We start from the raw sequence: 114895 nt of genomic DNA on the forward strand, positions 1-114895 counted from the left end.
GTTCGGCGGCATGGTCTCCTTCCAGGTCGAGGGCGGCGAGGAGGCGGCCGTCGAGGTCTGCAACCGCGCCAAGGTGTTCACGCTCGGCGAGTCCCTGGGCGGCGTCGAGTCGCTGATCGAGCACCCCGGCCGGATGACGCACGCCTCCGCGGCAGGCTCGGCCCTGGAGGTCCCCGCCGACCTGGTACGCCTCTCCGTGGGCATCGAGAACGTCGAAGACCTCCTGGAAGACCTCCAGCAGGCCCTGGACTGAGCGCCGGATCCGGCAAAGGACGCCGCGGTCCGGCAGCGCCCCCGGAAGGGGCGCGGGGGCTGTATCGATGTGCGGCTCCGCCGCGGGCGCGACCGGCCACGATGTCGCCGCAGACAACCGACGGCACAGCGCGGCACATTCCGCGGAGCGCTTAGCGTGTCGTACGGGCGGGTCCGGTGAAGGACGCTGCGGTCCGGCAGCGCCCCCGGAAGGGGCGCGGGGAACTGCGCGACCGGCCACGACGGTGCCGCAGACGACTGACGACACAACGCGGCACATCCGGCGGAGCGCTTAGCAGTGCCCCGAAAGGGGCGCGGGGGCTGTATCGATGTGCGGCTCCGCCGCGGGCGCGACCAGCCACGACGGTGCCGCAGACAACCGACGGCACAGCGCGGCCCATCCAGCGGAGCGCTCACGCGCTCACGGACTCACCAGCCCGTGAGCGGTGGAGTCGTCTGGGACGGCGGCTCCACCCAGGGGCGCGCCGTCGCCGCCCAGACCGTGAAGGCGACGGCCGCCGCCAGCAGGACCAGCCACAGCAGGCGCCGGGCGGCGGTCCTGCGCCGCAGCATGCGGCTGCCGCGCCGTACGACCTCCGTGTGCAGGTCAGCCGGCACCGTGGGCGGCGGCATCCGCTCCATGATCCGCCGTGCGGCGGCCTCCCGCTCGGGCCGGTTCACCCGCGCCCCCGCATGCTCGCCCGCCTCATGACGCCGCCACCTTCGCGACGGCCGCCGCCGCGCCCTCATGCGGCGGGTGCAGCAGCGTGGTCATCGCCCGTTCGCAGATCGCGCGGACCCGCTCCACCGACAGGCCGAGCAGGGCCGCCGCCTGTTCCTCGGCGACGCCCTCGTACAACCTCAGGACGAGGATCAGCCGCTCCCGCGGGCCGAGCACCGCCACCGGGCTCGCGGGATGCGGGCGGGCCCGCCCGAAGCCGCCGTACCGGTGCCAGGCCGAACGCGCGAAACGGATGGCGAGCTGCTGGCGGGCACGGTCGTAGGGATCGTCGCCGCGCAGCCGGTCCCAGCACGCGTACGTGTGCGCGAGCGCCAGGGTCAGCAGGCGCCGCGCGCGCGGATTGTCGTCGGGCGCCTCGGCGGTGAGCAGCGTCGCGGCATGCAGCAACCGCCCTGCCGCGCCCGCGACGAACGCCTCGAACTCCCGGGCCCGGCGGGCGCCCTGGGACGCCTGCCGATCTCGCACCGCGCCTCCCCCTTGGCGGGGTCCCGTCCGGCACGCCGGGATGCGGCACCCGGTCGACCGCGGGACCCCGGTCTCATATGAGGACAGCGACGGCCCAAGGTCAAGACTCCGGCGTCAGGACGTCTGCGAAGTCTCCGCAGCCGGCACCCCGGACGTCGTCATCCGGGCGGACAGCGCACCGTTGAAGCGCGTCAGGAGCGCGCAGAACGTCTCGCGCTCCTCCGGAGCCCAGTCGTGTGTCAGCTCGGCCATCAGCTGACGCCTGGACGAGCGCACCTCCTCCAGCCGGGACGCCCCGCGCGGCGACAGCTGGAGCACCACCGCCCGTCCGTCCTCGGGATGCGAGGTCCGCTTGACGAGCCCGGTGTCGACCAGCGGAGCCACCTGCCGGGTCACCGTGGACGAGTCGATCCCCATGCTCGCGGCAAGCGCCTTGACGCCCATCGGGCCTTCCTGGTCGAGGCGGTTGAGCAGCAGATACGCGGCGCGGTCCATGGAGTTGCGCACCTGTCCGACGCCACCGAGACGGGTCTGCTCCGCACGGCGGGCGAACACCGCCACCTGGTGCTGGAGCGTGTCGAGAAGACCGGTGTCACCGACGGTCGTCATGTCCATCGACATTTCAGGTGTTGTGGGCATGGCCGGGGGCTCACTTCATGAGGGCTGCTGGGATGGGGGACAGGGTACGCGGCCCGGGGGTGGACCGTACCGGCGCTGCACGAACCGGTCTCGGAGCTTGGTCACACCGGCTGTGCGCGGCGGTGAACTGCGAGACTTGGGCCATGAACCACAGCACGGCCCACTCCCCGCGTCCCGTCACCCTCGACGACGTCCGCGGTGCCCAGAAGATGCTCTCGGGTGTGGCGCGGGTGACCGCGATGGAGGGGAGCAGGCACCTGTCCCGGCTGGTGGGGGCGCCGGTACTGCTCAAGTGCGAGAACCTTCAGCGGACGGGATCGTTCAAGCTGCGCGGCGCGTACGTGCGGATCGCCGGGCTGCTGCCGGAGGAGCGCGCCGCCGGTGTGGTGGCGGCGAGCGCCGGCAACCACGCCCAGGGCGTCGCGCTGGCCTCGTCGCTGCTCGGCGTGCACGCCACCGTCTTCATGCCGAAAGGGGCACCGCTGCCGAAGATCAGCGCCACCCGGGAGTACGGGGCGGAGGTGCGGCTGCACGGCCAGGTGGTCGACGAGACGCTGGCCGCGGCGCAGGAGTACGCGGAGCGGACCGGCGCCGTGCTCATCCACCCCTTCGACCACCCCGACGTCATCGCGGGCCAGGGCACGGTCGGTCTTGAGATCCTGGAGCAGTGCCCCGAGGTGGGCACGATCGTCGTCGGCATGGGCGGCGGCGGGCTCGCGGCCGGCATCGCGGTCGCGGTGAAGGCGCTGCGGCCGCAGGTGCGGATCGTCGGGGTGCAGGCGGAGGGCTCGGCGGCGTATCCGCCCTCGCTCGCGGCCGGGCGGCCGGTGGCGATCCAGCACCCGGTGACGATGGCGGACGGCATCAAGGTGGGGCGGCCCGGAGACGTGCCGTTCCGGATCGTCGCCGAGTCGGTGGACGAGGTCCGCACGGTCACCGAGGGCCAGCTGTCGGCGGCGCTGCTGCTGTGCCTGGAGCGGGCCAAGCTGGTCGTCGAGCCGGCCGGAGCGAGCCCGGTCGCCGCGCTGCTGGGCGAGCCCCACGCCTTCGCCGGGCCCGTCGTCGCCGTGCTGTCCGGGGGCAACGTCGACCCGGTGCTGCTCCAGCGGGTGCTGCGGCACGGCATGGCCGCGCAGGGCCGCTACCTGGCCGTACGGCTGCGGCTGACGGACCGGCCGGGCGCCCTCGCGACGCTGTTGGGGGTGTTGTCAGTGGTGGACGCTAACGTGCTCGACGTGAGTCATGTACGGACCGATCCGCGGCTCGGGCTCACGGAGGCGGAGGTGGAACTGCACCTGGAGACGATGGGGCCGGCGCACTGCGCCGAGGTCGGGCAGGCCCTGCGCGAGTCGGGTTACACCGTCATCGAGTGAGGCGGCACCGACCGCGCGCCCGGACCTGACACCAAGGTCAGGGAGGTCCGTGTCACTCGTTCGGCGAAATTCCATTGAGAGACGCGATACATCGCGTTATGTTGGTCCCACCCCTCAGCAACGCGCTCGCTCACTCATCCTCCAGAACCCAGCAAGCAACTCCTCCAACTCCTACGACGACGTGGAGACACACATGCCAGGCGCCATCTATGCCGAAGGTCTGGTCAAGACCTTCGGTGACGTACGGGCACTGGACGGCGTCGACCTCGATGTCCCCGAGGGCACGGTCCTCGGCCTGCTCGGGCCGAACGGCGCGGGCAAGACGACGAGCGTCCGCTGTCTGACGACCCTGCTGCGCCCCGACAGCGGCAAGGCCGTCGTCGCGGGCGTGGACGTCCTCAAGCACCCCGACACCGTGCGCCGCTCCATCGGCCTGTCCGGCCAGTTCGCGGCCGTCGACGAATACCTCACCGGCCGCGAGAACCTGCAGATGGTCGGTCAGCTCTACCAGATGAGGGCGAAGGCCGCCAAGGCCCGCGCCGCCGAACTGCTGGAGCAGTTCCACCTCACGGAGGCCGCCGACCGGCCCACGAAGACCTACTCCGGAGGCATGCGCCGCCGGCTCGACCTCGCGGCGGCCCTCGTGGTCTCGCCGCCCGTGATGTTCATGGACGAGCCGACGACCGGCCTCGACCCGCGCAACCGCCAGCAGCTGTGGGAGGTCATCAAGCAACTGGTCTTGGGCGGTACGACGCTGCTGCTCACCACCCAGTACCTCGAAGAGGCCGACCACCTGGCCCACGAGATCGCGGTCGTCGACCACGGCCGGGTCATCGCCAAGGGCACCTCCGACCAGCTCAAGGCACGCACCGGTGGCGAGCGCGTCGAGGTCGTGGTGCACGAGCGGGAGCACATCACGACCGCCGCGGAGGTGCTGACCGGCTTCGGCAAGGGCGACACCACCATCGAGGAGCACACCCGCAAGCTCACCGTGCCCGTCACCGGCGGCGCCAAGCTGCTCGCCGAGGTGATCCGCGAACTGGACACCCGCGGCATCGAGATAGACGACATCGGGCTGCGCCGCCCCACCCTCGACGACGTCTTCCTGTCCCTGACGGGACACCTGGCCGAGACCACGGACGAGGCGAACGAGACGGACGGGGCGGACCCCACGGACGGCGTCCGGACAAGCCGCAAGGACACCCGCAAGGAGACCACGAAGTGAGCGCCGCCACCGACACCCCGCCGACCACAGCGCCGGGCAACCCCTTCGGGCAGTCCGTCCGCGACTCGCTGATCGTCGCCAAGCGCAACCTGATCCGCATGACCAGGATTCCCGAGATGATTCTCTTCGGGCTGATCCAGCCGGTGATGTTCGTGGTCCTCTTCACCTACGTCTTCGGCGGCTCGATGAAGATCGGCGACAGCACCGACCCGGACGTCTACAAGAACTTCCTGATGGCGGGCATCTTCGCCCAGACCGTCACGTTCGCCACCGCGGGCGCGGGTGCCGGCATCGCCGACGACATGCACAAGGGGCTCATCGACCGGTTCCGCTCGTTGCCGATGGCGCGCGGTGCGGTGCTGACCGGGCGTACCGTCGCGGATCTCGTGCAGACCGCCCTGACGTTGGCCGTGCTGGCGATAGTGGCGCTGCTCGTGGGCTGGCGCCCCGGCTTCGCCGAATCGACCAACGTCGCCAAGGTGCTCGCCGGCTTCGGCCTGCTGCTTCTCCTGGGATACGCCTTCACCTGGATCGGCGCGCTCATCGGGCTGTCCGTGCGCACCCCGGAGGCGGCGACCTCGGGCGGTCTGATCTGGCTGTTCCCGGTGACGTTCATCTCGAACGCGTTCGTGGACTCCAGTCAGATGACCCCGTGGCTGCGGCACATCGCCGAGTGGAACCCGTTCAGCGCGATCGTCCAGGCATGCCGTCAGCTCTTCGGCGACCCCGGCGTGTCCGCGTCGGGCGCCTGGCCCATGCAGCACCCGGTGTGGGCGTCGCTGATCTACTCGATACTGATCATCGTCGTCTTCCGCACCCTCGCGGTCCGCAAGTACCGCTCGGCGACCGCCTGACGGGTGGCGGCCGCACGGGGGTCGGCCACCGCCCGGCAGGGCGCGGCCCCCGGCGTCGAGGGACGCCGGGGGCCGGGGACGGGCGGGATCAGCCCTGGTAGGGCTCGGCCTTGAGGATCTTCACCGAGGCCCTCTTGCCGTTCGGCAGCTCGTACTCCGCGTCCTCGCCCACCTTGTGGCCGATCACGCCGGAACCCAGCGGGGACTGCGGGGAGTACGTCTCGATGTCGGTGCTCGCGTATTCACGGGAGGCGAGCAGGAACGTCAGCGTGTCGTCCTCGTCGCCGTCGAAGGCGATCGTCACCACCATGCCGGGGGCGACCGCACCGTCCGCCGATACGGGAGCCTCGCCGACCTTGGCGTTCTCCAGGAGCTGGGTCAGCTGGCGCACACGGAGCTCCTGCTTGCCCTGCTCCTCCTTGGCCGCGTGATACCCGCCGTTCTCCCGCAGGTCGCCCTCCTCGCGCGCGGCCGCGATCTTGGCGGCGATCTCCGTGCGCGCAGGACCAGACAGGTACTCCAGCTCGGCCCTGAGCTGGTTGTACGCCTCCTGGGTCAGCCAGGTGACGTTCTCGCTGGTCTGGGTCACAGGTGCTCCTCGTCGGTACTGGGAATACAAAGCATCGCCCTACCCAGAAGAATGTTCCTTCACGGATGGGCGAAACCACGAGCCTAACAATTCAACGGCGGAAGGGGGAGGACATAAGCCATCAGAATCGTGTCAGTGCAGGTCAGGGCCTATGCGACACGGATGACCTCACTCGGCGTGGCAGCCCAGCAGCTCGGCCGTGCTGCCCCGAGAGGTCGTACGCAGCGTGACGACCTTGTCGATGCGGGTGGCCGAGCCGGTGAATCGGAAGTCCGCCCGGCCCACCTCGGCGCCGTCGGCGGCCTGCGAGCGCACCGTGCAGTAGCCGTCGGTCCCGGCGTCCTTGTGCACCTCCAGATGCACCTCGACCGCGTCGTCCGCGGCCTTGAAGGTGATCACCTGGGCGCTGATCTCGCTCTGCGCGACGTAGTGGTAGGCGAAGTAGCCGACCAGCGCGAGCAGGGCCGCGCCGAGCACCGCACCGACGATCTTGAGCTTGTGGTCGGCGCGCTCGTCCGACGAACGCCCGTACCGGCCCTCGGGCAGTCGCGTGCTCGCCGTGCTCATGATCGTCCTCTCGGCAGGAACGGGACGGGAGTCCCGACAGGGGCCCCGAACCGGACCGTGGAATTATTCGCCCCCCGATTCGGTCACTATAGAAGCCGCCCGCGTGCCACCAGACCGCAACCCCTCTGAGACGTTCCCGCGGCACGGCACTATTGGATTGCACCCGAAGACCCGGGCGCCGACCTACCGAGGATTGAGTCTTGACTGACCAGCTGCGACTGATGGCCGTTCACGCGCACCCCGACGACGAGTCGAGCAAGGGCGCGGCCACCATGGCGAAGTACGTGTCGGAGGGGGTGGACGTGCTGGTCGTGACCTGCACGGGCGGGGAGCGCGGCTCCATCCTCAATCCGAAGCTGCAGGGTGACACCTACATCGAGGAGCACATCCACGAGGTACGCAAGAAGGAGATGGACGAGGCCCGCGAGATCCTCGGCGTCAAGCAGGAATGGCTCGGCTTCGTCGACTCCGGGCTGCCCGAGGGCGATCCGCTGCCGCCGCTGCCCGAGGGCTGCTTCGCCCTGGAGGACGTCGACAAGGCGGCCGGCGAGCTGGTGAAGCAGATCCGCTCCTTCCGTCCCCAGGTGATCACCACCTACGACGAGAACGGCGGCTACCCGCACCCCGACCACATCATGACCCACAAGATCACGATGGTGGCCTTCGAGGGCGCAGCGGACGCCGAGAAGTACCCGGAGGCCGAGTTCGGGCCGGTCTTCCAGCCGGTCAAGCTCTACTACAACCAGGGCTTCAACCGCCCGCGCACCGAGGCGCTGCACCAGGCGATGCTGGACCGCGGCCTGGAGTCGCCGTACGGGGACTGGCTCAAGCGCTGGTCGGAGATCGAGCGCGTGGAGCGCACGCTCACCACGCACATCCCGTGCGCCGACTTCTTCGAGATCCGCGACAAGGCGCTGATCGCGCACGCCACGCAGATCGACCCGGACGGCGGCTGGTTCCGGGTGCCGATGGAGCTGCAGAAGGAGGTCTGGCCGACGGAGGAGTACGAGCTGGCGAAGTCCCTCGTCGACACCTCCCTCCCCGAGGACGACCTCTTTGCGGGCATCCGCGACAATGCCTGACATGAGCTTGAGCCTGGCACTGACGCAGTTCGTCCCTCTCGCCAAGGAGGTCGACGAGAACAAGGTCACCCCCGGCGTCCTCGGCTTCATCGTCTTCGCGGCGATGGCCCTGGCGGTCTGGGGTCTGATGAAGTCGATGAACAAGCGCATGCAGAAGGTCGACTTCGAGGAGGCCCCGGACCCCAAGGCCCAGTCCGGAACCCCACCGACCACCCCGAACCCCCGCCACAACTAGCGCTTGCCGCGCGGGGGCGGGTTCCGCCTGGGTGGGTGCTCCCGGCCTGGCTGGTGCCGGCCGGGCCGTGGTCCGCTGCGCACCGCGGGGCCGTTCGTGCGGTCGGTGCCGGTGGGGTCGGTGGCACCGTGCGGTTGGTGCCGGCAGCCCCGACGCTCACCGCTGGGCGGGTTCTGGCCGGGCGGGCGCTCGCGGCGCGGTCGTGACGGCGGGCCCTGCGGTCACCGCAGGGCCTGGCTCCGCCCGGTCGGCGCCGTCGCGCGGTCGGTACCGCGGACTCGGCACGGGTAGCCGGGCGCTCGCCACGTGGTCGCCGGCGGCGGGCTCGGGCTCACCACACGGTCGCCGGCGGCAGGCCCGGGCTCACCGCGGGGCTGGTTCCGTCCGGCGGTCGGTGTCATCGTGTGGTCGCCGGCGGCAGGCTTGCGATCACCGGGCCGGGATTACCGGGGGGCCGGAGTGGGGACGCCCATGATCTCGCGGGCGTGGCGGTTGGGGACCATGCCGAGGCGCCATGCCTGCCAGCCCGCCTCCAGTTGCACGCCGCGCTCCAGCAGCAGCCCGTACGCCGCCAGATAGCCGGCCAGCTTGCCGTCCCGGGTGGCGTGCGGCGCACGGCTCAGCTGGGCCAGTTCCTCCTGGGCCACCGCCGTGCCGACCTCCACCCCACCGGGGGCCGCATAGGGCAGCAGGGTGCAGCGCAGGAAGCGGGCCCAGTCCTCGCCGCGCCGGTCGCCGTACGAGGTGAACAGGCCGATCGCCTCGTCGCACAGGGCCAGCGCCTGCTGGGTGCGGGCGTTGCCCGCGTCCACGACGGCCAGTTCCAGGCAGGTCCACGCCTCGCCATGGGTGACGCCGATGCGCTGGAAGTCGGCGCGGGCGTCCACCAGGAGCTGGCGGGCGAACCCGGAGTTGCGCAGCGAGCCGGTCCGGGCGGCGCGCTGGTCCCGGGTGACGCGGGCCGAGTGGTGGCGGGCGCAGGCCAGGCCGTAGACGTCCCGCATCCGGGAGAACATCGTGCGTGACCGCTCCAGCTCGCGTACGGCCCGGTCCAGGTCGCCCGTCTCCTCCAGGGCCTGCCCGAGGTAGTAGACCGTCCATGCCTCGCCGCGCGCGTCCTCGTTGTCCCGGTGCCGGACGGCGGCCTGCCGCAGCGCGTCGGCCGCCTGGGCCGCGTCGCCGTCGACCAGCCGGGCCCGGGCCAGCTGGGTGAGGGCCCACGCCTCGCCGCGGGCGTCCCGGGTGCGGCCGTAACGGTCGAGGGCGGCCTGCAACTCCCGCTCCGCACGCGGTACGTCGCCCATCCGCAGCGCCAGCTGGCCGAGCTGGAAGTGCGCCCATGCCTCGCCGTGCACCGAGCCGCCATCCCGGTGCAGGACCAGGGACCGCTCCAGCAGGTCCAGGGCCTCCGGCAGCCGGGCCCGGTCGCGCTGGACCGCGGCCAGGGCGTGCATCGTCCAGGCCCGGTCGGTGGCCAGTTCGGGCGCGGCCTGGAGGTCCAGCGCCTCCTGGAGCTTGGCGGCGGCCTCCGTGAGGCTGCCCTGATGGTGCAGCGTGATGCCGAGAGAGCACAGGGCGCGGGCCGCGCCCGCGTCGTGATGAGCCTCCAGATACAGATCGACGACCGAGCTGAGCGTCGTACGGGCCTTGTCCAGCTCGCCCAGCTGGCGGGCGGCGATGCCGGTGCGCCACTGCACCGAACGGATCAGCAGACCCTGGTCGACGGCCTGGGCCAACTCGCTGATCTCGCCGAGCCGGTACAGGTCGCCGCGCAGCAGGCAGTAGTCGCACAGCGCGCCGAGCAGGTTCAGCACGGCCGCCTGGTTCACGCCCTCCGCGTGGCGCAGCGCCGCCGTGATGAAGCTGGACTCGTCGTCCAGCCAGCGCAGGGCCTCCTCCAGGGAGGTGAAGCCGTGCGGCCCGAAGCGGTCCGAGCGGGTCGACATGTTCCCGTCGACCAGGCGGAGCACGGAGTCGGCCAGCTCGCCGTAGTTCTCGATCAGCCGCTCCTGCGCCGCCGTGCGCTGCGCCGGGTCCTCCTCGTCCAGGAGCCGGGCGTGGGCGAACGCGCGGACCAGGTCGTGCAGCCGGTACCGGCGGCCCCGCACATGGTCGATCAGGCCCGCCCGGGCGAGCGCGGCCAGCCGGCGGGAAGCCTCCGCCTCGTCCGTGCCGAGCAGCGCGGCGGCCGCCGCCGCGCCGAGGGAGGCGCGGCCGGCCAGAGCGAGCCGGCGCAGCAGCCGGCGGTCCGTCTCCGACTGGTCGGTGTAGCGAAGCCACAGGACGCGTTCGACCGGATCCACCGGGCCGTACGCATCGAGGTCCGTGGCCAGCCGGCGCGGTGAGCGCGGGCCGAGCGACGAGCCGGCGATGTGCAGGGCCAGCGGCAGCCCGCCGCACAACTCCCGGACACGGTCCGCGGATTCGGCGTCGTAGGGAGCCGAAGCGTCCTGTGCGGCGGCGCCCAGCAGCTCCTCCGCGCCCGCCGCGTCCAGCGGTTCGACCGGCAGGTGGTGCACCCAGGCCGGGAGGTCCGCGGGCAGCCGGAGCGGTTCCTCCGCGGTGATCAGGACCAGGCTGTCGGAGCGCTCGGGGACGAGGGTGCGGATCTGCTCGGGGTCCGAGGCGTCGTCGAGGACGATGGTCACCGGCAGGCCGGTCAGATGCTGGTGGTACAGCTCGCTGAGCCGCTTCAGCTGCTGGTCGGGGGAGGAACGCTCACGGAACAGCAGTTGTTCGCGGGGTGCCCCGAGCCGGTTGAGCAGATGCAGCAGGGCGTCGCGGGTCGGCAGCGGCGGCTCCTCCCGGCTGCCGCCGCGCAGATCGACCACGACCGCGCCGCGGAAGTGGTCCCGCAGGTCGTGCGTGGCACGGACCGCGAGCGTGGTGCGGCCCGAGCCCGGCCTGCCGTGCAGTACGACCACCGTCGGCCGGGTCTCCGTGCTCGCCCGGGCCGCCTGCACCCACTGCCTGAGCCGCGCCATCTCCGGTCGGCGCCCGGCGAACGGGCCCTCGGGTTCGGGGAGTTGTCCGAAGGACTCCTTGAGTACGGTGCGCCTGCGGGCCGCCGCGCTCTTGTCCGAGCCGCGCAGTTGCGGGCCCGTCTTCTTCGGGCCCGTGGAGGCGCTGAGCACCCGCTGCTGGTCGAGGAAGGGCCGGATGCCGCGTACCTCCAGTGCCGTCAGCCACTGCAGCCGCAGCTGTTCGGGCCCGCCCGGCTGGCCGGCGGCGCCCGCGCGGTGGTGGGCGGCCGGCAGATGGGAGCCGGCCACCTTGACCACGGTGGCGGCGGCGCCCACGACACCCACGGCCACGCCCGCGCCGAGCGCCGTGCCCGCCCCGGTGCCCAGCGACAGGTCGGTCACGGCCGCGGCCACCGCGGCAACGCCCGCCACCAGCAGGGGAGTTCCGGCGCCCTCCTGCGCATACCGCTGTCCGAAGGTCAGCCGGCCGGCCTCCGTCTCGTCGAGCGCGTGCGTGTACGCGGCGTACTCCTCGGCGGCGGTCTGCGTCATGGCGTCCAGCGAGCCGCGCGCCCGTGACAGCAGCACCTGCCCGTCGATGCGCCCGCCCGAGCGCCGTACCTCCTCCTCGACGGCCCGCACCACCAGCCGCTCGGCCTCGGCCCGATGGCTGTCCCGCATGTCCCGTCCCCCTTAGGCGGCAACTCCGTTGCCTACGAGTGTCCTTCGCCGAAGGCGCGAGCGCGAGGGGGCGGCGATCACAGAGGACCGCAAACGCACGGAAGTGGTCGAGCGGGACCGCCGCGACGCACGCCCTACGGCCCGGATGTCGGCGACATCCCGGCAGCGGGACCGGCGAACCGGGCCATGGCCAAGCTCGGTGCGTGGGACCGCGCCCAGCCGGTGGTCATCGCCGGGGTCCGCCGGACTCGGCAGCGGGACGGGCGGGGGTCGCCATCCCTGTGCGGACACTCCCGTGCGGATCAACGAGACCCGCGGGGCGTCCGTGTCGCGGGCCGCCCCACGGCGCACCGCCGCCCGTATCCCGTGCCGCTCCCCGGGTGGCCGGTGCCGCAGGGCAGGCGCAGGGGGCCTGGGTGGCGCGGGAGCCCAGGGCCCTGGGCAGGAACCAGGGCCGAGGCAGGAGCCCAGTGCCGGGGCGGAAGCCGGGGGCCTGGGCAGGAGCCCAGGGGCCGGGGTGGAAGCCCAGTGCCGGGGCAGGAGCGGAGGGCCGGGCAGGACCCCAGGGCCGGGGCGGAAGCCAAAGGCCGGGGCCGAGTCAGGCCCAACACGCACCGGCGGGGCTCGTGGCCGACGGGGTGCCGGAGCGGTTCCCGGGTGCGCACGGTGGGGCCTTGCGCCGACCGAGGCGGCGCGGCGCGGGGCCCCGGCCGAGGGCCGGGCGTCGGGGCGATCGACGGGGGACCGTGCGGCAGTATGGGGGTATGCCGAACCGACTGGCTCACGAAACCTCTCCCTACCTCCTCCAGCACGCCGGCAATCCGGTCGACTGGTGGCCCTGGTCGGACGGGGCGTTCGAGGAGGCACGGCGGCGGGGGCTGCCGGTGCTGCTCAGCGTCGGCTATTCCAGCTGCCACTGGTGTCACGTCATGGCGCACGAGAGCTTCGAGGACGAGGCGACGGCGGCCTTCATGAACGAGCACTTCGTCAGCGTCAAGGTGGACCGCGAGGAGCGGCCGGACGTGGACGCCGTCTACATGGAGGCCGTGCAGGCGGCCACCGGGCAGGGCGGGTGGCCGATGACGGTGTTCCTCACGCCGGACGCCGAGCCCTTCTACTTCGGCACCTATTTCCCGCCGGTGCCCCGGCACGGGACGCCCTCCTTCCGGCAGGTGCTCGAAGGGGTCAGGCAGGCATGGGCGGAGCGGCAGGACGAGGTGACCGAGGTCGCCGGGAAGATCGTGCGCGACCTCGCCGGGCGAGAGATCGACTACGGGGGCGCGCGACCGCCCGGCGACCAGGAGCAGGCGCAGGCCCTGCTGGGGCTCACCCGCGAGTACGACCCGCAGCGCGGCGGATTCGGCGGCGCGCCGAAGTTCCCGCCGTCCATGGTCATCGAGTTCCTGCTCCGGCACCACGCCCGCACCGGTTCCGAGGGCGCCCTGCAGATGGCCCAGGACACCTGCGAGCGGATGGCGCGGGGCGGGATCTACGACCAGCTCGGCGGCGGGTTCGCCCGGTACTCCGTCGACCGGGACTGGACCGTGCCGCACTTCGAGAAGATGCTCTACGACAACGCCCTGCTGTGCCGTGTCTATGCGCATCTGTGGCGTGCCACCGGTTCCGGGCAGGCCCGCCGGGTCGCTCTGGAGACCGCCGACTTCATGGTCCGTGAACTGCGCACCGCCGAGGGCGCCTTCGCCTCCGCGCTCGACGCCGACAGCGACGACGGCAGCGGGCGGCACGTCGAGGGCGCGTACTACGTGTGGACTCCCGAGCAACTGCGTGACGTGCTCGGGGACGACGCCCCGCTCGCCGCCCAGCACTTCGGGGTGACCGAGGAGGGCACCTTTGAACACGGCCGTTCCGTGCTGCGGCTCCCGCAGGGCGAGGGCGTGGCGGACGCGGAGCGGATCGCCTCGGTGCGGGAGCGGCTGCTGCGGGCGCGGCAGGACCGCCCGGCACCGGGCCGCGACGACAAGGTCGTCGCCGCCTGGAACGGTCTCGCGGTCGCCGCGCTGGCCGAGACCGGCGCCTACTTCGACCGGCCCGACCTGGTCGAGGCCGCGGTCGCCGCGGCCGACCTGCTGGTCCGGGTGCACCTGGACGAGAGCGGCCGGCTGGTCCGCACCAGCCGGGGTGGCCGGGCCGGCGGCAACGCGGGCGTACTGGAGGACTACGCCGATGCCGCCGAGGGCTTCCTGGCGCTCGCCTCCGTCACCGGCGAGGGGGTCTGGCTCGACTTCGCCGGACTGCTTCTCGACCAGGTGCTCGCCCGCTTCACCGACCCGGACGGCGGCGCGCTCTACGACACCGCGGCCGACGCCGAACGGCTCATCCGCCGCCCGCAGGACCCCACCGACAACGCCACCCCGGCCGGCTGGACCGCCGCCGCCGGCGCCCTGCTGAGCTATGCCGCCCACACCGGTTCCGAGCCCCATCGCGCCGCCGCGGAGCGGGCGTTGGGGGTGGTGACCGCTCTCGGGCCGCGGGTGCCGCGCTTCATCGGCTGGGGGCTCGCCGTCGCGGAGGCCCTGCTCGACGGCCCGCGGGAGGTCGCGGTCGTCGGCCCTGACCTGTCCGACGAGGCGACAGAAACCCTGCACCGTACGGCACTTCTGGGTGCCGCCCCCGGCGCCGTCGTGGCCGTCGGCGTCCCGGACGGCGACGAGTTCCCGCTGCTCGCCGACCGGCCCCTGGTGGGCGGCGCGCCCGCCGCCTACGTCTGCCGGAACTTCACCTGTGACGCCCCGACGACCGACCCGGAACGGTTGCGCACCGCGCTGAGCACCTGAAACGACCGTCCCCAGCTGCCGGTACGCGAGAGGCGGGCGAATCGCCGAGGGCAACGGCGGGGGCGACCCGTTGTGGCCGGACCGCGATCGCGGCGGCAGCGGCTGCGGCGAGGAGCAGGTGACGGGACGTCAGACGGCTCGGCCTGGGCCGGTGAACTCGTCGAGGGCGCGTTCCACGATGGCTTCCAGCTGTTCGTGGTGCGCGCCCTTCCAGTAGGCGCGCCCGCACTCCCGGCACTGCGCGAAGACGTCGTACGAGCGGTGCGTGCCCCCTTTGAGCTGGTCGGCCACCTCGTCCTTGGTGGCCGCCCGCAGCAGGCCGTTGCAGGCGGTGCAGCGCGTCCAGGGCCGCAGCTCGGGTGCGAACCGGTCCAGGACGTCGCGGAGTTGGTCGTCGGGCCGGGTGCTGTAGACGAAGGCGCCCGCCCACAGTTCGCGGCGGCGCAGCAGACCGCGGTCGCGGCTGAGCATGACCCGTTTCTCGGCCGCGGAGCGTGCGGCCAGCGCCGGGTCGCCGATGTCCGTCGACTCGTAGGCCGTGTCCACGCCGAGCAGTCGCAGCCGCCGGGCGAGGGTGCCCAGGTGCACGTCGAGCAGGAAACGCAGCGGGGCGCCCGGGATCCGCTGGGGCCGCTCCACCGCCCGCACGAGTACCGTCTCGCCCGCCGCCGGGACGTGGGACACGGGCACCGGCCGGCCGTCCACGACCAGGGCGCCGACCTCGGTGAGCGGGACGCCCAGGGACTCGACGACATGGCCGAGGGTGGAGACGCCGTCGGTGGCGAGCGCGCGGGCGCCGCCGCGCCGGGCGTGCGGGACGAACAGCCTCAGCGCGGGAGCGACTTCCACCTGGATCTCGGGACCGTTCACCCGGCCAGGATGCCATGGGCCGGGCCGCGGGCCTCAGGGCTTTTCGACGGGCAGGCCGTGCTCCAGGACGTCGAGGGCGCGGTCGATGAGGTCGACGAGGTTGTCCCGGTGGTCGTTCTCGGCCCAGTACAGGGAGACCTCCATCAGGCCGCCGACCAGGGACATCGCCCAGACCCGCACCTCCAGGGAGTCGGGGTCGCGGCCGGTGCGCTCGCCGATGGCCCGGCACAGCAGTCGGCCGGTGACCGACATGGTCTCCATCGTCCGCGAGCGCACCGCGGGCACCTCGACCATCAGCTTCGTACGCAGCCGGGTCACCTCGGGGCTGTCCCTGAGGCCCAGGCTCACGGCCCGGTGCATGACGTACCGCAGGGACTGCGGCCACGGCTCGTCGGCGGGCCGGGCGCGCAGTTCCTCCAGGATGACCGGGTCCCACTCGTCGGTGAGGACGATGTCCTCCTTCGTGGGGAAGTAGCGGAAGACCGTGGACGGCGACACCTCGGCGCGCTCCGCGATCTGCTCGACCGTGGTGGCGTCGTACCCCTGTTCCGAGACCAGCCGGTAGGTCGCGGCGCGGATCGCCTCCCGCGTCTTGATCTTCTTCCGTTCCCGCAGGCCGAGCTGGGGACGGTCGGCGGGGGCGCAGGTGGCACCGTCCCGTTCGGGCGGCGGGGAGAGCTTGGGGGAGCGTGCGGCCGTCATGGAGGTCATTGTCGGACATCCGCCGGGGGTGTGACCACGGCCGGGGCCTCGTCGGCCGCCGCCCCCCGGGCTGCCGCGGCGCCCGGCAGGAACGCGGCGGCCAGCAGGGCGGCGGCCAGGGACGCGACGCCGCACACCACCAGGACCAGGCCCATGGCGTGCACGAACGCGCTGTTCGCGGAGGCCGCCAGCTGGGTCGCGCCCGACCGCTCGGCGATCAGGTGGGCGGCGACCACGGACTCCCGGGCGGTGTGGGCCGCGGGACCGGGCAGCCCGGTGACGTCGAGCCGGTCGCGGAAGGCGCCCGCGAGCAGGCTGCCGAGCAGGGCGATGCCGATCGCCGCGCCGACCTGGCGCAGCGTCATCAGCAGTCCGGAACCGCTGCCGGCGCGTTCGGCGGGCAGTGCGCCGAGGGCGCCGTCCATCGCCGGGACCATCGCGAAGCCGAAGCCGAGCCCGGCGACCGACAGCCACAGCGCGGTGAACCCGTAGCCGGAGTCGACGGTGGTGCGGCTGCCGAGGAACGCCGCGAAGGCGAGGACGACGAGCCCGGCGCTGACCACGGCCCGCGCGCCGAACCGGGCGACGACCGGCTGGGCGCCCCGTGCGGCGATCAGCAGGCCGCCCATCATCGGCAGCAGCCGCACCCCGGTGCCGAGGGCGTCGTTGCCGAGGACGGCGTGGAGGTAGGGGGGCAGCACGAACAGCAGACCGGACAGGACGAACGTCACGAGGGTCGCGGCGACCGAGTTGACCAGGAAGCCGCGGTGGCCGAGCAGGGACATGTCGAGCATGGGACGGGCCGCCCGGCGCTCGCGCACCACCAGGGCGGCGAGCAGGACGACGGCGGCGGCGATGAGGCCGAGCACCAGCGCGTCGCCCCAGCCGCGGTCCGGGGCCTCGATGATCGCGTAGATGAGGGCGCCGAGGCCGGTGGCGGTGAGCGCCGTGGAGACGGCGTCGACCTTGGGGGAGGCGGGGTCCCTGGTCTCGGGCAGCAGGAAGAGGCAGGCGGCGATGCCGATGGCGACCATGGGGACGTTGATCAGGAAGACCGAGCCCCACCAGAAGTGGTTGAGCAGCCAGCCGCCGAGGATCGGGCCGAGCGGCATGCCGAGCGCCGAGGCGGCCGAGATGACGCCGACGGCCTTGGCGCGCTCCCCGGGTCCGAACAGCGAGGGCAGCACGGACAGGGCGAGCGGCATGACGAGGGCGCCGCCGACGCCCATCACGGCGCGGGCCGCGATCACCGCGTTCACATCGCCGGCCAGGCTGCCGACGACCGTGCCCGCGAGGAACACGGCGAGCCCGGCGATCAGCATCAGCCGTCGGCCGAACCGGTCGCCGAGCAGTCCGGCCGGGAGCATCAGCGCGGCGAAGACGACGACGTAGGCGTCCGCCATCCACTGCTGCTCTCCGGTGGTGGCGCCAAGCTGTTCGGCCATGGTGGGCAGCGCCACGTTGAGGATCGTCATGTCGAAGCCGAGCACCAGCATGCTCGCGACCAGGGCGCCGAGGGCCCACCAGCGGCGCGGGTCAGGGGTCGGGGTGACGCTTTGAGTGACAGTAGCCATGAAATGAGAGTAGCTGTCAAAAGATGGGTGATGTCAATAGAGGGTGGCTTCCCGCGCGCAGGGAATTTCGGCGCACACGAAAAGGGCCACGGCTCGCAAGCCGTGGCCCTGTCTGCGAGGGTGCGGGTCTACGCGTGCTGGTAGGCCACCAGGGAGATGCCGACGTAGTGCACGACGAAGGCGGCGAGGGTGAACGAGTGGAACACCTCGTGGAAGCCGAACCAGCGCGGTGACGGGTTCGGCCGCTTGATGCCGTAGATCACGCCGCCCGCGCTGTACAGGATCCCGCCCGCGATCACCAGGACCAGGACCGCGATGCCGCCGGTGCGCAGGAAGTCCGGCAGGAAGAAGACGGCCGCCCAGCCCATGGCGATGTAGCAGGGCGTGTAGAGCCAGCGCGGTGCGCCCACCCAGAAGACGCGGAAGACGATGCCCGCCGCGGCGGCGGCCCAGATCCCCCACAGCAGCCACTGCCCCTTGGCGCCCGGCAGGAGCAGCAGGGTCAGCGGTGTGTAGGTGCCCGCGATGATCAGGAAGATGTTCGCGTGGTCGAGACGGCGCAGGATGCCGTCCATGCGCGGGCTCCAGTTGCCCCGGTGATACAGCGCGCTCACGCCGAACAGCAGGCAGGCGGTCAGTACGTAGATGCCGCAGGCGACCCGGCCCCGGCTGGAGTCGGCGAGCGCGGTGAGGATCAGGCCCGCGACGAGGACGGCCGGGAACATACCGAGATGCAGCCAGCCGCGCAGCTTGGGCTTGATCGGGTGCGGCAGTGAAAGCGCGGTGGGACCACGGCCGGCGGCCGGCGGGTCCAGGGGCGCGTCGGGGGCGGGCGCAGTCATGCCCGGCATCGTACCTACGGAACCGTAAGTTGCGTATCAGCGGAGGCTGATGAGCACTTGATAGTGGTCATCCTCTCATGGACGCGCACGGCGCCGGACGTAAAGGGACCGCCAGGCGAACGCTACGTGCACGTAAAGAAACGGGCCGGAACCCGCTGATCGTGGCGTTCCTCACGCCGCTCACCTGTGCGGCCCTCTGGACAGATGCGCAGTCGCGTCGGATGATCAAATGAGTGCAGCCGGCACCGGATGAGCGGCTACGAAGCATCCGGGCCGCAGCCCCCATGGGGCCGAAAGAAAAAAATCCCTCATTTAGGAGCAATCGTGGCGCGCGACATCGCGGCTCCCACCGTCATCCCCACCAACCATCAGGAACTGATCTCGTGGGTGAACGAGATCGCCGAACTGACCCAGCCGGACAACGTGGTCTGGTGTGACGGATCCGAGGCCGAGTACGAGCGACTGTGCGGGGAGCTCGTCAGCAGGGGCACCTTCAAAAAACTCGACCCGGTCAAGCGCCCCCACTCCTACTACGCGGCCTCCGACCCGACCGACGTCGCCCGGGTCGAGGACCGGACGTTCATCTGCTCCGCGAAGGAGGAGGACGCCGGTCCGACCAACCACTGGATGGCCCCCGAGCGGATGCGGGACGTCTTCACCGGCGAGAAGGGCCTGTTCCGCGGGGCGATGCGGGGCCGCACCATGTACGTGGTGCCCTTCTGCATGGGCCCGCTGGGATCCAAGCTCTCCGCGCTCGGCGTGGAGATCACCGACTCCGCGTACGTCGCCGTCTCGATGCGCACCATGACGCGCATGGGCCGGACCGTCCTCGACGAACTCGGCTCCGACGGCTTCTTCGTGAAGGCCGTGCACTCCGTGGGCGCACCGCTCGGCGAAGGCCAGCAGGACGTCCCCTGGCCGTGCAACCAGACCAAGTACATCTCGCACTTCCCCGAGGACCGCGAGATCTGGTCCTACGGCTCCGGGTACGGCGGCAACGCGCTGCTCGGCAAGAAGTGCTACGCGCTGCGCATCGCCTCCGTCATGGCCCGCGACGAGGGCTGGCTGGCCGAGCACATGCTGATCCTCAAGCTCACCCCGCCGACCGGTGAGGCCAAGTACGTCGCCGCGGCCTTCCCGAGCGCCTGCGGCAAGACGAACCTCGCCATGCTGGAGCCCACGGTCTCCGGCTGGACCGTGGAGACCATCGGCGACGACATCGCATGGATGCGGTTCGGCGAGGACGGCCGACTGTACGCGATCAACCCCGAGGCCGGCTTCTTCGGCGTGGCGCCGGGCACCGGCGAGCACACCAACGCCAACGCGATGAAGACGCTGTGGGGCAACGCGGTCTTCACCAACGTCGCGCTCACCGACGACGGCGACGTCTGGTGGGAGGGCATGACGGAGCAGGCCCCGGCCCATCTGACCGACTGGAAGGGCAACGACTGGACGCCCGAGTCGCAGACTCCGGCGGCCCATCCCAACGCCCGCTTCACCGTCCCCGCCGCGCAGTGCCCGATCATCGCGCCGGAGTGGGAGGACCCGAAGGGCGTGCCGATCTCCGCGATCCTGTTCGGCGGGCGCCGGGCCACCGCGGTGCCGCTGGTGACCGAGTCCTTCGACTGGAACCACGGCGTCTTCCTCGGCGCGAACGTGGCCTCCGAGAAGACGGCCGCCGCCGAGGGCAAGGTCGGTGAGCTGCGCCGCGACCCGTTCGCCATGCTGCCGTTCTGCGGCTACAACATGGGCGACTACATGGCCCACTGGATCGACGTGGCCAAGGACAAGGACCAGTCGAAGCTGCCGAAGATCTACTACGTCAACTGGTTCCGCAAGGACGGCGACGGGCGTTTCGTGTGGCCGGGCTTCGGCGAGAACAGCCGCGTCCTGAAGTGGATCGTGGAACGGCTGGACGGGAAGGCGGAGGGCGTCGAGACGCCCATCGGCATCCTGCCGTCGAAGGCGGCGCTGGACACCGCGGGCCTCGAACTGACCGACGACCAGCTGGACTTCCTGCTCACCGTCGACCCGGAGGTGTGGCGCGAGGAGGCCGCGCTGGTGCCCGAGCACCTCAACACCTTCGGCGACCACACCCCGCAGGAACTCTGGGACGAGTACCGGGCCCTGGTACGGCGCCTGGGCTGACCCCGAGGAGACAAGACCCCGCGGCCGGTCCGGGAGAGTGCCCTGACCAGCGATCGTCACGGCCGGCCGCGGCACCCGGACCGGCGAGGCCCCGTACAACGGCGTACGGGGCCCACGGCCTGCCGGCCCCTCCCGTCCGCCCCGACGGAACCACCCCGGCAGGCCTTCGCCCCGTCCGCCCGCCTCCCCCGGAACGGACTTCCGACCAGCGGTACCCGGTCCCACCGACGGACGATGCCGCCAGTCCCTTACCCCTGGCCGCCCCACTCGCCTGAAGGGAACCTTCCGGCGGCCGGGGGCCGGCAGTGCGCGGTCGGTCCAGTCGGAGCGGCTTCCGACCAACCCCACGCAGGTCCGCACAGCCAGAGGCGCCGCGTCGGGCTGCGCCCTTGGCCGCGGCGTTCAGTCGGAGGGGCCCGGTGGCGGGTGTGCGCGGTCCGGCTCGGTGGGGGAGGCGGCGGATCCTCGCGTGGTTGAGCCGGAGTGGTCTTCCCGGTAGGGGTGTGCGCGGTCCGTGCCCGGCGGGATGCGGCGGCGGGCCTTCGTTTCGGTCCGCCCGGTTCAGCCGCCGGACTCCCGACCAGCCCCGCGCGGGCCCGCGCGGCCGGAGGGGTACGCGGCTATGCCTCGGTCGCCCCGTCCACCTGGAGGGTCTTTCCGGTGGCCGGGGGTGGCGGGCTGTTTGGTCGGGGCGGTCTTCCAGGCAGCGCTGTGCGGGCGCGCCCCGCCGGAGGGGCCGCGCCGGGTTGCGTCCTTGGCCGTGGTGTTCAGTCGGAGGGGGCCTCACGGTGGCCTCAGGTGGGTCGTTCAGTTGGAGCGGTCTTCCAAGTAGCGGGTGTGGGATTCCTGGCGGCGGGATTCTGTTTCGCGGAGTGTGGAGGCCAGGCGTTCGGCCTCGTCGTGGAGCAGGGTCAGCTGGCGCTCCAGGTGGCGCTCCGGCGGCTCGGTGCCCGGCGTCAGCCGCGTCCACCACCGGGTCCGCACAAACGTGTCGACCGCCTCGGGGATGTCCTGCCGCACGGCCCGCGACAGCGTGTGCATGCCCTCCGGGTCCTGCGCCAGCACCTCGGTGACCCACCCCGGATCCAGCAGGGCGGTCAGCAGCTCGATGAGTTCGGTCAGCCGCCCGGCCGCCGCGGGCGGCAGGTCGACGTCCGCGAGATAGCCGCGCAGGGTCTCGAAGTCACTGCGCAGCTCGTCGAGTTGGGCGGTCGGATCCGGGAAGTCCGGCAGCGCGGGCCGCTCCGGCGGGGCGATCAGCGCGCCCGCCCCGTACAGCCCGGCCACCACGACGGGCCAGTACGGTCCCGCCACCCCGGTGAAGGTCAGCGCGAGCCCCACGATGCCGCCCACACCGCCCGCGATGTTCTTGCGGGACTCCAGATAGCCGAGGAACCTACTGGTAGCCACGGATCTCCTCGAAGGCTCCGTCGAGCGAGCCCTTGCGGGCGTCGAACAGACGGCCGCCGGTCAGGTCGGCGATGTGCTGCAACTCCGCCCGGTCGGAGTCGCCGAAGAGGATGGGGAAGACCGGGGTCTCGCGTTCGGCCTGGGTCAGACCGCGGTAGAACGCGTCGAACTCCGCCGCCTTGGCGCCGGTGGTGTTCTCGCCGTCCGTCATCAGCACGATCGAGGTGAAGGTCTCACCGACGCCGCCCAGGTGCTCGTACGCCTTCTCCAGCGAGGTGTACACGGCGGTGTCGCCCTGCGCGGACAGCGCGTCGGTGTCCTTGCGGATGGCGTCCAGACCGCTCTTCGGGTCGGACGGGCTGACGACATGGGTGCGCACGCTCTTCACATCCGAACCGAACGGCATCAGCGTGACCTCCTCGCGCTGGCGGAAGTCCCCGGTGAGACTGGTGAGGGCCTTCTTCAGCCGGTCCAGCCGGTCACCCCGCATCGAGCCCGAGGTGTCGAGCACATACACCGTGCGCGAGGGGCGGCGCAGCTCGTTCTCGTACGAGTCGAGCAGCCCGTCGGCGACCGACCGGCTGCCGGGGAACGGCAGTTCGCGCCGTCTGCTGGTGTCGAGGCCCGCGGCCGGCTTGACCGACGGGACGACCGGACGGCGGTGGGTGCGCTCGGTGATCAGCCGCTGCGCCGCGTCGCCGCGCAGCGCTTCGGCGAGCCGGCGCACGTCCTGGCGGGCGGCGGAGCCGGCGGAGGCGAGCGAGGAGAGCGGGTAGTCGGCGGTGAGCACGCCGTCGGTGGGCCGGATCACGGTGAGGCCCGGGATGCCCTTGAGTACGGACTCGTAGTTGAGCAGCGCGTCGACGTTGCCGCGCCGCGCGTACGCCGACGCCAGCCAGCCCGAGGACCCCGAGGTCAGCTTCTGGCCCTTGAAGAACTCCTTGAGCCTCGGCGTCGCCTTCGCCACGTCCGCGTCGGTCAGCGCGGACTGGGCGCCGGACAGCGCGGAGGCGACCGAGACGAGCGCGGAGAAACCGGAGTTCGAGCGGGCCGGGTCGGTCATGCCGTAGGTCAACCTGCCGTCCTGCACGGCCTGTTCGATCCGCCCCCAGGTGACCTGCGCCGGCTTCCAGTGCAGCCGGTTCAGCGCCTCCTGCCGGACGCCGATCGCGACCGGACTCGACATGATCGGCGTCTCGGAGACGACCTTCTTCGCGGCGTCCGGGCGCAGCCGCAGATAGTCGTTGGACGACAGCCACAGCGCGTCGTACGCCCCGTCGGCCCTGCCCTTCGCCACCAGGTCGATCGCGTCGAGGGTGCCCAGATAGGTGGGGCGGACGGTGATGCCGGTGTCCTCGCGTATCCGCTCCAGCACCGGCGCCATGTCCGTGAGTTCGCTGGAGGCGAGGACGCGCAGGGTGCCGGGCCGCGGCGCGGTGCCGTCGTCGGAGGGGTCCTTGTGCTCCTGGGAGGTGCAGGCGGTCAGGAGCGCGGCGGCGGCCGCGAGGACGGCGAGTCGTCGTCTCACGCGAGCCCTCCGTCCAGGGCGCCCTGCCTGCGGCTGCGCTCCAAGTAGGTGCTGGCCTGCTGGAGTTCGGCGGTGAGGCTTTCGACGGTCGTCGCCATCGCCTCGGTGGCCTGCACCTTGTAGGTGTCGATCGCGTCCAGGGTGCGGTAGATCTGCTGGAAGGCGGAGCGCAGGGTCTCGGCGCCGACGGCCGGGTCGGCGGCGATGCGCTGGATCTCCCCGCTCTGCGTGCTCAGCATCTCGGCGTTGCCGCGGATCAGGTCCTCGGTCGTCCCGCGCAGGGCGTTGACCTGCTCGATGACCTTCTTCTGGTTGTCCAGGGCGGAGGCCAGCATCACGGAGATGCGCAGCGCCGATACGGTCGTGGTGGCCGCCCGTTCCACGCCCTTGATCAGCTCGTCGTTGTTGCGGCGTACGACGTCCATGGCGAGGTAGCCCTGCGCGCACACCGCGAGTTGGGTGAGCAGGTCCTGGTGCTTTTGCCGGACCGGGAAGAGCACGTCGGCGCGCAGGCCGTCGGCCCGCTCCGGGTCGCTCGCCGCCACCCCGTCGATGTGCCCCTCGACGGCGCCGTCCAGGGCCTCGGTGAGCACGACGTACTCCTGGAGCTTGCCCATGGTCTCCCACAGCCGCACCCGCTCGGTCTGCAACGCGGCGTTGTCGCGGCGCAGTTCGTCCTGGCCGCCGCGCAGCGAGCCGACGATCTTGTTCAGGGTGCCCTGTGCGGAGGCGTACTTGGCGACGTGGTCGCGCAGCTTGTTGCCGCCGGGCAGCCGGGACAGGAACTTGCGGCCCTTGCTCGCGGGCAGATCGCGCGGGTCGAGGTCGTCGACGACCCGGCGGAGTTCCACGAGCGACCCGGCCACCAGGGACTGGGCGTCGCCGCCCTTGCCGGGCAGGCTGCGGACCGCGCGTTCCAGCATGCGGTTGGACTGGGCGGCGGCGCTGCGCATCTCACCGGCGCCCAGGGCCGTGATCTCGCCCACCTTGCCCGCGAACTCGGGCGAGCGGGTGTCGAGAGCGGCCAGCCCCTCGACGTACGCGGCGGCCTTGCGGGACATGTCCTCCCGGACGCTCGCCTCGACGGGCACCAGTCCGCCGGCCTTCTCCCGGGGCACGGGCGCCACGGCCTCGGGCGGGGTCAGCGTGAGGACGTCGTCGCCGCTGAGCGTCGGCTCATGGCCGCTCGCGCTGATGTGGTTGAAGCTGCTCATAGGTATCCCCCCGGATCAGCCGCGTGCCCGGCGGGCCATCTCGTGCAGCACCTCGGAGGTGGGCACGGGCGCCTGCCGGACACCGGTCAGCTTCTGGTTGAGGTAGGCGGCACGGTCGGCCGTGGCCTTGATGAACTCGGCGGTGTCGCCCTGCGGGCGGAAACCGTGCCTGACGGCGAGCTTGCGCAGTGTCGGGTCGGTGCTGAGCAGGTCGCCGAGCGCGCGGCCCTCTTCGGTGAGCGGCACGACGGTGTGGTCGCTGTTGACGGTGGTGTCGGGGTAGAGGACGACGAGGTCGTCGACCGACTTCTGTTCGCCGAGGAGCGTGGCGACCTGTGACTCGTACACCAGCACCAGCGGATTGCCGGCCCCGCTGATGAAGTCCCGGAACGGGCCGTCCGAGCTGGACTGCTGGGCGCCCTGGACGGAGACCAGCTTGCGCAGCAGGGGTGCGGTGCGGTCGACGTCGGCCGTGCTCGCGGCGACCTTGCCGCCGCCCGCGACGTAGGAGGCCGCGGCCAGGTAGAGGGCGCCGGAGTTGGAGGACTCCGGGTCGGTGCTGGCGATGTAGAGGGTGCCGGTCAGTTCCCCGTGCCGGTCGGCGCCCTTGAGCTGCTGCCAGGTCCGGTCGTGGCGGGCGGCGTCGAGGTAGGCGGCCATCTTCAGGGTGCCGCGGCTCTTGCCGTCGAGCGTGGCCAGCCCGTTCGCGGCGAGCACGTCGGCCGCGCTGCGGTGCGCCACCACGACGAGCGGCGAGTAGAAGGGGCGCGGCAGCGGCTCACGCACCCCGTACTTCTTGGCCAGTTGGTCGGCCGGGGCCTGGCTGGACGGGAAGGCGAAGTCGTACCCCTTGAGGTCGAGTCCTTCCATCGCCCAGGACCCCGATGACTCGGTCTTCACGGTGAAGCCCTTGTCGGCGAGGGCCTTCACCACGTCGGGATCGGCGAAGAACTCGGCCTTCTCCGATCCGATCACTCCCTGCACGGTCTTCGTTGCCGTGCCCTTGTCCTCGCCCTGTCGGCCTGCGACGACGGCGGTCACCACACCGCCGATCAGCAGCACCGCGAGGACTATTCCCGCGATACGTCTCACACGAGGGAGACTGCTCCCGGAATTCAACGTTCCGTGGGGAGCGTGGTGAACGGAGGGTGTCGGGCCGATCCCGTTATGCAACAGGAACAAGCCATTCCGCTCGGCGGGGTGGAATCGGGCGAAGCGAGCTGGGGCGCCCGGTCCACGCGTCGCTGCGGGTACGCGCGGACCGGGGCCGTCCGGGACCCGGGCCGGGGGTCAGTGGGTCGCGCTGAGTTCCGGCAGATCGTTCAGCGCGGCGGCGTGGGCGTCCATGCGCTCGGCGGACAGGATGGCCGCCGTGGTGTCGGCGCGGGACGCCGCGACGACCAGGGCGCGACCGGCCAGCGCGTGCGCCCGGTGGTGCAGCGCGGCCGGGCGCGAGCCGGTCGCGGTGCCGGACGCGCGGGCCGGCGCGTGCCCGCCCCGCAGCCGGGTCACCTGATCGGCGAGCTGTGCGGACGCCGTGTCCAGCTCGGCGCAGGGCGCGAGGGCGCGCAGTTCGTCCGTGACGGCGAGCAGCGCCGCGAGGTGTCCGGCGAGCTGGATGTCCAGCTCCTCCTCGCGCGACCGGTGGGGGAAGTCGGAGGGGGTGCCGGCCATCGGGTTGCCGTGCGGGGACCGGGGGGACGGTCCGGTGCGGATCGGTTCGTACATGGGAGATGGCCTCCTGTGCTCTGACAGGAAGCCATCCTAGCTTAGAACTCGTCTAAAGTTGACCCTGATCGCGCAGGCGGGTCGAGTGGCTACCGGGCGTGAGGCGCGGCGGTCCGGCTACGGCTGGGCGTAGCCGTCCAGGAACGAGCCGATCCGGGTCACCGCGTCCCTCAGGTCACCCGCCGACGGCAGTGTCACCACGCGGAAGTGGTCCGGTTCCGGCCAGTTGAAGCCGGTGCCCTGGACGACCATGATCTTCTCGCGGCGCAGCAGGTCGAGGACCATCTGCCGGTCGTCCTTGATCTTGAAGACGTTCGGGTCCAGGCGCGGGAAGAGATAGAGCGCGCCCTTGGGGCGCACACAGGTGACCCCCGGGATCTGGGTCAGCAGATCGTAGGCGACGTCCAGCTGCTCCTTCAGCCGCCCGCCCGGCAGCACCAGTTCGTTGATCGTCTGGCGCCCGCTCAGCGCGGCCACGACGCCGTGCTGGCCCGGCATGTTCGCGCACAGCCGCATGTTCGCCAGGATCGTCAGGCCCTCGATGTAGGAGTCGGCGTGCGCCCGCGGCCCGGAGATCGACATCCAGCCCACCCGGTAGCCCGCCACCCGGTACGCCTTGGACATGCCGTTGAACGTCAGCGTCAGCAGGTCCGGGGCGACCGCGGCCGTCGGGGTGTGCGTGGCGCCGTCGTAGAGGATCTTGTCGTAGATCTCGTCCGAGCAGACCAGCAGGTTGTGCCGGCGGGCGATGTCCGTCAGGCCCTTCAGCATCGCCTCGTCGTACACCGCGCCCGTCGGGTTGTTCGGGTTGATGATGACGATCGCCTTGGTGCGGTCGGTGACCTTGCGCTCCACGTCGGCGAGGTCGGGCATCCAGTCGGACTGCTCGTCGCAGCGGTAGTGGACGGCGGTGCCGCCCGAGAGCGAGACGGCGGCGGTCCACAGCGGGTAGTCGGGGGCCGGTACCAGGACCTCGTCCCCGTCGTCGAGGAGCCCCTGCATCGCCATCACGATCAGCTCGGAGACGCCGTTGCCGATGTAGACGTGCTCGACGTCGGTCTCGATGCCGATGGTCTGGTTGTGCATCACGACCGCGCGGCGCGCCGCGAGCAGGCCCTTGGCGTCGCCGTAGCCGTGCGCCGACGACACGTTGCGGAGGATGTCCTCCAGGATCTCGGGCGGGCACTCGAAGCCGAACGCCGCCGGGTTGCCGGTGTTCAGCTTGAGGATCCGGTGTCCGGCCGCCTCCAGCCGCATCGCCTCCTCAAGCACCGGGCCGCGGATCTCGTAACAGACGTTGGCGAGCTTGGTCGACTGGATCACCTGCATGTCCGCGAGCTTACGACCCGGTAACGGCCCGTGGATGGTGTTATCCGCCACGTGAGACACCCGACCGCCGACCGACACGCCCACGGCACCCGCGAAACCCCGCCCACCCCGTCACCTGTCCGGCCGACCCCCACATCCACCAGGACGAGTGACACCATGCGCCACCGCCCGGGCGACGGGCGCCCCGCTGCGGATGCCCCGTGCGCCTCGCCTACGGCTCCGGGGCGAGGGCCGGCCGGTCCGTCGTGGCGGGGGTCACTGGAAGGACGGCGGGTGTCGCCCCGATAGGGGCGCGGGGAACGGCGCGCCAAGCCACAACGCACCCGCACCCGAAGAACGGCGGCTGAGCCCCGTCAGGGTGTTCGTGGGGGAGGGCGGGGGGTGGGTCGGCGGCTGGGCGGATGCCCGGTGCGGGGTCGTGCCTGTGCCGCCGGCGGCGGCCGTGCGTGGCCTCCGGCAGGCGCGCGCAGTGAAGAGGGCTCGCCGCGGGTGCCGGGGTGAGCGGCCCGTGTGCCTCGTCGGCCAGGGATGGGCGGCAGCCCGGGCGCGGGTCAACTGGGGGTGGTTTCGGGGGAGTCGGGGGTCTGGTGCGGCGGGTGAGGGTGCGTACGGGTTCTTGCTGTTGACCTTTGTGCGGCTTCAGAATGTGCATGACAAGACTGCGGGCGGCCGGAAGATCTCCGGTCGCTTACGTCTGCAGAGGGGACCCCCACATGAAGAAGCCTCTCCTTGCCGCGCTCGCGACCCTGGTGATCACCGGGGCGGGCACGGCGCCGGTGGCCGCGGCGACGGACACCACCGGCACGGCGGCGAAGCCGGCGACCACCCGGGCCGTGGCCGCCGACACCACCGCGAAGGCCGCCGCGCCCGCGATCCAGGCCGTCGACTTCGCCGGCACCGTCGCGCTCAGCAACTGCTCCGGCTCCGTCATCCGCTTCCCGAACTCCGCCGACACCGACCCGGCCCTCGTGCTCACCAACGGCCACTGCCTGGAGACCGGCTTCCCGGCCGCCGGCCAGGTCATCGTCGACCAGGCGTCCAGCCGCACCTTCGGCCTGCTCAACGCCTCCGCGACCCAGGTCGGCACGCTGCGCGCCAGCAAGGTCGCGTACGCGACGATGACCGACACGGACGTCACGATCTACCAGCTGACCACCACGTACGCGCAGATCAAGAGCACGTACGGGATCAATGCCCTGACCGTGCAGAACACGCACCCGACCGCCGGCACCGCCATCACGGTCGTCTCCGGCTACTGGAAGCGGACCTACGCCTGCAGCATCGACGGCTTCGTCTACCGCCTGAAGGAGGGCAGCTGGACCTGGAAGGACTCCGTCCGCTACACCTCGGCCTGCAACACCATCGGCGGCACCTCCGGCTCCCCGGTGATCGACAACGCCACCGGCAAGGTCGTCGCCGTCAACAACACCGGCAACGAGGACGGGGCCCGTTGCACCGTGAACAACCCCTGTGAGGTCGACGAGGCCGGCACCGTCACCGTCCGCCAGGGCATCAACTACGCCCAGGAGATTTACCAGATCCCGGCCTGTTTCACGACCGGCAACAAGCTGAACCTGAGCGCGAGTGGCTGCGCCTTGCCCAAGCCGTAGCGCTCCGCTTGGGGCCGGTGATGGTTCGTTGCCGGCTGCGGACGCGTCGTGGTTGATCGCGCCCGCGCGGCGGAGCCGCATGTTGACACAGCCCCGCGCCCCTTCGGGGGCGCGTCAGGCTGGGGTTCTGCGGATCGATCGGCCGGGTAGGGCGTCCGTGCGGTGGCCGGTCTGAATCACGAAGCGGCCGTCGACCAGGACGTACGGAATGCCCGTGGGGAGGGCGCGGGGCTGTTCGAAGGTGGAGCCCGCCGCGACCGTCTCGGGGTCGAAGAGCACCAGGTCGGCGCGGTACCCCTCGCGGATCAGCCCGCGGTCCGGCAGACGCAGCCGGGCCGCGGGGCGCGAGGTGAGGTGGGCGACGCACTCCTCCAGCGACAGCACCCCCAACTCCCGTACGTAGTGGCCCAGATAGTGCGGGAAGGTGCCGTACGCCCGCGGATGCGGCTTGGCGCCTTGCAGGATGCCGTCCGAACCGCCGGTGTGCGCCCCGTGCCGCATGATCGCGCGGACGTTCTCCTCGTGGCCCACGTGCTGGAGGATCGTCGGCCCCAGCCGGTCCTCGACCAGCAGCCTGCGGGCCGTCGTCCAGGGCGTCTCGCCGCGCCGCCGCGCCGACTCCAGGACCGTGCGGCCGACGTGGTCGGCGAGGGCCGGGTCGGTCACCCCGGAGATCTCGATCGTGTCCCAGTCGACGGGCACACCGTGGCAGCCGTCGGAGCCGACGACCTCCAGGTGGTGCCGGATCCGTTCGGCGGTCGCCTCGTCGGAAAGCCGCCCCAGGATCTCCTCCGGGCCGCCCTCGCTCGCCCAGCCGGGCAGCAGCGCCGCGAGCGTCGTACAGCCCGGGGTGTAGGGGTAGGTGTCGAGGCTGATGTCGGCGCCGCCGGCGATCGCGTCGTCCAGGAGGGCCAGCAGTTCGGGCGCGCGGCCCTCGTTCACGCCGAAGTTCATGGTGGCGTGCGCGAGGTGCAGGGCGCAGCCCGCCGCACGGGTCAGCTCCACCATCTCCGCGTACGCCGCGAGCGCGCCCGCGCCGTAGGAGCGGTGGTGCGGGCAGTAGTAGCCGCCGTACCGGGCCACCACCCGGCACAGTTCGGTGAGTTCCGCGTCCTCGGCGTACATGCCGGGCGTGTAGGTGAGCCCCGACGACATGCCGACCGCGCCCTGCTCCATGCCCTCGGCGACCAGCCGGCGCATCCGGTCCAGCTCGGCGGGCGTGGCCGGCCGGTCCTCCCAGCCGACGGCGAGCGCGCGCACCGTGCCCTGCGGGATCAGATAGGCGGCGTTGACGGCGATGCCCCGGTCCAGCCGGTCCAGATACTCGCCGACGGACCGCCAGTCGAAGTCGATGTCGTCGCCGTACCCGTTCCAGCCGGTGATCGCCCGGCGCACCGCGTCGAGCGTGCGGTCGTCGACCGGCGCGTACGACAGCCCGTCCTGCCCGATGACCTCCAGAGTCACGCCCTGCGCGGCCTTCGCGCTGTGGTCGGGGTCGCGCAGCAGGGCGAGGTCGCTGTGGGCGTGCATGTCGATGAAGCCGGGGGCGAGCACCAGCCCCTCGGCGTCCAACTCCTGGCGGGCCTTGGGGCGTTGGCAGCCCGCCTGGGCCGCCTCCTGGACGATGGAGACGATCCGGCCGCCGTCCACCACCACATCGGCGCGGTACGACGGCGCCCCGCTGCCGTCCACGACGTCCGCGTCCCTGATGACCAGCTCTTCCACCGGCTGCCTCCTAGAAGAACGTGCGGATGTAGTCGACGACCGTGCCGTCCGCCTCGGCCAGCGGGATCAGCTGCCACTTGTCGAACGACGTGCACGGGTGGGACAGGCCGAGCCCGATCCAGTCGCCGACCTCCAGGTCCGCCTCCGGTTCGGTACGCAGCCAGGCGTGCTGGTCGGACAGGCCGGTCACCGCGATGCCGCTCGCCGGCTGTTCCCTGCCGTTCCTGCGTACCACCTGGGCGAAGGGCAGATCGAGGTCGTGGGCCGCGTCCCGCTTGCCCGCGTTGGCGAAGGCCTGCCCGGCGCTGGGACGGGAGACGATCTGCGCCCACAGCCGGAAGGCGGGCTCCAGGGCACCCTCCTCGGGGACCCGGTTGAACGGGGTCACCTCGCGGTAGTGACCGTCGTCGTGCGAGACGTAGGCGCCGGAGCGGAGCAGCTTCAGGACGGGCCGGGACAGCGCGGGGACGCCGGCGAACACATCGGCCACCGCGTCGAACCAGGCGCTGCCGCCCGCGCTGACGACGATCTCCCCGGCGTCCGCGAACCGGCCCGCCGCATCGAAGTCCACGGCGAGCGCGACCAGCCGGCCAAGCCATGCGTGCACCCGCTCCGGATCGGCCCGCGGCACCTCGCCCTCGTACCCGGCGACACCGACCAGCCGCAGCGTCTCCGCGGCGGCCACCGCGTCCGCGACCGCCGCGCACTCCGCCTCGGTCCGCACGCCGGTGCGGGCGTCCTCGCCGGCGGCCAGCTCGACCACGACGTCCACCGGGCGGGCGGACCCGCGCAGCGCCGCGTCCATCAGCTCCACGCCGCGCACCGAGTCGACGTAGCAGACGAAGCGGAAGGACGGGTCAGCGGCGAGTTCCGCGGCGATCCAGCGCAGCGCAGCCGCGTCCACCAGCTCGTTGGCGAGGAAGACCCGCTCGACGCCGAACGCCCGCGCCACCCGCACCTGGTGCGGCACCGCCAGGGTGATGCCCCAGGCGCCGTGCGCGAGCTGGCGGTGGAAGAGCTGCGGGGCCATGGAGGTCTTGCCGTGCGGGGCGAAGGCCAGGCCGTGCCGGGCCGCGTACGTCTCCATGAGCCTCAGGTTGTGCTCCAGGCGCTCGGCGGACAGCGTGAGCACGGGGGTGGCGAAGCCGTCGGTGAACAGATTGCGGCGCTGGGCGGCCAGCTCGCCGACGGTCAGCCCCGCGGCGTCCGGCGGGAGGCCCTTGAAGCGGTGGTCGACGCGTTCCTCGGCCAGGCGTGCCAGCGCCTCCGTGCTCATGGAACCTCCCTGATCAGGTCTGTTGCTTATGTTGCAACGATCATTGCGTATATCGCTCACTGCTGTCTAACATCTCGGCCAACGCGGGGTCAACGGAGCCGCCATGACCCGCGTACGCACCGAGGAGCCGCGACGATCGTGACCGACACCGGACCTGGCACGGACCCCGACGTCGTGGACGTCGTCGCGCTCGGCGAGTCCATGGTCACGTTCCTGCCCACCCGCACCGGCCGCCTCGCCGACGTGCCCTCCTTCGACCGTGCCATCGGCGGCGCCGAGTCCAACGTGGCCTGCGTCCTCGCCGCCGCCGGGCACTCCACGCGCTGGGTCAGCCGGGTCGGCGCCGACGGCTTCGGCGACCATCTCGTCCGGGCGATCGGGGAATACGGCGTCGACGTCGCCTCGGTGCGGCGGGACCCGGCGCGGCCCACCGGGATCTACTTCCGCACCGCCGGCGACCGGGCCGGCGACGACCACGAAGTCGCCTACTACCGGACCGGTTCGGCGGCCTCCGCGATGTCCGTCGACACCGTGGACCTGGCGGCGCTGCGAGCCGCGCGCATCCTGCATCTGTCCGGGATCACGGCCGCGCTCTCGGCCGGCTGCCTCGAACTGCTGCGCGCACTGACCGCGCCCCGGCCCGGCCGCCGGCCCCTCGTCTCCTTCGACGTGAACTTCCGCCCGGGCCTGTGGCGCGACGCCACCGCGCCCCGCGTGCTGCTGGACCTCGCCCGCCGCTGCGACCTGGTCTTCGTGGGCACGGACGAGGCGGAGGCGGCCTGGGGCGTCACACCGGACCCCGACGCGATCCGCGCCCTCCTCCCGGAACCCCGGACCCTGGTGGTGAAGGAGGGCGCACGCGGGGCGACGGTCTTCGAACGGGCGGACGCGGCCGGCGGCGTTCGTACGGGCGCGGTGGACGCGGAGGGTGCGGGCGGCGGCGTTCGTACGGGCGCGGTCGGCGCGGAGGGTGCGGGCGGCGGCGTTCGTACGGGCGCGGTCGACGCGGGGGGTGCGGGCGGCGGCGTTCGTACGGGCGCGGTCGACGCGGTTCGGGCGGGCGGTGCACGCGGTGCCGGGGGTGCCCACGGTGCCGGCCCCGTGGGCGATCCGGGCCGCTCGCGCGACGTGGGCGGTGCTGGGCACACCCGGTCGGAGCGGACCGGCTCCGAGCCCGGTCGCACCGCGTCCGCGTCGGGCCGGGCAACACGGCCCACGACGGCCGCGGACACGCGCCCCTCCGTCCCGGTTGCGGACGCGGGCCCTTCCGTCGTGGCCGGGGAGGGCACTTCCGTCGCGGTCGGGGACGCGCGCTCCTCCGTTGCGGTCGGGGAGACGGGCATTTCCGTCGCGGTCGGGGAGACGGGCGCTTCCGGCCCGGTCTCGGACTTGCGCGCATCGGTCCCCGTCCCGAGCGCCGGTACCTCGGTCCTTGACGGAGACACGGGCACCCCCGTCGCCGCCTCGGACACCCGTACCTTCGTGCCCGCTCTGCACGTCGATGTCGTGGCGCCCGTCGGGGCCGGGGACGCCTTCGCCGCCGGGTTTCTCTCGGCGACGCTGCGCGGGCTGTCCGTGCGGGAGCGGATCAGGTCCGGGCATCTCCTGGCCGCCGCCGTACTCACCGTCCCCGGCGACCTCGCCGTGCCCCCCTCCAGGGAGCACGCCGACCGGCTGATCGCCCTGGACGACGCGGCCTGGGGGAGACTTCGACTCGGCCCCGGCTGGACCCACGCCACGGGCCGGGCCGATGAGGAGGTACCCACGCCATGAGCCAGACCGTCGACCGCGCGCTGAGCATCCTGCCGCTGCTCGCCGAGGGCCCCGCCGACCTCGGCCAGGTCGCCGACCGGCTCGGCGTGCACAAGTCCACCGCGCTGCGCCTGCTGCGCACCCTGCACGAACACGGCCTCGTCTACCGCCAGGCCGACCAGCGCTACCGGCTCGGCGCCCGTCTCTTCGCCCTCGCCCAGGAGGCGATGGAGAACCTGGACGTCCGCGAGATCGCCCACCCCCACCTGGTCCGCCTCAACGAGGCCTGCGGACACACCGTCCACCTCGCCGTGTACGAGGAGCACGAGGTGCTGTACATCGACAAGGTGGAGAGCCGCTACCCGGTGCGCATGTACTCGCGGATCGGCAAGCCCGTCGCCATCACCGTCGCCGCCGTCGCCAAACTGCTCCTCGCCGATCTGCCCGACGCCGAGCGCCGCGCCCTCGCGGAACAGCTCGACTATCCCATGTACACGGCCCGCTCCACCCCCAACGCCCCCGCCTTCCTGAGGGAGTTGGACAAGGTCAGAGAACAGGGCTGGGCCACCGACCTCGGCGGCCACGAGGAGTCCATCAACTGCGTCGCCGCCCCCATCCGCGGCGCCGACGGCCGGGTGGTCGCCGCGATGTCCGTCTCCGCGCCGAACGTCGTCGTCACCGCCGACGAACTCCTCACCCTGCTCCCGCAGGTGCGCCGCACCGCCGACGCCATCAGCGGCGAGTACTCCGGCAGAACTCCAGTGAAGGAAACCCCCGCATGACCGAGAAGACCGCGCTCACCCCCGCGACCCACACCACCCCGCCCGCGACGTTCTCGCACGGGGTCAAGAAGGGCAACATCCTCCAGGTCGCCGGTCAGGTCGGATTCCTCCCCGCCGAGCCGGGCAAGCCGCCCACGCCGGCCGGCCCCACCCTGCGCGAGCAGACCCTCCAGACCCTCGCCAACGTCAAGGCGATCCTGGAGGAGGGCGGCGCCAGTTGGGACGACGTGATGATGATCCGCGTCTACCTCACCGACGTCGACCACTTCGCCGAGATGAACGACCTCTACAACACCTACTTCGAGGAGCAGGGCCTCACCCAGCCGCCCGCCGCGCGCACCACCGTCTACGTCGGCCTGCCCGCGGGCCTCCTCATCGAGATCGACGCGCTCGCCGTCCTCGGCTGACCGCCCCCGCACCCCGCATCCGCACGCCCGCCGCACGGCGCTCCCCACCCCGGGGCGCCGCGCCGCGATCCCCCCTGCCCGAAAGCACCGTGTACGCCCCCAGAGGACCCCCACATGCCCCCCATATCCCTGCCGCTCGCCGCCGCCGCGCCCGCCGCGCCACCCCACACCGGAGGGCTGCTCCTCCTGGTCGACGGCACCACGGGACTGCTCGTCGTCGCCGCCATCGGCATCGCCCTGCTGCTCTTCCTGATCATCAAGGCGCGGCTGCAGCCCATCGTCGCCCTCCTCGCCGTCTCCATCGCCGTCGGCCTGCTCGCGGGACTGTCGGTCACCGAACTCTTCGGCACCGTGCAGCGTTCCGACGCCGTCTCCACCATCGAATCCGGCATGGGCGGCATCCTCGGCCATGTCGCGATCATCATCGGCCTCGGTACGATGCTCGGCGCGATCCTCGAAGTCAGCGGCGGGGCCGAGGTGTTGGCGTCCCGGCTGCTCGGCCTGTTCGGCGAGCGGCGGGCACCCCTCGCGATGGGTCTGACCGGCCTGATCTTCGGCATCCCCGTCTTCTTCGACGTCGGCATCTTCGTGCTCGCGCCGATCGTGTACGCCGCCGCCAAACGGTCCGGCAAGTCCATCCTGCTGTACTGCCTGCCGCTGCTCGCCGGCCTGTCCATGACGCACGCGTTCCTGCCGCCGCACCCCGGCCCGGTGGCCGCCGCCGGGCTGCTGCACGTCCAGCTCGGCTGGATCATCCTCATGGGCGTCGTCTGCGGCATCCCCGCCGTGCTCGCCGCCTGGGCCTTCTCCGCCTGGATCGGCCGGCGGATCTTCGTGGCCGTACCGCAGGACATGGTCGAGGCCGCCGAGGAGGCGCGGCGGGCGGTGGTCGAGGAACAGCGGGCGGCCGGTACGCGGGCGCAGGAGAAGCCGGTCCCGCTGGGCACGGTCCTCGCCATCATCGGCACCCCGCTGGTGCTGATCCTCGCCGCCACCTTCTCCTCGATCGCCCTCGATCCCTCCACCACCCGTTCGGTGATCGAGTTCTTCGGCAACCCGTTCGTGGCGCTGACCATCGCGCTGCTGCTCGCGTACTACCTGCTGGGTCTGCGCCGTGGCTGGTCCCGCAAGTCCCTGGAGACCGTGTCGACGTCCTCGCTGAAGCCGGTCGGCAACATCCTGCTGGTGGTCGGCGCGGGCGGTGTCTTCGGTGCCGTGCTCAAGGCGAGCGGCGTCGCGCAGGCCCTGTCGGACACCTTCCACGACGTCGGCCTGCCGGTGATCGTGCTCGCCTACCTCATCTCGGTCGTGCTGCGGGTGGCCCAGGGTTCGGCGACCGTCGCGATCGTCACCACGGCCGGCATCGTCGCCCCCCTCCTCGCCGAGGGCGACCACTCGCAGGCGTTCGTCGCGCTCGTCATCATGGCGATCTCGGCCGGCTCCATCTTCGCCTCGCACGTCAACGACGGCGGCTTCTGGATGGTCGCCAAGTACTTCGGCATCAGCGAACGCGACACACTGAAGACGTGGACCGTTCTGGAGTCGGTCCTCTCGCTCGCGGGCTTCGCGGTCGCCGCCGTACTGAGCCTGTTCGTCAGCTGAGTTGAGCGGACCCGAGCGGGGCCCGGTGACCGGGGTGAACCGGGGTGAAGGGTGGGCTGACTGGTTCCGGCACAGGAACGTCGTCCATACTGCCCGCGTGGAGCAGCGCATAGGATCGAGCAGCCAGCCCCTTGAGGGCGCCGGATTCGACCCGGCCTTCATTCCCGGGATCACCGCACCCGTGGCGGCGGACCGGCAGGACACCGAGGCGGAGGACGCCGTCGAGACCGAGGAGACGGCCTCGGCACGCGACACGCAAGCGTCCACCGCCAAGGCCGAGGACGGCGCCGAGGCCGCGCAGGACAAGGCGGAGGCTCTGGCCGAGGACGCCGAGGCCGACGACGCGGGGGCCAAGGCCGAGGCCGAGGGCGAGCAGGACGACGCGGAGCCGGACGGCCCGGTCTTCGAGGCCGCCGACCGCCGTGCCCGGATAGTCGCCGACCGCAAGGGCGTCCGGCTCCGCCTCGACGAGGAGTCCTGCGAGTTCCGCTGGGACGAGATCGGCGCGGTCGAGACGGAGACGCCCCGCTTCGGGAAGCGTTTCACCGTCACGGTGCACACCCCTGACCGCCGCTGGTACCCGATCGAGATCGAGGCGACGGCCAGGACACGCTTCAAGGAGTGGGAGGAGCAACTGGACGCGGTGCTCGACGCCTACTTCGAGGACTAGCGGCCCCCCGCGGGGGGCCGCCCGGCCGCGGTACAAGTGCCGTGCGATGAGGTGCGGGCCGGGCCGTCAGGGGACCGCCGTCATTTCCGCGACCCGGGCGAACTCCTCTTCCAGGCGGTCGTGGCCGAGGGCCGCGAACTCGCGGTCGAGGTCCGCCGGTGTCACGTCGCGCAGCTCCACCATCGTGCGGGCGGCCCGGACCCACGGTGCCCACTCCGACCCGTACTTCACCTGTTCCATGTGGCATCCCGGGATGGGTTGGAGCGTCACGGGGTGGTGGAGGGGACCGACGACCCCCCACGCGGGTACGTGTCTCGCCCATGCCGCCACGAACCGCCCACCCCGCAGGGCACGGCAGAGCTGGATGGAGATCCCGGCGCACGGCACACACACCGGCGGGCTCGTCGTCCGCTCGCCTTCCCGGATCGGGCCGACGCTGTCCCGCAGGAGGAACAGATGCGGGCCGTGCGGGTCCGGCGGCATACGGGAGCACACTTGGCACATCATGTTCAGCATCGCGCGGCGCTGCCGGTAGGGGTGGACGTTCCGGAGCTGCGGGCTGCCCCGGCGGCGCTTGGGCCGGAGGGCGTAGCGGGCCCAGAGCACGCCGAAGCTGTCGCGGTCGTACGGGGTTTCATCCACGTAGGCGATCCCCGGGGCCACGCGGCGGCGGGTGATCGGGCACTTCAGGAGTCTTTCCTCACTCCATCCGGCGATGTAGGGGACGATGCCTGGCGGTGCCGGGGGCAACACGATCGAGGACCTTCCTTTGTCGAGACGTGGGTGGCGGGCCCGCCGGCCCCGCGGGGGAGAGTCGGGTGCGGGAGGCCGGCGGGCGCCTGGGGGCTCCGGTCACTCCCTGGGGCGCGAGCGACCGGAGCCGGTCATGGGGTCAGCGGTCGATACCGGCTACGAGGGCGGCCGGGGCATCGGCACCAGGGGCACGGGGCGTACCTGTCCGCGGTCACCGGGGCTTTCCCTGTCCGTCTTGGTGGCCGGGCACTGGTACGGCGGGTGCCTGCCCGTGGCCGGTGTCAGCCGCTGGGTGGGCGGGACGATGACCCGTCCGCTGTCACGGGCGACCGTCCCGTAGCGGTCCACCTGGTAGACCCGCACGGTCGTCTGGCTGAGCGGCGGGTTCGGCTGCGGGGACCGCGCCCCTGCGGTCGTCTGCGGGCGGGTCACCGGCGGTTGTCCCTGACGAGCCGGTACAAGCCATCAGCCTTCTGCTCGCCAAGGTTGACGGCCGTCTCGATCGTCAGAGGCCGGCCGCACCAGATGCACACGCGGCCGGCGGTCCGGTCCTCGTCCAGGCTGTCCAGGTCGGGCAACGCCAAGACGGCCAACACCTCTGGCGGGATCCCCTGGACGGCACTGCTCATCGGCTCGCCCCCTGGGACGGCCGGACGGTACCGTGCGTCACGTCGACTCCTTCGCCAGTCGGCCACACCCCCGGGACCGTTCGCGCGGTCGCCGGGGTCTCACTTGCTGACTCAGAGTGCCGACAGAAAAGCGGTGTGGCGTTGACAAAGGTGTCAACGCCACGAGGCTTGACCGGAGTTCACCTATGCGCTACACGCCGCACCACAGCGCGTAATCTCGAAGGTCATCACTGAGGCGTGGCCGTGCCCGCAGCAGAGTCGCCACCGTCTCGTGCACCGAATGGTGATAGCGGGTGAGCTGCGGCGACGCCGACCGAGCAGCCAGCAGCGACTTCAGCGCCTCATCCTGCTGCGCTGTCCAGGTTTCGGCGTTGGCCTTGTCGATCCAGAAGTGCGCCGCGCGGGTGGGCGGGTAGTCGTCAGGAAGCCGCACCCCCGAGGCGACAGTCAGAGCCTGGTCATAGTTGTTCTGATCGCCCGCGGCGGAGATCTCGTGCAGACGGACGTTCAAGGGCCCGAACGCGAGGGCGTAGTCACGCGTCTCGCCGGTCCGCTCGGCGAGTTCGGCCGCCTCTCCGATCCAGTCGGCTGCACTGCTTTCGTCGCCGCCACGAGCCGACAGGGTCGCGGCCCGCAGTTGGAGCGTGCCTCGGACCGCACGCGTCTGCCGCGTCCCATCGTCATCCAGCTCTCGCAACGCGTGCCGCATCAGGGACACCCCGCGGTCAAGTCGGGAGCTGTCGGCGGCCATCTGGGCACGCTCGTACCGCTCGATGGCTACCTGCCGTGGATCGCCCGACTGCGGTGCGGCCACGCCCATGCGGGACAGGGCCAGCCTGGCGAGGTCCATGTACCCGATCCGGTAAGCCACGATGGCCGCCGTGCGGCAGATCTCAGCCTGTGCGGCATACGCGCGCTCGCGGTCTCGCCCCGCGCTGGCGTGGAGCTGCGTGGCCAAGGCCAGTTCAGAGATGAGCCCGGGCAGGTCCGCGGCGATCTCGGTGAACCGGGCCTTCACCCGTAGGCCGTAGAGGCGTCCTACGTCGCCCTCGATGGCGTCGAGCGGGCGGGGCGGTGGAGCGTCGTCCGGCGGCAGGTCCCAGTCGTCGAACGCGGTGCTGATCGGTGTGAGGATCGCGTCCAACTGCTCCTTCTGGAGCGTCTGAATGTAGGGCTGTCCCCGCAGGACGGAAACCTTCACGGCAAGGGCACGGGCCACGGAGGCGAGAACAGCCTCGGTTGCGGCACGCCGGCCGGTCTCGATGCGGGAGAGCAGGCTCGGCGAGACGTGCGCCCGCCGGCCGAGTTCAAACAGGGAGTAGCCGCGGATGGCTCGGACATCTCGGATGCGTGCCCCGATGCGCTCTGGGGCAGCGGAGGCGGTGTCGGGCATACTGGACCCCTTCGAGTCTCGACACCCCGAAGGTACTCCTGGCAGCGCCGGGGAAACGGTACACGGCCCCCATCTACCTCGTCGGGGGCTATCGCGCTGTACGGCCGTCTTCGGCCCTGAACGCACGAACGCGGCCCTTGCCGCCCGAAGGCGGCACGGAACGCCGCCGGTTACCCGTCCCAGCAGGACTCGCCGACGCCCTCGGTGTAGGAGTCCGGCAGGTACGACGGTGGGAGTCCGCCACCCCGCCGTGGCCGCAGCCAGAGGTGGCACAGACCCTCATAATGGAGAGAGGAACGCTGGTGCCGGAGCTGGTTCTGTGGGACATCGACCACACGCTGATGGCGACGCGGGGCCTCGGACATGAGCTGTGGGCCGAGGCGTTTCACCAGGTGACCGGCGTGCGGATGCGTCAGCAGGCGGACGTCACCGGGTCCACGGAACGCGTGATCCTACGCGAGACGGCGCGGCTGCACGATGTGCCCTACACCGACGACCTGTTCACGGCGTTCGCCGAAGCACTGGGGGCCGTGCACGTTCGTCGTGCCGCCGAGCTGCGCGAGCGCGGTCACGCTCTCCCCGGGGCCGCCGCCGTCCTTTCGGCCGTCGCGGACCAGGGCGTGCGCCAGTCCGTGGTGACAGGCAATGTGCGCGGGGCCGCAGAGGTGAAGCTGGCGGTGTTCGGTCTCGACAGCTACCTGAGCCTGGACGATGGCGCGTACGGCGAGGACGGTGAAGGACGGCCCGAGCTACTGCGTGCAGCGCTGAAGCGCGCGGCCGTCCCTCCGGGAGCCGCCGTGTTCCTGGGAGACACGCGCGCCGACGTGGCGGCCGGGCGCGAGGCCGGGGTGCGCGTGGTGGCGGTTGCGACCGGCCGCGCCTCGGCGAGCGACCTGCGCAACGCGGGTGCTGATGCCGTGCTGGGTGACCTGTCGGATGCGCCCCGGGCCGTTGCCGCCATCGGGGCATGACGAAACGACCCCTGCCGCCGGCACCGCGATACAGATGCTCGACACCGTGGAGGGGATGGAGTCGCACCGGCTCTACGACCGGCTCGTCGGCGTACGCCGCAACCTCGCCACCACCCGCAGCGGGTCCACGCGCGAGGTCGTCGACCGGATCGACGAGACCCTTCGCATCCCGCTGTAGCCGACTGTGGTCGGATAAAGCGCGTCCCCGGAGGAGAGGCAGCAACATGTCAGTGTGGCGGAACCTCGGCGAGCGCACCGTGTACGAGAACCGGTGGGTAGAGGTGAATATGGCCGACGTGGAACTGCCGGACGGCCGACACCTCGACCACACCGTGATCCGGCTGCGGCCCGTGGCGGTGGCCGCGGTCGTGAACGAGGCGGACGAGGTGCTGCTGCTGTGGCGGCACCGGTTCATCACCGGCGCGTGGGGCTGGGAGTTGCCGTCGGGCGGGACCGGTGAGGGCGAGGACCCCGCGGTCGCGGCTGCGCGGGAGTTCGAGGAGGAGACCGGGTGGCGGCCCGGCCCGATGCGGCTGCTCCTGGCGGTCGACCCAATGCCGGGGATCTCGACGTCGCATCATCGGGTGTACTGGTCGGATCGCGCCGAGAAGGTTCGCACCGCGCCGGAGGATGCGCACGAGTCCGCGCGGCGGGAGTGGGTGCCGCTCGCGAAGGTGCCCGAGTTGATCGCCCGTGGTGAGGTGCGGTCGGCCAACGCGGTGGCGGCGCTGCTGATGCTGCACCATCTGCGCCTCGGGTGATCGAGGGCATGACGAAATGACCCCCACGGCCGAAGCAGCAGGGGCCAGACGCTTTGCTCGGCGGTATCAGGCACGCGCCTGAATCGGCGTCGTCCCGGGCGCCCGCCCACGGCCGTCCGGGCGCCCGGAGGGGCGACGCGGAAGGGGGCGGTGGCCGAAGCCGCCGAAGCGACCTGCGCAACGCTGGTGCTGATGTCGTGCTGGGTGACCTGTCGGATGTGCCCCGGGCCGTTGCCGCCATCGAGGCATGGCGGAACGACCCCTGCCGTCGGCACCGCGATACAGATGCTCGACACCGTGGTCTCCAGGCAGATGCCGTTCTGCGCGGTGGCGTGCCGGGGAAGGTTTCGCAGGCCGGTCGAACGCGCGGTTCGGATGCGATCCTCCGCGTGGGCCCGCAGCCGGTGGCGGAGCTTGAGCTCAGCGATCGGCCGGTCGGGGGTTTGTGGCTAAGCAGGTGATCCGCATGCCGTCGGCGTCCGTGTATCTCAACTGGGCACGGGAGTGAGGCCGTTCCCTGCGGACGATCAGCCGCATGCCCTTGGACCGGCCGTCCAGGACGTCGTTGGCGAGTTCGGCGACCCAGGCGCCGTCGCGGGCCTCGCCGTCCGTCTCGGCGGTCGGGGTCCAGGCGGATCGAATCCAGAGGGGACGAGGCTCCGCGCGACGCCGGGTGGGTCACGCGGAGCCTCGCACGAGGAGGCGCGGGTTCAGGCCGTTGCGGCGGCGACAGGCACCGGGCGACCCGGTGTGTCCAGCCAGATGCGCTGTCCCTCGGCGGTCACGGTGACCCCGAAGCGTTCGCGGCCGGGGCGGTCGTGTCCGACGTAGAACTCGTGCGCGGCCTCCACCGCATCCCACAGCAGCCGCGGCCCGGCCTGCCGCGCCGTGCCGTCCTCCGCGCGTGCCCAGGCACCGTCAGCGCCCCACAGCTCCACGGCCGTCACGCCGCCGTCCTCGGCGCGCTCGAAGGCGAACGCGGTCTCGGGAGCGACGAGAGACAGGACGAAGCGAAACGCCTCGTCCTCGGCGACCGCGGTCAGGTCCAGGCCGGTGAGTCGGCCGCTCGTCGCCCCCGGCCTGCCAAGGTGGGCCGGGGTACCGGTGGTGCCGGCGTCGCGCACGGTCATGAAGTAGGAGGGGGCGGGAAGGAACCGGCCCTCGGCGCGGCCGTCGTCGGCCACCACCAGGCGCACCGTGCCCCAGCCGAGCGGACACACGATCAGGCCGGCGGGCCGCACCTGCTCCCGCCACGCGGCCGGGATGGTGCTGAAGCCACAGGTGGCGATGAGCCGGTCGTACGGGGCCCGGCCCGGGTATCCCTCGCGGCCGTCCCCGGCATGGACGAGCGGGGTGTAGCCGCTGCGCCGGAGCCGAGAATTCGCCAGCCGCGCCAGCACCGGGTCAACCTCGACGGTGACGACCTGGTGACTGCCCAGCCGCTCCGACAGCAGCGCCGCGTTGTAGCCGGTGCCGGTCGCGATCTCCAGCACCCGGTGACCGTCGGCGACGTCGAGGGCTTGGAGCATGACGAACATCAGGCCCGGGGCTGTCGAGGACGAGGTGGCCACGCCGTCCGTGAGCTGCGTCGCCAGCGCATCATCCGTGTACACCAGGTCGAGCCAGTCCGGATCGGCGGACGTCACCCGTCGCGGTCCCTCGCCCGCCAGGGTCCAGAACTCCGGCACGAACGGGTGGCGCGGAACGGTCTCGAACACCTTGCGCCATGTCGGGTCGGTGAGTTGGCCGCTGGTCTCCAGGTTCTCGGCGAGCGCCGCGCGCAGCTGCTCGGCGCGCTCCTCGGTGTGCATGGTCATGGTCGTCCCTTGGCGAGTAGGTCGGCGATGTGCGCGGCGATGGGCAGGCCCGTGCGGTTCTGGATCCAGGACCACTCTCCGGACGGGTTGCACTCGAACATCACCCAGTCGCCGGCCGGGGTGACGGCGAAGTCGAACGCGCCGAAGCCGAGCCGGAAGTGCTCCAGCCAGCCCAGCACGCCCGCCCGTACGTCGTCCGGCACTTTGCCCACGTCGTAGGTGAGTGCGTCGTAGTCGCTGCGCCAGTCCACACGGGCCGCGTCGCTGCCCGTGTGGATCTCGGCGGCGAACATCTCCGTCCCCACGACGGTCAGCCGCACCTCGTGGCTCTTGGTGATCCATTCCTGGAACAGGTGCGCCGTCAGGGACACGGAGTCGTCGATGGTGTCGGGGTCCACCAGGTGAGTTGGGACCCCGCTGCGGCGGCCGTCCGGGTATTCCAGCGGGCCGCCCATGAGCGGCTTGCAGATCACCCGGCCGTCCACCTGGTGGCAGAACTTCCGGGCCGCCTCCGGCTCCGTGGTGATCAGCGAGCGCGGTGTGCGTAGCCCGTGCGCCGCCGCCACCGGAAGCTGCCCCGGCTTGTGGGAGGCCATGCCGTCCACGTCGGGCCGGTTGACCCACATCACCGGCAGCGCGTACAGCGTGCCGAGCAGGCCGGCCAGGGCCTGTTCGTTGGCCCACGTGCGGTGGGGCTCCTCCAGTTGCTCGGAGACGGCGGGAAGGCGGGGCCGCCTGTAGTAGACGGCCCTCACCTCCTCCAGCCGCACGGAGCGGTACTCGTCAGCCAGGCTCCCCGCCCAGGGTGCTGCAGTGTGCTCAGCGGACAGGGAGATGGTCTGCGGGAAGTCGCCCATGTCGAGCCTCATGACCGGCACGTGCCGGGTCGTCAGCTCGTCGACCACCAAGTCCGCCGCGGGGTCCAGTTCCTTGGTGACGACCAGCACCGGGCCGCCGGACAGGTGCTGTGTCACCGCATCAGGTACGGGTCGGCCGTGTCGTCGTTCTTGCTGTCCCAGTTCGTGTTCGTGCAGCTCCCGGCCAGGGAGGTGGACCGGCTCCACAGGTCGCCGGAGCCGTCGGTCAGGATGTTGACCTGCCGGGCCGGGTCGTACGTGAACGAGCCCGCCTCCAGGGTCACGGTGTATGGGGTGCGCTCGACGCGGGCACCGAACGGGACGAGCGCTGCTGCTGTGGGCATGCTTGCCTCCTGTCGTTGATGCTGCTCGGACTGTTCTCCGCCCCGCCTACGTCCGAGGACGGTGACGAGGGTCTTGCAGGGCCCGCTCCGCCCCGGTGGGGAGCCTGCTGTGTGGGGGCGGAGCGGGGGTCGTACGCCGCCCGGCGCCGGGCGCTCGGTCTCCCGCACCAGGCGGCGGGCCAAGGGCCACCGCCAGCGACAGGCGGGGGCGCGGACTCGCGGACCCACAGCGGGAACAACCGGCCGCAGTGACGCGCCACGCCCCACACAAGGCCGGCCATCCCCCACCGGCGGGCGCAGTGCGCGCAGTCGATGGCCATCTGCTGGCGCGGGCTGAGCTGGTCGACGCGCGGCGGCTCGTCCACGGATGACGCGCTCACTGCTCGCCGTACGCGCGCGGCTCGGCCCACCCGCGTATCCCTCCGTGCACCAGCTCACTGCCCCAGTCGTGGGCGAGGCCGCCGACGAGGAGGAGCCCGCGGCCGTGCTCGGTATCCGGGGACGGCGTGCCCGGGACAGGTCTGGTGCGCGAGGTGTCCGTCACGACGGTCCGCGCGGACAGGGGCCCGTGCGCGTGATCGAAGCGCCGACCGTCGCCGCGTCCGTGTGCTCCACCGCGTTGGCCATCAGCTCCGTGACGACCTGCTCGGCGACGTCGAGCAGCTGAGGCAGGCCCCAGGTCTCCAGGGCCAGCGCTCTGTCCCGTTGCGCCTGCCGGGCAGCCTCCAGCTTCGCCGGACAGCGCTCCTGACAGCGCTGTGGCCCTCCGTGTGCAGCGGTCATGGTCATCGTCGCGTCCTTCGGTGGTGCTCGCGTTCGATGGGCGGGCTGGGCTGTCAACGCCGCCCGCATGGAGGGAGGGCAGCCGGTGACCAGACAACTCCCCTTCGCGCCGAGCTGGTGAGTCGTCTCGTCACCGTCCACGCAAGCAGCGTCGTGGGGGCGGCTGCGACGCCGGAGCGATGTAAGAGCGATGAAAGAACGGGACGTTGGTGGCATGATCCCTGCCGACGCCGGGGCACGAACAAGGCGGGAGCGGTACGGTCCCCCATACCCGTCCCGTCACATCGGATGCTGCTCGGAGCCGGTATGGCTGACCGCCGCACGATCCCCAACACCGTGTTACGCGCGGTGCGCGAGAACGAGTTCCAGATGTCCCGCCAGGAGTTCGCGAAGCTCATCGTGACGACCGGTGACGAGATGGGCGAGACAGTCGCTTGCACGCCGCGCCTGGTGGCGGCATGGGAGGACGGGGACGTTCACCTTCCGCGCGCTGTGTACCGGCGTGTCCTCACTCGGCTGACAGGGCGCACCATGGGTGAGTTGGGGTTCCGCCTCAGCAGCCCGGCGCGGCCGGTCGCGTCGGCATCCGTGGCGGACGTGCCGGAACAGGAGGGAGGCGTGGACCGCCGTGCCTTCGTGGTGGACGGTGCGGGCGCTGCCCTGTCGCTCATCCCGTTCGGGGCCGCCAGGGAGAACCCGCCAGGCCGGATCGGGGTCGGCGATGTGCGGGCCGTCGACCGAGCCGTCAGCCAGATCTACGCACACGACCACGACCACGGCTCCGCCGCTCTGCGCCGCGATGCCTCCGAGGCGCTGCACACCGCCTACCAGTGGCTCCAAGAGGGGACGTACACCGAGCGGACCGGCAGGCGGCTGCGGTCGGCGACCGGTCATCTGTCGATCGCGGCCGGGTGGTTGTCGTACGACTCCGGCCGCCCCGCCGACGCCCGCAGCCTCTACAACGAGGCGCTGGCCGCCGCCCGGATCGCCGACGACTCGGCCCTGGAAGGGCACGCCTTCGGCTGCCTCTCTCTGCTGGCCAAGGCATCGGGCCGTCCCCGCGAGGCGATCTCCGCAGCTCAGGGCGCGCAGACGGTGGTGAAGTCGTACGGCTCGGCGCGGATGCTCTCCCTCATGGCGATGCGGGAGGCCGGCGGCTGGGCCCTGCTCGGCGATGCCAGCGGCACGGATCAGGCGATCGTGCGCGCCCACCGCCTCTACTCCAAGGGGCCGAGCGACGCTGACCCCGCTTGGCTGGAGTTCTACACGCCCGCCGAACTGGCCGGACTTGAAGCTCTCGCGCGGGCCGATCTCGACCAGCACGAACGGGCCGCAGCCGGAGCCGAGCAGGCCGTGTTGCTTCACGGCGACGCCTTCGCCCGCAACCGCGCCCTGTACACCGCGGACATCGCGATTCAGCATGCGGTGAGGGAACGGCCCGAGCCGGAAGCCGCGGCAGAGGCCGCCGGGCGCGTCCTGGCCTACCTTCCCGAGGTGCGTTCGGACCGGCTGGTGAAGCAACTGCACAACGTCGAGAGCGCGCTTCAGCGGCACGCCGCCGTCCCGGCGGTTGCTGACTGCCTGGAGGAGTACCGCACCTTGACCGGTGTCAGCTGAGGAGGAGACGGTGACCACCCCGAGCACGCGTACCAACGTGGTGATCCGCACCTACGGGCCCGGCAAGGTGCCGCCGATGCTCGACGTGCTCGCCGACATCTGGGCCGACGCCCATCCCGAACTCGTCGACAACCCGAGCGCGGAGGCACTCGGCCTGTCCGCGCCCGCCTTGCGCCGCCAGGTCGAAGGCCACCTGAAGCACTCCGGCTTCAGCCTTGTCGTCGCCTACGCGGGTGGCACTCCCGTGGGCTTCGGCTACGCCTTCCCTTGCTCTGCCGACTACTGGTTCGGCCCCGGCCTGGTCGACCAGGTACCCGAGGGCGCCCGCACGGAGCGCCTGATGGGGCTGTGCGAACTGGCCGTGCGCCCGCCGTGGCAGTCCCAGGGCATCGGCACACGGCTGCACACCGCGCTGCTCCAGGCCATCGATCCGAAGTGGTCCTCACTGCTCGCACTGCCGTCCAACCAGCGCGGTCAGGACCTCTACGCGCGGCTCGGCTACGGGTGTGCGGGCGAGTACAGGAACACACCCGACGGTCCGGCCTTCGATCTGCTGCTTCTCCGTGTCGAGGACGTGGACTGACGAAGGGGCATAGGCCGGGGCAGCCCAGAGCGGCCGTGGTCAGCGACGGCACGGGGCGAACGGCCGGGCCGCGCACAACGTGACGTAGCCGAGCGGGCCGACGAGGACGGCGGCCGTAGCGGTCAGCCCGGGATCTCATCTCCTCGTCCCGGGCGGTTTCCCGCCTCTGGGGCGGGGCCCTGCTAGACGCTGGATGCCTGGTCAGGGCCCTCGTGGCAGTTGTCGACGCACGATCGGCACCACGGCGTGATGCCGTACTGCGCCGCCCCGTCGAACCGGGTGCTCCCGGTGTGCGACGCGGCGGCGTCCGCGGTCATCCGGCCCACGACCGTCCGGGCGCTCGGAGGGGCGACGTGGAAGGGGGCGGTGGCCGAAGCCGCCGCCCCCCGGGGGTTCGCGGTGTTACGGCAGTGCGTGTACGTGGGGCCCCACCGTGTTCGACCAGGCGTTGCCCGAGGTCGCGTCCCAGTTGGTCGACCAGGTCATCGCGCCCCGCAGGTCGGGGTAGGTCTTCGACGGCTTGAACGAGCCGCAGCCCGTGCCCTTCGTCAGGCAGTCCAGGGCGTTGTTGACCACCGTCGGGGAGACATAGCCGCCGCCCGCCGCGCGGGTCGACGCCGGCAGGCCCAGGCCGACCTGCGACGGAGCGAGACCGCCTTCGAGCTGGATGCAGGCCAGCGCGGTGAGGAAGTCCACCGAGCCCTGGCTGTACACCTTGCCGTCACAGCCGAGCATCGAACCGCTGTTGTAGTACTGCATGTTGACGACCGTGAGGATGTCCTTCACGTTCAGCGCCGTCTGGAAGTATCCGTTCGACGTGGACTGCATGTCGATGGTCTGCGGGGCCATCGTCAGCACCAGCGAGGAGCCCGCCTTCGCCGACAGCGAGCGCAGCGCCTGCGTCATATAGGTCGCGTTCAGCCCGTTCTCCAGGTCGATGTCGACGCCGTCGAATCCGTACGTCCGCATCAGCGAGTACACGGAGTCGGCGAAGTTCGCCGCGGACGCCGAGTCGCTCACCGACACGGTGCCCCGCTCGCCGCCGACCGAGACGATGACCTTCTTCCCGGCGGCCTGCTTCGCCTTGATGTCCGCCTTGAACTGGTCGACGGTGTAGCCGCCGAGACCGGCCGAGTCCAGGTTGAAGGTGACCGCGCCCGGCGTCGACGTCGCGTCCGCGAAGGCCACCGCGATGATGTCGTACGCCGACGGCACGTCGGAGACCTTCTGGACCGTCGCCCCGTTGTTGAAGTTCTGCCAGTAGCCGGTCACCGCGTGCCGGGGCACCGTGCCGCCGCCTCCGCCGTTGCTCGTGGCGGTGGTGGCCGTGACCGCGGCCGACTTCGGTGACTCGCCCGCCGAGTTCGTCGCCGTCACCTGGAAGGAGTACGAGGTGGCGGCGGCGAGGCCGGTCACCGTCGCCGACGTACCGGTCACCGCCGTGACCTTCGTGCCGTTGCGGTAGACGGAGTAGCCCGTCGCGCCGGACACCGCGCCCCAGGACAGGGAGACGGAGGAGGACGTCGTCCCGGAGACGGTGAGGCCGCTCGGGGCGCCCGGCACGGTCGGGGCCGGGTCGCCGCCGCCCCCGCCGTCCGGTCCGTAGACGGACACGTCGTCCGCGACGTACGCGGCCTGGCCGTACCAGCCGTGCGTGTAGACCGCGACGGACGTGGTGCTGGAACCCGTCGTGAACGTCGTCGTCAGCTGCTTCCAGGAGGCCGAGTCGGGCGTCCAGGTGGACACGTCGGTGGTGCCGGTGCCCGTCACACCCAGGTAGGTGTAGCCGCCCTGCACCCACGCGCTCAGCGTGTACGTCGAGTTGGGCCGTACCGCCACGGTCTGGGTGCAGCGGGCGTTGTCCTGCCCGGCCGGCGTCGCCTTCAGCGCGGCGGTGCCCGAGTGCACCGGCGAGGAGACGGTCGTACCGCTGCCCGCGGAGCAGGTCCAGTTGCTCAGGCCGGACTCGAAACCGGCGTTCTTGACGTTGTTGACGTCCGCCGCGGCTGCGGGTGCGGCGGCGAGTCCCGCCGCGGACAGGGCGAGCGCGGCGGTCACGGACCAGGTCCGTATCCGTCGTCTGGTGCGTCCGGGCATGCCTGGTGCGCGGTCCACTGGGGCCTCCGGGTGGGGGAGTGGGCGGGGAGGGGGAGAGGACGGTGGCCACCGCCAGCCTCCAAGTTGGTCCAGACCAATCCCGGTGTCAAGAGGTCCAGACCAAAATCCCGTGTGCGCGGGAAGTTCAACCTGTCCCGGTTTGAAGCGAGTTGTGTGAAGACAGATCCCGTCCGGCCGCACAAACGGTGTTCTCCGGTCACAGAGCCGTGGATACAGTGCTCACGTAGTCACGCAGTGAAGTCGTCCCGGCGCACCGGAGTCACCCCGGTGGGCCACCGGATGTGAAGAGCGGGGAGCTGCGCGTGCCCACTGCCATCGCCGTGACCAGCGCCGACATGGCGCTGTCCGCGCAGGACGAACGGACCATGCCCGCCGTCGTGCTGCACGACCTCGACAAGCGGCCGCTCGACCACGCCCTCGCCGAGCTGAACGGGCTCGTCGAGCAGCACGGGCATCTCATCGTCGTCGGCTCGCAGGCCGCCCCCGCGGCGGTGACCCAGCGGCTGCACACCCTCCGCTCGCTCCTGGAGAGCGACCGGATCGCCCTGTTCCGGCCGGCTCTGCCGCCCCTCGGAATCGCCGTCCTGGCCCGCCAGTTGCGCCAGCTCGCCTCCTGCGACCTCAGCCCCGGCGTGCTCGCTTCCGCGGGCCGGCTGCTCACCCACTACATCCACGCCGGCGCGGTCCTCGGCTCGGTCGCCAGGCTCGACCGGATACCCGTGGGACTGAAGGCGCACGCCAAGTCCTGGGTGCCGGGCAGCCAGTTCGCGGTGGTCGCCCACCCGCAGCCGCGGCTCGTGCGCGTCGGCCCCGAAGCGACCCTGCCAGGACCCGAGTTCAGCACCTGGATGCTGGTCGCCAAGGGACAGCTGCAGTCCGAGTGGGTCGGCACGCTCGCCACGTCCTGGGGCGCGCACGGGCTGCGCGAGGCCCCGCTGCCGGCCGAGTCCGCGCACTGGTGGGGGACGGGCCGGATCGTGGAGTTCTGCGGCTATCTCGCCGACCTCTCCGTCCTCTACCAACTGGTCACCTCGGTGCGGCAGAGCACCTGTCACTGGTGCGGCGTCGACGTGATCGGCGACCGCTGCGTCTTCTGCTCCGCCACCCCGCCCGGCCATGAACCACCCGCCCCACGGGCCCTCGAACAACGGACGCCCGGCTGACCGTCCGGCCCCGCGACACCGCTCACCCATCGACTGCGCACGACCGACTCCCAATGAGGTTGCACGGTTCTTGACGGTCCCCTCCCTGAAGGGAGGGGTTCTTACGGCTCGCGCCGTGAGACTTCCTGTTTCATCGCCGACTGCCCGCCCGGAGAATTCCGTTGAGGTCTTACACCAGCTCCGCAGGCCGACACCGCCCGTCCGGCGGCCAGCAAGTTACTTGCGGCGTTCACGTCCCTGTCATGGGTTGTGCCGCAGTCGCACGTCCAGGTGCGCACGTGCAGCGGCATCTTGTCCTGCAAGGTGCCGCAGACGGAGCACAGCTTGGAAGAGGGGAAGAAGCGGTCGACCGCGATCACTTCCCGCCCGTACCAGGCTGCCTTGTACTCCAGCATGCTCCGGAACTCCGACCATGCCGCATCCGAGATGGCGCGGGCCAGGGACCGGTTCTTGACCATGTTCCGGACAGTCAGGTCCTCGATCACGATCGTTTGGTTCTCACGAACGAGACGAGTAGTCAGCTTGTGCAGCCCGTCACGCCGACGGTCGGCGATCCGGGCATAGACCTTGGCGACCTTCCGCCGCGCCTTGCGACGGTTGGCCCCGTCCCCCTTGGCCTTCTTCGCCAGTGCCCGCTGGGCCCTGGCGAGGCGGGCACGGTCCTTGCGCTCATGCCGGGGATTGGTGATCTTCTCCCCGGTCGAGAGCGTCAGGAGGTGGTCAAGGCCCACGTCGACACCGACTGCCGCGTTCACGGCGGGGAGCGGTCTCACGGACGGGTCCTCGCACAGCATCGAGACGAACCAGCGTCCGGCCGCATCCTGCGACACGGTCACCATGGACGGCTTCGCCCCCCGGGGAAGCGGGCGCGACCAGACGATGTCCAGCGGTTCATGCATCTTCGCGAGCGTCAGCCTGCCGTCGCGGAAGCGGAACCCGCTGGTGGTGTACTCGGCGGACTTCCGCGACTTCTTCCGCGACTTGAAGCGCGGGTACTTCGCCCGCTTGCCGAAGAAGTTGGTGAACGCCGTCTGCAAGTGCCGCAGACACTGCTGGAGCGGAACCGAGGAGACATCGTTGAGGAACGCAAGCTCCTCAGTCTTCTTCCACGCCGTCAGCATCGCCGACGTGGCGTTGTAGTTCACCCGCTCCTGCCGCGCCCACGCCTGCGTACGGGCGGCGAGCGCCATGTTGTAGACCTTCCGCACGCAGCCGAACGTGCGCGACAGCTCGGCCGCCTGCCCGTCCGTGGGATAGAAGCGGTACTTGAACGCCCGCTTCACATGCGTCGTGGGCACGCTCACAAACTAGCGATATCGCTCGTAAAGATCAAAACTGCGGGGCAGAGCGCGGTCTTTCGCCCTGTCGGCGAAACCCCGCTCCTTGCCCTGCTCCACAGGAGTCCGTTTCCTCCCCTGCCTGAAGGCAGGGGCATCCACGGAGGAACCTGATGAACTCCCGTCAGCGCCGCGGCGTGATACTCCTGGTCCTGTCGGTCCTCTGCGCCCTCGGCGCGTTCGCCGGCGTGCTCTCCGTGATCGACGACGTGAAGTCCAAGGTCGGCCCCGAGGTCACCGCGTACCGGCTCAAGTCGAACGTGGCGCCCTACACGCCGCTGACCACCGGCCAGTTCGCGAAGATCCGGATGCCCGAGCGCTGGCTGTCGGCCAACGCCGTCACCGATCTGCGGCAGATCCGCGGCAAGATCGCCGTGACCACCCTGCGCGAGGGCTCCCTGCTGCAGACCGACATGATCGTCGACCAGCCCGCCCTGCGGCCGGGGGAGCAGGAGGTCGCCATCATGATCGACGCGGCCACCGGCGTGGCCGGCAAGATCACCCCCGGCTCCCGGGTCAACGTCTACGCCACCTTCGAGGGCAAGCAGCAGGCCGACCCCGACCAGTCCAAGATCATCGTGACCAATGCCCGGGTCCTCGACGTCGGCAAGCTGACCTCCCTGGAGCCCGACAACAAGAACCAGCAGCCCACCGACGCCGTCCCGATCACCTTCGCGCTGTCCACCATCGACGCACAGCGCATCACCTACGCCGAGTCGTTCGCCCAGCGGGTCCGGCTCGCCCTGGTGGCACCCGGCAGCGAGACCACCGTGCCGGACAAGGACCGCACCTACGAACTCGCGACGGACAAGTGAGAGGCGGCCCGCATGCCCACCAGAATCCTCCCGGCCGTCGGTGACCCGGACGCCGTACGCTCCCTCATCACCCTGCTCAGCCAACTCCCGGACGCCGAACCGCTCCCCCCGGTCGGCGACTCCACCCAACTCGTCGACACCCTCGCCCGGCTCGCCGCCGAGTCCGTCGACGAACTGCCCGAGGTCGTCGTCGTCCACGAACGCATCGGACCCGTACCCGCCCTCGAACTCGTCCGCGAGATCGCCCTGCGCCACCCCGCGGCCGGCGTCATCCTCGTCACCACCGACGCCGGACCCGGCCTGTTCTCCGCCGCCATGGACTCCGGCGCCCGCGGTCTGGTCACCCTCCCGCTCAGCTACGACGAACTGGCCAGCCGGGTGCACGCGGTGGCCCAGTGGTCCCAGGGCGTACGCCGCCATCTCGGCCACGGCGCCGATGTGTTCGGCGGCGTCGGCGGCACCGTCGTCACCGTCAGCGGCGCCAAGGGCGGCGTCGGCGCCACCTTCGCCGCCGTCCAACTCGCCCTCGCCGCCCAGGCGTCCGGCCGGTCCACCGCCCTGGTCGACCTCGATCTGCAGACCGGCGACATCGCCTCCTACCTGGACATCCAGTTCCGCCGCTCCGTCGCCGACCTGGCCGCCATCACCGACATCTCCCCGCGGGTCCTCGCCGACGCCGTCTTCCGCCACGACACCGGCCTCGCCCTGCTGCTCGCCCCCGGCGAGGGCGAACGCGGCGAAGAGGTCACCGACCGGGCCGCCCGGCAGATCATCGGCGCCCTGCGCTCCCGCTACGAGGTGGTCGTGGTGGACTGCGGCGCCCAGCTCAGCGGCGCCGGCGCGACCGCCGTGGAGATGGCCGGGACGGCGCTGCTGCTGACCACCCCCGACGTCGTCGCCGTACGGGCCGCCAAGCGGACCGTGCGCATGTGGGACCGGCTGCAGATCCGCAAGGCGGAGGAGACCACCGTCGTCGTCAACCGGCACACCAGGAGTACGGAGATCCAGCCGCAGCTCATCCAGCGCGTCACCGGCACCGCGCTGGCCCGTACGACGGTGCCCGCGGGCTTCAAGGAACTCCAGGGCGTCGTGGACGCCGGACGCGTCCACGAACTCGACAGCCGCAGCGCGGTGAAACAGGCCCTGTGGGCGCTCGCCGGTGAACTCGGCCTGGCCGGCGCGCCCGCCGCACCGCCGCACCGCGGCCGGCCGCGCGGCGACCGGGGCGCGGTGAGCTTCCGGCGCCGGAAGGAGTGAACGCCATGGACCGGCCGGCACGCGACCGGGGACAGGTCAGCATCGAACTCCTCGGGATGACCCCGCTGATCCTGCTGACCCTGGTGCTGATGTGGCAGTGCGTCCTCGTGGGGTACACCTACACGCTCGCGGGGAACGCTGCCGACGAGGCGGTACGGGCCGGGACGGCCGCGGCGCCGGGCGAGCGGCAGGCCGCCTGCGAGCAGGCGGGACTCGGGCATCTGTCGCAGGCGTGGAAGGGGGATGCCACGGTGACGTGCGGGGGGAGCGGCTATGTGACCGCCGACGTGTCCCTGAAGGTGCCGGTCCTCTTCCCGGGGACCATCGCCTTCCCGGTCACCGTGCACGGCCACGCGGGCGCGGTGGAGGAGGCGAAACACTGACATGCGCGACTTCGCCGGCCGCGACCTGAGCGGCGACACCGGCCCCCACCCCGAGTCAGCCCCTCCGGGCGCCCGCCGCCCAGCCCGCCTCCGCGCCCGCCTCCGTGTCGGTCTCGGCCATGTCGCCGCCCGGCTTCGCGAGCTGCGCGCGCGACGTGCGGACGGTGCGCTGGGCGTTCGCCGGTGCGGGGGTCTTCGGGCCCGTCTTCGGGACGTTCGTGTGCTCCGTGTCCCGTCGCGGGATCGGGGGCAAGTGGCCATCGAGTACTTGGGTTTCATCCCGGTCCTGCTGCTCGTCGCCCTCGCGGGCATTCAGCTCGGCCTCGTCGCGTACGCCGCGCAGCAGGCGGGGACCGCGGCGCGCGCGGGGGCGCGGGCCGCCTCGTTGCGGCAGGACGCCGGCCAGGCCTGCGCGGGCGCGGTCAGCGACTGGCTCGCCGACGACACACAGTGCGCCACCGCGGAGCTGGGCGACGCGGTCGAGGTCACCGCCACCGTCCACATCCCCTCGGTCCTCCTCGGCTGGAACTTCGGGGACGCCCGCAAGTCCGCCACCATGCCGCTCGACCACTGAACGAGGAGCAGCCCAGCCATGAGCCTGCGGGCACGCATCAACTCCCCCGAGGAGCACGGCAGCCGGGGCGAGGACGGCCACCTGGTCGCCACCTACCGGGCCAAGCTCCTGGAGGAGATCGACCTCGCGGAGATGAGTTCCCTCGCCGCTGCCGAGCGCCGGGCCCGCCTTGAGCGGGTGCTCGGCCACATCATCAGCCGCGAGGGCCCGGTCCTGTCGACGGCCGAACGCTCCCAGCTGATCCGGCGGGTCGTGGACGAGGCGCTGGGCCTCGGCATCCTGGAACCCCTGCTGGAGGACCCGTCCATCACCGAGATCATGGTGAACGGCCCGGACGCGATCTTCGTGGAACGCGGCGGCCGGGTCGAGCAGTTGCCGCTGCGCTTCGTCTCCGCCGACCAGCTGATGCAGACGATCGAGCGGATCGTCTCGACCGTCAACCGCCGGGTGGACGAGTCCAATCCGATGGTCGACGCCCGGCTGCCGTCCGGCGAGCGGGTCAACGTCATCATCCCGCCGCTGTCCCTGACCGGCCCCATCCTCACCATCCGCCGTTTCCCGCGTTCCTTCACCCTCCAGGAGCTGATCGGCTTCGGCTCCCTGGACGAGCACATGGTGTTCCTGCTCGCGGGCCTGGTGCAGGCGAAGTTCAACATCATCGTCTCCGGGGCCACCGGCACCGGCAAGACGACCCTGCTCAACGCCCTGTCCGGACTCATCCCGGCGCACGAGCGGATCATCACCATCGAGGACTCGGCCGAACTCCAGCTCCAGCAGACCCATGTCGTCCGCCTGGAGTCCCGCCCGCCGAACGTCGAGGGCAAGGGCCAGGTCACCATCCGCGACCTGGTGCGCAACTCGCTCCGTATGCGCCCCGACCGCATCGTGGTCGGCGAGGTCCGCGGCGGCGAGTCCCTGGACATGCTCCAGGCGATGTCCACGGGCCACGACGGCTCCCTGGCGACCGTGCACGCGAACAGCGCCGAGGACGCCCTCACCCGGCTGCAGACCCTCGCCTCCATGTCCGACGTCCAGGTCCCCTTCGTAGCCCTGCACGACCAGATCAACAGCGCCGTCGACGTCCTCGTCCAGCTCACCCGGTTCGCCGACGGCGCCCGCCGCATCACCGAGATCGCCCTGCTCGACAGCCACGGCGGCGAGCCGTACCGGCTGGCCACCGTGGCCCGCTTCGACGCCCGGCCCATGACCCCCGACGGCCGCGTCCACGGCACCTTCCAGTACTTCCCCCTCCCGCGCCGCACCGCCGACCGCCTCTACATGGCGGGCCAGCCCCTGCCGCCGGCCTTCGGCGTCGCGCAGAGCGCGGACCAGCTCGCCACCCGAGAGGCCAGGTAGGTAGGCACCCATGGAACTGTCCACGCTCGTCACGCTCACCACCGGCGTCACCCTGCTGACCTGCGTCCTGGCCGTCGTCGGTGTGCACACCTACGCGTCCGGCCGGGCCCAGCGCGCCGCCCTCGTCGAACGCCTCAGCCACACCGGCCAGGTCCCGGCCGCCGGCCGCAGGCGCCGCTTCCGCACCCTCGACCGACGGCTGCGCCGCACCCGGCTCGGCCGGAAGCTGGAGCTGCGTCTCCTGGCGACCGGCCTGGACGTCACACCCGGCGAGTTCTTCGCGACCATGCTCGCCGTGGTCGCCGCCCTGTGGCTGATCGGCCAGGCCGTTCTCGCCCCCTTCTTCGGCCCGCTCGTCGGGCTGGCCGGCGTGTGGGCGGCCCTGCTGTTCCTCAACTGGCAGCGGCAGAAGCGCATCGAACGCTTCATCAACCAACTCCCGGAACTCGCCCGCATCCTGGCCAACGCCACCCAGGCCGGCCTCGCCCTGCGCACCGCGCTCGGCCTGGCCGCGGAGGAGCTTGAGGCCCCCGCGGGCGAGGAACTGGCCAAGGTCTCCGACCAGTTGGCGATCGGCCACTCGATGGACGACGCCCTCGGCGAACTCGCCGAGCGGCTGCCCTCGCGCGAACTGGTCGTGCTGGTCACCACCCTCGTGCTGTCGAACCGCGCGGGCGGCCAGGTGGTCAGCGCGCTGCGCAACCTCACCGAGACCCTGGAGGAGCGCAAGGAGACCCGGCGCGAGATCCGCACCCAGCTCTCCCAGGTGACCATGACGTCGTACGCCGTCCCCGCGCTCGGCGTGGGCGCGCTGTTCCTCATGAACGGCGTCAAGGACGGCGCCCTCGACCGGATGACCGGCTCGCCGATCGGCCAGGCCAGCGTGGTCGTCGCGTTCGCGATGTACGCGGTCGGATTCGTGCTCATCCGCCGTATGAGCCGTATCGACGTCTGACCGCCGGGCCGCACGGAGAAGAAGGAGGGGATCGGCATGGGACTGCTGCTGGCGGCGGTGACGGGCCTCAGCGTCTGGGGCGTGTTCGCCGGGATCCGCATGTACCGCGCGGAGGCCAGGCTGCCGCGCGACCTGGCCGTGGCCCTGGAGGTCGGCGCCACCCGCACCGGCGCCGTCGGCTCGCTGGTCGACCGCATGGGCATGCGCTACGCCCCCGCGGTGCTGCGCCTGATGGGACCCAAACGGGTCGCCAAGTACCGCCGCAGGATCGACCTCGCGGGCAACCCGGGCGGCCTGACCATCGACCGGTACGCGGCACGACGGGCCGTCTACGGCGCGCTCGGCGGCGTCGGCTTCCTGGTGATGCTGATGCGCGGCCAGTACCTCCTCGCGCTGCTCCTGCTCGCCTTCGGCGCGTTCTGGACCGAGGTCGGCATCTGGTCGGCGATCCGCATCCGCAGGGACGTCATCGAGCGCACGCTCCCCGACTTCCTTGACGTCCTCGCGGTGGTGGTGAGCGCGGGGCTGGGCTTCCGGCAGGCCCTGGACCGGGTCGCCGCCAGGTACGAGGGCCCCTGGGCCGACGAACTGCGCATCACCCTGCGCCAGATGGACCTCGGCATGAGCCGCCGCCAGGCGTTCGCGGAACTGCGCCGCCGCAACGACTCCGAGCAGGTCGCCATGTTCGTCACCGCGTTGCAGCAGGGCGAGGAACTGGGCGCGCCGATCGTCGACACCCTCGTGGCCCTCGCCAAGGACATGCGCCGCACCGACGCGCAGAACGCCCGCCGCAAGGCCGCCCGTGCGGTGCCCAAGGCCACGCTGATGATCACCACGTTCATGGTTCCGGCCACGATGCTCCTGCTGGGCACCGGACTCCTGCTGGGCTCCGGGGTGGACTTCGGCTCCATCACGGGCAAGTAGACGGGGAAGCGGGCGGGGCGGGGGTGAGCGCGGTGACGGTGACGGGAGACGGTGCGGCCGGACGCCGCCGCGTACGCCTGCCCGGGTGGACGAGACGGACGCCGGCCCGCGGGGCGACGGACCCGACCGGCACCGGACAGACCCACCCGCACCCAACGGGCGGGGAACTCGGCCGCACACCCGGCCGGGAACGACTGGAGGACGTGACCCGGCCGGACACCGCCCCCGAGCGACTGCAACTGCGCGCCCTGCAGGCGATGTGCCGGCAGGTCTTCGGGTTCCGCCTCGCGATGATCGCGCTGGCCGCGCCCGCCGCACTGGTCAACGCGTCCCCCGGCCTCGGCGTCCGCCTGGTGGGCGGCGCCGTCGTCATCACGTTCATGGTGTCGTACGTCCTGTTCCGCGACTGGGCACGATTCGGCCCGCTGCTCCTGCGCCACCCCACCCTGCTGGCGGCGGACACCCTCATCGGCTCCCTCCTGCTCGTCTCGGCGGGCCCGGACACCACCCTCGCCTACGTCAGCGTCTGCACCCCCCTCCTCGCCGGACTCCTCTACAGCTGGCGCGGCGCGGCCTGCTTCGCCTCGCTCCAGTCCCTGATCCTGCTCCTGGTCCACGCGACCCTGGAGCAGGGCCGCGGGGCCGATGTCACCGAGTCGCTGCTGCTGCCCGGCCTGTGCGTCATCGCCGGGGCCATGGGCTCCACCCTGCGCAACCTGATGCTCCGCTTCGGCGCCGCCACCCAGGCCCTGACGGCGGTGCAGGCCCGGCTCGCCGTCACGGAGGCGGTGAGCGCCGAACGCGCCCGGCTGGCCCGGGAGATGCACGACTCGGTGGCCAAGACCCTGCACGGCGTGGCCCTCGCGGCCGACGGTCTGGCCGCCTCGGCCGCCGCGGGCGCCCGCACGGACCCCGCCCTGATCGAACAGCAGGCGCACCTCGTGTCCCGTTCGGCCCGCCGGGCGGCGGCGGAGGCCCGGGAACTGCTCACCGACCTGCGCCGCGAGAACGACCCCGGGCACGGCATCGAACTGCTGCCGGAACTGGCCGCGCTCACCGCCGAGTTCCGCACCCGCACGGGACTGCGTGCCGAGTGCCGCCGAACCGGCGAGCTGCCCCTGCCCCCCGTCCCACCGGCGGTCGCCCGGCACCTCTTCGCCATCGTCTCCGAGGCCCTGGAGAACGCCCACCGGCACGGGGCGCCGTACCGGGTGGAGGTACGGGCTAACGTCCAGGGCGGGCTGCTGCGGCTGAGCGTGTACGACGACGGCCGGGGCCTGCCCCCCGGCAGCACCCTCGAACAACTGCGCCGCACCGGCCACTTCGGCTTGGTCGGCATGGCCGAACGCGCCGCGACGGTCGGCGCCCGCCTGCACATCGGACGGGGCGACCACCCCCGCGGCACCGAGATCCTGCTGGAACTGCCGCTCGCGGCGCTGACACCCCCCACCCCCGCACCGGCCCACGAGGCCGAAGACGCATGAGAGGAGGCACCCCGATGCCGGTGAACCCCTTCGAGAACCTTCCCCCGACCGTCCCCGCCGCACCGCTCCGGATCGTGGTCGCCGACGACAACCCGGTGGTCCGAGCGGGCCTGACCGCCCTCCTCGGCGGCCGGGACGACACCACGGTCGTGGCGGAGGCAGCGGACGGCCGCGCGGCCTGGGAAGCGGCCCTGGAACACCGCCCGGACGTCGTCCTCCTGGACGTCCGCATGCCCGGCGTCGACGGGCTGTCGGCCCTGCCGCACCTGGCGCGGCTGGCCCCGGTCATCATGCTCACCTACAGCCACGAGACGGAGAACGTCCAGGAGGCGGTGCGGCTGGGCGCGGGCGGCTATCTGGTGCACGGCGAGTTCACCGTGGACCAACTGGTCACCGCGGTACGGGACATCACCCGGGGACGTCCGCACTTCACGCCCGCGGCGGCCGGGGCGCTGATGGCTCCCCTACGTCAACGAGCGCATGCAACTGCACACACCGAACCTGAACTCGCCCACAACTCTCGCCGTACTTCTCCACAAAACCTTTCGCAACTGCAACCCGCTGTGGGACCCTCGATGCGGTCGCGCTACCAACTCAGCACGAGGGAGGCGGAGATCATGGACCTCGTCGCGTCCGGACTGAACAACCAGCAGATCGCCGCCGTGTGCTTCATCAGCGAGAAGACGGTCAAGAACCACATCAACCGCATCTTCGCCAAGCTCCACAGCACCAGCCGCGCCCAGGCGGCCGCCAAATGGCTGGGGGTGGCCTGACATGCCGCCCCGCGACGCACGTTGGGCCCGGCAATGGGCCCTGGGGCCCTGTGCCGAACGCGGCACGGCATCGTACGTTCACTGGATCGAAGGCGAACCCGGAGGGGAGCACGATGAGCGACCTGATGCTGAGGACTGCCGTGGCGGCGAAGGTTCGCTTGAACGGCTGGAAGAACACGACGGCGGCCGCCCTGCAACGCCGCGCGGCCGACCGCGGCCAGACCGCCGTCGAGTACCTGGGGATCATCGCCGTGGTGGTGGCGATCGTGCTGGCTATCACCGGTACGGACATTGGGCAGACCATTCTCGACAAGATCAAGGCAAAGATCACCGAGATCACCTGACGCGGCCGCACGGTTCGAGGGACGCAGGGCAGGCCTTCCCCATCTACATCACGGTGGTGGCGGGTCTGCTCTTTCTTGCGTTGGCCTATCTGGCGATCGGCCAGGCCGCGGCCAACCGGAACGGCGCCCAGACGGCGGCGGACGCGGCGGCGCTCGCCGCGGCTCAGAACGCCCGAGACCAACTCGCCGGCGCATGGCTGGAGGACGTGCTCGATCCCAGCACATGGCAGGACGTCTTCGACGGCAACGTGCCGTTGAATCCCTCGTGCTGGCGTGCCGAGCAACTCGCCGCTCAGAACGATGCGACGGTACGGAGTTGCGAGGCGCTCGATCCGCTCACCTATCGGGTCGACGTCCAGACCGACAAGCCCGTCGGGCACTCCGTAGTGCCCGGTACGGAGGACGTGAGGTCGACGGCGTCCGCCACGGCCGTGATAGAGCCGCTGTGCACCTTCGACCCGCTTGATGAAGACGCCGAGGACAACGCACTGCCGCAGCTCACCTGCAAAGAGAACTGGGACCTCAATCCGGATGATCTCGCTGATCTCCCGGGTCCCGAGGACCTTTTCGACGTGCACCTGGCCGAGTGACAAGCGAACGACGAGTCGAGAAGGAAGCGGAGTCATGAGCATTCGGTTCACTGCGAAGAGTCGCAGAGGGCTGGTCGCGTTCACGATCGCGGCCGGTCTGGCACTCGGGGCGGTCGGCTGCGGTGGCGGCGGTAGCGACGACAAGAAGCCGGAATCGACCGCGTCGGCTTCCAAGGACGGTGGGCCGAAGCCGAGTGCTCAAGAAGGGCAGGCCGACCAGCCGCTGGCCGAGCTGAAGGGGCCCAACGGGCTGCTGCTCCAGATCACTTCCGCGGACCGGGACTCGGGCGGATTCGTAACGGTCAACGCGACGATGAAGAACGACAGCGGCACCACAGCGGTCATCCCGTCCAATCTGAGCGGCAATGAGACAGAGATCATCAGAAACGGCAGCTCGCTGGGCGGCGCGACGCTCGTGGACCCCAAGGGGAAGAAGCGTTACTACGTCCTGCGTGACACGGACGGCCGCCCCCTCACCACGACCGGCCTGCCCGCTTTGAAAGCCGGAGAGTCCCTGCCGGTGTTCATGCAGTTCCCCTCGCCCCCGACCGGCACCCCCGAAGTCGGCTTCCAACTGCCTGGCTTCCCCACCGCCACCATCCAGATCTCCGGGTGAGGCGCACGTGATCATCGTAGACCGGGTTTCGCTGGCCGTGGGCACCGCCGCCGTGCTTCTCGCCGCCTCCCTCCACGCCGCCACCCCCGCCCGCGCCGACGAGTCCGACCCCAGTGTTCCGCCGGGTACCGAGGCATCGGCGTCCGCGCCGGTCGCGGTCGACCCCAACGACCCGGATCTGAAGCTGCCGGAGGGCGCGACGCTCGCCGCTCCCAAGGTGCTCGACATCAAGTCCGTGGTGGAGGACCAGAGCGGCGACGAACGCCGCGAGGACACCAACGCGGACGTGAAGTTCGCCCTCCAGGCCGAGGTGCTGTTCGGCAAGGACAGCGCCAGGTTGAGCGCGGAGGCGAGGGCCCGTATCGCCTCGATCGCGGAGGAGATCAAGAACCAGAAGGCGACGCAGGTACGGGTGTTCGGCTTCACGGACAACCTGGGCTCCTCGGCCCACGGCGACGTCCTGTCCAAGCAGCGGGCCAACGCCGTACAGGCGGTCCTGGACCAGGACCTCAACGACGCGAACGTCACCTTCGAGGTACGGGGCTACGGCGAGCAGTACCCGATCGCGGACAACTCCACCGAGTCGGGCCGGAAGAAGAACAGAAGGGTCGAGGTCTCCTTCCCCCGCTCGGCGAACTGACCCCACCCGGAGGGCCCCGGACTCACCGGCCGTCGCCCGCCCCCTCCACGCTCACCCGCGCTCCCGCCTCGATGCCCCACCCCGCCATGGCCCCGGCCGCGGCCTCCAGCACATGCCGTGACCGCGGCCGGGGCAGGCCGAGCCGCCCGGGCCGCATGGTGCGTACGGCGATCACGGTGAGATCGCGGTCGAGGTAGGCGACATCGATGGGCATCCGCATGCGAAAGGTGTGCACGCTGCCCGCGGGGGAGAGCAGCATCGCCCCGTCCACCGCATCGCGCCCCAACAACCCTTTGGTACGGGCGCGGTAGGAGGCCGCGATCTCCAGCGGTACCGACACCCGCCCCCCGCGCACCCCGTACACCGCCAGCTCCGCCCGCCCGTCCCGCCAACGCCGCATCCCTACCCCACCTCCCTCAAAACCGTACCGCTCCGCCCCCCACCGGGCCCCCTCCGCACGACATGACGGTCAAGCGACACGGGCCGCCCGGGATTGTCAGTGGGTCCTGTCACACTCCTCTCCCATGACGACGTCCATGACGGACAGCACGACGGACAGCACGACGGATTCCACGGCGGAGTCCGTCAGAGGAGGCGGCGGAGATGAGTGAAGAGTCCGCGCGGGGTGCCGAGCCCCGTGCCGTGGGGCTGCGCGAGGTGGTCGACGCCGACCTGGAGACCTTCCTCGCCTACGAGCACGATCCGGAGGCCGTGCGCCGGTCGAAGTTCCCGCCGCGCGAGCGGGACGCCTTCCTGAAGCACTGGAGGACGAGGGTGCTGGGGGACCCCGACAACCTGGTGCGGACCGTCACCGTGGGCGGCGAGGTGGCCGGCAACATCGTCTCCTGGTCGCAGGACGACCGGCGGTTCATCGGCTACTGGCTGGGGCGGGCGTACTGGGGGCGCGGCGTGGGGTCCCGTGCCCTCGGTCTCTTCCTGCGCCAGGAGCGCACCCGGCCCCTGTACGCCGACCCGTTCTCCGGCAACACGGCATCGGTCCGGCTCCTGAGACGGCACGGCTTCGAGGACGCCGGCACCGTACGCCACGGTGACGACCTACACCTCCTGCTCGCCCTGCGAGAGGAGGTGCGGGGGGTCGCGCCGTGAGAAAAAGCAGCGGCGCCCACCGGCGGCGCCCTGCGACGATCCGTGCATGGACCGGACACACCCGAAAGAGCCCCGTTCTCCTCGTTCCTTCGAAGACCTCGTCGCGGAGGGCACCGCCGTGCCCACCGAGGGCTGGGACTTCTCCTGGTTCGAGGGACGCGCCAGCGAGGAACGGCCGTCCTGGGGGTACTCACGCTCGGCGGCCGGCCGGCTGGCCCGTGCCACGGCCGCGCTGGACATCCAGACCGGGGGCGGCGAGGTCCTTGACGTCGCGCTGGCCACGGCGGCCCCGGCCCGGCCCGCACTGCTCGCGGCCACCGAGGGCTGGCCGCCGAACGTCGCCCGGGCCACCGCGCTGCTGCGCCCGCGCGGCGCCGTGGTCGTCTCGGCGCCGGACGACGCGCCGCTGCCCTTCGCCGACGGGGCCTTCGACCTGGTGCTGAGCCGGCACCCTGTGCGCCCGCACTGGGACGAGATCGCCCGTGTGCTGAGCCCGGGGGGAACCTACTTCGCGCAGCACGTGGGGCCGGCCAGCGTCTTCGAACTGGTCGAGTTCTTCCTCGGGCCGCAACCGGAGCCAAGCCGCACCGCCCGCCACCCCGACCGTGAGCGCGCCGACGCCGAGCGGGCCGGGCTTCAGGTCGTCGACCTGCGGGCCGAGCGGCTGCGCATGGAGTTCCATGACATCGCGGCCGTCGTGCACTTCCTGCGCAAGGTCGTCTGGATGGTCCCGGGCTTCACCGTCGAGGCGTACGAGCCCCGGCTGCGGGCCCTGCACGAGCGGATCGAGGCCGAGGGGCCCTTCGTCGCGCACAGCACCCGGCACCTCTTCGACGCCCGTAGACCGGACCGCTGACCGCTTCGAGCCGGGCGCCTGCGGGCCGGACGGAAGAATTGGCCGGGAATCGCCCCTCGGGGACGGCTCGGCGACGGTGGCGGGGCCGGGGCATCCTACGCGCCGGCGTGTCGGCGCGGGGCGCGCGTGTCGGCGGGGTTTCCACATCGTTATCGCAAGCGGCTCGCATCTGCGGGGTGCCCTCACGTAAGTTCAGACCAAGGCAATTCGCGTGAGCAAAGCCGCGCGGTCGGCACCGCGTGGCGGAGGGGGCTGCGCGGTGCCGGTATGCGCCCGTGCGCCCGTCAAGCCACCGTTCGCTGCCGAATTAGCCCAACGGAGGGACGGCGTGGCGACTGTCCGCAGCGGCGCCGGGACGCGCCACGCCTGTCGATCATTCGACGCATGGCCCGGCCGCCTGGGATTCCGCTGTGAATCGGCCATGGAACGGCCCTGAACAAGGGGTTCCGCCGCCCTCAGGGCGTCGCCGGGCGACTCCGGAGAGTAATTGTGGCACGCCGATGCACACGGGATCCCTTACGAAGGGTTATGGTGGAAACCCCCCCTCGGGCCGGTCCGTCTCCCCCCCACGGACCGGCCCGTTTTCTTTGTGCGCCCGCCACGCCCCCCGGCCGCCCCGCCTCTCGCCTGCCACGCCCCGCCTGCCACGCCCCCGCCCCATGCCCCGGCCCCCGCCCCATGCCCCCGGCCCCCGCCCCATGCCCCCGGCCCGCGCCCCGCCCCCGAGGCGTCCTCCGCCGCCGGGGAGGGAACCGTTGGGCCGCCGTGTGCCGTCCCCCTCACCGGGGTGCGGACGACCCACCGCGGCGCGACCCCGAAACCGTGCCGGAGCCCCGCAGGAGTAGGCTTCGGGCCCGCGGGGACGCACCCGCACCGTACGGAGGGGCTGACATCACGTGAACCTGCGCGACAAGCTGCGCGGCCTCCTGGTCAGGCTGTACGCGCGCCGGGTGGAAGGCCACCTGGACCACGCTCAGGTGCCCAAGCACATCGGCGTCATCATGGACGGCAACCGGCGCTGGGCGAAGGCCGCGGGATCCAGCACCGTCCACGGCCACCGGGCCGGTGCGGACAAGATCGGCGAATTCCTCGGCTGGTGCTCCGAGACGGACGTCGAGGTCGTCACCCTGTGGCTGCTGTCCACGGACAACTTCGACCGCGCGCAGGAAGAGCTGGTCCCGCTCCTCGGCATCATCGAGGACGTCGTGCGCACGCTCGCCGCCGACGGCCGCTGGCGCGTGCACCACGTCGGCACCCCGGACCTGCTGCCCTCCCCGATGCAGCTGGCGCTGAAGGAGGCCGAGGAGGCCACGGCCCACGTCAAGGGGATACTGGTCAACGTCGCCATCGGCTACGGCGGTCGGCAGGAGATCGCCGACGCCGTGCGCTCCATGCTCCTGGACGCCCACGACAGGGGCGTCACCATGGAGGACCTGGCCGAGTCCGTCGACATCGACATGATCGGGCGCCACCTCTACACGAGCGCCCAGCCCGACCCCGATCTGGTGATCAGGACCAGCGGCGAGCAGCGGCTGTCCGGTTTCATGCTGTGGCAGACGGCCCACTCCGAGTACTACTTCTGTGATGTCTTCTGGCCGGCCTTCCGCAAGGTCGACTTCCTGCGTGCGCTGCGTGACTACGCGGCGCGGCACCGGCGCTACGGCGGCTGAACGAGCGCGGTAGCGGGCCCCGGGCGCCCCGCACGGCACACATTCCGTACGCCCCCGGTGGGGTGGCGGCAACGAGGTGTTCACCGGCGCGCCGTCCCATGCACTTGCATGGCAATGCATCTTCCAGGGCATAAGCCAAACAGGTCGACACCCGAACCACGGGTGTCGGATCTCAGCGGGCGGCACGGGGCCGCCCGCCCGGGAGGCCCTTTGCACCAGCCCGACCGTGCCGTCACCGCACGGAAGCAGCCGCGGAGGGCCGGTTCCCGGCCCGCGCGTGTGCGGTGCGGCCGGCGACCGGCCTGGTTTTTCCCGCCCTCCCGGCCCAGCTTCCGTCCCGTCGCTCCCCGACCTCATCCGAGGGGGTACGTCCTTCCGTGGTGACCAGCACAAAGCGCCACAAGCCCGACCGGCGCACCTATGTTCTCGACACCAGCGTCCTGCTGGCCGACCCGAACGCCCTGACCCGCTTCGACGAGCACGAGGTCGTGCTCCCGATCGTGGTGGTCACGGAGCTGGAGGCCAAGCGGCACCATCCCGAACTCGGCTACTTCGCCCGGCAGGCGCTGCGTCTGCTCGACGACTACCGGGTGCGGTACGGCCGTCTCGACGCCCCCATCCCGATCGGGGACCTCGGCGGGACCGTGCGTGTCGAGCTCAACCACTCGGATCCCAGCGTGCTGCCCACCGGCTACCGCCTGGGGGACAACGACTCACGCATCCTCGCCGTCGCCCGCAATCTGCAGGCCGAGGGGTTCGACGTCACCGTCGTCTCGAAGGACCTGCCCCTGCGCATCAAGGCGTCCTCCGTCGGTCTGCTCGCCGAGGAGTACCGCGCGGAGCTGGCCATCACGGACTCCTCCGGCTGGACCGGCATGTCCGAGCTGACCCTGTCCGCCGAACAGGTGGACACGCTCTTCGAGGAGGGGCACGCCGAGGTGCCCGAGGCCGCAGGACTGCCCGTGCACACCGGTCTGACGATCCAGTCGGAGCGGGGCAAGGCGCTCGGCCGGGTGACGGCGGAGGGCACCATCCGCCTGGTGCGCGGCGACCGGGAGGTGTTCGGCATCAAGGGCCGCAGCGCCGAGCAGCGGATCGCCCTCGATCTGCTCCTCGACCCGGACGTGGGCATCGTGTCCATGGGCGGCCGGGCCGGCACCGGCAAGTCGGCGCTGGCGCTGTGCGCCGGCCTGGAGGCGGTCCTGGAGCGCCGTCAGCACCAGAAGGTGATGGTCTTCCGTCCGCTGTACGCGGTCGGCGGGCAGGAGCTGGGCTATCTGCCCGGCACCGAGGCCGAGAAGATGAGCCCGTGGGCGCAGGCGGTGTTCGACACGCTGTCGGCGGTCACCAGCCGTGAGGTCATCGAGGAGGTCACCGCGCGCGGGATGCTGGAGGTCCTGCCGCTGACCCACATCCGGGGGCGTTCGCTGCACGACGCGTTCGTGATCGTGGACGAGGCGCAGTCACTGGAACGGAACGTACTGCTGACCGTGCTGTCCCGGATCGGGGCGAACTCGCGGGTGGTGCTGACCCATGACGTGGCGCAGCGGGACAATCTGCGGGTCGGCCGCTACGACGGTGTCGTCGCCGTGGTGGAGAAGCTGAAGGGGCATCCGCTCTTCGCGCATGTCACGCTGACCCGGTCCGAAAGGTCCCAGATCGCCGCGCTCGTGACCGAAATGCTGGAGGACGGACACATCTGACCCGAGACCTCCGATCCGGCGCATCCGACCCGACTGGTCGACTTGGGTCGGTTACCCGCTGGTTGGCGCCGTCCGGCAAAGCGATGAGCCTAGCCGGGCGGCGCCGTGATGTGTGGGGGATTCCTGAAAACGCCGGGGCCAAACGAGATGTGAGCTTTCACACGCAACTCGGAATTGCCTACCGGCGCCGGGTTACGGCAGAGTCTCACTCCTGTCAGGCCCCGCATACGACACAGCCGTGCCCCGTGGGGGCACCTCCCACGCCCTTAGGGCTGTGGGGGAGGTACGGCAGCACCCAGGCACCACGGTCAACTCCATAGCGTCGTCGTATGCCGCCCGAGCACCATGCGGCGCTCCCGCGCAGGGAGTTGCCCACCGGGCCCGTGCCTCCCGTGACCCCGCAGTTGGGAGGCCAGCGTCAGGGGCACGATTGCGTCCGCCAGGGTCACCGAAGCGGGCGATGCTGGAAGGAAACCGTGTGAGCCGGATTTCGGTCCGGGGATTCGCAGTGGCCTCGGCCACCGCGGTCACCGCCGTCGGAAGCGTCGTCGGAGTTGCCTCGGGCAGCGTCGCGCAGAACAACGACGCCGAGGCGACGGCAACCGACGCGACGCTTCTCGCGGACATACCCGCGGGTCAGCAGGCCCAGGTGCAGACCGCGTCCCTGACACAGCAGGCGGACGCGCAGGCCATCGCCGCGGACGCGAGCGCCAAGAAGGACGCCGAGGAGGCGGCCCGCAAGGCGGCCGCCGAGACCGCGATCGCGAAGAAGGAGGCCGCCGAGAAGGCGGCGAAGGCGGCCAAGGAGCGTGAGGAGGCCGCGAAGGAGGCAAGCCGCAGCCAGAGCGTCGGCGCCGCCAGCTTCCCCGTCCAGAGCTCCTACTCGGTCGCGCAGATCCAGGCGATGGCGCGGCAGATGGTCGCGAGCGGCCAGTTCCAGTGCTTCAGCAACATCGTGGACCACGAGTCCGGCTGGAACTACCGTGCCGTCAACGCCTCCTCCGGCGCCTACGGCCTCTTCCAGGCGCTGCCGGGCTCCAAGATGTCCTCCGTGGGCGCCGACTGGCAGACCAACCCGGCCACCCAGATCAAGTGGGGGCTGAACTACATGAACGACCGCTACGGCAGTCCCTGCGACGCCTGGTCGTTCTGGCAGGCCAACCACTGGTATTAGGCGAACAGCGGTTCGTCGCTTACCTCTCAACCCCGCACAGCCCCTTCCCGTCCTACGGGGAGGGGCTGTTGCCGTGTACGGTCGGACGGACGATTCCTGGGAGGAGTGGTGGGGCGCACCCGGGGACATGCGGGAGAAGGACGGATCATGTCGCGAGTGCCAGGATGGCTCGGCCGGGTCGGAGCCGGACTGACGCAGATGGGGGAGCGGTTGGACGAGCGGCGGGTGGCGGCGGAGCGGCAGCACGCCGAGGAACCACCGCGGGCGCCCGCCGAGGAGCCGCTGCCCGACGACCACCAGGACCCGGCCGAGGTCCGGATCGTCCGCCCTGACCCCGCGCAGGCGGTGCCCTGGGGCGTACGGGTCGCGGCCGAGGCGGGCTGGCGGCTGCTGGTGCTGGCCGGCACGGTGTGGGTGCTGATGCGCGTCATCAGCTCCGTACAACTCGTGGTGTTCGCCTTCGTCATCTCGCTGCTGGTCACCGCCCTGTTGCAGCCCACGGTCGCCCGGCTGAAACGGCACGGTGTGCCGCGCGGCCCGGCCACCGCACTCACCGCGATCCTCGGCTTCATCGTGATGGGGCTGATCGGCTGGTTCGTGACCTGGCAGGTCATGGAGAACATCGACACGCTCTCCGACCAGGTCCAGAGCGGCATCGACGATCTGCGCCGCTGGCTGCTGCAGAGCCCGTTCCACGTCACGGACAAGCAGATCAACCAGATCGCCAAGAGCCTGCGGGAGGCGATCGGCGCCAACACCGACCAGATAACGTCGGCCGGACTGGAGGGAGTTCAGGTCGTCGTCGAGGCGTTGACCGGCATTCTGCTGGTGTTCTTCTCGACGTTGTTCCTGCTCTACGACGGCGACCGGATCTGGCAGTGGGCGCTGAAGCTGGTGCCGGCCGCGGCCCGGCCGGGCGTGGCCGGCGCGGGCCCGCGCGCCTGGCGCACGCTGACGGCCTACGTCCGCGGCACGGTGCTGGTCGCCCTGATCGACGCGATCTTCATCGGGCTCGGCATCTACTTCCTGAACGTCCCCATGGCCGTTCCGCTGGCCGTGTTCATCTTCCTGTTCTCGTTCATCCCGCTCGTGGGCGCGGTCGCCTCGGGTGTGCTGGCCGTGGTGGTCGCCCTCGTCACCCAGGGCGTGTTCACCGCGGGCATGACGCTGGTGGTGATCCTGGCGGTGCAGCAGATCGAGGGGCACATCCTGCAGCCGTTCATCCTGGGCCGCGCGGTGCGGGTGCATCCCCTGGCCGTCGTCCTGTCCGTCACCGCGGGCGGCATGGTGGCCGGCATCGGCGGCGCCGTGGTCGCCGTGCCCCTGGTGGCGGTGACCAACACGGTGGTCGGCTATCTGCGGGCCTACTCCGAGGAGCAGGCCCTGCGCAGCGCCGGCCGGGCACGTCCGGCCCCGCCCGCGGTCCGGCAGGAGCCGGTGCCGGCGGACGCGGAAGGCCCCGCCCACCAAGGGTGAGCGGGGCCCGGAGCGCGGAACCGCCTGTGTGGCGCAGCGGGTTATCCGGCGAGCACCGCCTCGGCGTCCAGGGTGGTGCCCACCGCCTGGACCACCGCGGCGATCTTGAACGCTTCCTGGACGACCTCGCGGGTCACACCGGCCTTGCGCAGCACCTGCTCGTGCGAGTCCAGGCACATGCCGCAGCCGTTGATCGCGGACACCGCGAAGGACCACAGCTCGAAGTCGACCTTGTCGACCCCGGGGTTGCCGATGACGTTCATCCGCAGGCCCGCGCGCAGGGTGCCGTACTCATGGTCGGAGAGCAGATGGCGGGTGCGGTAGAAGACGTTGTTCATCGCCATCACGGCGGCGGCCGACTTGGCGGCCGTGTACGCCTCGGGCGAGAGGTTGGCCTTCGCCTCCGGCTCCAGCTCGCGCAGCACGATGGGGGAGCGTGCGGCGATCGCCGTCGCCAGCACCGTGCCCCACAACTGCTGGGCGGGCAGGTCGGAGTTGCCGATGACCGAGCCCAGGTTGAGCTTCAGGTCCTTCGCGTAGTCCGGTACCCGGGACTTGAGAGAGTCGAGGGACACGGACTCACTCTCCGGCGAGCAGCGCGACCGGGTCCAGCGTCTCGTCGCCCTTGGACCAGTTGCACGGGCACAGCTCGTCCGTCTGGAGGGCGTCCAGGACCCGCAGGACCTCCTTCGGGTTACGGCCGACCGAACCCGCGGTCACCATCGAGAACTGGATCTCGTTGTTCTGGTCGACGATGAAGACCGCGCGCTTGGCGAAGCCCTCCGCGTCCTCGATGCCGAGGTCGCGCATCAGCTCGTGCTTGGAGTCGGACATCATCGGGAACGGCAGGTCGCGCAGGTCGTCGTGGTCCTTGCGCCAGGCGTGGTGGACGAACTCCGAGTCGCCGGAGAAGCCGAGGACCTGCGCGTCGCGGTCGGCGAACTCCTCGTTCAGCTTGCCGAAGGCGGCGATCTCGGTCGGGCACACGAAGGTGAAGTCCTTGGGCCAGGCGAAGATCACCTTCCACTTGCCCTCGTAGGTCTTGTGGTTGATCTTCTCGAACTCCTTGCCCTTCTCCAGCGAGACGCAGGCTGTGAGGTCGAACTCGGGGAACTTGTCACCGACAGTGAGCACGCGCTCTCCTTGCAGCGAGGAAACGCCCCGGTCACAGGCGTTTCCCATGGGTTGGACGGTGCTGATGGTGGCACAGACGGCATTGATTCGGGAAATAGCTACACTCAGTCGTGTTGATCGGAGGTAGCTATCAGTGACCGCAGGTAAGCGGAGGCAGCCCAGCCTGTCCCAGTTGCGCGCCTTCGCCGCCGTCGCCGAGCACCTGCACTTCCGGGACGCCGCCGCCGCGATAGGCATGAGCCAGCCCGCGCTGTCCGGGGCCGTCGCCACGCTCGAAGAGACCCTGGGCGTCACTCTCCTGGAGCGTACGACCCGCAAGGTGCTGCTCTCGCCCGCCGGTGAGCGGCTGGCCGTTCGGGCGAAGGCGGTGCTCACCGAGGTCGCCGCGCTGCTGGAGGAGGCGGAGGCGGTGCGGGCGCCGTTCACCGGCGCGCTGCGGCTCGGGGTGATCCCGACCGTCGCCCCCTATCTGCTGCCGACCGTCCTCGGCCTTGTCCACGACCGGTATCCGGACCTCGACCTCCAGGTGCACGAGGAGCAGACCGCCAGCCTGGTCGACGGGCTGACCGGCGGCCGGCTCGACCTGCTGCTGCTCGCCGTCCCGCTCGGCGTCCCCAGCGTCACCGAACTGCCGCTCTTCGACGAGGACTTCGTGCTCGTCACACCCCCGGAGCACTGGCTCGGCGGCCGGGAGGGCATCCCCCGCGAAGCGCTCAGGGAGCTGAACCTGCTGCTCCTCGACGAGGGGCACTGCCTGCGCGACCAGGCCCTGGACATCTGCCGGGAGGCCGGCCGCGCGGACGCCCCGGTGGCGACCACCGCCGCGGGTCTTTCCACCCTCGTCCAGCTCGTGGCCGGCGGGCTCGGCTGCACCCTGCTGCCGCGCACCGCCGTCAAGGTCGAGACGAGCCGCAGCGCCCGGCTGCTGACCGGTTACTTCGCCGATCCCGCGCCGAGCCGCCGGGTCGCCCTCGCGATGCGCACCGGCGCGGCCCGCGGCGCCGAGTACCGCGAACTCGCGACCGCCCTGCGGGAGGCGCTGCGCCCGCTGCCCGTGCGGCTGCTCGCCCACGGCTGAGGGCCCCTTACGCGGAAGCCCTCCTTCCCGCGGAAGGGGCCCCGGTCCTGCGAGGCGCCCGCTACTCGGTGCGCAGCCCGTCGGGGCGCATCAGCCGCAGCAGCGGCGGCAGGCTGAGCAGGCTCACGCCGAGGACGACGGCGGCGCCGAAGCCGGTCAGCGACAGCACGCTCGCCCAGTCCACGCTCACCGCCGTGCCGGTCATCCGCAGCAGCACGGCGCCCAGGGTCAGGCCCACCACCATGGCCAGCAGCAGACCGAGCGCGATCGGCACCGCCGTCTGCCACAGCACCGACAGGCCCAGCGTGCGCCGCCGGGTGCCGAAGGCGACCAGGGACGACAGCAGCTTCCGGCGCTCGCGCAACTGCTCCAGCTGCGAGACCAGCAGGCTGGCCCCGATCAGCGCGAGCACACAGGCGGCGCCGGCGAACAGTCCGGTACGGATGGAGGTGAACCTCGCGGACTGCTCGGTGGCCGACCAGAGCATCGGGTCGATCCGCGGGTCGATCCGCGCGGCCGTGTTGCGGATGTACTCCTTGACGTCGGGCACGGACGCGTCGAAGGACAGATAGATCGTGCCGCCCATCACCCCGGCGGCCTTCCCGGGCAGCGCGCCAGGGGTCAGCAGGAAGCCGCTGGTGAAACCGCCGTTCGGAGAGTCGATCGCCCGCGCCTGCTTCAGGCCCGCCGGCACGGTCAGCGGGATGCCGCCGTCTCCCGGCCGGTTGCCGTACGAGTCGTCGATGTAGAGCTTCGTGCCCGGCTTGGCCAGCTTCGGGGTGTCCGTGTCCCATTCCTGGCCGCGCACGGCGAAGGCGTCGCCGTCCCGGCACGAGGGCAGTGACGCGACCTCGCGCAGCGCGGCGCAGTCGCCGACGGTCAGCCCGGCGGTGCGCTCCGGGTCCTTGCGCCACGATGTGTCGCTGACCGAGGAGTGGGCCAGCGCCGTCGTCCCGCGCACGCCCCGGGTCGCCGCCAACTGGTCGGCCGCCGCGGCCAGGTCGATGTCCCTCGCCACGTTCAGCTGCATCTGCGCCCGGGTGAGGTCGTTGCTCGACTGCTTGGTGTAGTCGTCGTCCACACCGGCGAACAGCATCTGCAGGGCGATGGCGCCGGCCACCGCCACGGCGATGCCGTTGACCATGCGGGCCGCGCTGCCGCTGCTCAACTGGAGTCGGCGGACGGCCAGTTGCCAGGCGACGGAACCGGCGCCGAGCCGGGCGACGACCGCTTCCACGATCCATGGCAGCAGCGCCGTGATGCCCACCAGCAGCAGTATGACCCCGCCGGTGACCAGGTACTGGTTGAAGTTCCCGTTGTCCCGGCCCTGGCCGATCATCGGATAGAGCAGCGCGAGGCCGCCCAGCGGCAGCAGCAGCCGCCACCACAGGCGCCGGCGCGCGGGCCGCGCCGTGCGGACCACGCCCAGCGGTTCGATCACCACACCGCGCAGGGCGAGCACGGTGACCAGGACCGCGGCGGCCGGGACCGCGAACGCGACGAGCGCGGCCAGCAGCGGCGAGGGGTTCAGATAGCTTGGGAACACGCTGATGCCGAGGATCTCGACCGAGCCCGCCACCTCCCGGCCGATCAGGAAGAAGACGGTGCCGAGGACGAGGCCGAACACCGCACCGGCCAGCGCCTCGCCCGCGGCGATCCGCCGGGTCATCCGGCTGTCGGAGCCCACCAGGCGCAGCGCGGCCAGCCTGCGGTCGCGCCGCTCGCCGCCGAACCGTACGGCCGCGGTGATGAACACGGCCACCGGCATCAGCAGCACCACGAAGACGACGAGGACGAGCAGGACCAGTACCGGATCGGCGGGCTGGTCCGTCGGGTTGGGGTCGCCGAACTCGGTGATGCGGCCCACCTGGGAGCCGTCGATCCGCTCGGCGAGCCCGTCGGCGCCCGCGTAGTAGGCGAGTTCGTGCGAGCCGATGAGCCCGCTCTCCCCGATGGTGCCGACGATCCGGTACGGCAGCCGCTCGCGCAGCAGCCGCGCGTCGTCGGAGGCGAGCAGGTCCCGCAGCGCGGGCGAGACGACCATGTCGCCCTTGGCCGGGTACCGGTCCAGTCCGGGCGCCAGCGGGGCCCGCGGCCCCTCCGGTTCCACCAGCCGGCCACGCACCATCTTGTCCCCGAACTCCGTGTCGACGTCGGCGATCAGCAGCGTGGCGTCGGAGCGGGGCCGTACGGTGGTGCCGTAGGTGTAGTCCGCGCGGGCCTCTTCGCGGTCGTGCCGCACCGACAGCGCGTTGGGCACCGCGGTCGTCAGCAGCAGCAGGGCCACGCCGAGCCCCACGCCGGCGGCCGTCAGCAACAGCCGTACCCAGCCCTCGCGTCCGCCGGTGACGGCGAAGCGGGCCCCGAGGGCCAGATCCCGCAGCCCGCCCCGGCGCCGCGGCACGGCGCCGCCGGGCGGCTGCTCCCGCCGGGCGCTCATACGACGCGCTCCATGTCCCGTGACTTCCCGTCCCGTACGACGACCTCGCGGTCCGAGTAGGCCGCCACCCGGGCCTCGTGGGTGACCAGGACGACGGCCGCGTTGGTGGACCTGGCCGCGTCCGTCAGCAGTTCCATCACCCGCTCGCCGTTGAGCGAGTCGAGCGCGCCGGTCGGCTCGTCGGCGAACAGCACGCGCGGTTCGGTGACCAGGGCCCGGGCCACGGCGACCCGCTGCCCCTGGCCGCCGGAGACCTCGCCGGGCCGCTTGCCCCGCAGGTCGTCGACCTCCAGCCGCTCCATCCAGCCGAGCGCGGCACGCTCGGCCTCCTTGCGGGACGTGCCGTTCAGCCGCAGCGGCAGGGCGACGTTCTCCACGCAGGTCAACTCCGGTACGAGCTGGCCGAACTGGAAGACGAACCCGAACTCGGAGCGGCGCAGCAGGCTGCGCTGGGCGTCGTTCATCGTCGCGAGTTCCCGGCCGGCGTAGGTGATCGAACCGGAGTCGGGCGGCACGATCCCGGCCAGGCAGTGCAGCAGCGTCGACTTGCCGGACCCGGAGGGGCCCATGACGGCGACGACCTCGCCGGGATGGATGGAGAACGAGGCGCCGTCCAGCGCGACGGTCGGCCCGTACGCCTTGCGCAGATCCTCGGCGGCCAGCAGGGAACCGGGGGGCGGGGTCATCGGGCCACCGCCTCTCGGAGCTTGCCGAGCCGCGCGGTGGTCAGTTCGAGCCAGCGCAGGTCGGCCTCCAGATGGAACAGCGCGTGGTCGCAGATCAACTGGTCGGCGAGGTCGCCCTTGCGCTTGCGGTCGGTCAGGATCCGCATGGTGCGCAGGTGCTCGGCGCGCTGGCTGTCGAGGATGACGGCGGCGTCGCGGTGCGTGAGCAGCGCGAGGACGACCTTGGTGTACAGGGTGGACTGAAGGTACTCCTCCGGCTTCTCGGGCGTCGCCAGCCACCGCTCCACGTCGGTGATCCCGGCGTCCGTGATGGCGTACCGCTTGCGTTCGGGCCCGCCGCCCGCCTCGATCCCGTCGACCTCCACGAACCCGTGCTTCAGCAGCCGGGACATCGTCGAGTAGACCTGGCCGTAGTGCAGCGGCCGATCGTGACCGAACTTCTCGTCGAAGGCCCGCTTCAGGTCGTAGCCGTGTCGGGGGCCGGACTCCAGGAGTCCCAGAAGGGTGTGACCGATGGACATGCCAGGAACTCTACACACCGTGTATACGTCGCGTGTATACGCGGAGTGCGGTGATCGTGGCCGGGCGTACGGATGCGCAGGTGGGAGCCGATTGTCACGGTTCCGATACATCCGATGCGGGAGGCCGGCCCCGCCGCGGCAGCGGCCCGGTCTCCTTGGGCAGCCGGCCCGCGTCCGCCAGCGCCCGCCGCAGCAGGAATTCGATCTGGGCGTTGGCGGAGCGCAGTTCGTCCCCGGCCCACCGGGCCAGCGCCTCGTAGACCTGCGGGTCGAGCCGCAGCAGCACCTGCTTGCGCTGCTGCGGCCGACGCCTCGGTGTCCCGGCGGAGTCCGTCACTGGTACAGGGTCCCGGTGTTCAGGACGGGCTGCGGCGCCCGGTCCCCGCACAGCACCACCATCAGGTTGGACACCATCGCCGCCTTCCGCTCGTCGTCCAGCTCCACGATGTCGCGCTCCGCGATCCGGGCGAGCGCCGCCTCCACCATGCCCACCGCCCCGTCGACGATCTGCCGCCGGGCCGCGACGACCGCGCCGGCCTGCTGCCGCTGGAGCATCGCCGAGGCGATCTCGGGGGCGTAGGCGAGATGCGTGAAGCGGGACTCGATGATCTGCACCCCGGCCGCCTCCACGCGCGCGTGCAGTTCCACCGCGAGCTTCTCGGTGATCTCCTCGGCGTTGCCGCGCAGCGAGAGGTCGTCCTCGTCGTGCGCGTCGTAGGGGTACTCGATGGCGATGTGCCGCACGGCCGTCTCGGTCTGCGTGGCGACGAACTCGACGTAGTCGTCGACCTCGAACACGGCCTGGGCGGTGTCCCGGACCTTCCAGACCACGACGGCGGCCAGTTCGATCGGGTTGCCGTAGGCGTCGTTCACCTTGAGGACCGCGGTCTCGTGGTTGCGGACGCGGGTCGAGATCTTCTTGCGCGAGGTGAAGGGGTTCACCCAGCGCAGCCCGTCCTGCCGGATCGTCCCCCGGTAGCGGCCGAAGAGCTGGACGACCCGGGCCTCGCCCGGCGCGACCATGTTCAGACCGCACGTCGACAGGAAGGCGCAGAGGGCCACCAGGACGCCGACGACTATCAGGGCCGCTCTCGCCCCGGCCCCCTCGACCGCGGTCGCGCTCGCGGCCATCGAGGCGCCGACCACCATGCCGACCAGGCCGAGCAGCAGGGCGAGCCCGCCGCCGATGCTGTGCGCCGGGACCTCCCGCACTCGTGGTGCGGGCATCTCCGGGATGTCGGCGGTGGCGGTCGTCTCACGTGCGGACATGGGTGTCCCCCCGTTCTTGTGGTGTCTGCTTGTCTACTAGCAAAGTGATAACACTTTACCCTCTCACGCAACCCTCCACGCCTCTGGGTCGTCGGACCCGGTGGGGCTGGTGCTGATTGTCACGTCCGCAAAAGAGCGGATCGAAGGCTCTTTGTCATAGAGACGGGTGTTAGCTTTCTGAGCTGACCGAGACCGAAGCGGAGCGAGCTGATCCATGGGACGAGCGGAAGAGAGACGAGCGCGACAACGCGGTGGCCACCGCGCAGCGCCCAGGCGCCGCTCGTCGCGAGCGGCCGGCCGGTCCGGCAAGAGCGGCATACGCAGGCTGTTCACCTGGAAGAAGATCCTCGGCACGTTCCTCGGGCTGTGCCTGCTCGGCATCGGCGCCTTCATCGTGCTGTACCTGATGGTGGACGTTCCCGCGGGCAACGCGGCGGCCCAGCGCCAGAGCAACGTCTACAAGTACAGCGACGGGACGATCCTGGCCCGCAAGGGCGAGGTCAACCGGGAGATCGTCGACCTGTCGAAGGTGCCGAAGAAGGTCCAGCTGACCTTCGTCGCGGCCGAGAACAAGACCTTCTACAAGGACTCCGGCGTCGACTTCAGGGGCACCGCCCGAGGTCTGCTCAACACCCTCTCCGGCAAGGGCATGCAGGGCGGCTCGACCATCACCCAGCAGTACGTCAAGAACTACTACCTCAACCAGGACCAGACCGTCACGCGCAAGCTGAAGGAACTGGTCATCTCCTTGAAGGTGGACCGCCAGAAGTCCAAGGACGACATCCTCGCGGGCTACATCAACACCAGCTACTACGGCCGTAACGCCTACGGCATCCAGGCCGCCGCCCAGGCCTACTACCGGGTCGACGCCCAGGACCTCACCATCGAGCAGGGCGCGTATCTGGCCGCGCTGCTCCAGGCGCCGAGCCAGTACGACTGGGCGGTCGCCTCGGAGACCGGTAAGAAGCTGGTGAAAGCTCGCTGGAACTACGTCCTGGACAACATGGTCGAGGAGGGCTGGCTCGGCAAGGGCGAGCGCGACGCCATGACGTTCCCCGAGCCGGAGAACCCCAGGGGCGCCCCCGGCCTCGACGGGCAGAAGGGCTATCTCGTCGACCTCGCCAACAAGCAGCTGGAGCAGCAGCTGATGGACCAGGAGGGGCTGACCCAGTCCCAGGCGGAGAGCGCGGTCGTCGACCAGGGCTGGACCATCACCCTGAACATCGACAAGAAGCGGCAGGCCGCGCTGGAGAAGGCGGTCAAGGCCGAGCTGACCGGGAAGCTCGACGCGAAGAAACGCAAGGTCGACGGGGACGTCCAGGCCGGTGCCGTGTCGGTCGACCCGAAGACCGGCGGGATCGTCGCGCTGTACGGCGGCAAGGACTACTACAAGCACTACCTCAGCAACGCCACCCGCCGCGACTACCAGCCCGCGTCCACGTTCAAGCCGGTGATCCTCGCCGCCGCGCTGGAGAACGACGCCAAGACGCAGGACGGCAAGCAGATCGACGCCGACACGGTCTACGACGGCACCAGCCGCCACCAGGTCACGGACAACGGCACCAAGGTCGGCTTCGCCCCGCCCAACGAGGACAACCAGGACTACGGCGACATCACGGTCCAGACGGCCATGAACAAGTCCGTGAACTCGGTCTTCGCGCAGATGGGCGTCGACGTGGGCATGGACAAGGTGATGAGCACCGCCAAGGACCTCGGCATGGACACCAAGGGCATGCAGGCGGTGCCCGCGCAGACGCTGGGCTCCATGGGCGCCAGCCCGCTGGAGATGGCCGGGATCTACGCCACCCTGAACAACCACGGCAAGAAGGTGACGCCGTCGATCGTCAAGTCGGCGGAGAAGCGGAACCGTACGGTCGAGATGCCCGACCCCGTCGGTGAACAGGTGATCAGCCGGACGGCCGCGGACACGGTGACCTCGGTGCTGACCGGTGTGGTCGACGACGGTACGGCCAAGAAGTCGGTGGCCGGCAACCCGCTGCGCAAGGGGCAGCAGGTGGCGGGCAAGACGGGTACCTCCGACGAGAACATCTCCGCCTGGTTCACCGGCTACACGCCCGATCTGGTCACCTCGGTCGGCCTGTTCGGCGAGGACGCCAAGACCGGCAAGCACACCACGCTGATGGGTGCGACCGGGCTGATACCGGGCAGCGGCCGCATCAACGGCGGTGGTTACCCGGCGGAGATCTGGGCGGCCTACACGTTCGGCGTCACGGAGAAGGCGAAGTTCGACCTGGACACCACGCAGGGCGCGGCCGTCAAGCCGACGGACACCCCGACCTACACCCCGCCGCCGTCCCAGACCCCGTCCCAGACCCCGACCACCACCCCCCCGACCTCAGAACCCCCCTCCCAAACCCCGTCCCAGACCCCCACGTCCCAGACCCCCACATCCCAACCCCCCACAACCACCGCCCCTCCCATCCCGTCACAAACAGCAACAGACCCAACCTCACAAGACCCCCAGAACCCAGCCATAGAGCAGTAACAGAACCGCGCCCCGCAAGGGGCGCGGTTCTGTACACGACACGCGGCTCCGCCCCGTCAGGGGCGCGGGGAACTGCGCGAGCAACCACGGCGAGGCCCGCACCTTTTGAACCGGCCGTGCCCCGTCAGGGGCGCGGGGAACTGCGCGACCAGCCACAACGGATCTGCAGTTGCCGATGCTGCTCAGCCCGAACGGCGCGACCGCAGGGAACCGCGCCACAACGAACCCGCAGTTCCCCGCCGGGCTCAGCCGACGCGGCGCACTCGGCGCACTCGGCGCAAGCCAAGCGCTTACCGCCCGTTGACCCCGTGGGCGATCCGGTCGCCGGTTTCCTTGTCGATGTTGCGCCAGTACTGCACCGCACGGTCCAGCACCGGCCGAGTGACCCCTTGCTTCAGATGACCGGTGACGTTGGAGACCAGCCGGTCCCGGGCCGCGTCGTCGAGGACGTTGCGGACCATCGTGCCGGGCTGCCCCCAGTCGTCGTCCTCGCGATGCAGCGCGTACGCCTCGCGTACCATCTCGCCCGCCGTCCGCCACCCGGCGATGTCACCGAACCGGGCGACGTCCGCGGCCGGCCCGCCGTACGAGTTCGGCGCGTACACCGCACCGGTGTCGGCGGCCTCGTACCGCATCGGTCCGTCCTTGGCGTACGAGTGGACCGGGGAGTGCGGCCGGTTCGGCGGCAACTGGGCGTAGTTGGGCCCGATCCGGTAGCGGTGCGTGTCCGGGTAGGAGAAGAGCCGGCCGAGCAGCATCTTGTCCGGCGACGGGCCGATGCCCGGCACCATGTTGGACGGCTCGAAGGCGGCCTGCTCGATGTGGACGAAGTAGTTGTCCGGGTTCCTGTTCAGCGTCATCCGGCCGACCTCGATCAGCGGATAGTCGCCGTGCGGCCACACCTTGGTCAGGTCGAACGGATTGAACCGGTAGTCCGGGGCGTCCTCGAACGGCATGACCTGCACATGCATGGTCCAGCTTGGCGCGTCGCCCGACGCGATCGAGTCGAACAGGTCCCGCCGGTGCACATCGCCGTCGGCGCCGGCCAGTTCGTCCGCCTCGGCCTGGGTGAGGAAGTCGATGCCCTGGTCGGTCTTGATGTGGTACTTGACCCAGAACCGTTCGCCGCCGCCGTTGACCCACATGTAGGTGTGCGAGGAGTACCCGTTCATGTGGCGGTATGTCTTCGGGACGCCGCGGTCGCCCATCAGCCACGTCACCATGTGCGCGGACTCGGGGGACAGCGTCCAGAAGTCCCACTGCATGTTGTTGTCGCGCAGCCCGCTGTCGGGCCGGCGTTTCTGGGAGCGGATGAAGTCCTGGAACTTCTGCGCGTCACGCACGAAGAAGACCGGCGTGTTGTTGCCGACCAGGTCGTAGTTGCCGTACTCCGTGTAGAACTTGAGCGCGAAGCCCCGCGGGTCGCGCCAGGTGTCGGGGGAGCCCTGCTCGCCCGCGACCGTCGAGAAGCGCGCCAGCATCTCCGTGCGCTTCCCCGGCTGGAACAGATCCGCCTTGGTGAACTGGCTGACGTCGTTGGTGACTTCGAAGACGCCGTAGGCCCCGGAGCCCTTGGCGTGGACCACCCGCTCGGGGACCCGTTCCCGGTTGAACTGGGCCATTTTCTCGATGAGGTAGTGGTCCTGGAGCAGGACAGGACCGTCGGATCCCACGGTGAGCGAATGTTCGTCGCTCTCCACGGGGATTCCGGCGTTGTTGGTGGTGTACGGAGTCTGCTGAGGTGTCTGCGTCACGAGCGTCCTCCCGTCGTGCATGGGGTTACGTCAGGTCGCTTCGCTCACCTCAGCCAGTCAACTCCGTCACCACGACATCGGCAACATTTGGACCGGGTCTAAGTCCGATTCAGTTCGAACCAGACCAGCTTTCCGGTGCTCAGCCGGGTCGCGCCCCAGCGCCGAGCCATCTTGTTCACCAGGTAGAGCCCGCGCCCGCCCTCGTCCGTGGCCCGGGCCTGCCGCAGCCGCGGCAGCTGCGGCACATCGTCGCCCACCTCGCAGCGCAGCACATCGGTGCGCAGCAGACGGAGCGTGACCGGGCGTGACGCATAGCGCACGGCATTGGTCACGACCTCGCTGACCAGCAGCTCGACCGAGTCCGTCAGCTCCTCAAGGCCCCAGCCGGCCAGCGCGTGCCGGGCGAGCCTGCGGGCCCGGCCGGGCGCGGCGTCCTCCGGTTCGAGGAACCAGTACGCGACATCGTTCGGGGCGATCCCGTCGAAGCGCGCGGCGAGCAGCGCGATGTCGTCGTCGCGGTCGCCAGGACCGAGCATGTCGAGCACTTCGTCGCACAGCGCCTCCAGCGGCGGCGCATGGTCGGGCCCGGTCAGCTGCGCGGTCGCGGCCAGCTTCTCCCGCAGCTGTTCTATGCCGGTCCACACGTCACGCAGCCGGGATTCCACCAGCCCGTCGGTGTAGAGCAGCAGCGTGGCCCCGGCGGGCGCCTCCAGTTCGACCGCCTCGAAGTCCACCCCGCCGACGCCGATGGGGGCGCCCGGCGGCACCCGCAGCACCTCGGCCCGCCCGCCCAGGTGCAGCAGGACCGGCGGCGGGTGGCCCGCGTTGGCGATGGTGATGCGGTGCGAGACCGGGTCGTAGACCGCGTACAGACAGGTGGCCATGCGGTCGGTGCCCAGACGCTGGGCCTGTTCGTCCAGGTGGTGCAGCACTTCCTGGGGTGGCAGGTCGAGTCCGGCGAGGGTCTGCGCGGTGGTGCGCAGCTGGCCCATGATGGCCGCGGACGTCATGGAGTGGCCCATGACATCGCCGACGACGAGGGCGACCCGGCTGCCGGGCAGCGGAATGGCGTCGTACCAGTCACCGCCGACGCGCGCCGTCTCGGCGGCGGGCAGGTAGCGGGAGGCGAGCCGGACACCGGTCGGGCGGGGCAGGGTCTCGGGCAGCATGGTCCGCTGCAACTCGTCGGCGATATATGCCTCGCGGCCGTACAGCACCGCCTTGTCGATGCCGAGGGCACTGTGGGTGGCCAGCTGCGCGGCGACCAGCAGATCGTCGGCCTCGAAGGCCGGGCGTTCCGGGCGGCGCAGGAAGAGGGCGGCCCCGATGACACGGCGGCGCCCGCGCAGCGGGGCGAGGATGGCGTGCCGGCCGCCCGGCACCACCGACTCGCCGCTCTCGCCAAGCAGTTCGGGCAGCGCCGCGCGGGCGCCGGGCGCGTCCGCGAACACCGGCCGGACACCGCGCAGCACCTCGTTGAGGGCGCCGCCCGGCCGCACCTCGCACAGTTCGGCGGTCAGCGCGGACAGACCCGACAGCTCGGGCGGCTCCGGTTCCGGCGGCACCGGCAGGAAACCGCCGTCGGTGTCACGTTCCTCCGGGATCCGGTCGGTGCGGCGCAGCCGCAGCACCACCGGTCCGGTGGGCCGCTCGTCACCCACCGGCAGCGGGTCGCGCAGATAGACGAGGATCGCGTCCGAGAAGGTCGGCACGGTCGCCCGGCACAGCCCCATCACGATCTCGTCCAGGTCGATGCCGCGGGCGATCCGCCGGGTCGCGGCGCCCACGAACCGCAACCGGTCCCCGTCCCGCCGCATCGGCAGGGGCCGTCCGGGCGGCAGTCCCCGTCCGGTACGCCGCTCCTGGCCGCCCGCCGCGCGCTCCTGATCGCCGCCCGGCTGGGGCGGGATGACATCGGGCGCCGGGGTGGGACGCGGCCGGTGCGGATCGCTCTCCGCGGCGGCGGGCTGTGCGTGCTCGGGGCCGTTGACGGGGGGCTCCTTCTCCTTGCCGCGGGGCGCGGCGGCACCCGGCGAGGAGGGCGTCTCGCCTGCGCGGGCCTGTACGGGTAGGGCGGCGGCGCCGCAGGACTTCGGGGAACGCGCGAGCGCCCCGCGGGGATCCGCGGGGTCGGCGCCCGGCTGGGCGCGCTCGTAGGAGGTGGGATGCTCCGTCACGCGTGTCGAATCCGTCCGTCCGGGGCTGCGCACAGCGCACGCAGTTCGTCCCGCAGAAGTCCCGATACCCGGAATATGTGCCCCAGGAACGGAATTCCCGCGTGGTCAGAGGTTGTTCCTGTGTCACCGGCGAACCGTTTCCGGTCCGCGCCGGTGGTGCCCTCGTACCCCTCGCTCACGTCCTGCCGCCCCTCGGTGACGTTGGGTCAGACTCGGCGTCCGTACCCGGAGTTGCTGCTGTGCGCCCTTGCGGAGGACGATCCTACGGTTGTGGCCCCGGGGCGCATCAAGAGTCTCATGAGGACATATGCGCGGGCGTACGGTCCCAGTCCTCAGGCAGCGACGGTACCGCCCAGGACGGATCCGGGCGCCAGCGCTGCCAGCCTTCCGAGAACGGCGGGCCCCACGCCTGGATCACCTCCACCGCCGACCGCCCCGCCCGCCGCACCCGCTCGGCCAGGTTCGGGTCCATCAGCCCGTCCCGCTGCGCCTGGGCGAACTCGTCCTCGTCGCGCCAGTGCCAACTGCGGTCCGGATGCACGGAGATGTCCAGGAAGTGGTCCTCGGAGTCGACCCCGGCGCCCCAACGCACCAGCGGCTCTTCGAGGTTGACGTACCAGTTCTTGAACCGCCAGCCCGGCTCCCAGAACAGCCACACCGACCAGGGCTCGCCCGGCCGGGCCAGCTTCAGCACACCCGTGCCGAACCAGCGGTCGCGCTGCACGGCACGGGGCTTGGTGTACCGGGACTCCAGCGGCTCGACATGCACGGGCGTGCCGTCGGCCAGCACCGGCTTCACACACTCGGTGCCGGGCGCCAGCCACACCGCGAGCAGTTCCGCGTCGTCCCTGACCACCGTGACGGGACGGGCGATGTGGACGTGCTCGCCGCCGTTCTCCCGGTACCGCCACAGGATGTGACTGCCCGGCGCCCAGAAACCCGCCGAACCGCTCGCTCCTCCGCCTGCCACGCCTCTCACCGCTCCGCCGTCTGCCATGCACAGATATTAGGTGCCCCAGGCATACGACGCTGCTCCGGGCGACACGGTTCGCGCATCCGAAACCTCCGGTTACGGACGAGTCATCCGCAGGACATCCAGCGCTTCGTCGAGCTGTTCGACCGTCAGATCGCCGCGCTCCACATACCCGCCCTCCAGGACGGCCTGACGGATCGTCTTCCGTTCGGCCAGGGCCCGCTTGGCCACCTTCGCGGCCTCCTCGTAGCCGATGTACCGGTTCAGCGGAGTGACCACGGAGGGTGACGACTCGGCGTACTCGCGGGCCCGGTCCCGGTCGGCCACGATGCCGTCGACCGTCCGGTCGGCGAGCAGCCGGGAGACGTTGGCGAGCAGCCGGACCGACTCCAGAACGTTCTTGGCGAGCACCGGCAGCATGACGTTCAGCTCGAAGTTCCCGGCGGCGCCGGCCGTGGCGATGGTCGTGTCGTTGCCGACGACCTGCGCGCAGACCATGAGAACGGCCTCCGGCACGACCGGGTTGACCTTGCCGGGCATGATCGAGGAACCCGGCTGGAGGTCGGGGAGCCGGATCTCGGCGAGCCCGGTCCGCGGTCCCGACGCCATCCAGCGCAGATCGTTCGCGATCTTCGTCAGGCCGACGGCGATGGTCCGCAGCTGCCCGCTGGCCTCCACGATGCCGTCCCGGGCGCCCTGCGCCTCGAAGTGGTCGCGGGCCTCGGTGAGCGGCAGCCCGGTGACCCGGGCGACCTCCTCGATGACGGCGGCGGAGAAGCCCGGCGGGGTGTTGATGCCGGTGCCGACGGCGGTGCCGCCCAGCGGCAGCTCCGCGAGCCGGGGCAGGGTGGCGCGCAGCCGCTCGACGCCGTACCGGACCTGCGCCGCGTACCCGCCGAACTCCTGACCCAGCGTCACCGGGGTGGCGTCCATCAGATGCGTCCGGCCCGACTTCACCACGTCGGCGAACTCCGCGGACTTGCGGGCCAGCGCGTCCGCGAGGTGCTCAAGGGCCGGGATCAGGTCGTGCGTGACGGCCGCGGTGGCCGCGATGTGGATGCTGGAGGGGAAGACGTCGTTGGACGACTGCGAGGCGTTGACGTGGTCGTTGGGATGCACGTCCCGGCCGAGCCGTTCGCTCGCCAGCGTGGCGATGACCTCGTTGGCGTTCATGTTGGACGACGTCCCGGACCCGGTCTGGAACACGTCGACCGGGAAGTGCCCGTCCCAGCTGCCCTCGGCCACCTCGCGGGCCGCGTCCTGGATCGCCCCGGCGATGTCCTTGTCGAGCACGCCCAGCTCGGCGTTCACCTTCGCCGCCGCCGCCTTGATCCGGGCAAGCGCCTCGATGTGGGCGCGCTCGATGCGCTGCCCGGACACCGGGAAGTTCTCCACGGCGCGCTGCGTCTGCGCCCGCCACTTCGCCCCCGCGGGAACCCGCACCTCCCCCATGGAGTCGTGCTCGATCCGGTACTCCTGCTCCTTGTCGGCCACTGCCGATCACCTCCGTCAGACACAGCACCCCCGACGCGACACCTGTTCCCACACCGAGGGGTGATCCGCGCGGGGTGGCTTCGCCCGGGCGAGGGTGCCGGCTGTCGAGGCGACGTCTTTCAGCGCGGGTGACGGTGGGACGGCCGAGGGGGCCAGGGTTGCGGACGGTCTCACACGCGGGTAATGGGCGGCCCGGACGGCACAGCTGCTGCGGGCTGGGGTGACGGTGGGACGGCGGAGTTGCCGAACGCCGACGGGCGCGGGCGCCTGGGGAGGGGCGGCCGGGCCGGACAGTACGCCCTGCCGGTCAGCGCGCGGCGGGGGCGGGATCCGGCCCCGCCGCGTGTCGAAGGCGCTACGTCAGTCCGGGTCCCCGTACCGGAATCGACGTGAACGTGGGCTGGGGCGCGGGATCCTGGAAGAAGTCGTTGCCCTTGTCGTCGACGACGATGAACGCCGGGAAGTCCTCGACCTCGATCTTCCAGACGGCCTCCATGCCCAGTTCCTCGTACTCGACGACCTCGACCTTCTTGATGCAGTCCTGGGCGAGCCGGGCCGCGGGACCGCCGATGGAGCCGAGGTAGAACCCGCCGTGCGTGCCGCACGCGTCCGTGACCTGCTTGCTGCGGTTGCCCTTGGCGAGCATCACCTTGGAGCCGCCCGCGGCCTGGAACTGCTCGACATAGGAATCCATGCGGCCGGCCGTGGTGGGGCCGAAGGAGCCGGACGCGTAGCCCTCCGGAGTCTTGGCCGGGCCCGCGTAGTACACCGGGTGGTCCTTCAGGTACTGCGGCATCTCCTCGCCCGCGTCCAGCCGCTCCTTGATCTTCGCGTGCGCGATGTCGCGGGCCACCACCAGCGGGCCGGTGAGGGACAGCCGGGTCTTGACGGGGTACTTGGTCAGCTCGGCGAGGATCGCGTCCATCGGCTGGTTGAGGTCGATCCTGACGACGTCGGAGGACTCGTCCAGGTGCTCGTCCGTCGTCTCCGGCAGGAAGCGCGCCGGGTCCGTCTCCAACTGCTCCAGGAAGACGCCCTCGGCGGTGATCTTGGCGAGCGCCTGGCGGTCGGCCGAGCAGGACACGGCGATGGCGACCGGGCAGGACGCCCCGTGCCGGGGCAGACGGACCACGCGGACGTCGTGGCAGAAGTACTTGCCGCCGAACTGCGCGCCGATGCCGATCCGCTGGGTCAGTTCGAAGACCTTCTGCTCCAGGTCCTTGTCCCGGAAGCCGTGCCCGAGCGGCGAGCCCTCGGCGGGCAGGTTGTCCAGGTAGTGCGCGGAGGCGTACTTCGCGGTCTTCAGCGCGTACTCCGCGCTGGTGCCGCCGACGACGATCGCCAGGTGGTACGGCGGGCAGGCGGCCGTACCCAGCGAACGGATCTTCTCCTCCAGGAACTTCATCATGGAGGCTTCGTTCAGGACGGCCTTCGTCTCCTGGTACAGGAACGACTTGTTGGCGCTGCCGCCGCCCTTCGCCATGAAGAGGAACTTGTAGGCGCCGCCGTCGGTGGCGTACAGCTCGATCTGCGCGGGGAGGTTGGAACCGGTGTTCTTCTCCTCCCACATGGTCAGCGGCGCCATCTGCGAGTACCGCAGGTTGAGCTTGGTGTAGGCGTCGTGGATGCCGTGCGAGAGGGCCTTCTCGTCCTCGCCCTCGGTGAGGACGTGCTGCCCGCGCTTGCCCATCACGATCGCCGTGCCGGTGTCCTGGCACATCGGGAGCACGCCCGCCGCCGCGATGTTCGCGTTCTTCAGCAGGTCAAGGGCGACGAACTTGTCGTTGGCCGACGCCTCCGGGTCGTCGATGATCCGGCGCAGCTGGGCGAGGTGGGCCGGGCGCAGATAGTGCTGGATGTCGTGGATGGCCTCCTCGGCCAGCTTGCGCAGTGCCTCCGGCGCGACCTTGAGGAACGTCCGCCCGTCGGCCTCGAAGGTGGAGACACCCTCGGAGGTCACCAGCCGGTACGGGGTGGTGTCCTCGCCCTGGGGGAGCAGATCGGTGTACGCGAACGCAGGGCGGGTTGGGGGGGAACTCTGTGGCATCTTCGCCCATTCCTCACTCGACAGGCAGCGTGTCCCGGCGACTCGCCTCCTCGGCGTGCTGGCCGCGGGGCGGTCGCCTGCGGCCCGCCGGCGTCGGCGGGCCTCCCCAGCGTAGAACCTGGCGGTGACGGCCAGACCGTGAGGTCGCGCTCAGCCCCCCACCCGGCCCGGGCCCGCTCACGCCCTCCACCCGCTCGCCTACGTCGCTGTCCCATCCCGCCCAGGTCCGGCCAGCCACGCCAGGACAGGTCACGCCTCGGCCCGGCCAGTCGTGCCCCGGTATCCGCGATCGCGCCTCCGTCCGCCAGGTCGCGCTTGGGTCCGGTCCGACACGCCTCGGTGCGACCGGGTGCGCCCGGTCCGATCACGCCCCGGTCCGGCCGGCCACGGCCCGGTGTCCGTGGTCGCGCATCCGTCCGGTTCGCCACGCGCGGGTCGTCCACACCCCTAGTCGCGATCTATCGCGTTTCGGTACGCTGCCGTCGTGGACCTTCAGAAGCACGCCCAGCGGCAGGACGCGGCACCGCGCGTCACCGAACTGCGCGCCTCGGACGCGGACCGGGACCGGATCGCCGACATCCTGCGCGACGCCCTCGCCGAGGGGCGCCTGACCGCCGACGAACACGCGGAGCGGGTGGAGGGGGTGCTGAACGCCAAGACGGTCGGCGAGCTGGAGGTCTTCATCCGCGACCTGCCCGCCGCCCACGGCCGCCCCGCCGCCTCGGCGTACGCGCCGCCCCGCCCGGCCCCCGGCGCGATACCGACGGAGGCGGACACCAACATCGTCGCGGTGTTCAGCAGCGCCGTGCGCAAGGGCCGCTGGCGCGCCGGGCGCCGGATGCACGCGTACTCGGTCTTCGGCAGCGTGGAGATCGACCTCAGCGAGGCGATCTTCGAGTACCAGCAGGTCGTCATCAAGGCGGTGTCGGTCTTCGGCGACGTCCAGATCCGTGTGCCGGAGAATGTGTCGCTGCGCGGCGCCGGCGGTGGCGTGCTCGGCAACTTCGAGGTGCACACGCTGGATTCGGCCGAGCCGGAGGCGCCCGTGGTCTATGTGGACGGGTGGGCCGTGCTGGGCAACGTCGAGGCCCGGCCGAAGCGGGGAAAACTCGTCGCGGACATCCTCGACCGCGTGCACCGCAGGGTCGACAGGACTGTGCGCAGGCATCTCGGGCACTGACGGCCACGCATCGGGCCGGATCCGGAACGGCGCGGTCCAGGGCCGCCCGGCGCGGGGGGTCGTGAACCGGCCGCCGCGCTGCCGCGGATCGGGACGCAGTGCATAGGCGCGCGCACAGCGGGTAGGGCTTGCTGCATCGTCTCTCGCTCGCGAAGCCGTCGTCAGGAGTAGACCGTGCTGCAACCGCCGCATTCGTCCCTGCAGGTAGCTGCCGTTCCGGCCCAGCGGGTGCCAGCGCGAGAGCGGGACCAGGACGCCCCCTGGCACACCGAGGCGGTGTGCCGACGGGACGAGGCCGGTCTGTTCTTCGCCCCTTCGAAGGAGCCCACCGCCGCCCGGCTGTCCCGCGAGGAGGCGGCCAAGCGGGTCTGCGCGCGCTGTCCGGTGATGGTCGAGTGCCGCGAACACGCGCTGCTCCAGCCCGAGCCGTACGGCGTGTGGGGCGGCCTCACCGCCGCTGAACGCCGCGTGGTGCTGGCCCGGCGCCGACGCCGCGACATGGAACTGAAGAAGGCGGCCCGAGCGGCAGGCCGCATAGCGGCAGCAGGCTGACCCACCCAGCTCCGCTGAGCCGACCTCGGCCGCGAGCCCGAGCTAGGCCCGGGCCCGAGCCCGAGCTAGGCCCGAGCTAGGCCCGGGCTGGGCTCGGACCCGGCTCCGAGCCCCCGCCCGAACCCAAGCTGTGGCCGGGCCCGCCTCGGCGTGCGCTCGGCGCGCTCCGAACCCCCTGACCAGCGCGCAGGCCAGGGTTCAAGGCACACGGCGCCGGCGCATGGATCCGAAGCGGCACGACGGCTCGGGCGAGGCTCACCGCCCCGACGCCACGGTGGGGGCCCCGGCGGGGGCCTCAGCGCGTCCAACGCCGACGGCGCGGACTCGGGGCGGCGCGCTGCTCAGGCGCATTGCGCGCCGTAACCGCGCCCGAGGTCGTCGCGCTGCTGCGGGTCTGCGTCGTGGCCCGGGGCGCCCTGAGTCCCGGCCGGGTCCGCGCGCCGCTCTGAGCCCGGGTCGCCGCGCGCCCTGAAACCCGCCCCGAGCCCTCGCCGTGGCGCCGAACCCGCCCCGAGCCCACGCTGTGGGGCCGAACCCGCCCCAGCCCTCGCCGTGGCGCCGAGCGCCGTGCGCATCGGCCGGAGCGTCAGGCTGCCACCTGCCCGCGTCGTGGTCGCGGCTCGGGCCGTCGCCGCCGTCGGCGGGCGCCCCCTCCGCACCGGGGGCGCCCGCCGACGCGCGCTACTTCGCCCGGTCGAAGTCGATCGCGCTGTAGGCGCGCAGCTTGCTCAGGCGGTGTTCGGAGTCGATCCGGCGGACCGTGCCGGACCGCGAGCGCATCACGATCGAGTCGGTCGTGGCGGTCTCGGACCGATACCGCACCCCGCGCAGCAGTTCGCCGTCCGTGATGCCGGTGGCGACGAAGAAGACGTTCTCGCCGGTGACCAGGTCCTCCGTGGTGAGCACGCGGTCCAGGTCATGCCCCGCGTCCAGCGCCCGCTGCCGTTCCTCGTCGTCCTTCGGCCACAGCTTGCCCTGGATGGTGCCGCCCAGGCACTTCACGGCGCACGCCGAGATGATGCCCTCGGGGGTGCCGCCCACGCCGAGCAGCAGATCGATGCCGGTGCCCTCGCGCAGGGCCAGGATCGAGCCGGCCACATCGCCGTCGGAGATCAGCTTGATGCGCGCGCCGGTCTCCCGGACCTCCTTGATGACGCCTTCGTGCCGCGGCCGGTCGAGGATGACGACCGTGACGTCCTCGGGCGTGGACCGCTTCGCCTTGGCGACCCGGCGGATGTTCACCGACACGGGCGCGTCGATGTCGACGAAGTCCGCCGCCTCCGGTCCCGTGACCAGTTTGTCCATGTAGAAGACGGCGGACGGGTCGAACATGGAGCCGCGCTCGGCCGCCGCGAGGACCGCGATCGCGTTCGGCATGCCCTTGGCGGTCAGTGTCGTGCCGTCGATCGGGTCGACCGCGATGTCGCACTCGGGCCCGGTGCCGTCGCCGACACGCTCCCCGTTGAAGAGCATCGGGGCCTCGTCCTTCTCGCCCTCGCCGATGACGACCACGCCGTTCATCGAGACGGTCGAGACGAGGGTGCGCATGGCGCGGACCGCGGCACCGTCGGCGCCGTTCTTGTCACCGCGCCCGACCCAGCGGCCGGCGGCCATCGCCGCGGCCTCGGTCACCCGAACGAGTTCCAGGGCCAGGTTCCGGTCGGGAGCCTCGGAGGGGACGTCGAGTTCGGACGGCAAATGATGATGCTCGGTCATCGGAGCGCACCTTTCTGATACGACGACGGCCGGATGAGGGTGTTCGTCCCGACTCTACCGTCAGGGGTACGGAATGAGCAGGGGCCCCCACGGATGAGCGGGCCGGGCACCTGCGACGATAGGGGCGTGGCAGGTTCGAACGGCAAGCAGAAAACAGTCCGGGACATGATCCTCTCCCTGGGCCTGATCGGGATGGCGGCGGCCGTCATCTACATCTTCATCCCGCACGACGACCACGCTCCCGACATCGAGCGGGTCGACTACCGCGTGGAACTGCTCACGGCGCAGCGCGCCGCGTCCTACCCGGTCGCCGCGCCCGAGGGCCTGCCGGACTCCTGGAAGGCGACCTCGGTCCGCTTCCAGGGGGCGAACTCCGAACGCTGGCACCTGGGCTTCCAGGACCCCGACGGACAGTACGTACAGATCGAGCAGTCCACTCAGAAGCGCGCCGAGTTCATCGACCAGGCCAGCCAGGGCGCGCGGGCCACCGACATCACCGAGAAGATCGGCGACCGCACCTGGAAGCGCTACAGCGGCGGCCGCTACGACGCCCTCGTGCTGGAGGACACGCCCGGCTCGACCACGGTGGTCGCGGGCACGGCGTCGTTCGAGCAGCTGGCGAAGATGGCGGAGTCGCTGAAGCTGTCCTGACCCGCGGACCGCGCACACGCGCGCGGCTACCGGCCACCGCCGCGAACATCTCGTCCGGTCGACCCGTCCCCGCGTACCCACTGACGCCTGGACCCGCACCGCGCGCGCAGAGCCGCACCGAGCCAGTCCGTCACCGGCAAGCGCAGCCCGCACACGCACGGAGCCGGCGCCGCGCGTCATCGGTGCCTCGGTCCGTCGTACGGCGGGTGCGGCATTCGCTGTGGCTGGGCGGCGCCCAAGGGGGTGCCTCGATTTGCCGTGCGGCGGGTGCGGCAGCGTTGCGGCTGGGCGCGCAGTTCCCAGCGCCCCCGGAGCGCCCCTCGGCGCCCGCTACTCGTCGGCCTTCCCCGAGCCCTCCGCGTCCGCTGCTGCCTCCGCTCCCTCCTCCTCGGCCAGGGCCGCGTCCAGCCGCGCCCGCGCGCCCTCCAGCCAGCGCCGGCACACCTTGGCCAGCTCCTCGCCGCGCTCCCAGAGGGCCAGGGACTCCTCCAGGCTCGTCCCGCCCGCCTCAAGGCGCCGTACGACCTCGATCAGCTCGTCCCGCGCCTGCTCGTAGGAGAGCGTTTCTTCCACCTTGCCGGTCATCCGTTCACCCTAAGCGTCGACTCGTACCGTGAACTCGCCCTCGGCGACCCGCGCCCGCAGTGCCTCGGCCGCCGTCACCTCCGCCGGGTCCCGGACCACGTGCCCGTCGGCCCGCTGCAGCACCGCGTACCCGCGTTTCAGCGTCGCCGCGGGGGAGAGTGCCACCACGCGTGCGTGCGTGTGCGCCAGCTCGGAGTCCGCGCGGTCGAGGAGATGACCCAGGGTGCGCCGGCCGCGGTCGGCCAGCGAGGCGACATGGTCCGCGCGCTCGTCGATCATCCGGTGCGGGTCCTCCATCGAGGGCCGGGCCAGCGCATGCGCGAGCCCCCGCTCCTCGCGCTCCACCAGCGCCTCGGCGCACCGTCGCGCCCGGCCCCGCAGCATCCGCACCCGCTCCAGCTCCTCGCCCACGTCCGGTACGACCTTCTTCGCCGCGTCCGTCGGGGTGGAGGCGCGCAGGTCGGCCACGAAGTCCAGGAGCGGATGGTCCGGCTCGTGGCCGATCGCGGACACCACGGGCGTACGACACGCGGCGACCGCGCGGACGAGTTGTTCGTCGGAGAACGGCAGCAGGTCCTCCACGCTGCCGCCACCCCGGGCGACGATGATCACGTCCACGGCGTCGGTCTCGTCCAGCTCCTTGACCGCCTGCACGACCTGGGGCACCGCGTGCACGCCCTGCACGGGCACGTTGCGCACCTCGAAGCGCACGGCGGGCCAGCGGTGCCGCGCGTTCTCCAGCACGTCCCGCTCCGCGGCCGAGGCGCGACCGCACACGAGGCCGATCAGCTGCGGCAGGAAGGGCAGCGGGCGCTTGCGCTCCGGCGCGAACAGCCCCTCCGCGGCCAGGGCCTTCTTCAGCTGCTCCAGCCGGGCCAGCAGCTCGCCGACCCCCACGGGCCGTATCTCGGCGGCGCGCAGCGACAGCTGCCCCCGCGGCGCGTACCACTCCGGTTTGGCGTGCACGACGACGCGGGCGCCCTCACCGACGACATCGGCGACCGCGTCGAACACCTGCCGGTAGCAGGTCACGCTCACCGAGATGTCGTACGACGGGTCGCGCAGCGTCAGGAAGACGACGCCCGCGCCCGGCCGCCGCGACAACTGCGTGATCTGCCCCTCGACCCACACCGCCCCGAGCCGGTCGATCCATCTCCCGATGAGCCGCGACACCTCGCCGACGGGCAGCGGCGTCTCCGCGGATGTGTTCACAGCCATGCCGCGAGACTAACGGGCCCCTCCGACAATCCCGCGTCCCCGCTGCGCGGCCGGCACCGCGAGACCCGCCGCAGGCCACACCGCGCAGCCGCCGTGCCGGTCATCACCACCTCCGCGCGTCGAGTCGCCCCCCGCCCCTTCCGGCACCCCGGTCCGTCGCCCAGTCTTCCCGTGAACGGTACGCGAACGCGATCTCCTCTCCCCCGGAGGCGGCCTTACGATGGGAGCCATGACTGCCCTGCCTGGCCGCCGTGTCCTGCTCGCCGCCCCCCGGGGCTACTGCGCGGGCGTGGACCGCGCCGTGATCGCCGTCGAGAAGGCCCTGGAGCAGTACGGGGCCCCCATCTATGTCCGGCACGAGATCGTTCACAACAAGTACGTCGTCCAGACCCTGGAGAAGAAGGGCGCCGTCTTCGTCGAACGCACCGAGGAGGTGCCGCCGGGCAGCATCGTGATGTTCTCGGCGCACGGCGTGGCCCCCGTCGTCCACGAGGAGGCCGAGCGCGGCCGGCTCGCCACCATCGACGCGACCTGCCCGCTGGTCACCAAGGTCCACAAGGAAGCCGTCCGGTTCGCCAAGGAGGACTACGACATCCTCCTGATCGGTCACGAGGGCCACGAGGAGGTCATCGGCACCTCCGGAGAGGCCCCGGACCACATCCAGCTCGTCGACGGCCCCGAGGACGTCGCCAACGTCGAGGTCCGCGACCCGTCCAAGGTGGTCTGGCTGTCCCAGACCACGCTCTCCGTGGACGAGACCATGGAGACCGTGGACGCGCTCAAGGAGAAGTTCCCGCAGCTGCTCTCCCCGCCCAGCGACGACATCTGCTACGCCACGCAGAACCGCCAGCTCGCCGTGAAGCAGATGGGCGAGGAGGCCGACCTGGTCATCGTGGTCGGCTCCCGCAACTCCTCCAACTCCAAGCGGCTCGTGGAGGTCGCCAAGCTGGCCGGCGCGCGCGCCGCGTATCTGGTGGACTTCGCCGCCGAGATCGACGAGTCCTGGCTGGAGGGCGTGACCACGGTCGGCGTGACCTCCGGCGCCTCCGTCCCGGAGGTCCTGGTCGAGCAGGTCCTGGACTGGCTCGCCGAGCGCGGCTACGCGGACGTCGAGATCGTCAAGGCCGCCGAGGAGTCCATCACGTTCTCGCTCCCCAAGGAGCTGCGCCGCGATCTGCGCGAGGAGGCGGCCGCCCTGGTCGCCGCGCGCGGCGGTTCGGGTACGGCGGACGTGTGAGCGGGGCACAGCCCGGCGCGTGACTGTCAGTCGTGCGTCGTACGGTGGGGCCATGCAGATCTTCGGCGTGGACATCGGCGGGTCCGGGATCAAGGGCGCACCCGTCGACCTGGAGCGGGGCGACCTCGCGGCGGAGCGGTTCAAGGTGCTCACTCCGCACCCGGCGACGCCCGGCGGGGTGGCCGACGGCGTGAAGGAGGTCGTCGAGCACTTCGGCTGGACGGGCCGGGTCGGCCTCACGTTCCCGGGCGTCGTCAGCGGCGGGAGCACCATCCGTACGGCCGCCAACGTGGACCCGAGCTGGATCGACACGGACGCGAGCGCGTTGTTCAGCGAGCGCCTGGGCGGCCATGACGTCACGGTCGTCAACGACGCGGACGCGGCCGGCGTCGCCGAGATGAGCTTCGGCGCGGGCCGCGGCCGCGGCGGCACGGTCATCCTGCTCACCTTCGGTACGGGCATCGGCAGCGCCGTGTTCGCCGACGGCACCCTGGTGCCCAACACCGAGCTGGGCCATCTGGAGCTGGGCGGTCACGAGGCGGAGAAACGGGCCTCCAGCAAGGCCAAGGAGGACCACGAGCTGTCCTGGGAGCACTGGGCGCGCCGCGTGCAGAAGTATCTCGCGCACGTGGAGATGCTGTTCTCCCCGGAGCTGTTCATCATCGGCGGCGGCGTCAGCCGCAAGGCGGACAAGTTCCTGCACCTCATCGAGGGCATCGAGGCGGAGATCGTGCCCGCGCAACTGGAGAACAACGCGGGGATCGTGGGCGCGGCGATGCACGCGTCCAAGGACGCCTGACGGCCCTGGCGCCGGGCGGCCTCCGCGGGGTCCGCTGAATGCGGGCGGGGCCCGTGCGGCGGGCCGGCGGCTGCGGGTCGGTGGGTGTCGGTGAGGTCCGGTCCCTGGGGCGGTCAGGCTCGTGCTGGGGGGCGGGTGGGGCCGAGGCGGCGTCGGCGTCTGATCCGTCGGATCCGCCGTACGATCACGGTCACGCCCGCGATGAGCGTCCCCCCGTACAGCCACCCGGCCTGGGTGGCGAGCGCGGTGACCAGGCCCATCAGCCGGCCCGCCATCCCGCCGCCGTCGTCGGCGACGGCCAGCAGCCCCACCACGAATCCGATCGGCACCAGCACGGGGGCCGTCAGCAGATCGTTTCCGCGCACCCACAGCGCGGTCAGCGCGCACACGGGCAGGAACAGCACCCCGTACACGGTGAGCGACGCCCCGAACAGCAGCTGGTCGATCAGGCCGAGCAGGAACATCAGGGCCGCGCAGAACAGGCCCCCGCCGAGCCCGGTGAGCCGGGGGCCTGTGCTGCGCGGCGGCTGTGCCGTACCCGGACGCACCGGCCGCTCGGCCGCCGCCTGCCCGCCCGCCGGACGGCGCCTGGCCTGCGGCGGCAGGGGTGCCGGTGGCGTGCCGCGTCGCGGTCCGTGCTGCGGGGGTCGCGTCCTGGGTTGCTCCACTGGACCAACTTAGGTCGGCTTATGTGCCGAATGGCCCTACAGACACGCCGTTGAGCGGAGCGTATCCAGGTGTTCGACGCTTCAGCCGGGGCGGTGTCCGGCACGCCGTAAACTGGGGGATCGGCCGGTCTGCTGGCCCCCTGGCCCTCCTCCTCACGTACGGGAAGTCGCAACGTGTCGCTCACGATCGGAATCGTCGGCCTGCCGAATGTCGGCAAGTCGACCCTGTTCAACGCCCTGACCAAGAACGACGTGCTGGCGGCCAACTACCCGTTCGCCACGATCGAGCCGAACGTCGGTGTGGTCGGCGTACCGGACGCGCGCCTGACGAAGCTGGCCGAGATCTTCGACTCGCAGCGCATCCTCCCGGCGACCGTGGACTTCGTCGACATCGCGGGCATCGTCCGTGGCGCCTCCGAGGGCGAGGGCCTGGGCAACAAGTTCCTCGCGAACATCCGGGAGTCCGACGCGATCTGCCAGGTCATCCGCGCCTTCAAGGACGAGAACGTGGTCCACGTGGACGGCAAGGTCTCGCCCAAGGACGACATCGAGACGATCAACACCGAGCTGATCCTCGCCGACCTGCAGACCATCGAGAAGGTCCTGCCGCGCCTGCAGAAGGAGTCGCGGATCAAGAAGGACGTCGCGCCCAAGGCCAAGGCGGTCGAGGAGGCCAAGGAGATCCTGGAGAAGGGCGACACGCTCTTCTCCCAGGGCATCGTCCAGGGCAGCGAGCGCGCCGAACTGCTGCACGACCTGCACCTGCTCACCACCAAGCCGTTCCTCTACGTCTTCAACGTCGACGAGGACGAGCTGACCGACGACGGCTTCAAGGACGAGCAGCGCGCCCTGGTCGCCCCCGCCGAGGCGATCTTCCTCAACGCCAAGCTGGAGGCGGACCTCGCCGAGCTGGACGAGGCGGACGCGCTGGAGCTTCTGGAGTCCGTCGGGGCCGATGAGCCCGGCCTGGCCACCCTCGCCCGCGTCGGCTTCGACACCCTCGGCCTGCAGACGTATCTGACGGCCGGCCCCAAGGAGGCCCGCGCCTGGACGATCAAGAAGGGTGCCACGGCCCCCGAGGCGGCCGGTGTGATCCACACCGACTTCCAGAAGGGCTTCATCAAGGCCGAGGTCATCTCCTTCACGGACCTGGTGGAAACCGGCTCGGTCCCGGAGGCCCGAGCGAAGGGCAAGGCCCGCATGGAGGGCAAGGACTACGTGATGCAGGACGGCGACGTGGTGGAGTTCCGCTTCAATGTTTAGTCGCTGCGATAGCGCCGACGTGGTGATCTAGCGAATGCTTAGGCCAAGCGGGGTCGGTCCCATTCGGGGGTCGACCCTGTTGTCATACCCCCTGCTGGGTCTGTGCTGGATTTCCTGACGCCTCGTCATCCATCACCATCCCTGGTGATCTGCACCACTGCTGGATCGACGCTGGATTCAGATGACTGGCCGTCAGATTGATGTGTGGGGGCGCCGGCTATGTATGTTGTTACTGTCGGCCCGTCCGGGCGGAGCAACGACGTGTGGTGGCATCGTCGGCAGTGCGGGGCGCCGTAGTGTGCCCGTCGGCCGCGTGGCCGATGATCGGGGGACCGCGCGAGGCCTCCTGGCCGCAGCTTCAAGTCCTGGGCAGGAGCCGCAGTCACGGGCTGGTCGTGCGACACCCGCTGTGATCTGCGGAGATTCGTTCGTTGCGACGATGTCAGCACATTTCCGGAAGACACGTGTCGGCTGACACCAGCACGCGAGCCGCAGCTCGCGCACCCGCTCCTTCAGTATGGTCATCCCGCGCTGCCAGCCGATCCGCTCCGCGATCACGGTCTCGGGCATCGTCGGCGTCTTCCGAAGAATCTCGCGGATCTGCACCTCGACTGTGTCCACGGTCGAGCCCTTCGGCGCCTGCTCGCACTTCGGCGGCCGGTCCGTGGCCAGCGCCCGCTTCACCGTGTTCTCCGAGATCCCCGGGTGCCTCGCGATCGCCTGGATTGGCATCTGCTCAGCCGGTGCAGCCTGCGGATCCCGCCTGGTCCATCACACGGATTGCCTCTTCCCTTCTGGCCTTGAACACCAAGACCATGGTCAGAGAAGATCGCCAAAGGGGTCACTTTTGGTTCGCCGTCAGAGGGGCACAGGATTCAGGCGCTGCCGACAACCCTGATGGAGCCTCTCCATCAGGGGCCCAGCGAAGTGAACCGAGAAGTCTCCGAGAGGACTGCTGACGCACCGCTCAGATCTGCGAGGCGAGCAGAAAGCGTAGCCGCGGCGAGGCGATTCGGCAGTGCGGCGCTGAACTTGAGTCCATTCAGCGCACGAGCATCCACCGAAGGCAGGCAGAGGCACGCGGCGGCATCGCGCCTGGCCTTCTTCCAATCGTCGGGAGACAGGTCCTCACGGAGCCTGATGTACGCGTCGGTGGGGCGTTGGAGAGGGTCGGCGACCCCGGTGAGCGTGGCGGCCAGTGTGGCGTTGGTTCGGTAGCCCGCCCAAGTCCACCACCGGACATTGGTGTCCTTTCCGCCCCGGACGATGACTGTGCAGTCCGGATGGACGAACTCGGCGTTTTCCTCGCGCGCCTGTGCCAGCGCACGGTGAGCACGTCCGGTCAGAGCGATCGGCGGCTCAGCCCCGAGAAGTACCTCCCGTACGGCACGGGTCAGCTCGTAGGAGGCGGTGCGCGCGAGGCCGACTCCGCCCCAGCGAGCCCTGCCTCCGTCCTCGACCGGATCAACGTAGCACCGTCGTCGCGACCAGTCGATGTAGGTCACCTGCCAGCTGCGCCCGGCCAGCAGCAGCCGACGTGGCCCTGCTACCTCATCGGTCAGCAGTGCGGGGTCGGTGGTACCGATCTCAGTGCGTCCGGTCAGTACCGTGAACTCCGGAGCGGCTGTGAACACCGCGGTGAGGTCCATGAAGTTCCGGAAGCCGAAGCGCTGTTCGGCTTCCGGGCCGATGAACAGCAGCCCATCGTCCCGGTTGAGGTAACCATCGTTGATCAGATGCCGCACGATTGGCTTCGCCGACGAACCGAACGGGCCGAGCCCACCCCACCACTCCTGCCAGAGCCGGTCTCCGACCGTGTGCTCCTGCAGGCAGAGCGCCAGCATCTGTTGGGCCACGATGTGACGAGGTTCCGGTGGTGCGACCACGGGCTCGACCCAGCCACGCGACCACAGCAGGAGCAGCGCCGCGGCCGAGAGCAGACCGCCCTCGTCCAGCGCGAGGAACAAGCAGTTACGGGTCGTACCGGGCCGGCGGCCGGTACGACCGAGACGCTGGAGGAAAGAGGCCACTGTCCCTGGTGCATCGATCTGGATGACCCGGTCCAAGTCGCCTACATCTATGCCGAGTTCGAGAGTGCTGGTGGAAACGATCACGCAGTCGCGCGCTTGGGCGAAAGCCTCCTCGGCCCGGCGCCGTTCATCGACGGACAGCGAGGCGTGCGACAGAAAGGTTGTCACTCCCTTGGTCCGCAGGCTCTCGCCGAGTTCTTCCACCTGCCGCCGCGATTCGCAAAACACCAGGCGCTTCTCGCCACGGTGCAGGGCCGCGATGACGGTGGCTGCGTTTGCCAGGGAGCCGACATAATCGAGCTGGATATCGCCCGCTGAGGGCAGAGCGTGGTTCTCGTTCCGCAGGTGCGGGGCGACGACACAGGACGCACGCTTCCCGGCTCCGGCTCCCTGAAGCCATGCGAGCAGTTGATCAGGGTTACCCACGGTCGCCGACAGGCCGATTCGCTGCACCGGCCGCCCGACAACCCGTTGCAGCCGCTCCAGGACGGCCAGCAGATGCCAGCCGCGGTCGTCACCCGCGAAGGCGTGGACCTCGTCGACGACGATGGCCCGGAGTCCGGAGAAGAACGCCCGGTGATCGACGTTCGCACTGACCAACATGGCTTCCAGTGACTCCGGAGTGGTCAGCAGCACCTCCGGCCGCTCCCGCAGGATCCGCTTCCGGCGCGTCTGGGATACGTCACCGTGCCACAGGGCGGCCGTCCGTCCGAGCCAGGAGGTGTACCTCTCCAGGCGTGGCAGCAGATTGTTGAGCAGTGCCTTCAGGGGACAGACATAGAGAATCGAGGTGCCCGTCCAGTTCTCCCGTGCCATCCGGGACAGCAGTGGGAAGCAAGCGGCCTCGGTCTTTCCCCCGGCGGTCGGGGCCAGCAGGAGGGCGTCCACTCCATCCAGCAAGGGGGCGACCGCTTCCGCTTGGAAGGGGCGCAGATCCGGCCAGCCCAGGGTATTGGCGATATGGTGCAGCACGATCGGATGGAGGCGATCGACTGCGGACTGTGTCATGACTGCCTCACAGATCGAGAGCGATGTCGTCCGCGGACTGCGGAGCCGCTGCCGCCGCGTTCCGTTCCACCGTACTCAGCTCAGCCGGCGAAACGGTCAGCGCATAGTGCTCGCGAGGATCGAAGTCATCGAACTGGTCCACTCGGTCCAGCACATCGCTCACCAGCTTCTTCAGGAACAGGCGTGGCGCGATTCCCACCTTGCCGCCGAGCCGACCCGCCACGGCCCGGGCCAGATCACCCACATAGGCGTCGTCCACGACCGTACGCAGACGCTGTGCGTCGTCGGCCCCGCGGGCGTAGATGTCTCGTACACGGCTGCCGAGTGCGGTGAGGGAATCCACCGTGAACCCCGGCAGCCGCAGCTGCACGGCACGCGGATTGTCGAACCGGGCATCGGTGGAGAAGTCGGTGGCGAGGCGCTGGGCCAGGGGAGCCAGCCGCTGGACTCCTTGAGAGCCGTCGAAGAACGCGGGTGTACCGGTGATCATCAAATAGAGGCCGGGGAAGCGTCCCGAGTGGACTTCGTCGATCAACTGCCGCAAGGAGTTGAGCGCCTTGTCCCGAGCATCGGAGCGAATCCGCTGCAGTGTCTCGACCTCGTCCAGTACGAGAAGCAGCCCTGGGTGGCCCGAGTCCCTGAGCACGGTGAGCAGTCCCTGCAGGAACCCCAGCGCGCCGAAGTGATCAAGATCGCCACGGACTCCGGCGGTGCGCCGGGCCGCAGCCGCCACATGAGGCTGCCCGCCCAGCCAAGCGACGAGGGACTCGGCTGTCGTGGTGTCCGACGACTCCTGCGCCTGGTGATAGCCACGCAGCGCGGCCGCGAACATGGGGGCGGTGCGGGACACTTCGGCGAGCCTGCCCGCCACGAACTCCTCGATGGCAGTGGGGATTTCCTCATCTGTGGCACCGGCGGCCAGAGCGTCTTCCTCCAGCGCGTAGAACCAGGCGTCGATCACCGGGCGAAAGGCACTCGGCGGAAAGCTGGACGTGGCCAGCCGCTCGCTGAGCCGCCGGTACACCGTTTCCAGCTTGTGCAACGGAGTCTCGTTCTCCGACACCTGTACTTCGGCCACGGCGAAGTTCCGCTGCTTGGCACGCTCTCCGAGCCAGCGGGTGAAGAAGGTCTTGCCGGACCCGTACTCGCCTCGTACCGCCTTGAAGACCGATGCTCCCGCCGCCACGGCGTCGAGTTCGGCATCGACGGCCGCCTCGAAGCGCCCGAGCCCGACCGCGAGCGGACCAAGCCCGGACTCGGGGACCGCGCCCCGCCGCAAGGCATCGATCAGCTGGGTGCGGCGGGCCGGACTGAGATTGCCCAGATCCGTTGTCACGCCGGGGCTCCCGAGGTGCCGTCGAGACCGAACTGCTGCCGGAGCCGTTCCAGGTCCAGCTTCAAGGAGCGGCCACTGTCGACCAGGGTGAGCACTTCCACCTGGTCGTAGTTGAGCACCCGCTGAAGGGTGGCCGCGAATCCGGCGGCGCGGGCGGGACGCTTCCCGGCCCTCTCGGCCACGGCCGAGACCGGCAGGATCCCGTGTGCCTCGACCAGTGCCCGTACAGCGGCGTCGATACTGGCGAAGTCCTCCTTGCGCGGAAGAGCGTTGAGCTGTGCCTGAAGGATGTCGGAGGATCGGAGAGCCTCGATCAGCTGATCCGTACGAGACGCATGGGGGCGTGCGGAGGCGGACGACGACGGGGACTCGACAGCTGTCACGGGCACCAGAGACCCCTGTCCTGAGGCCAGTTCGGCGGCTTCGAGCCGTTCCGCCTGGCGGCGCAGGGACTCTGCGGAGTTCTGACGCTTCGCGGACAGTGGTGCGGCGAGCGACGGGCGCTGAGCGGTGATGGCCGCGGTAGGGATGTCGGCTTCGAGCGACCACCACTGGGGCCGCTGTGGGCCCAGCTCCCGCCAGCCCTTCGGCGTGGCGGCGCCCCGGGGGACGAACGCGAGCACGGGGATGGCCACCTCTGCCAGAGCCGCACCACCGTGATACCCGGCCTGCCGGTTGCCATAGCGCGCGGTGGTGTCCCACAGCGCCACGATCCGCCCCCCGGGGGTGACGACTCGACGCCCCGCGAGAGCGACCTCGCCCGCCTTCGGCGCGGTGGTGCCTGTACGGTGCCGGGCCGACAGCGCGTCCGGAGCGGCCACCTTGGCCGATTCGCGGTCCATGATGTGTCCGTGGTCGGAAGTGATCACCACGGCACGCCCGTTGACTCGCGCGGAGGCCAGCAACTCCTCCATGCCGAGCAGCTCGTCGAGCCGCCAGTTCGACACGGGCCGGTCCTCCCGCAGCCGGTCGTCGATGGTGTTCACCACGACCGCGACATGGACATCGGGGTCGGTGAGGGCCTGCGTGAGTTCCGCTCCCAGCGGTGCCCCGGCCTCACCCCGCAGACCGGCCTTGTGGAACAGCCGGACCGCGGCACCGTTCCAGAACGAGTGACCGGCGAAGCGGCTGCGCTCCTCGTCCTGACCCAACTCGGCCAGTTCGCCGGCGAAGAGCGATCCGCGGGAGACGGTGGTGAGGCTGGGCAGCGCGGACGTCATGGCACGGCGGCGCGGCGGTCCGGGAACGTCGACGACGGGGTCGTGTTCCACCCAGGCGCGTGCCCGCAGTTGTTCGGCGAGATCGGCCGCTATGGCCGCGCTCGCGCCGTCGAGCAGCAGGAACAGCAGCGGATGCCCCCCGCTCCTGGACGCCTTGACCACCGGCGCGAGCACCCTGCGGGCGAACGACTCGACCATCAGAGCCTCGGCGGGCTCGGCGTCGGATGCGATCTCGTCGGCCAGAGTTACCGCGAAGGCCTCGTCGACAGCATGCCGACGGGTGTGCACCGCGGTCAGCAAGGATGCGTATGCTCGCGGGAGTTCGGTATGGGCGCTGTCGCCGTCCTGGATGTGACCACTGGCGAGATCCACCCATCCGTACTCGCCGATGTGCAGGTCGACCGCCTCCGCCGCCGTGGCGAAGCCGGCACCCGCACCCAGGGCCAGCCACTGGACGAGGCGCTGGGCCATCCTGATGCGGACAACGGAGTCGCGTGCGCTTCCCCAGCCTGTCAGCACATGGTCGTCGAGTTGCCGTACCGCTTCCGCCAGCGCTTGGATGTGCCGGGCGGACGGCGGCTGCGCGGCATCGGCGGGAACACATCGCGTCAGCGCCCGCGCGACAGCCCCGAAGCGTGCCTGAAGCCCGGACTTCAGCAAAGTGCTGGAGCCGGCCGCCTCCTCGGCGCCGAACTGCCGGACCAGGGTCTCGGCCCGCTCCAGTACGGCATGCGGGTCGGCTCCGTCAGGAGAGTCCACGGCAGTCGTCCTGCTGAGGACGAGTGCTCGTACGTACTGCTGAGTCTGTGCGCCGAATACGGCGAAGGCGTTGTCATCGAGCTGGGGCGCGTTGAACACCTGCTCGGCGCGACCACGTGCACGGTCCGCGGAGGACGAGGAGTCCGGCCCCCACAGAACGGAACACACCAGTCCCATCGGTACGGCATCGGGGCCCCGCCCGGAGTCGAACAACGCGAACAACGCGGAGAGAGCCCCCGCCGACTCCCCGGCACGGTCAGGGTCGGTGAGCCACCTCGTCAGGCCCTGGCGCTCCTGGGTACCCAGCGCGGCCAGGCGCTCCGATGCGCCGGGCGCGAGCGACCATGCGAGGAACGCATGCAGGTCGAGAGCCTCGACGTTCAGACGGTGTGCCGAGGTCGACAGCCGGGTCACCGCCAGACGGGCCAGGGCAGTGTCACGGGAGAGCACGGCACCCGGAATCTTGGGCCAGTCACCCTGCCCCGCGGCGTCGATCAGCGACTCCGCCGCCCATCCCTCGGCGGTCAGCCGGGGGTCGATCTCCCGGGCACCGAAGAGCTGACGCACGACGGACCACGGCTCTATGGCGTAGACGCGGTTCTGGTAGACCCGGGCGAGCAACCCCGACCCCAGTTCTGCCTCCTCGGCGTCCGTCAGCACGGCTAGTACCTCGTCGGTCCCCTGCTGCGACTCCTGATGACCAGTTACCGCTTCCAAGACCGCGAGTGGTGAGACGGCGGTCGTGACGCGGACCGTGCGGCCCCGGTCGAGGGGTAGCCGTTCGGGACCCTCCCAGACCGGCTCGGCACGGATGAGCATGACCCGGGGTTTTCCCGCCGAGAACGTGCGGGCCTGAACGAGCTGCACGATCGCGGCGGGGTGAGCGGGGCGGGCCCGCCCTCTGAAGGAGCGGGCCTGGTGCGGTGCGGTGGTGCTGGACGTGGTCACGACTGGTCAACCGTCCGCCAGATCACCTGGATACGGGCTCCGGGAGCATCCTTCGCGAGCGCGGCCAGCTCTTCCCTCAGCCGCTCGGCGGCGCCCCCGACCCCGGCCTCGAACCGGCCGCTGTGGGCCGTGTCGTCGGTTTCGCCCGCCCGGCCCTGCCGACCGTTCTCCTCGTCGTCCAGCGGGAAACGCAGCGGTCCCGGCGCGGGTGCGGGGGCCGCCGGTTCGGCCGTGCCGCTTCCCGCACCCGCCCCGCCTTGCGGACGGGCTTCCGGCTGTGCGGCGTTGGACCGGCCGATGAGGTCGGTGATCTCCTTCCGGGTTCGCGTCAGTGCGGCGGGCAGAGAAACGCTGTTCTCGTCGGCGCGGGCGGCGCCGTACAGCGAATCGAAGATCGTCCGAGCCTCGGTCGCGTACGGCTCGCGCAGCGTGCGGGCCATGTCGAAGACGTCCCAGGTAGCCAGCTTCAGAGCCTCGGTGACCCTTTTGGCCGTGTCGATCGACGTCGCCAGCCGAGCCTGGTCGGATACCGGTCCCACCTCGGCCGACGCCAGCGCACGGACCACTGCGAGCGGACCCTGTGCCTGGACCAGGTCCCGGAGCAGGTCATGAGCCCGGCGTGCGGTGCCGAGCCTGCCCTCGTCGGAGCTCAGGTCGAGCCCGAGAGCGTCGGCGCGACGCTCCAGCGCGGCCGTCAGTTCGTACGCGTGGTCCAGTCCGTCCTTCGCCTTCTTCTGCACCCGCCGGGAGAACTCCGCGATGAGGCGGGCCCGGCGCAGCCGCGTCGTCACCGGGAGGACGAGAATCCGCTCGGCCCGGTCGAGCGCCTCGTTCCAGGTCTCCTCGTCCGGCCGCTCCTGGGCGCGCAGCAGATAGCCGGGCCTGAGCGCCGTGGGGTCGGCGACCTCGACCGTCCCGCCGCCGTGCGGGGTCCACACCCGGTCGGTGCGCTCCGCGTAGACGCAGAGCACCAGGTTCGCGAGGGGGGTGTCGAGGCCGTACGGGGACGGCTCGTCGATCCAGCGCAGCAGCTCGGGTACCGGGATGTCCTTGTCGCCGTACTTCTGGGCGGCCTTCACATTGAAGTGCTCCACCCAGTGGCGGCCCAGTTCGAATCGGGCCTCGTGCATGACACCGAGCTTCAGCCCCTTCTGGCCCGCGATCCGCCCCATCATCTCCCGGTGCTTCGGCTCGATGTCGATGATCTCCTCGCCGCGGTCCGCGGCCTTGCGGAGATACTCGAAGACCGTCTTCACATCGGCGGTCCTCACCGACAGCAGCTCACGCTTCGGGTCGAAGTCGGGGTGTGCGGGGAACTGGTGGGCGAGTACCCGGTCCGCGATCAGCCGTACGGCGTCGTACAGCGACTGGTTGTACTGCAGCACGATTTGCGGCATGTCGGGCAGCGGCATGACATGGTCGTCGTAGGCGGTGACCTGCGACGGATCCTTGGGTGCGAGACCATACGCCTGCTTGAGCGCGTCCTTGACGGTCTTGGTCAGCTGACGGTGCTGGTTCTCCAGGGCGGCCTTGGCACGTTCCCGGTCGTTCGGGCTCAGATGGGCCGCGAAGCTGTCGAAGCGCGGGCCGGTCAGGACGTAGTCGATGATGACCAGCCGCTGGAACTTGGCGTACAGGTCGTGGGTGAAGTGCCCGGGGATCCAGCACACTGTGCGCGGCGGCTTGTCCGAGGCCGACCTGAGACGCTCCACCCGGTCCCGGTCCTCCGCGGTGCCGTACAGATCGTCGAACGGCATGTCGATGACCAGCCGCCAGTTGCCCTCCTGACGGGGCGAGAACTTGTCGTCGGAGAGGGAGTTGGGGTCGGCGATGTTCCCGAAGGCGACTTCGAGAGAGCGCCGGGAGCCACGCCACACCAGGTTCAGCTGGTCGTCCAGCTGGCCCTGGCTGACGCCCAGCTCCTCCCACAGGAGGCGCTTGAGGAGTGTTCGGCGGTTGGGGCCGTTGTTGTTGCTCTCCGCACGGGTGACGATCGACTCGTAGTCGACGTCGATGAGTTCGAGGGAGATACCGGCGTCGGGACCGTCGATGTACTCGATTTCGGCGATGTTGTCAGCCCACTCCTTGGCCTTCTTGGAGACGGCCTTGGCCTCGAAGCCCGGCACCGGCGCGGTGATCACACCGTGGTTGAGCGCGGTGAGCCGCTTGACGGTGAGGTTCTGGAAAGCCGGCACGCTGGGCGCGAGTGCGGAGAGGAGCAGGGTGCCCATGAGGCGGTTGTCCGCGATGAATGCCTGGACTCTCTTGGCGAGCTCGTCCTCAATGCTGTCAGGACGCTTGATGTATGCGTCGACGTCGCCGTCGGTGATCTCGTACGTGGTGAGCAGGTACGGCCGCAGCTTGTCGCGGTACAGCTTCAGCGCCGACTTGAACTGCTCCCGCAGCTGCTGGGTGAAGGGGTCGCCGCCGCCCCGGTACAGCACCTCGAAGAGATCGCCGAGCGGCACCAGCTGGCCGAGCGGCAGCGTCTCGCGGTTGTCGGAGAGCATCTGCCCCATGAGCCGCAGACCGCTGCGGGAGCGGGACAGCGCTTCGGCGACCCGTACCAGCGTGTCCATGAAGGCGGGGGAGAAGGGGAACGCCTTGCGGAAGGCGGCCTCGTTGGCGTCCGTGATGTCGGTGGACGTGCCGAGGAGGGCGTTCCAGACTTCGGGCCGTACCCGCTTGATGTTGGCGAAGGCCTGGTCGATCCGGGCCTTCGCGTCGGGAACGTCCGCGCGCGGGTGCAGCAGCCGCTTGTAGGCGATCTCCGGCAGATCGCTGTCCGGCAGCGAGATGAGCCGGAACCGGTCGTTGGCCAGGGACAGCGTGTCCTGAATGGTGACCTCGGACGCGCCGGCGACCGCCTCCTCACCGACCAGGTGGCGCAGATCGCGCTGGCGGGCGATGAAGGAGATCACGGGAACGGGGCGACGGACATCGCTGCCCTCGACGAAGTTGGTGATCTTGGCGGCTTCCTGGGCGACGAACTCCTCGTCTCCGACGATCCGGCTCGCCAGCCACAGGATGAGCTCGTCGAGAAAGAGCACCAGGCCGTCGTAGCCGAGAGACTTCGCATGCCCCGCGATGACGGTGAGGCCGCGGTCGAGCGAGATGAATGCCTGGCTGTCCTCGGTCGCGTTGGTGAAGAACCCCTTGAACCAGGAACTGAGCGCGTCGGAGACGAGCTTGGCCCGCAGGCCACCGGGAGTGGTGGGGTGCTGAATCCAGTTCGCGTCGGTGTCGTTCAGGGTCTTCACATCGACCTGGGCGGCGGACAGCGCGATGTCCAGCTTCGCGGAGTCCCAGAAGACGCCGTCGTCGCCCCACTCGTCCTCCTCGCCGGCCGGTCCGCTCGGCAGCCCGGCGATGAAGGCATCGTCGGTCATCCGGGCCCGGTGCTCCCGGATGTTCTCGAACAGCGCGTCCGTGCGGTAGACCTGCGGAATCGGCGCGCCGGGATGCCGGCGCCTGATGTGCTCCACGTAGCCGCCGAGAACCCGCTGCTCGATCGACTTGGCATCGAGCATGTGATACGGCAGGAGCAGCAGGTTCTTCTCGTGCATCCAGCTGTGCGCGCGCACCAGCGGTGCGAACTCGTCGAGGCCGCGCGCGATGCGGGCGCCCTCGGGCAGCACGCCGAGGAGGGCGCTGAGTACCATCATGAAATGGGACTTGCCGGACCCGAACGAGCCGTGGAGATAGGCGGCCTTGGAACTGCCGCTGTCCAGGGCGGTCTGGATGAGGGTGAGCGCCTCGTCGAAATGCTCGACCAGGGGATCCGTGATGACGTACTCGGCGAGATGCTTGGCGAGGGTCTCCTCGTTCTCCAGCGCCTCGACGAGCTTGAGGACGTACTCGTTCTGGTCGAGCTCTTCCGGAATGTCGATGACCTCACGCAGCAGGGGCTGTGTGGGGTTTGCCATCGCTTACTCCCTCTATGTCCGCTATGCGCGGTTCGTGACCGCGAAATTCGCTCGCTACCTGCCCAAAGGCCCCAGCGTAACGTGCTGGGGCCGGGATCTTCCCTGGGTTCGCGGAGGTCGGCGGGAGAGGCGGTGCGGGGGAGTCCGGAGGCTCTCCCGCCCGGCCGTCAGACTTCCTCCGACTCCCCCTCCGCGACCTTCGCACGCGGCACGGCTTTCCTGGGCTTGCGCCCGCCGCCACGGCGGGCCGGTGCCGGACGCCAGTTACGCAGGGCCTCGTCGGTGAGCTCGTAGTCCCGCTGGTAGTCGGCGACGACCTCTTCGTAGAAGTCGGCCTGGTCGGGATGCCACTGGCGCACCCAGGGAAGCAGTTCGAGCAGTCCCGCCAGGTAGGGCGTGAGCCCGGCTTCCTCCCAGCTCGATGCCGCGAGCCGGGCCTCGATGGCGAGGACGAGCGCCAGCGCCTGTTCCTGATGGTCCCAGCCGCCCCACCCGAGGAACTCGGTCGGGTTGGAGAGGGTACGGCTGTAGGAGATGAACCGCTCCTTGGGCACGTCGAGCCCACCACGCTGGGCGGCGTACGAGGGCTTGACGAAGTCACCGGTCACGTACTTGGGCGGTACGGGAATGCTGTCCCGGATCTTGAGTGACTCCTCCAGGTTGCCGGCGGCCGCCGCGGCGTCCTCGGCCCGCTGCAGCTCCCAGACCTCCTCCCAGACCACGCGCTTCTTCTTGATCGCGGGCTCCTTGTAGCGGAGGGCGGCCAGGAAGGGCACGTGCTGGTCGGAGACGAGCTCGGGAATGACCTCGGTGAGGTCCTTACCGGGTGCGTAGAGCGCGGCAACGGCGACGAAGTCCTCATCGGAGTTCAACGCGTCGACGAGCTCGGCGACGGTGCGGGTACGGGGCCGCTCGACACCGTCGTCCCCCATCGCGTACCAGAGATCACGCCGCTCCATCCGGGCCAGCAGCCATTCGCGCAGCGCGGTGTGCTGCTGGCTGTCCCATCCATCGGTCAGCCAGCGCCGCTTGTACTCGGGACGCTCGACGAGTCCGATCACGGGGGAGTTCCGGATCGCTTCGAGACGCCGCTCGACTGTGCGCTTGTACTCCTCGGGCCAGTCGCGGTCCTCCGGGATGGACGAGATCATCGTCGAGTTGTGCCGCCGGAACCACTCGGTCTGTGCCTCCTTCGCCTCGACCTTGCGCCCGAGGTCGATCTCGAACGCCCGCTGCCCGAGCTCCAGCCCGGGGACCGGCAGTGAGTCGACGGGCGCGGTGAGGTCCTCGTACAGCCCGTAGATCCCGTACACCTCCCAGTCCAGCTCCTCCTGCACGGCGATCATCCGAGCCCGGATGCGGTGCCACTCGTCCCGGGCGGCGGCGAGGGCTTCGGGGGTGGGGGGCTTTTCGGGGTCGGAGGCGAGGGCGGCGGGGGTGGTGGCGGAGAGTTGCTGGGCGAGGGTGTCGAGTTCTGTGGCTCGGGTCAGGGGGTAGCGGGTGGGGAGGGGGAAGTCCTGGACGTTGGTTCCGTTGAACTGCGACCAGACGGTCCACTTCTCCGCTTCAAGGCCCCGGCCTACGCCGTTACTGGGCTTGATCTGGCACATCTGCTTGAGCCAGAAGCAGGCGGTGGAGGAGTTTAGGACACCGAGGAGTTGTAGGTGGTCTTCTTCGGTTGCTTCCTTGCGGAGTTTGATCACGGGTGCAGTCTGTTTGAATACCTTCCCTCCGCGGTCCAGCACAAAGCTGTTGTGAGTGGCGACCTCGGCGTATGTAATTGTCAACGGCGTCTGGAATTTTTTGGTATAGAGCTCTTGCCATTCATACCATTCCAGGCCGCGCTGGACCATTGGAGTTCCGAAACGTTTGCGATGCTGAATGGCGCCCTTGCGTGAGCGGAGGATCTTCCCGACGCCTCCGAGTTGATCGAGTGGAATTACTTTGAACTCTTTATTGTAGGTCCATAGTGCGTCAAAATCGGCAGGCGCCATATAGTCACGAATTACATCACCCGTGATGAGGGGCTTGGAGTGATCAACGCGGAGTCGTTGGGCGGCTCCGTTGGTCGGAATGAGAAACAGGTCGTCCTCGCCGGTGACGGCAGAGATTCCGACAGTCGGAGCGATGTCAGAGAGCTTTCCCTGGGATCTTGAGTTGATTTCTCTGATGGTTTCCAGGCCGCCGTCAGCCAAGATCCATGGGTGCTTATTGAAATATTCTTTCCGGATCAGGTTGCTAGCTGAAACCCATCTCCCCGTGCTCTTTCCAGGGCTGTCAATCCGGTCAATGATGTCGCGCCATACGAGTCCCTCCTCCGGATTTTTCGGAATGCTAGGCTCGCCTTGAACGTTTCGCACCGTGCGAACGGTGGCGGCGCCGAATTTGGCGAGACGTCGACGGCCGACGAGGATGACAGTTGGGGTGCCGTGCCCTGGAAGGTATGCACCCGAGGTGTCGATCACCTCGGTCAGGTCGACTTCGCTGGCAAGGTAATGTTGGACGAGCTTTTCACCAAACTCACGCTTCGTGAATGAGCTTGAGGTGATCTGCCCTACGTATCCAGGATGCTCGTTGTTCTTCTCATCCTGCACCGCCAACTCGAAGAAGCGTTGCATGAAGGGGACAGTCAATGCATATTTTCCGCTGCACATGCTGTACGTCTCGCGGTACGCCTGGTTAAGATTTCGATCCTTGGCGTTAATGTATGGGGGGTTTCCCACGACGACGTGATAGCGGCCGTCCTGAAGGATGGCCAGGTGGTCGGCCACATCCTCGGTCGTGTAGGTGAATGAAGCAGGCGTCGCGACTTCCGTGTCGCTGGGCAGCGAGAAGATTTCCAGTTGCTCTGACTTGAGAAGTGCATCGCCGACTGCGATGTGCAACGGCCACTCGAACTGTTCCGCATCGCGGAGTCTTCTCACTCCTGCTTCCTTCAAAGCGGCGATGAGCAAGCGGAATCGGGCAATGGCCACCGCAAAGGGATTGATATCGACGCCGTGGACGGCATCCAGCGCTGCTTGAACTCGGGTGTGTACGTCCGAACTGGGTGAATTTTCCTCCCATGCTGCCAGGATTCGATGAAATGACCCCAGGAGGAAGTGACCCGAACCGCAGGTCGGGTCGATCATTCTGACGACGTCGTACCCGAACTCGCCGATCGCCTTCCTGAGGGTGCGGTCAAGGATGAACTCCTCGACAAATTCAGGGGTTTGAAGGAGGGCGTACTTCTTACGGGCATCGGAGGAGAGATCCTGGTAGAGGTCGCCGAGGAAACGAGTGTCCCAGTCCTGGTCCCAGAAATCGTGGACGAGGTCAGTGGTTCCGTTCTCGTTCTCCTCTCGCTTCCTCCAGAAGTCGATCAAGGCTTTGGCTGCGTCATGGGAGATGTCGATCTGGTACAGCGGATTGTGCCGAGGGTCGAAGAGTGACCTGCCGGCGGGCCCTGACCCGATCTCGTTGAAGGCCGCGAGCAGCCAGTCGCGGTGTGTACGTGCAGCGTCCTCCGTCATGAACTGCTCATGCAGTTCCTCTGCGTGAGCCTGGCGGTCTGGCTTGGTACCCGCCAGGTAGGGGTTCGTGAGGAGGCCGTTGTCCTCGGTGAAGCGCACGAACACTGTCGCCAAGACCCATGCCACGGCCGCCTGGGTGACTCGCTCGCCGATCCACTCCGTTGCCGAAGCCGCTGTCCGCTTTGCGTCGAACGCGCCCTTGTGCTCGGCGAACAGTCGCTGCTTGACCTCGGGGAGCACGTCGAGTTGTGCGTGGAGATCGGCTTCGACGTGGGTGACCTGCACTTGCAGGTCGGCGAGCAGCCGCGCGCGGTTGATCACTGAGCCACCAACATCCTGGTTGTTTGGTCACGGGAGGCGCCCGACGGGGCACAGGTGTCCATTTCACCACGGAGAAGCCCCGTCTCTCACGTGAGCGACGGGGTTGGGAGGATGGGCTCGAACCTCAGAGTGCACCATCTTTAATTGCGTTCACAAAAGAAATCCAGCCGTTGACTGGGAAGACGAGTGCGGGGCCTTGGGGGTGCTTGCTGTCGCGGACAGGCGTGGCACTGGTGAAGCCGTCGGCGACCTCGACGCAGCTGCCGCCTTGTCCGTCACTGTGGGACGACTTGCGCCAGGTTGCGGAGCTCAGGTCGAGTGCAGCAGTGCTCATGGTGTGGTGTAGTCCTCCGCCGCCGATTTGAGCAGGTCCAGGGACGCCGTCGGCGACAGTGCAGCGGCCCTGACGAGATCGTATGACCTCTGGCATTGC

At 70.7% G+C, this 114895-nt stretch carries 101 protein-coding genes and 4 pseudogenes (2 of these 105 only partly in view); 48 read left to right on the top strand and 57 right to left on the bottom strand.

Annotated elements, in window-relative coordinates; translation table 11 throughout:
* Window positions 1-253 carry the 3' portion of a cystathionine gamma-synthase gene (locus AC27LF_RS07295; RefSeq protein ID WP_479656735.1) on the top strand. It extends 902 nt beyond the left edge of the window, so 253 of the gene's 1155 nt are visible here — the last part of the coding sequence; the start codon falls outside the window, past its left edge; its stop codon occupies window positions 251-253.
* 428 nt (window positions 254-681) lie between these two features.
* On the opposite strand, the gene AC27LF_RS07300 is transcribed toward AC27LF_RS07295, so the two are convergent.
* From AC27LF_RS07300 to AC27LF_RS07310, 3 genes are all read right to left on the bottom strand, one after another.
* A complete protein-coding gene (locus tag AC27LF_RS07300; RefSeq protein WP_479656736.1) occupies window positions 682-933 on the bottom strand; it encodes a hypothetical protein in 252 nt (83 codons plus the stop codon).
* Between the two features lie 25 nt (window positions 934-958).
* Complete coding sequence (locus AC27LF_RS07305) at window positions 959-1459, bottom strand: sigma factor-like helix-turn-helix DNA-binding protein (protein WP_479656737.1); 501 nt, start codon at window positions 1457-1459, stop codon at window positions 959-961.
* A 114-nt stretch (window positions 1460-1573) separates the two neighbouring features.
* Complete coding sequence (locus AC27LF_RS07310; RefSeq protein WP_479656738.1) at window positions 1574-2080, bottom strand: MarR family winged helix-turn-helix transcriptional regulator; 507 nt, start codon at window positions 2078-2080, stop codon at window positions 1574-1576.
* A 161-nt stretch (window positions 2081-2241) separates the two neighbouring features.
* On the opposite strand from AC27LF_RS07310, the gene ilvA reads away from it, so the two are divergent.
* The 3 genes from ilvA (at window position 2242) to AC27LF_RS07325 (ending at window position 5550) form a co-directional block, all read left to right on the top strand.
* The gene (ilvA, locus tag AC27LF_RS07315) at window positions 2242-3471 is read left to right on the top strand and encodes a threonine ammonia-lyase (protein ID WP_479656739.1); all 1230 of its coding nucleotides are present in this window, start codon (window positions 2242-2244) and stop codon (window positions 3469-3471) included.
* 193 nt (window positions 3472-3664) lie between these two features.
* Window positions 3665-4696, top strand: a complete 1032-nt coding sequence (locus tag AC27LF_RS07320; protein ID WP_479656740.1) for an ATP-binding cassette domain-containing protein — start codon at window positions 3665-3667, stop codon at window positions 4694-4696.
* Entirely contained in the window at window positions 4693-5550 is an 858-nt protein-coding gene (locus tag AC27LF_RS07325; protein ID WP_479656741.1) for an ABC transporter permease, read from the top strand. The genes AC27LF_RS07320 and AC27LF_RS07325 overlap by 4 nt, the downstream gene beginning before the upstream one ends.
* Before the next feature lie 88 nt (window positions 5551-5638).
* On the opposite strand, the gene greA is transcribed toward AC27LF_RS07325, so the two are convergent.
* Together greA and AC27LF_RS07335 are read right to left on the bottom strand one after the other, a co-directional pair.
* Window positions 5639-6139: a transcription elongation factor GreA gene (greA, locus tag AC27LF_RS07330; RefSeq protein WP_479656742.1), complete on the bottom strand. Its 501-nt coding sequence runs from the start codon at window positions 6137-6139 to the stop codon at window positions 5639-5641.
* A 168-nt stretch (window positions 6140-6307) separates the two neighbouring features.
* On the bottom strand, window positions 6308-6706 hold the full coding sequence (locus tag AC27LF_RS07335) for a DUF4307 domain-containing protein (RefSeq protein ID WP_479656743.1): 399 nt from the start codon (window positions 6704-6706) through the stop codon (window positions 6308-6310).
* 200 nt (window positions 6707-6906) lie between these two features.
* On the opposite strand from AC27LF_RS07335, the gene mca reads away from it, so the two are divergent.
* Together mca and AC27LF_RS07345 are read left to right on the top strand one after the other, a co-directional pair.
* On the top strand, window positions 6907-7788 hold the full coding sequence (mca, locus tag AC27LF_RS07340) for a mycothiol conjugate amidase Mca (RefSeq protein ID WP_404023254.1): 882 nt from the start codon (window positions 6907-6909) through the stop codon (window positions 7786-7788).
* A complete protein-coding gene (locus AC27LF_RS07345; RefSeq protein ID WP_479656744.1) occupies window positions 7781-8023 on the top strand; it encodes a hypothetical protein in 243 nt (80 codons plus the stop codon). Before mca ends, AC27LF_RS07345 begins: the two co-directional genes overlap by 8 nt.
* A gap of 443 nt (window positions 8024-8466) precedes the next feature.
* On the opposite strand, the gene AC27LF_RS07350 is transcribed toward AC27LF_RS07345, so the two are convergent.
* Window positions 8467-11667, bottom strand: a complete 3201-nt coding sequence (locus tag AC27LF_RS07350; protein ID WP_479656745.1) for a tetratricopeptide repeat protein — start codon at window positions 11665-11667, stop codon at window positions 8467-8469.
* Window positions 11668-12431: 764 nt separating this feature from the next.
* Between AC27LF_RS07350 and AC27LF_RS07355 the strand changes: the two genes are divergently transcribed.
* Complete coding sequence (locus tag AC27LF_RS07355) at window positions 12432-14462, top strand: thioredoxin domain-containing protein (RefSeq protein WP_479656746.1); 2031 nt, start codon at window positions 12432-12434, stop codon at window positions 14460-14462.
* 129 nt (window positions 14463-14591) lie between these two features.
* Here the strand turns inward: AC27LF_RS07355 and AC27LF_RS07360 are convergent, their stop codons facing one another.
* The 4 genes from AC27LF_RS07360 to trhA form a co-directional block, all read right to left on the bottom strand.
* On the bottom strand, window positions 14592-15332 hold the full coding sequence (locus AC27LF_RS07360) for a Mut7-C RNAse domain-containing protein (RefSeq protein ID WP_479656747.1): 741 nt from the start codon (window positions 15330-15332) through the stop codon (window positions 14592-14594).
* Window positions 15333-15365: 33 nt separating this feature from the next.
* Window positions 15366-16034, bottom strand: coding sequence for a TetR/AcrR family transcriptional regulator (locus AC27LF_RS07365; protein ID WP_479656748.1), 669 nt, complete (start codon window positions 16032-16034; stop codon window positions 15366-15368).
* A gap of 5 nt (window positions 16035-16039) precedes the next feature.
* Window positions 16040-17608: a DHA2 family efflux MFS transporter permease subunit gene (locus AC27LF_RS07370; RefSeq protein ID WP_479656749.1), complete on the bottom strand. Its 1569-nt coding sequence runs from the start codon at window positions 17606-17608 to the stop codon at window positions 16040-16042.
* 128 nt (window positions 17609-17736) lie between these two features.
* A complete protein-coding gene (gene trhA / locus AC27LF_RS07375; RefSeq protein WP_479656750.1) occupies window positions 17737-18450 on the bottom strand; it encodes a PAQR family membrane homeostasis protein TrhA in 714 nt (237 codons plus the stop codon).
* A 324-nt stretch (window positions 18451-18774) separates the two neighbouring features.
* Here trhA and AC27LF_RS07380 point away from each other — a divergent pair, with 324 nt between their 5' ends.
* On the top strand, window positions 18775-20598 hold the full coding sequence (locus AC27LF_RS07380) for a phosphoenolpyruvate carboxykinase (GTP) (protein WP_479656751.1): 1824 nt from the start codon (window positions 18775-18777) through the stop codon (window positions 20596-20598).
* Window positions 20599-21405: 807 nt separating this feature from the next.
* Here AC27LF_RS07380 and AC27LF_RS07385 read toward each other — a convergent pair.
* From AC27LF_RS07385 to AC27LF_RS07410, 6 genes are all read right to left on the bottom strand, one after another.
* Window positions 21406-22008, bottom strand: coding sequence for a hypothetical protein (locus tag AC27LF_RS07385; protein WP_479656752.1), 603 nt, complete (start codon window positions 22006-22008; stop codon window positions 21406-21408).
* Window positions 21995-23536, bottom strand: a complete 1542-nt coding sequence (locus tag AC27LF_RS07390) for a substrate-binding and vWA domain-containing protein (RefSeq protein WP_479656753.1) — start codon at window positions 23534-23536, stop codon at window positions 21995-21997. The genes AC27LF_RS07385 and AC27LF_RS07390 overlap by 14 nt, the downstream gene beginning before the upstream one ends.
* On the bottom strand, window positions 23533-24750 hold the full coding sequence (locus AC27LF_RS07395; RefSeq protein ID WP_479656754.1) for a toxic anion resistance protein: 1218 nt from the start codon (window positions 24748-24750) through the stop codon (window positions 23533-23535). Before AC27LF_RS07395 ends, AC27LF_RS07390 begins: the two co-directional genes overlap by 4 nt.
* A 15-nt stretch (window positions 24751-24765) precedes the next feature.
* The gene (locus AC27LF_RS07400) at window positions 24766-25842 is read right to left on the bottom strand and encodes a substrate-binding domain-containing protein (protein WP_479656755.1); all 1077 of its coding nucleotides are present in this window, start codon (window positions 25840-25842) and stop codon (window positions 24766-24768) included.
* A gap of 198 nt (window positions 25843-26040) precedes the next feature.
* Entirely contained in the window at window positions 26041-26478 is a 438-nt protein-coding gene (locus AC27LF_RS07405; RefSeq protein ID WP_479656756.1) for an SCO4983 family protein, read from the bottom strand.
* Window positions 26479-26595: 117 nt separating this feature from the next.
* Window positions 26596-27807, bottom strand: coding sequence for a pyridoxal phosphate-dependent aminotransferase (locus tag AC27LF_RS07410; protein WP_479656757.1), 1212 nt, complete (start codon window positions 27805-27807; stop codon window positions 26596-26598).
* 713 nt (window positions 27808-28520) lie between these two features.
* On the opposite strand from AC27LF_RS07410, the gene AC27LF_RS07415 reads away from it, so the two are divergent.
* Window positions 28521-29417 carry a trypsin-like serine peptidase gene (locus tag AC27LF_RS07415; protein WP_479656758.1) on the top strand — a complete coding sequence of 299 codons (897 nt, stop codon included), beginning with the start codon at window positions 28521-28523 and terminating at the stop codon, window positions 29415-29417.
* A gap of 114 nt (window positions 29418-29531) precedes the next feature.
* Here AC27LF_RS07415 and AC27LF_RS07420 read toward each other — a convergent pair whose 3' ends face one another.
* Together AC27LF_RS07420 and AC27LF_RS07425 are read right to left on the bottom strand one after the other, a co-directional pair.
* Window positions 29532-31142, bottom strand: coding sequence for an N-acyl-D-amino-acid deacylase family protein (locus AC27LF_RS07420; protein WP_479656759.1), 1611 nt, complete (start codon window positions 31140-31142; stop codon window positions 29532-29534).
* A gap of 10 nt (window positions 31143-31152) precedes the next feature.
* Complete coding sequence (locus AC27LF_RS07425) at window positions 31153-32418, bottom strand: amino acid deaminase (protein WP_479656760.1); 1266 nt, start codon at window positions 32416-32418, stop codon at window positions 31153-31155.
* A gap of 138 nt (window positions 32419-32556) precedes the next feature.
* On the opposite strand from AC27LF_RS07425, the pseudogene AC27LF_RS07430 reads away from it, so the two are divergent.
* The 6 genes and pseudogenes from AC27LF_RS07430 to AC27LF_RS07455 form a co-directional block, all read left to right on the top strand.
* A pseudogene (locus AC27LF_RS07430) lies at window positions 32557-33408 on the top strand (sugar kinase); the annotation flags it as partial.
* Between the two features lie 414 nt (window positions 33409-33822).
* Window positions 33823-34191, top strand: a pseudogene (locus AC27LF_RS07435) (PfkB family carbohydrate kinase); the annotation flags it as partial.
* Window positions 34188-34952 carry an IclR family transcriptional regulator gene (locus AC27LF_RS07440; RefSeq protein ID WP_479656761.1) on the top strand — a complete coding sequence of 255 codons (765 nt, stop codon included), beginning with the start codon at window positions 34188-34190 and terminating at the stop codon, window positions 34950-34952. The pseudogene AC27LF_RS07435 and the gene AC27LF_RS07440, both read left to right, overlap by 4 nt.
* A complete protein-coding gene (locus tag AC27LF_RS07445) occupies window positions 34949-35359 on the top strand; it encodes a RidA family protein (protein WP_479656762.1) in 411 nt (136 codons plus the stop codon). Before AC27LF_RS07440 ends, AC27LF_RS07445 begins: the two co-directional genes overlap by 4 nt.
* A gap of 114 nt (window positions 35360-35473) precedes the next feature.
* Window positions 35474-36961: a GntP family permease gene (locus AC27LF_RS07450; RefSeq protein ID WP_479656763.1), complete on the top strand. Its 1488-nt coding sequence runs from the start codon at window positions 35474-35476 to the stop codon at window positions 36959-36961.
* A 97-nt stretch (window positions 36962-37058) separates the two neighbouring features.
* Window positions 37059-37631 carry a hypothetical protein gene (locus AC27LF_RS07455; RefSeq protein ID WP_479656764.1) on the top strand — a complete coding sequence of 191 codons (573 nt, stop codon included), beginning with the start codon at window positions 37059-37061 and terminating at the stop codon, window positions 37629-37631.
* A gap of 66 nt (window positions 37632-37697) precedes the next feature.
* Here AC27LF_RS07455 and AC27LF_RS07460 read toward each other — a convergent pair whose 3' ends face one another.
* From AC27LF_RS07460 to AC27LF_RS07475, 4 genes are all read right to left on the bottom strand, one after another.
* The gene (locus AC27LF_RS07460; RefSeq protein WP_479656765.1) at window positions 37698-38384 is read right to left on the bottom strand and encodes a hypothetical protein; all 687 of its coding nucleotides are present in this window, start codon (window positions 38382-38384) and stop codon (window positions 37698-37700) included.
* 156 nt (window positions 38385-38540) lie between these two features.
* On the bottom strand, window positions 38541-38816 hold the full coding sequence (locus AC27LF_RS07465; protein WP_479656766.1) for a hypothetical protein: 276 nt from the start codon (window positions 38814-38816) through the stop codon (window positions 38541-38543).
* Window positions 38813-39013 (bottom strand): hypothetical protein, encoded by a 201-nt coding sequence (locus AC27LF_RS07470; RefSeq protein ID WP_479656767.1) that lies wholly within the window; start codon window positions 39011-39013, stop codon window positions 38813-38815. Before AC27LF_RS07470 ends, AC27LF_RS07465 begins: the two co-directional genes overlap by 4 nt.
* A gap of 190 nt (window positions 39014-39203) precedes the next feature.
* Window positions 39204-40406: a helix-turn-helix domain-containing protein gene (locus AC27LF_RS07475; RefSeq protein ID WP_479656768.1), complete on the bottom strand. Its 1203-nt coding sequence runs from the start codon at window positions 40404-40406 to the stop codon at window positions 39204-39206.
* A gap of 302 nt (window positions 40407-40708) precedes the next feature.
* Here AC27LF_RS07475 and AC27LF_RS07480 point away from each other — a divergent pair, with 302 nt between their 5' ends.
* From AC27LF_RS07480 to AC27LF_RS07490, 3 genes are read left to right on the top strand one after another with little or no spacing between them, the layout of a single operon-like run.
* Window positions 40709-41377 (top strand): HAD family hydrolase, encoded by a 669-nt coding sequence (locus tag AC27LF_RS07480; RefSeq protein ID WP_479656769.1) that lies wholly within the window; start codon window positions 40709-40711, stop codon window positions 41375-41377.
* A gap of 34 nt (window positions 41378-41411) precedes the next feature.
* On the top strand, window positions 41412-41555 hold the full coding sequence (locus AC27LF_RS07485) for a hypothetical protein (protein ID WP_479656770.1): 144 nt from the start codon (window positions 41412-41414) through the stop codon (window positions 41553-41555).
* A 46-nt stretch (window positions 41556-41601) separates the two neighbouring features.
* Window positions 41602-42138, top strand: a complete 537-nt coding sequence (locus AC27LF_RS07490; RefSeq protein WP_479656771.1) for an NUDIX domain-containing protein — start codon at window positions 41602-41604, stop codon at window positions 42136-42138.
* Window positions 42139-42443: 305 nt separating this feature from the next.
* Here the strand turns inward: AC27LF_RS07490 and AC27LF_RS07495 are convergent.
* The 6 genes and pseudogenes from AC27LF_RS07495 to AC27LF_RS07520 form a co-directional block, all read right to left on the bottom strand.
* Window positions 42444-42774: pseudogene (locus tag AC27LF_RS07495) on the bottom strand (IS1380 family transposase); the annotation flags it as partial.
* 74 nt (window positions 42775-42848) lie between these two features.
* A complete protein-coding gene (locus AC27LF_RS07500; RefSeq protein WP_479656772.1) occupies window positions 42849-43955 on the bottom strand; it encodes a methyltransferase domain-containing protein in 1107 nt (368 codons plus the stop codon).
* A complete protein-coding gene (gene tgmB, locus AC27LF_RS07505; RefSeq protein ID WP_479656773.1) occupies window positions 43952-44929 on the bottom strand; it encodes an ATP-grasp ribosomal peptide maturase in 978 nt (325 codons plus the stop codon). The genes AC27LF_RS07500 and tgmB overlap by 4 nt, the downstream gene beginning before the upstream one ends.
* Window positions 44926-45156 (bottom strand): putative ATP-grasp-modified RiPP, encoded by a 231-nt coding sequence (gene tgmA / locus AC27LF_RS07510; RefSeq protein WP_479656774.1) that lies wholly within the window; start codon window positions 45154-45156, stop codon window positions 44926-44928. Before tgmA ends, tgmB begins: the two co-directional genes overlap by 4 nt.
* A 376-nt stretch (window positions 45157-45532) precedes the next feature.
* Window positions 45533-45700, bottom strand: a complete 168-nt coding sequence (locus AC27LF_RS07515; RefSeq protein WP_479656775.1) for a hypothetical protein — start codon at window positions 45698-45700, stop codon at window positions 45533-45535.
* Window positions 45697-45945: a hypothetical protein gene (locus tag AC27LF_RS07520; protein ID WP_479656776.1), complete on the bottom strand. Its 249-nt coding sequence runs from the start codon at window positions 45943-45945 to the stop codon at window positions 45697-45699. The genes AC27LF_RS07515 and AC27LF_RS07520 overlap by 4 nt, the downstream gene beginning before the upstream one ends.
* 300 nt (window positions 45946-46245) lie before the next feature.
* Between AC27LF_RS07520 and AC27LF_RS07525 the strand changes: the two genes are divergently transcribed.
* Together AC27LF_RS07525 and AC27LF_RS07530 are read left to right on the top strand one after the other, a co-directional pair.
* Window positions 46246-47556, top strand: a complete 1311-nt coding sequence (locus tag AC27LF_RS07525; protein ID WP_479656777.1) for an NsdA family TPR-like regulatory protein — start codon at window positions 46246-46248, stop codon at window positions 47554-47556.
* 10 nt (window positions 47557-47566) lie between these two features.
* Entirely contained in the window at window positions 47567-48139 is a 573-nt protein-coding gene (locus AC27LF_RS07530; protein WP_479656778.1) for a GNAT family N-acetyltransferase, read from the top strand.
* A gap of 182 nt (window positions 48140-48321) precedes the next feature.
* On the opposite strand, the gene AC27LF_RS07535 is transcribed toward AC27LF_RS07530, so the two are convergent.
* Window positions 48322-48456 (bottom strand): hypothetical protein, encoded by a 135-nt coding sequence (locus tag AC27LF_RS07535; RefSeq protein WP_479656779.1) that lies wholly within the window; start codon window positions 48454-48456, stop codon window positions 48322-48324.
* Window positions 48457-48541: 85 nt separating this feature from the next.
* Window positions 48542-50236 (bottom strand): chitinase, encoded by a 1695-nt coding sequence (locus AC27LF_RS07540; protein ID WP_479656780.1) that lies wholly within the window; start codon window positions 50234-50236, stop codon window positions 48542-48544.
* A gap of 356 nt (window positions 50237-50592) precedes the next feature.
* Between AC27LF_RS07540 and AC27LF_RS07545 the strand changes: the two genes are divergently transcribed.
* Window positions 50593-51420 carry a hypothetical protein gene (locus AC27LF_RS07545; protein ID WP_479656808.1) on the top strand — a complete coding sequence of 276 codons (828 nt, stop codon included), beginning with the start codon at window positions 50593-50595 and terminating at the stop codon, window positions 51418-51420.
* Between the two features lie 101 nt (window positions 51421-51521).
* Here AC27LF_RS07545 and AC27LF_RS07550 read toward each other — a convergent pair whose 3' ends face one another.
* Window positions 51522-52718 carry an RNA-guided endonuclease InsQ/TnpB family protein gene (locus AC27LF_RS07550; RefSeq protein WP_479656781.1) on the bottom strand — a complete coding sequence of 399 codons (1197 nt, stop codon included), beginning with the start codon at window positions 52716-52718 and terminating at the stop codon, window positions 51522-51524.
* A gap of 152 nt (window positions 52719-52870) precedes the next feature.
* On the opposite strand from AC27LF_RS07550, the gene cpaB reads away from it, so the two are divergent.
* The 3 genes from cpaB to AC27LF_RS07565 are packed head-to-tail and all read left to right on the top strand — an operon-like array spanning window position 52871 to window position 55212.
* Entirely contained in the window at window positions 52871-53572 is a 702-nt protein-coding gene (gene cpaB / locus AC27LF_RS07555; protein ID WP_479656782.1) for a Flp pilus assembly protein CpaB, read from the top strand.
* Window positions 53573-53584: 12 nt separating this feature from the next.
* The gene (locus tag AC27LF_RS07560; RefSeq protein WP_479656783.1) at window positions 53585-54829 is read left to right on the top strand and encodes a CpaE/TadZ family protein; all 1245 of its coding nucleotides are present in this window, start codon (window positions 53585-53587) and stop codon (window positions 54827-54829) included.
* Window positions 54830-54834: 5 nt separating this feature from the next.
* Window positions 54835-55212: a TadE/TadG family type IV pilus assembly protein gene (locus AC27LF_RS07565; protein WP_479656784.1), complete on the top strand. Its 378-nt coding sequence runs from the start codon at window positions 54835-54837 to the stop codon at window positions 55210-55212.
* Window positions 55213-55267: 55 nt separating this feature from the next.
* Here the strand turns inward: AC27LF_RS07565 and AC27LF_RS07570 are convergent, their stop codons facing one another.
* Entirely contained in the window at window positions 55268-55465 is a 198-nt protein-coding gene (locus tag AC27LF_RS07570; protein WP_479656812.1) for a hypothetical protein, read from the bottom strand.
* Between AC27LF_RS07570 and AC27LF_RS07575 the strand changes: the two genes are divergently transcribed.
* From AC27LF_RS07575 to AC27LF_RS07620, 10 genes are all read left to right on the top strand, one after another.
* Window positions 55433-55786 carry a TadE/TadG family type IV pilus assembly protein gene (locus AC27LF_RS07575; RefSeq protein ID WP_479656785.1) on the top strand — a complete coding sequence of 118 codons (354 nt, stop codon included), beginning with the start codon at window positions 55433-55435 and terminating at the stop codon, window positions 55784-55786. The two genes, AC27LF_RS07570 and AC27LF_RS07575, sit on opposite strands and share 33 nt — an antisense overlap.
* Window positions 55787-55804: 18 nt before the next feature.
* On the top strand, window positions 55805-57142 hold the full coding sequence (locus AC27LF_RS07580; protein ID WP_479656786.1) for a TadA family conjugal transfer-associated ATPase: 1338 nt from the start codon (window positions 55805-55807) through the stop codon (window positions 57140-57142).
* Between the two features lie 10 nt (window positions 57143-57152).
* A complete protein-coding gene (locus AC27LF_RS07585) occupies window positions 57153-58097 on the top strand; it encodes a type II secretion system F family protein (protein ID WP_479656787.1) in 945 nt (314 codons plus the stop codon).
* 36 nt (window positions 58098-58133) lie between these two features.
* Window positions 58134-59021, top strand: a complete 888-nt coding sequence (locus tag AC27LF_RS07590; RefSeq protein WP_479656788.1) for a DUF5936 domain-containing protein — start codon at window positions 58134-58136, stop codon at window positions 59019-59021.
* 257 nt (window positions 59022-59278) lie between these two features.
* The gene (locus AC27LF_RS07595; protein WP_479656809.1) at window positions 59279-60505 is read left to right on the top strand and encodes a sensor histidine kinase; all 1227 of its coding nucleotides are present in this window, start codon (window positions 59279-59281) and stop codon (window positions 60503-60505) included.
* A 14-nt stretch (window positions 60506-60519) separates the two neighbouring features.
* On the top strand, window positions 60520-61278 hold the full coding sequence (locus AC27LF_RS07600) for a response regulator (RefSeq protein ID WP_479656789.1): 759 nt from the start codon (window positions 60520-60522) through the stop codon (window positions 61276-61278).
* Between the two features lie 113 nt (window positions 61279-61391).
* The gene (locus AC27LF_RS07605) at window positions 61392-61622 is read left to right on the top strand and encodes a hypothetical protein (RefSeq protein ID WP_479656810.1); all 231 of its coding nucleotides are present in this window, start codon (window positions 61392-61394) and stop codon (window positions 61620-61622) included.
* Window positions 61619-62212, top strand: coding sequence for a pilus assembly protein TadG-related protein (locus tag AC27LF_RS07610; protein ID WP_479656811.1), 594 nt, complete (start codon window positions 61619-61621; stop codon window positions 62210-62212). The genes AC27LF_RS07605 and AC27LF_RS07610 overlap by 4 nt, the downstream gene beginning before the upstream one ends.
* 34 nt (window positions 62213-62246) lie before the next feature.
* Complete coding sequence (locus AC27LF_RS07615) at window positions 62247-62828, top strand: hypothetical protein (protein WP_479656790.1); 582 nt, start codon at window positions 62247-62249, stop codon at window positions 62826-62828.
* A gap of 7 nt (window positions 62829-62835) precedes the next feature.
* The gene (locus AC27LF_RS07620) at window positions 62836-63468 is read left to right on the top strand and encodes an OmpA family protein (RefSeq protein WP_479656791.1); all 633 of its coding nucleotides are present in this window, start codon (window positions 62836-62838) and stop codon (window positions 63466-63468) included.
* Window positions 63469-63490: 22 nt separating this feature from the next.
* On the opposite strand, the gene AC27LF_RS07625 is transcribed toward AC27LF_RS07620, so the two are convergent.
* Entirely contained in the window at window positions 63491-63868 is a 378-nt protein-coding gene (locus AC27LF_RS07625) for a DUF192 domain-containing protein (protein ID WP_479656792.1), read from the bottom strand.
* 203 nt (window positions 63869-64071) lie between these two features.
* On the opposite strand from AC27LF_RS07625, the gene AC27LF_RS07630 reads away from it, so the two are divergent.
* The 6 genes from AC27LF_RS07630 (at window position 64072) to AC27LF_RS07655 (ending at window position 71454) form a co-directional block, all read left to right on the top strand.
* The gene (locus AC27LF_RS07630) at window positions 64072-64575 is read left to right on the top strand and encodes a GNAT family N-acetyltransferase (protein WP_479656793.1); all 504 of its coding nucleotides are present in this window, start codon (window positions 64072-64074) and stop codon (window positions 64573-64575) included.
* 46 nt (window positions 64576-64621) lie between these two features.
* Window positions 64622-65431, top strand: coding sequence for a methyltransferase domain-containing protein (locus AC27LF_RS07635; protein ID WP_479656794.1), 810 nt, complete (start codon window positions 64622-64624; stop codon window positions 65429-65431).
* An 896-nt stretch (window positions 65432-66327) separates the two neighbouring features.
* The gene (locus AC27LF_RS07640) at window positions 66328-67101 is read left to right on the top strand and encodes an isoprenyl transferase (protein WP_479656368.1); all 774 of its coding nucleotides are present in this window, start codon (window positions 66328-66330) and stop codon (window positions 67099-67101) included.
* A gap of 377 nt (window positions 67102-67478) precedes the next feature.
* Window positions 67479-68804, top strand: coding sequence for an RNA 5'-3' helicase PhoH2 (gene phoH2 / locus AC27LF_RS07645; RefSeq protein ID WP_479656367.1), 1326 nt, complete (start codon window positions 67479-67481; stop codon window positions 68802-68804).
* Window positions 68805-69264: 460 nt separating this feature from the next.
* Entirely contained in the window at window positions 69265-69978 is a 714-nt protein-coding gene (locus AC27LF_RS07650) for an aggregation-promoting factor C-terminal-like domain-containing protein (RefSeq protein ID WP_479656366.1), read from the top strand.
* A 147-nt stretch (window positions 69979-70125) separates the two neighbouring features.
* Window positions 70126-71454, top strand: coding sequence for an AI-2E family transporter (locus tag AC27LF_RS07655; RefSeq protein ID WP_479656365.1), 1329 nt, complete (start codon window positions 70126-70128; stop codon window positions 71452-71454).
* A gap of 41 nt (window positions 71455-71495) precedes the next feature.
* On the opposite strand, the gene AC27LF_RS07660 is transcribed toward AC27LF_RS07655, so the two are convergent.
* Both AC27LF_RS07660 and AC27LF_RS07665 read right to left on the bottom strand, forming a co-directional pair.
* Entirely contained in the window at window positions 71496-72029 is a 534-nt protein-coding gene (locus AC27LF_RS07660; RefSeq protein WP_479656364.1) for an alkyl hydroperoxide reductase, read from the bottom strand.
* 4 nt (window positions 72030-72033) lie between these two features.
* A complete protein-coding gene (locus AC27LF_RS07665; protein ID WP_479656363.1) occupies window positions 72034-72588 on the bottom strand; it encodes a peroxiredoxin in 555 nt (184 codons plus the stop codon).
* A gap of 133 nt (window positions 72589-72721) precedes the next feature.
* Here AC27LF_RS07665 and AC27LF_RS07670 point away from each other — a divergent pair, with 133 nt between their 5' ends.
* Window positions 72722-73666 (top strand): LysR substrate-binding domain-containing protein, encoded by a 945-nt coding sequence (locus tag AC27LF_RS07670; RefSeq protein ID WP_479656362.1) that lies wholly within the window; start codon window positions 72722-72724, stop codon window positions 73664-73666.
* A 61-nt stretch (window positions 73667-73727) separates the two neighbouring features.
* Here AC27LF_RS07670 and AC27LF_RS07675 read toward each other — a convergent pair whose 3' ends face one another.
* The 5 genes from AC27LF_RS07675 to AC27LF_RS07695 form a co-directional block, all read right to left on the bottom strand.
* Entirely contained in the window at window positions 73728-76106 is a 2379-nt protein-coding gene (locus tag AC27LF_RS07675) for an ABC transporter permease (protein ID WP_479656361.1), read from the bottom strand.
* Window positions 76103-76792 carry an ABC transporter ATP-binding protein gene (locus tag AC27LF_RS07680; protein ID WP_479656360.1) on the bottom strand — a complete coding sequence of 230 codons (690 nt, stop codon included), beginning with the start codon at window positions 76790-76792 and terminating at the stop codon, window positions 76103-76105. Before AC27LF_RS07680 ends, AC27LF_RS07675 begins: the two co-directional genes overlap by 4 nt.
* Entirely contained in the window at window positions 76789-77313 is a 525-nt protein-coding gene (locus tag AC27LF_RS07685; RefSeq protein WP_479656359.1) for a PadR family transcriptional regulator, read from the bottom strand. The genes AC27LF_RS07680 and AC27LF_RS07685 overlap by 4 nt, the downstream gene beginning before the upstream one ends.
* A 94-nt stretch (window positions 77314-77407) precedes the next feature.
* On the bottom strand, window positions 77408-77650 hold the full coding sequence (locus tag AC27LF_RS07690; protein ID WP_479656358.1) for a type II toxin-antitoxin system antitoxin: 243 nt from the start codon (window positions 77648-77650) through the stop codon (window positions 77408-77410).
* Window positions 77647-78582, bottom strand: coding sequence for an SPFH domain-containing protein (locus tag AC27LF_RS07695; RefSeq protein WP_479656357.1), 936 nt, complete (start codon window positions 78580-78582; stop codon window positions 77647-77649). Before AC27LF_RS07695 ends, AC27LF_RS07690 begins: the two co-directional genes overlap by 4 nt.
* Before the next feature lie 214 nt (window positions 78583-78796).
* Between AC27LF_RS07695 and AC27LF_RS07700 the strand changes: the two genes are divergently transcribed.
* The gene (locus AC27LF_RS07700; protein ID WP_479656356.1) at window positions 78797-81088 is read left to right on the top strand and encodes a transglycosylase domain-containing protein; all 2292 of its coding nucleotides are present in this window, start codon (window positions 78797-78799) and stop codon (window positions 81086-81088) included.
* 290 nt (window positions 81089-81378) lie between these two features.
* Here the strand turns inward: AC27LF_RS07700 and AC27LF_RS07705 are convergent, their stop codons facing one another.
* The 5 genes from AC27LF_RS07705 to AC27LF_RS07725 form a co-directional block, all read right to left on the bottom strand.
* Window positions 81379-82863, bottom strand: a complete 1485-nt coding sequence (locus AC27LF_RS07705; protein ID WP_479656355.1) for a catalase — start codon at window positions 82861-82863, stop codon at window positions 81379-81381.
* A 77-nt stretch (window positions 82864-82940) separates the two neighbouring features.
* Entirely contained in the window at window positions 82941-85019 is a 2079-nt protein-coding gene (locus AC27LF_RS07710; RefSeq protein ID WP_479656354.1) for a SpoIIE family protein phosphatase, read from the bottom strand.
* Between the two features lie 295 nt (window positions 85020-85314).
* The gene (gene fomD, locus AC27LF_RS07715; RefSeq protein ID WP_479656353.1) at window positions 85315-86016 is read right to left on the bottom strand and encodes a cytidylyl-2-hydroxypropylphosphonate hydrolase; all 702 of its coding nucleotides are present in this window, start codon (window positions 86014-86016) and stop codon (window positions 85315-85317) included.
* Window positions 86017-86088: 72 nt separating this feature from the next.
* Entirely contained in the window at window positions 86089-87486 is a 1398-nt protein-coding gene (locus AC27LF_RS07720; RefSeq protein ID WP_479656352.1) for a class II fumarate hydratase, read from the bottom strand.
* 355 nt (window positions 87487-87841) lie between these two features.
* Window positions 87842-89533, bottom strand: a complete 1692-nt coding sequence (locus AC27LF_RS07725; RefSeq protein WP_479656351.1) for a fumarate hydratase — start codon at window positions 89531-89533, stop codon at window positions 87842-87844.
* Between the two features lie 484 nt (window positions 89534-90017).
* Here AC27LF_RS07725 and AC27LF_RS07730 point away from each other — a divergent pair, with 484 nt between their 5' ends.
* Both AC27LF_RS07730 and AC27LF_RS07735 read left to right on the top strand, forming a co-directional pair.
* Window positions 90018-90713 (top strand): DUF1707 SHOCT-like domain-containing protein, encoded by a 696-nt coding sequence (locus AC27LF_RS07730; RefSeq protein ID WP_479656350.1) that lies wholly within the window; start codon window positions 90018-90020, stop codon window positions 90711-90713.
* A gap of 174 nt (window positions 90714-90887) precedes the next feature.
* Complete coding sequence (locus AC27LF_RS07735; RefSeq protein WP_388703485.1) at window positions 90888-91265, top strand: WhiB family transcriptional regulator; 378 nt, start codon at window positions 90888-90890, stop codon at window positions 91263-91265.
* A 681-nt stretch (window positions 91266-91946) separates the two neighbouring features.
* Here the strand turns inward: AC27LF_RS07735 and glpX are convergent.
* Window positions 91947-92981 (bottom strand): class II fructose-bisphosphatase, encoded by a 1035-nt coding sequence (glpX, locus tag AC27LF_RS07740; protein WP_479656349.1) that lies wholly within the window; start codon window positions 92979-92981, stop codon window positions 91947-91949.
* Window positions 92982-93107: 126 nt separating this feature from the next.
* Here glpX and AC27LF_RS07745 point away from each other — a divergent pair, with 126 nt between their 5' ends.
* The gene (locus AC27LF_RS07745; protein ID WP_479656348.1) at window positions 93108-93632 is read left to right on the top strand and encodes a DUF4245 domain-containing protein; all 525 of its coding nucleotides are present in this window, start codon (window positions 93108-93110) and stop codon (window positions 93630-93632) included.
* Window positions 93633-93962: 330 nt separating this feature from the next.
* Here the strand turns inward: AC27LF_RS07745 and AC27LF_RS07750 are convergent, their stop codons facing one another.
* Complete coding sequence (locus AC27LF_RS07750; RefSeq protein WP_479656347.1) at window positions 93963-94217, bottom strand: exodeoxyribonuclease VII small subunit; 255 nt, start codon at window positions 94215-94217, stop codon at window positions 93963-93965.
* A 9-nt stretch (window positions 94218-94226) separates the two neighbouring features.
* Window positions 94227-95435: an exodeoxyribonuclease VII large subunit gene (gene xseA / locus AC27LF_RS07755; protein WP_479656346.1), complete on the bottom strand. Its 1209-nt coding sequence runs from the start codon at window positions 95433-95435 to the stop codon at window positions 94227-94229.
* 220 nt (window positions 95436-95655) lie between these two features.
* On the opposite strand from xseA, the gene AC27LF_RS07760 reads away from it, so the two are divergent.
* Together AC27LF_RS07760 and ppgK are read left to right on the top strand one after the other, a co-directional pair.
* Entirely contained in the window at window positions 95656-96672 is a 1017-nt protein-coding gene (locus AC27LF_RS07760; protein ID WP_479656345.1) for a 4-hydroxy-3-methylbut-2-enyl diphosphate reductase, read from the top strand.
* A 52-nt stretch (window positions 96673-96724) separates the two neighbouring features.
* A complete protein-coding gene (ppgK, locus tag AC27LF_RS07765) occupies window positions 96725-97471 on the top strand; it encodes a polyphosphate--glucose phosphotransferase (RefSeq protein ID WP_479656344.1) in 747 nt (248 codons plus the stop codon).
* A gap of 113 nt (window positions 97472-97584) precedes the next feature.
* On the opposite strand, the gene AC27LF_RS07770 is transcribed toward ppgK, so the two are convergent.
* Window positions 97585-98139, bottom strand: coding sequence for a DUF6542 domain-containing protein (locus AC27LF_RS07770; protein WP_479656343.1), 555 nt, complete (start codon window positions 98137-98139; stop codon window positions 97585-97587).
* A gap of 174 nt (window positions 98140-98313) precedes the next feature.
* On the opposite strand from AC27LF_RS07770, the gene ychF reads away from it, so the two are divergent.
* Entirely contained in the window at window positions 98314-99402 is a 1089-nt protein-coding gene (ychF, locus tag AC27LF_RS07775) for a redox-regulated ATPase YchF (RefSeq protein WP_479656342.1), read from the top strand.
* A gap of 489 nt (window positions 99403-99891) precedes the next feature.
* On the opposite strand, the pseudogene AC27LF_RS07780 reads toward ychF, so the two are convergent.
* The 8 genes and pseudogenes from AC27LF_RS07780 to AC27LF_RS07815 all read right to left on the bottom strand — a co-directional run.
* Window positions 99892-100160, bottom strand: a pseudogene (locus tag AC27LF_RS07780) (IS21 family transposase); the annotation flags it as partial.
* A gap of 153 nt (window positions 100161-100313) precedes the next feature.
* Window positions 100314-102440, bottom strand: a complete 2127-nt coding sequence (locus AC27LF_RS07785; RefSeq protein WP_479656341.1) for a DEAD/DEAH box helicase — start codon at window positions 102438-102440, stop codon at window positions 100314-100316.
* 7 nt (window positions 102441-102447) lie between these two features.
* Window positions 102448-103776 carry a BREX system ATP-binding protein BrxD gene (gene brxD / locus AC27LF_RS07790; RefSeq protein WP_479656340.1) on the bottom strand — a complete coding sequence of 443 codons (1329 nt, stop codon included), beginning with the start codon at window positions 103774-103776 and terminating at the stop codon, window positions 102448-102450.
* The gene (gene pglZ, locus AC27LF_RS07795) at window positions 103773-106703 is read right to left on the bottom strand and encodes a BREX-2 system phosphatase PglZ (protein ID WP_479656339.1); all 2931 of its coding nucleotides are present in this window, start codon (window positions 106701-106703) and stop codon (window positions 103773-103775) included. Before pglZ ends, brxD begins: the two co-directional genes overlap by 4 nt.
* Window positions 106700-110629 (bottom strand): BREX-2 system ATPase PglY family protein, encoded by a 3930-nt coding sequence (locus AC27LF_RS07800; RefSeq protein WP_479656338.1) that lies wholly within the window; start codon window positions 110627-110629, stop codon window positions 106700-106702. The genes pglZ and AC27LF_RS07800 overlap by 4 nt, the downstream gene beginning before the upstream one ends.
* A gap of 167 nt (window positions 110630-110796) precedes the next feature.
* Entirely contained in the window at window positions 110797-114462 is a 3666-nt protein-coding gene (gene pglX, locus AC27LF_RS07805) for a BREX-2 system adenine-specific DNA-methyltransferase PglX (protein ID WP_479656337.1), read from the bottom strand.
* Window positions 114463-114586: 124 nt separating this feature from the next.
* Window positions 114587-114796, bottom strand: a complete 210-nt coding sequence (locus AC27LF_RS07810; protein ID WP_479656336.1) for a DUF397 domain-containing protein — start codon at window positions 114794-114796, stop codon at window positions 114587-114589.
* Window positions 114793-114895 carry the 3' end of a helix-turn-helix domain-containing protein gene (locus AC27LF_RS07815; RefSeq protein WP_479656335.1) on the bottom strand. 728 nt of this gene lie beyond the right edge of the window, so 103 of the gene's 831 nt are visible here — the last part of the coding sequence; its start codon lies beyond the right edge, outside the window — the gene reads right to left on this strand; it ends in the stop codon at window positions 114793-114795. Before AC27LF_RS07815 ends, AC27LF_RS07810 begins: the two co-directional genes overlap by 4 nt.

The sequence above is a fragment of the Streptomyces diversicolor genome (genome assembly GCF_057537855.1).

Coding starts and splice junctions, on each gene's coding strand:
- AC27LF_RS07310 (WP_479656738.1), bottom strand. CDS start 2,080: ATGTCGATGGACATGACGACCGTCGGTGACACCGGTCTTCTCGACACG.
- ilvA (WP_479656739.1), top strand. CDS start 2,242: ATGAACCACAGCACGGCCCACTCCCCGCGTCCCGTCACCCTCGACGAC.
- AC27LF_RS07320 (WP_479656740.1), top strand. CDS start 3,665: ATGCCAGGCGCCATCTATGCCGAAGGTCTGGTCAAGACCTTCGGTGAC.
- AC27LF_RS07335 (WP_479656743.1), bottom strand. CDS start 6,706: ATGAGCACGGCGAGCACGCGACTGCCCGAGGGCCGGTACGGGCGTTCG.
- AC27LF_RS07345 (WP_479656744.1), top strand. CDS start 7,781: ATGCCTGACATGAGCTTGAGCCTGGCACTGACGCAGTTCGTCCCTCTC.
- AC27LF_RS07350 (WP_479656745.1), bottom strand. CDS start 11,667: ATGCGGGACAGCCATCGGGCCGAGGCCGAGCGGCTGGTGGTGCGGGCC.
- AC27LF_RS07355 (WP_479656746.1), top strand. CDS start 12,432: ATGCCGAACCGACTGGCTCACGAAACCTCTCCCTACCTCCTCCAGCAC.
- AC27LF_RS07365 (WP_479656748.1), bottom strand. CDS start 16,034: ATGACGGCCGCACGCTCCCCCAAGCTCTCCCCGCCGCCCGAACGGGAC.
- AC27LF_RS07370 (WP_479656749.1), bottom strand. CDS start 17,608: ATGGCTACTGTCACTCAAAGCGTCACCCCGACCCCTGACCCGCGCCGC.
- trhA (WP_479656750.1), bottom strand. CDS start 18,450: ATGACTGCGCCCGCCCCCGACGCGCCCCTGGACCCGCCGGCCGCCGGC.
- AC27LF_RS07395 (WP_479656754.1), bottom strand. CDS start 24,750: ATGAGCAGCTTCAACCACATCAGCGCGAGCGGCCATGAGCCGACGCTC.
- AC27LF_RS07405 (WP_479656756.1), bottom strand. CDS start 26,478: ATGTACGAACCGATCCGCACCGGACCGTCCCCCCGGTCCCCGCACGGC.
- AC27LF_RS07410 (WP_479656757.1), bottom strand. CDS start 27,807: ATGCAGGTGATCCAGTCGACCAAGCTCGCCAACGTCTGTTACGAGATC.
- AC27LF_RS07415 (WP_479656758.1), top strand. CDS start 28,521: ATGAAGAAGCCTCTCCTTGCCGCGCTCGCGACCCTGGTGATCACCGGG.
- AC27LF_RS07425 (WP_479656760.1), bottom strand. CDS start 32,418: ATGAGCACGGAGGCGCTGGCACGCCTGGCCGAGGAACGCGTCGACCAC.
- AC27LF_RS07440 (WP_479656761.1), top strand. CDS start 34,188: ATGAGCCAGACCGTCGACCGCGCGCTGAGCATCCTGCCGCTGCTCGCC.
- AC27LF_RS07445 (WP_479656762.1), top strand. CDS start 34,949: ATGACCGAGAAGACCGCGCTCACCCCCGCGACCCACACCACCCCGCCC.
- AC27LF_RS07450 (WP_479656763.1), top strand. CDS start 35,474: ATGCCCCCCATATCCCTGCCGCTCGCCGCCGCCGCGCCCGCCGCGCCA.
- AC27LF_RS07470 (WP_479656767.1), bottom strand. CDS start 39,013: ATGAGCAGTGCCGTCCAGGGGATCCCGCCAGAGGTGTTGGCCGTCTTG.
- AC27LF_RS07475 (WP_479656768.1), bottom strand. CDS start 40,406: ATGCCCGACACCGCCTCCGCTGCCCCAGAGCGCATCGGGGCACGCATC.
- AC27LF_RS07485 (WP_479656770.1), top strand. CDS start 41,412: ATGCTCGACACCGTGGAGGGGATGGAGTCGCACCGGCTCTACGACCGG.
- AC27LF_RS07490 (WP_479656771.1), top strand. CDS start 41,602: ATGTCAGTGTGGCGGAACCTCGGCGAGCGCACCGTGTACGAGAACCGG.
- AC27LF_RS07500 (WP_479656772.1), bottom strand. CDS start 43,955: ATGACCATGCACACCGAGGAGCGCGCCGAGCAGCTGCGCGCGGCGCTC.
- tgmA (WP_479656774.1), bottom strand. CDS start 45,156: ATGCCCACAGCAGCAGCGCTCGTCCCGTTCGGTGCCCGCGTCGAGCGC.
- AC27LF_RS07520 (WP_479656776.1), bottom strand. CDS start 45,945: ATGACCATGACCGCTGCACACGGAGGGCCACAGCGCTGTCAGGAGCGC.
- AC27LF_RS07525 (WP_479656777.1), top strand. CDS start 46,246: ATGGCTGACCGCCGCACGATCCCCAACACCGTGTTACGCGCGGTGCGC.
- AC27LF_RS07535 (WP_479656779.1), bottom strand. CDS start 48,456: ATGACCGCGGACGCCGCCGCGTCGCACACCGGGAGCACCCGGTTCGAC.
- AC27LF_RS07540 (WP_479656780.1), bottom strand. CDS start 50,236: ATGCCCGGACGCACCAGACGACGGATACGGACCTGGTCCGTGACCGCC.
- AC27LF_RS07545 (WP_479656808.1), top strand. CDS start 50,593: ATGGCGCTGTCCGCGCAGGACGAACGGACCATGCCCGCCGTCGTGCTG.
- cpaB (WP_479656782.1), top strand. CDS start 52,871: ATGAACTCCCGTCAGCGCCGCGGCGTGATACTCCTGGTCCTGTCGGTC.
- AC27LF_RS07560 (WP_479656783.1), top strand. CDS start 53,585: ATGCCCACCAGAATCCTCCCGGCCGTCGGTGACCCGGACGCCGTACGC.
- AC27LF_RS07565 (WP_479656784.1), top strand. CDS start 54,835: ATGGACCGGCCGGCACGCGACCGGGGACAGGTCAGCATCGAACTCCTC.
- AC27LF_RS07580 (WP_479656786.1), top strand. CDS start 55,805: ATGAGCCTGCGGGCACGCATCAACTCCCCCGAGGAGCACGGCAGCCGG.
- AC27LF_RS07585 (WP_479656787.1), top strand. CDS start 57,153: ATGGAACTGTCCACGCTCGTCACGCTCACCACCGGCGTCACCCTGCTG.
- AC27LF_RS07590 (WP_479656788.1), top strand. CDS start 58,134: ATGGGACTGCTGCTGGCGGCGGTGACGGGCCTCAGCGTCTGGGGCGTG.
- AC27LF_RS07595 (WP_479656809.1), top strand. CDS start 59,279: ATGTGCCGGCAGGTCTTCGGGTTCCGCCTCGCGATGATCGCGCTGGCC.
- AC27LF_RS07600 (WP_479656789.1), top strand. CDS start 60,520: ATGCCGGTGAACCCCTTCGAGAACCTTCCCCCGACCGTCCCCGCCGCA.
- AC27LF_RS07605 (WP_479656810.1), top strand. CDS start 61,392: ATGAGCGACCTGATGCTGAGGACTGCCGTGGCGGCGAAGGTTCGCTTG.
- AC27LF_RS07615 (WP_479656790.1), top strand. CDS start 62,247: ATGAGCATTCGGTTCACTGCGAAGAGTCGCAGAGGGCTGGTCGCGTTC.
- AC27LF_RS07625 (WP_479656792.1), bottom strand. CDS start 63,868: ATGCGGCGTTGGCGGGACGGGCGGGCGGAGCTGGCGGTGTACGGGGTG.
- AC27LF_RS07630 (WP_479656793.1), top strand. CDS start 64,072: ATGAGTGAAGAGTCCGCGCGGGGTGCCGAGCCCCGTGCCGTGGGGCTG.
- AC27LF_RS07635 (WP_479656794.1), top strand. CDS start 64,622: ATGGACCGGACACACCCGAAAGAGCCCCGTTCTCCTCGTTCCTTCGAA.
- AC27LF_RS07650 (WP_479656366.1), top strand. CDS start 69,265: ATGCTGGAAGGAAACCGTGTGAGCCGGATTTCGGTCCGGGGATTCGCA.
- AC27LF_RS07655 (WP_479656365.1), top strand. CDS start 70,126: ATGTCGCGAGTGCCAGGATGGCTCGGCCGGGTCGGAGCCGGACTGACG.
- AC27LF_RS07675 (WP_479656361.1), bottom strand. CDS start 76,106: ATGAGCGCCCGGCGGGAGCAGCCGCCCGGCGGCGCCGTGCCGCGGCGC.
- AC27LF_RS07680 (WP_479656360.1), bottom strand. CDS start 76,792: ATGACCCCGCCCCCCGGTTCCCTGCTGGCCGCCGAGGATCTGCGCAAG.
- AC27LF_RS07685 (WP_479656359.1), bottom strand. CDS start 77,313: ATGTCCATCGGTCACACCCTTCTGGGACTCCTGGAGTCCGGCCCCCGA.
- AC27LF_RS07695 (WP_479656357.1), bottom strand. CDS start 78,582: ATGTCCGCACGTGAGACGACCGCCACCGCCGACATCCCGGAGATGCCC.
- AC27LF_RS07700 (WP_479656356.1), top strand. CDS start 78,797: ATGGGACGAGCGGAAGAGAGACGAGCGCGACAACGCGGTGGCCACCGC.
- AC27LF_RS07705 (WP_479656355.1), bottom strand. CDS start 82,863: ATGCACGACGGGAGGACGCTCGTGACGCAGACACCTCAGCAGACTCCG.
- fomD (WP_479656353.1), bottom strand. CDS start 86,016: ATGGCAGACGGCGGAGCGGTGAGAGGCGTGGCAGGCGGAGGAGCGAGC.
- AC27LF_RS07725 (WP_479656351.1), bottom strand. CDS start 89,533: ATGCCACAGAGTTCCCCCCCAACCCGCCCTGCGTTCGCGTACACCGAT.
- glpX (WP_479656349.1), bottom strand. CDS start 92,981: ATGACCGAGCATCATCATTTGCCGTCCGAACTCGACGTCCCCTCCGAG.
- AC27LF_RS07750 (WP_479656347.1), bottom strand. CDS start 94,217: ATGACCGGCAAGGTGGAAGAAACGCTCTCCTACGAGCAGGCGCGGGAC.
- xseA (WP_479656346.1), bottom strand. CDS start 95,435: ATGGCTGTGAACACATCCGCGGAGACGCCGCTGCCCGTCGGCGAGGTG.
- AC27LF_RS07760 (WP_479656345.1), top strand. CDS start 95,656: ATGGGAGCCATGACTGCCCTGCCTGGCCGCCGTGTCCTGCTCGCCGCC.
- ppgK (WP_479656344.1), top strand. CDS start 96,725: ATGCAGATCTTCGGCGTGGACATCGGCGGGTCCGGGATCAAGGGCGCA.
- AC27LF_RS07785 (WP_479656341.1), bottom strand. CDS start 102,440: ATGACACAGTCCGCAGTCGATCGCCTCCATCCGATCGTGCTGCACCAT.
- AC27LF_RS07800 (WP_479656338.1), bottom strand. CDS start 110,629: ATGGCAAACCCCACACAGCCCCTGCTGCGTGAGGTCATCGACATTCCG.
- AC27LF_RS07810 (WP_479656336.1), bottom strand. CDS start 114,796: ATGAGCACTGCTGCACTCGACCTGAGCTCCGCAACCTGGCGCAAGTCG.